The sequence below is a fragment of the Streptomyces herbicida genome (genome assembly GCF_032656585.1).
Taxonomy (GTDB): Bacteria; Actinomycetota; Actinomycetes; order Streptomycetales; family Streptomycetaceae; genus Streptomyces; species Streptomyces herbicida.
Genome location: NZ_JAUYWJ010000008.1, coordinates 169189 through 283377 on the forward strand (window position 1 = coordinate 169189; position 114189 = coordinate 283377).

Genomic DNA, 114189 nt, shown 5'->3' on the forward strand with positions numbered 1-114189 from the left:
GGTAGGCGGAGCGGGCGATGTAGTGCGGGACGTGCGCGGCGACGCCCAGGACGTCGTGTCCGGACTCCATGAGGCGGTACTCGACCAGAGCCTCCGCGCTGCCGGGCACCTGCGCCTCGTCGAAGGGGCTGCGGTGGCCCGGGACGAGGTCGACGCGGTTGCCGTGCGGGGTGAGGCCCACGGGGCGGGTGTGCGGGACGCCCATCGGGATGCCGTGGAAGTTCACGGAGAGCCGTACGCCGAGGCGCTCCACGATCTGCCGTACGGCAGCGGCGAAGCGCTCCCACTCCACGTCGGGCTCGGGGCCGGAGAGCACCAGGAAGGGCGCTCCCGTGGTGTCCTGGACGAGCCGTACCTCGATGCTCGGCTCCTCGTACTCGGTCCAGCTGTCTCGCTTGAAGGTGAGCAGCGGGCGGCGGGCCCGGTAGTCCACGAGCCGGTCGTGGTCGAAGCGGGCCACGACCTGGTGGGGCTGAGAGTCGAGGAGCCGCTCGACGATCTGGTCGCCGGTCTCACCCGCGTCGATGTATCCGTCGAAGTGGTAGAGCATGACAAGACCGGCCGACTCCTGGGCGAGCGCCATGTCGACGACGGCAAGCCCCTTCGGCTCCCATGCGTACAAACCCTGCGGATCAAGCACTGTGACCGCTCCTCCTCGTGTCAGTAGTCGACAACGCGGCCCGGAACGTGGGCATTCCCGCCCACGCCCCTGATCAGGCATCCCTCACCGCGATTTCATGCGCCGGTCCACCAAGGCACGAGGCGCCGTGCGGCCATCACGCGCGCGTGGCCGTAACACCTCGACGGGGACGCCGAGTTCTCCGCTCCCGGGCAACACTGAGGGGCCGTACCCCGAAAGGTACGGCCCCTGCAGTCAACGGCTAAGCCTCAGCGGCAGCGATCAGCTCTGGCCGCCGGCCAGCTTCTCGCGCAGCGCGGCAAGCGCCTCGTCCGAGGCCAGCGCACCGGAGGTGTCCGCGCCCTCGGAAGAGTACGAACCGCCGGTCGCGGCCGGAGCGGCGGCCTCGCCACCCTCGGCGGCAGCGGCAGCGTCGGCCTCGCGGGACTTGATGACCTGCTGCTGGTGCTGCTCGAAGCGCTGCTGCGCCTCGGCGTACTGGCGCTCCCACTCCTCGCGCTGCTTCTCGTAGCCCTCGAGCCAGTCGTTGGTCTCGGGGTCGAAGCCCTCGGGGTAGATGTAGTTGCCCTGGTCGTCGTAGGACGCGGCCATGCCGTACAGGGTCGGGTCGAACTCGACCGAGGCCGGGTCGGCACCGAAGGACTCGTTGGCCTGCTTCAGCGAGAGGCTGATGCGACGACGCTCGAGGTCGATGTCGATGACCTTGACGAAGATCTCGTCGTTGACCTGGACGACCTGCTCCGGGATCTCCACGTGGCGCTCGGCCAGCTCGGAGATGTGGACCAGACCCTCGATGCCCTCGTCGACGCGGACGAACGCACCGAACGGAACCAGCTTCGTGACCTTACCGGGCACGACCTGGCCGATCTGGTGGGTGCGGGCGAACTGCTGCCACGGGTCTTCCTGGGTCGCCTTCAGCGACAGGGAGACGCGCTCGCGGTCCATGTCGACGTCGAGAACCTCGACGGTGACCTCCTGGCCGACCTCGACGACCTCGGACGGGTGGTCGATGTGCTTCCAGGACAGCTCGGAGACGTGGACCAGACCGTCGACGCCACCCAGGTCCACGAAGGCACCGAAGTTGACGATCGAGGAGACCACACCGGAGCGGACCTGACCCTTCTGGAGGGTCGTGAGGAACGTCTGGCGGACCTCGGACTGGGTCTGCTCCAGCCAGGCGCGGCGGGACAGGACCACGTTGTTGCGGTTCTTGTCCAGCTCGATGATCTTGGCCTCGAGCTCCTTGCCGACGTACGGCTGGAGGTCGCGGACGCGGCGCATCTCGACCAGGGAGGCCGGGAGGAAGCCACGGAGGCCGATGTCGAGGATGAGACCACCCTTGACGACCTCGATGACGGTACCGGTGACGATGCCGTCCTCTTCCTTGATCTTCTCGATGGTGCCCCAGGCGCGCTCGTACTGGGCACGCTTCTTCGAGAGGATCAGGCGGCCTTCCTTGTCCTCCTTCTGGAGGACGAGGGCCTCGATCTCGTCGCCGACGGCAACGACCTCGTTCGGGTCGACGTCGTGCTTGATCGAGAGTTCGCGGCTCGGGATGACACCTTCGGTCTTGTAACCGATGTCGAGCAGGACCTCGTCCCGGTCGACCTTCACGATGACGCCGTCGACGATGTCGCCGTCGTTGAAGTACTTGATCGTCTCGTCGATCGCTGCGAGGAATGCTTCCTCGTTACCGATGTCGTTGACCGCTACCTGCGGGGTGGTGGCGGTGGTCTCGGTGCTGCTCGTCATGTGGGAAAGGGCTCCGGTACGGACATTGAGTCGTAGGTACTGCTACGCCGGGAGCCCGTATCGCTCTGAAGAAGCCGGACAGCCAAGGAAGCGCCCCACCAGAGAACTGGTGATGGCGCCTCGACAACCGAGGGGACATACAACAGATGCGAGCGCAGCCTGCTACGTCTGAGGTGCGCAGGCCCGCAGCGCAACTTGTAGCATACGGGGGCAGCCGGACAGGGTCAATGCGCGAAGGCGCACACCCGGGGCGGATCGCCGCATAACCGGCACAAGAAACGTCCCACCAGGCCACGCAGGCCTGAGGGAACCTCCTCCGTGACACGGCCCTGAGGGTTGCACGGAAGAGTACGACGAGGGAGCCGATCATCCAAGAGCCCGAAGCGTTCGAACCCGAAGCCACCCGGCGCCAGGCCGATGCCACGGAGAGCTCCAGGGCCAATCGGGGCTGGTGGGACCGGAACGCGGACGAGTACCAGGTCGAACACGGCACATTCCTCGGCGACGACCGTTTCATATGGGGCCCCGAGGGCCTCGACGAGCTGGAGGCCGAGCTGCTCGGCGCGCCCGAGGAGCTGAAGGGCAAGGACGTCCTGGAGATCGGCGCGGGCGCGGCGCAGTGCTCGCGCTGGCTGGCCGCCCAGGGGGCCCGGCCGGTGGCCCTGGACCTCTCCCACCGCCAGCTCCAGCACGCGCTGCGCATCGGCGGATCGTTTCCTCTGGTGTGCGCCGACGCCGGTGCGCTCCCCTTCGCCGACGCCTCCTTCGACCTGGCGTGTTCGGCCTACGGGGCCCTGCCGTTCGTGGCGGACCCGCGGCTGGTGCTGCGCGAGGTGCACCGGACACTCCGCCCGGGTGGCCGCTTCGTCTTCTCGGTGACGCATCCCGTCCGCTGGGCCTTCCCCGACGAGCCGGGGCCCGAGGGGCTGTCGGTGGCGGCCTCCTATTTCGACCGCACGCCGTACGTCGAACAGGACGAGGAGGGCCGGGCGGTCTACGTCGAGCACCACAGGACGATCGGCGACCGCGTCCGGGACATCGTGGCCTCGGGCTTCCGTCTGGTGGACCTGGTGGAGCCGGAGTGGCCGGCCTGGAACACCGCGGAGTGGGGCGGCTGGTCTCCGCTGCGGGGCGCTCTCATCCCCGGGACGGCGATCTTCGTGTGCGAGCGCGACTGACGTGTGCGAGCGGGACTGAGATTCCGCCGGGCACGCGCGCGTGAGGGCGGATGCGGGGGCCGTACGACACTAGGGGCGTGATCCGTTACGACGCCCTGGACGCTCTGCCCGTACGTGGTGCCCTGCCTGCCCTGGAAGACGCCCTGGAGGGACACGGCACCGCCGTCCTGGTCGCGCCGCCCGGCACCGGCAAGACGACGCTGGTGCCGCTGGCGCTGGCGGGGCTGCTGGGCGCGGGGCCGGCACGGCGGGTGGTCGTGGCCGAGCCGCGGCGGATCGCGGCGCGGGCGGCGGCGCGGCGGATGGCGTGGCTGCTGGGCGAGGAGGTCGGGGAGAGCGTCGGCTACACCGTGCGCGGGGAGCGGCTCGTGGGACGCCGCGCGCGCGTGGAAGTCGTCACGACCGGTGTGCTGCTCCAGCGCCTCCAGCGGGACCAGGAGCTGACCGGTGTCGACGTGGTCGTGCTCGACGAGTGCCACGAGCGGCATCTGGACGCGGACACGGTGGCGGCGTTCCTGTGGGACGTGCGGGAGGCTCTGCGGCCGGAGCTGCGGCTGGTGGCCGCGTCGGCGACCACCGACGCGGAGGGCTGGGCGCGGCTGCTGGGCGGGGCCCCGGTGGTCGAGGCCGAGGGCGTGTCGTACCCCGTGGACGTGGTGTGGGCGCCGCCGCTGCGCCCGGTGCGGCCGCCGCACGGGATGCGCGTCGACCCCGCGCTGCCGGCCCACGTGGCGTCGGTGGTGCGGCGGGCGCTGGCCGAGCGGCCGGGGGACGTGCTGTGTTTTCTGCCCGGCGTGGGCGAGATCGCACGGGTGGCCGGGCAGCTGGGGGACCTGGGCGACGTCGACGTGCTCCAGGTGCACGGGCGGGCACCGGCGGCGGTGCAGGACGCCGTGCTGGCGCCGGGTGACCGGCGCCGGGTGGTGCTGGCCACGTCGGTGGCGGAGTCCTCGTTGACGGTGCCCGGGGTGCGGGTGGTGGTGGACTCCGGGCTGGCGCGGGAACCGCGTGTCGATCACGCGCGCGGGCTGAGCGCGCTGACGACGGTACGGGCCTCGCAGGCGGCGGGGCGGCAGCGCGCGGGACGGGCCGGGCGTGAGGCGCCGGGCGCGGTGTACCGGTGCTGGGCGGAGGCCGAGGATGTCCGTCTGCCGCGTTATCCGTCGCCGGAGATCAAGGTGGCCGACCTGACGGCGTTCGCCCTTCAGGTGTCCTGCTGGGGAGATCCGGACGCCTCCGGGCTGGCGCTGCTGGACCCGCCGCCGGGCGGGGCGATGGCGGCGGCGCGGGATGTTCTGGCGGCCGTGGGAGCGGTGGACTCCGCCGGCCGGGCCACGGAGCGGGGTGTGCGGCTGGCACGGCTGGGCTTGCATCCCCGGCTGGGTCGGGCGCTGCTCGACGCGAGTGCCTCCGGCGGGACGGAACGGAGTGCGGAGGTTGTCGCGCTGCTCGGCGAGGAGGCGCCGCGGGAGTACGGGGACGACCTGGCCTCGGCCTTGCGGATGGTCCGGCGTGGCGGTGACGCCTATGCCGGACGGTGGCGTGCGGAGGTTCGGCGACTGCGGGCCGCCGCCTCGGAAGCCTCCCATCCGCCCACCCCTGACCGTCCGTTGCAAGTCGGGGTCGGACAAGGTGCCGGAGACGATCAGGTCGCCGGGCTCGTTGCCGCCCTGGCCTTTCCGGAGCGGGTCGCCAAGCTGGACGGAGGGGCGTACCTCATGGCCTCCGGCACCCGCGCCGAGCTCGGTGAAGGCACCGGGCTGGGCGGCGCCCCCTGGATCGCCGTCGCCGTCGCCGACCGGCCCGTCGGCAGGGGGCACGCGCGTGTGAAGCTCGGGGCTGTCGTCGACGAGGCCGTGGCCCGGATGGCCGCCGGTGCGCTGCTGGAGCAGCGGGACGAGGTCCACTGGGCCGACGGGGACGTCGTCGCGCGGCGGGTGGAACGTCTCGGGGCCATCGAGCTGGCGGTGCGGCCGCTGAAGGAGGCCGGCCCCGCCCTCGTACGCGACGCGCTTCTGGAAGGGCTGCGGCAGGAGGGGTTCGGGCTGCTGCGGTGGTCGGCGGAGGCGGAGGTGCTGCGGCAGCGACTGGCCTTTCTGCGACTGCATCTGGGTGAGCCCTGGCCGGACGTGTCGGACGGTGCCCTCCACGCGCGCGTGGACGAATGGCTGGAACCCGAGCTGGGACGGGCCCGGCGGCGGGCCGACCTCGCGCGGATCGATGCCGGGGAGGCACTCGGACGGCTGCTGCCGTGGGCCGGCGGGGACGCCGCCCGGCTCGACGAACTCGCCCCCGAGCGGATCGCCGTACCCAGTGGGTCCAGAATCCGGATCGACTACGCGAACCCCGAGCAGCCCGTCCTCGCCGTGAAGCTGCAGGAGATGTTCGGGCTGCACGAGTCGCCGCGAGTGGCAGGAGTGGCCCTGCTCGTGCATCTCCTCTCCCCCGCCGGGCGCCCCGCCGCCGTCACCGCCGACCTCGCCTCCTTCTGGAGGGACGGCTACAAGGGCGTACGGGCCGAGCTGCGCGGCCGGTACCCGAAGCATCCATGGCCCGAGGACCCGGCCACCGCCGAGCCCACCCGGCACACCAACGCCCGGCTCAGGCGCTGACCGGCTCCGGTTCCGTGGCCGGTGCCGGGTCCGGGTCCGCCGGCCGACGGGCGCGCGCCTCCAGGTACAGGGAGAGCGACAGCAGCACGAGGCCGAGGCCCAGGAAGCCCCAGGGCAGGTAGGACGTGAGCAGCAGGACGACGGTTCGGTTGTGCTTGACGAGGTCCACGGTGTGCTCGATGTAGTCCTCGCGCATCTTCACGTGACCCGCGAAGGCCGTCACCCGGTCGCGGCCGCCGAGCAGGGTCCCGCCGCGCAGTTCCTCCTTGTGGATCTCCTCGCCGTAGACGGGGGCGCCGGTCACGGGTTCGACCCAGAACTTGCGGACCGTGGTGTACCAGCGGGTCGTCCCCGTCCTGGCGACCGACTGGGGGGTGATGCCCTGCACGGGCATGGTCTTCGGGAAGGGCACTTTGGTCCAGGGAATGGTCTGCTCGAAGTAGTAGACCTGCACGCCGCGGAAGGTCTGGGTGCCCCTGTAGTGGATGGGGTTGGTGGTGCGGGTCTGCGCGTCGAAGTACTCGTAGTCCCGTTTCTCGGTGAGGAAGGGCCACTTGAACTCGATGCCCTCCCGTTTGACCGGGTCGCCGTCGACCGTCTCGCCGGTGGCGTGGACGGGTTCCTGGGAGTGGGCGTCGAAGATGTAGCGCTCGGGAATCGTGGAGACCATCTTGCCGTCGGGGCCCTGGACATAGGACAGGCCGTCCCAGACGACCACGTCCTTCCCCGCCGTCTTCTCGATCCGGTCGGAGGCCTCCACGTTGCCCTTGAGGGTCTGCACGATGGTGACCGAGGGGACCTTCTTCGCCCTCATCGTGCCGTAGTCGAGGAGCGTGGCGTCCTTCGCCTCCAGGACCATGTCCTGGTACTGGTTCGCGGGGATCTTGGCCAGGCGCGGGAAGGCGTACCAGCGCAGCAGCGGGGACAGCGCCGTGAAGAACACGGCGAGGGCGAGCAGGATCAGGCTGGTCGTGCGGCGCATCTCGGCCTCCCTCCCGGACGGGCGGTTACGGGTGTGCGGGCACCGTCGTGAGCAGCGGCTTCGGGGATGTCCTTCCCGTGGGCGCCCCCATGGCGGTGATCGCGAGAACCAGGGCGAGCGCGAGGGCGAGACCGGTCGCGGCGGCGATCAGGGCGCGCATGCGGGGCCTCCCGGCGGACGGTTCCTGATAGGTCGTCAGGTCCGGCACCGTAGCAACGGGCGAGCGAGATGAGAACACGTTGCACACACAGACGAGGGCGCCCCTCCGCCGAAGCGGAGGGGCGCCCTGTGGAGCCGGCCCGGTCTACGCGGAGGGGCCGGCCGAAGGACTGGCGGACGGGCTCGCGGAGGTGCTGGGCGACGGGCTGGGCGACGGGTCGGCCGCGGCGACGTTCAGTTCGACGGTCAGCGTGGCGCCACCGGTGGTGGTGATGCGGAGCAGGAAGGTCCCGGTGGTGTCGTCCGCGTACAGCTTCGGCAGCTTGATCAGGCCGCTCGCGTCCGTCTTGAGGTCCGTCAGGGTGCGTACGGCCTTGCCGTCGGCGTCCTTGAAGTACGGGCCCTTGTCGTTCTCGGTCGCGTCGTCGGCCGACTTGATGAGCGTCGCGGTGGCCGCGACCTTGTCCGCGACGGCACCGTTGTACGTGGCCTTCACCTCGACCTGGTCGGCGAACTCGCCGCCCGGGGTGCAGGTCAGCGCGGTGTCGCTGGTACGGGCAAGGGCGTCGGCGGCATGCGGGGTGACCGTCGCCTTGTAGTCGGGGGCGCTGACCGAGCGGCCGACGATGGTGGCCCGGACGGTGAAGTCACCGGTCTTCTCACCCGCCTGGAGCTGGGGCGCGACGGCCACGCCCTTGCTGTCGGTGGAGACCGCGGCGACGCTCTCGCCACCGGTGAAGGTGGTGTCCGTGTCCCCGACGATGGTGAACCGGATCCTGACCTTGCCGACGGCCTGGCCGGCCTTGGTCTCGGCACGCGTGCTGATCTTCTTGGTGAACGCGTGCCCGGCCATCGCGGTGAGCTTGGCGGTACCCGCGTCCTCCAGGTGGTCCACCGTGTCGGTGGCGGTCCGCGGCGGCTTGGACGGGGCCGGGCTCGGGGGCGTGTCGTCGCGCGGCTTGCCGGGGCTCGGCCTCGTCTCCTTGCCCGGCTTCGTGTTCTTCCGGCTGTGGTCGTCGCTGCGCCCCGAGGGCAGGGTGCCGGTGCCGTCGGGGACGGAGTGGGTGCCCTTGCGGTAGTACTCGAACCACGACAGGACCGTGTTGAGGTAGTCCTGCGAGTTGTTGTAGCTGAGGATCGCGCGGTTGATGTCCGCCTGGGCGGACAGGTCCCAGCCGTTGCGGCACAGGTAGTGGCCGGCCGCGAGCGCCGCGTCGTAGACGTTGTTGGGGTCCTTGACGCCGTCGCCGTTGCCGTCGCGCCCCGCCCAGGCCCAGGTCGACGGGATGAACTGCATGGGGCCGACGGCCTGGTCGTACTCGCCGTTGCCGTCGTACCGGCCGTGGTCGGTGTCCTTGATGAGCGCGAAGCCGTTGCCGTCGAGCTGCGGGCCGAGGATCGGGCTGAGGGTGGTGCCGTTCGCGTCGACACGGCCGCCGCGGGCCTGGCCCGACTCGACCTTGCCGATGGCGGCGAGGAGCTGCCAGGGCAGGTTGCACCCCGGCTTCGAGCTCCGCAGCTCCGCCGCGGCCTTCTTGTAGGCGTCGAGGACGGTCGCGGGGATGCCCGACTCGGCCTCGCCCTGGGCGACGGGGGTCCCTATGGTCGACGACGGGCTGAGGTTCGGGCTGTTGAGCGGCGGAAGGTCCGTGTAGTACGGCGAGTTGCCGGTGGCGTTGGCGTTGCCGTCGGCCTCCGCCTCGGGCGCCGGGGTGGAGGCGCCGGCGGCGGACTGTCTGCCGTGGTCGTCGGCCGTGACACCCGGAGCCTGGGAGCCGGAGAGAGCCGCGACCGCTGCCGCGGCCACGGCGGTCGTCGCCGCCCCCTTGTACAGCCGCCTGCCGAAATGCGCCGTCATGGAGTGAACCCCTCCCGTGGACGCCCGAGCGCCCGTCTCTGTCTGTCTGCTCGCCCTGTTGTGACGGTTGACCCGGTGCTGTGGTTGCCCCGTTGCGCCATTCGATGCGTGCGGTGGCGCTTTCGCGCCTGCTCCCCTGGTACCGCAACCCAGGTGACCCTACGACAACTTCCTTTGCGGAGGCACCCGGTGGCGTCCGGATTTCACCCACTGGCCATGTGCCGTTGTCGTGGGTTGCCATCACCCATACTTGACGGATGTGATCACCGGTCGGAGGCCGGCCGACAACCGCTCCAGGGGGACCAGTTGCCGTTCACTCTCAGCCATGCGGCCGCGGTCCTGCCCGCGGTGCGCGGGGATGGATCCGGCCGGGGGCGGCTCGTGCCCGCGGTGCTCGTCTCGGGCTCCTTCGCTCCCGACATGACCTATTACGCGGCGAGTGTCCTGTCGGGTGCGATGGAGTTCGGGGACGTCACGCACTCGTTCGCCGGTGTCTTCACCGTCGACGTGCTCATCGCCTGGGCGCTGGTGGGGCTGTGGCTGCTGGTGCGGGAGCCGCTGGTGGCGCTGGCGCCACGGGCCCGGCAGGGGCGGGTGGCGACGCTGCTGCGCTGCGGGGCGCCACGCGCGCGGGTGCGGCCCGCTTCGGTGGCGTGGTGGTACGTCTCCGCGGCGCTCGGTGCGCTGACGCACGTCGTGTGGGACGCGTTCACGCATCTCGACCGGTGGGGGATGCGGCTGTTCCCGGTCCTGGGCCGAGAGCTGGCGGGCGCACCGCTGTACTGGTACCTGCAGTACGGCGGTTCGGCGGTGGCCGCGGTCGTGATCGCGGTGTTCCTGACGTATGCGGTACGGCGGGCGCCCTCGGGTGAGCCGGTGGGGGTGCCGCTGTTGTCGGTACGGGACCGGTGCCGGGCCGGGGTCGTGATCGGCGGCTGCGCCGTGGCCGGGGCGGCGCAGCGGGTGGCGGGGTGGTGGGCGTACCGCGGCGGGGGCTCGGCCAGGCCCTGGGAGGTGGTGCCGACAGTGTGCTTCGGGGCGGGCGCCGGGCTGGTGCTGGGGCTGCTGGCGTACGCCGTCGGGGTCAGGGTGTGGCGCCCGGTCCCGGTTGCCGCCGTTCCCGGCGGGGAGCGTGCCGAGCCGAGCCGTCCGGTCGCTCGGTGAGGGGCGCGACGAAGACGGTCATCCTGCGGGGCCGGCGTGGCCTCGGGAGCAGAGTGAGAAGCAGCGCGAGGTAGCCGCGGGCGAGGTCGGCCCACTGGCGCCAGGCCAGTGCCCGGTCCGCCCTGGAGGCCCTGGTGGTGAGCCGGTGCCTGAAGGCTGCCGCGGCCTTGCGCACGGCTGTCCTCAGGTCGGTCTGGATGCGGGCGGTGCTTGCGTCGGCCGCGAAGGCCGGGATCCGCGAGGGCGGCATGGACGGGGGCGCGAAGGCGTCCGCCTGTGCCGTGGTCCGTGCCAGGGCCGTCCGGCGGTGGAGCATGCGTATACCCATGCCCGCATCCTCACCGCCGGGCAGGCCGGGGGCGCATTGACGGGGGCCACGTGAGTGACGGGCCCTGCGCGGCCCGGGCCGGGGTTGTGCGGGTGGACAGGGGGCGTCCACGAGGTGGGCGCCCCCTCCGCCGAGCCGGAGCCTGGGCCGAGGCTGCCGGAGGCTAGTGCGCGGCGGACTCCCAGTCCGGGCCCACACCCACCGACACGTCCAGGGGTGCCCTCAGGTGGACCGCGCCCGCCATTTCGCGGCGGACGATCTCCTCCGTGGCCGCGCGCTCGCCGGGGGCGATCTCCAGGACGATTTCGTCGTGGACCTGGAGGAGCATGCGGGACTTGAGGTCCGCCTCTCGCAGGGCCCGGTCGACATTGAGCATGGCGATCTTGACGATGTCCGCCGCCGTGCCCTGAATGGGCGCGTTGAGCGCCATCCGCTCGGCCGCCTCGCGACGCTGGCGGTTGTCGCTGTTGAGGTCGGGGAGGTAGCGCCGGCGCCCGAAGAGCGTCGCCGTGTAGCCGGTCGCCCGGGCCTCGTCGACCGCACGCCGCAGATAGTCCCGCACTCCGCCGAACCGCTCGAAGTACGTGTCCATCAGGGCGCGGGCCTCGGCCGCCTCGATGTTCAGCTGCTGGGAGAGGCCGAAGGCCGACAGACCGTACGCCAGGCCGTAGGACATGGCCTTGATCTTGCGGCGCATCTCCGCGTCGACGGCGGAGCGATCGACCGAGAAGACCTGGGAGGCGACCGTGTTGTGCAGGTCCTCCCCGGAGGTGAACGCCTCGATCAGGCCCTCGTCCTCGGAGAGATGGGCCATCACCCGCAGTTCGATCTGGCTGTAGTCCGCGGTCATGAGGGATTCGAAGCCTTCGCCGACCACGAAGCCGCGGCGGATCGCCCGGCCCTCGTCCGTGCGCACCGGGATGTTCTGCAGGTTCGGGTCGGTGGAGGACAGCCGGCCGGTCGCCGCCACCGTCTGGTTGAAGGTGGTGTGAATACGGCCGTCGGCGGCGACGGTCTTGATCAGGCCCTCGACCGTGACACGCAGCTTCGCCTGCTCACGGTGCCGGAGCATGATCACCGGCAGTTCGTTGTCGGTCTGGGTGGCGAGCCAGGCCAGGGCGTCGGCGTCGGTGGTGTAGCCGGTCTTGGTCTTCTTGGTCTTGGGCAGGGCGAGCTCGCCGAAGAGGACCTCCTGGAGCTGCTTGGGCGACCCCAGGTTGAACTCGTGCCCGGCCGCGGCGTGCGCCTCCTTCACGGCCTGCTGCACAGCGCCCGCGAACGTCTGTTCCATGGCCTCCAGGTGGGCCCGGTCGGCCGCGATGCCGTGCCGCTCCATGCGGGCGAGCAGGGCGGAGGTGGGCAGCTCCATGTCGCGCAGCAGGTCCGCGGCGCCGACCTCCTGGAGCTTGCCCTCGAAGGCCTCGCCCAGGTCGAGGATCGCGCGGGCCTGGATCATCAGGGCCTCGGCCTCGGCGCCGTCGTCCGCGCCGAACGCCAGCTGGCCGTCGGCCGCGGCGGCGGGGGCCAGCTCGCGGTGCAGGTACTCCAGGGAGAGCGCGTCCAGGTCGAAGGAGCGGCGGCCCGGCTTGACCAGGTAGGCGGCGAGCGCGGTGTCCATGGTGACGCCCGCGACGCTCCAGCCGTGCTCGGCGAGGACCCGCATGGCGCCCTTGGCGTTGTGGAAGACCTTGGGCTTCGCCGCGTCGGCCAGCCAGCTCGCGAACGCGTTCTCGTCGGCCTCGTCCAGCTCGGACGGGTCGAACCAGGCGGCCGGGCCGTCGGCCGCGGCGAGCGCGATCTCGGCGACCGAGCCGGTGCCCAGCGCCCACGCGTCGACCGTGGCGACTCCGAGGGGCTGCGTGCCGTGCCCGGCGAGCCACGGGGCCAGCTCGCCGGTGCCGAGCACGGCGCCGTCCAGTTCCACGCCGTCGGCCGCGACGGGGGTGGTCTCGGCCTCCTCGGCACCGGGGTCGACGGCGAAGAGACGCTCGCGCAGGGAGGGGTTCCTGATCTCCAGGGTGTCCAGGACCATCGCGACCGTCTTGCGGTCGTACGAGGCCCGGGCCAGGTCGGAGACCGCCTTGGGCAGATCCACCCCGCGCTCCAGCTCGGTGAGCCGGCGGTTGAGCTTCACCGCTTCCAGGTGGTCGCGGAGGTTCTGCCCGGCCTTGCCCTTGACCTCCTCGACGCGCTCCACCAGCTCGGCGAAGGATCCGAACTGGTTGATCCACTTCGCGGCCGTCTTCTCGCCGACGCCGGGGATGCCCGGGAGGTTGTCGGACGGGTCGCCACGCAGCGCCGCGAAGTCGGGGTACTGGGCGGGCGTCAAGCCGTACTTCTCGAAAACCTTCTCCGGGGTGAACCGGGTCAGCTCCGAGACGCCCTTCGTCGGGTACAGCACCGTCGTGTTCTCGGTGACCAGCTGGAAGGAGTCGCGGTCGCCGGTGACGATCAGCACCTCGAAGCCCTCGGCCTCGGCCTGGGTGGCGAGCGTGGCGATCACGTCGTCCGCCTCGTACCCCTCGACGGCGAAGCGCTCGGCGTGCATCGCGTCCAGGAGCTCGCCGATCAGCTCGACCTGACCCTTGAACTCGTCCGGGGTCTTGGAGCGGTTGGCCTTGTACTCGGTGAACTCCTCCGAGCGCCACGTCTTGCGGGATACGTCGAAGGCCACCGCGAAGTGCGTGGGCGCCTCGTCGCGGAGCGTGTTGGCCAGCATCGACGCGAAGCCGTAGATCGCGTTCGTCGGCTGGCCCGTCGCGGTCGTGAAGTTCTCCGCGGGCAGCGCGAAGAACGCGCGGTAGGCCAGGGAGTGCCCGTCCATGAGCATCAGCCGCGGGCGGGCGCCGCCGGGGGTGCTGTCGGTCTTCTTCGATGCTGTCTCTGCCACGCCCCCGATCCTGCCACGAGCCACTGACAGCCGGACCTCGCCCGTGCACGCCTCAGGCGGGCGGGCGGAGCCCACACCGCACATCGTTGCCCCTTCCGCAACCATTGCTTCATGCGCAACCATTGTCTCTGTCCTGCGCAAACCCCCGGCTGCCTTGCCTGTCGGAGGCGCATGCGAGGATCGGAGACCAGCTCACGGGTGCCGGTGAAGGAGAGCGCAGCCATGGCAACGAAGCCACCCAAGGGTGACCCGGTTCAGGACGCGCCGCAGGTCGCCGAGCCGAAGCGGGCCGCGGCCGGCCTCCCGGCGATCGGGCACACGCTGCGCATCGCCGTGCAGCAGATGGGCGTGAAGCGCACCATGCTGACGCTGCTGAGCGTCAACCAGAAGAACGGCTTCGACTGCCCGGGCTGCGCCTGGCCGGAGTCGGACCACCGGCACAAGGCGGAGTTCTGCGAGAACGGCGCGAAGGCGGTGGCCGAGGAGGCCACGCTGCGCCGGGTCACCCCCGAGTTCTTCGCCGCGCACTCCGTGGCGGCTCTGGCGACCCGCAGCGGCTACTGGCTGGGCCAGCAGGGCCGCCTCACTCACCCCATGTATCTCCCCGAAGGGGGCGAGCACTACGAGCCGGTCTCCTGGGAGCGCGCCTTCGACATCATCGCCGAGGAGATCGCCGGTCTCGCCTCCCCCGACGAGGCCGTCTTCTACACCTCGGGGCGTACGAGCAACGAGGCCGCGTTCCTCTATCAGCTGTTCGCGCGCGAGCTGGGCACGAACAACCTGCCGGACTGCTCGAACATGTGCCACGAGTCGTCCGGCTCGGCGCTGAACGAGACGATCGGCATCGGCAAGGGCAGCGTCCTGCTCGAGGACCTCCACGAGGCGGACCTGATCGTCGTCGCGGGGCAGAACCCCGGCACCAACCATCCGCGCATGCTCTCCGCCCTGGAGAAGGCCAAGGCCAACGGCGCGAAGATCATCAGTATCAACCCGCTGCCCGAGGCGGGCCTGGGGCGCTTCAAGAACCCGCAGACCCCGCACGGCATGCTCAAGGGCGCCGCGCTGACCGATCTCTTCCTGCAGATCCGCATCGGCGGCGACCAGGCCCTCTTCCGCCTCCTCAACAAGCTGGTCCTCGAGACGGACGGCGCGGTCGACGAGGACTTCGTCCGCGAACACACGCACGGATACGAGGAGTTCGCCGAGGCCGCCCGCGCCGCCGACTGGGACGAGACGCTCGCGGCGACCGGACTCACGCGCGCGGAGATCGACGAGGCACTGCAGATGGTGCTCGCCTCGCAGCGCACCATCGTCTGCTGGGCCATGGGCCTCACCCAGCACAAGCACTCGGTCCCGACCATCCGCGAGGTCGTCAACTTCCTTCTCCTGCGGGGCAACATCGGCCGCCCGGGTGCGGGTGTGTGCCCGGTGCGCGGTCACTCGAACGTGCAGGGTGACCGCACCATGGGCATCTTCGAGCGGCCCGCCCCGGCGTTCCTGGACGCCCTGGAGAAGGAGTTCGGCTTCGCGCCGCCGCGCGAGCACGGCTTCGACGTCGTACGGGCCATCCGTGCACTGCGCGACGGCGAGGCGAAGGTGTTCTTCGCGATGGGCGGCAACTTCGTCTCCGCGTCCCCCGACACGGAGGTCACCGAGGCGGCCATGCGGCGCGCGCGGCTGACCGTGCACGTGTCGACCAAGCTGAACCGCTCGCACGTGGTCACGGGCGCGCGTGCGCTGATCCTGCCCACCCTCGGCCGCACCGAGCGGGACCTGCAGGACTCCGGGGAGCAGTTCGTGACCGTCGAGGACTCCATGGGCATGGTGCATGCCTCGCACGGCCGCCTGGAGCCGGCCAGTCCCCGGCTGCTGTCCGAGCCGGCCATCGTCTGCCGCCTCGCGCGCCGGGTGCTCGGTGAGGACAGCGTGGTGCCATGGGAGGAGTTCGAGAAGGACTACGCGACGATCCGTGACCGCATCGCGCGGGTGATCCCCGGCTTCCAGGACTTCAACGCGCGCGTGAGCGGTTCCGCCGGGCGCCCTGGCGGCTTCGCGCTGCCGCACGCCCCGCGCGACGAGCGGCGTTTCCCGACAGCCACCGGCAAGGCGAACTTCACGGCGGCACCGGTCGAGTTCCCGAGGCTGCCCGAGGGCCGGCTGCTGCTCCAGACGCTGCGCTCGCACGACCAGTACAACACCACGATCTACGGTCTCGACGACCGTTACCGAGGCATCCGCAACGGCCGCCGGGTGGTACTGGTGAACCCCGAGGACGCGCGGGAGCTCAAGGTCGCGGACGGGTCGTACGTGGATCTGGTGAGCGAGTGGCGGGACGGCGTGGAGCGGCGGGCGCCCGGCTTCCGGGTCGTGCACTACCCGACGGCACGGGGATGCGCGGCGGCGTACTACCCCGAGACCAATGTGCTGGTGCCGCTGGACGCCACCGCGGACACCAGCAACACCCCGGCCAGCAAGTCCGTGGTGGTGCGTCTGGAACAATCGGCGACCGACTGAGCGTTTGCTCAGTCCAATGGAGCGACTGATCAGATCGGCTGATCACGACGAACGGAGCCGGGTCCCATGGGTGAGCAGCAGCAGGTGAAGTTCCCGCAGGAGGTCATCGACGAGTACGCCGCGCTCGGGGTCGACCTGCCGGCGCTGTTCTCCGCGGGGCACCTCGGCACGCGGATGGGCGTGCAGATCGTCGAGGCGTCGGCGGAGCGGGTCGTCGCCACCATGCCGGTGGAGGGGAACACCCAGCCGTACGGGCTGCTGCACGGCGGCGCCTCCGCCGTGCTGGCGGAGACCCTGGGCTCGGTGGGCGCGATGCTGCACGGCGGCAGCTCCAAGATCGCGGTCGGCGTGGACCTCAACTGCACCCATCACCGCGGGGCGCGCTCCGGGGTGGTCACCGGGGTTGCCACGCCCGTGCACCGGGGACGGTCGACGGCGACGTACGAGATCGTGATCAGCGACGAGCAGGAGCGCCGCGTGTGCACGGCCCGGCTGACCTGTCTGCTGCGGGACGTGAAGGCCGGCGACGAGGTCCACGCACAGACCCCTCAGGGCTGAGCCCGGCGCCGAAGCGGCCCGCCGCGCCGTTGCTCCCCGCCGTCCGCCCCTTTAGCGTCGGCACATGGAACGGCGAGGAGCCCCCCGGCCGGGGGCGACCACACTGGGGCTCGGGCTGGCGCTGCTGGCAGCCGTGTTGACGACCGGGTGCGCCGGGTCCGGGACCTCGGCCGACGCATCCGGTCGTCCCGGCGGCACTCCCCGCTCCGTCTCGGCGTCGGCGACCTCCGACGCCGAGCTGTGCGCCACGATCGTCGCGAACTGGTCGCGGAAGGTGCTCGACAGCGGCACCTACGGCGACTACCAGTCGATGGGCCTGTCCAACGGGCAGTACGAGATCCTGCGGAACGTCGTGGATGCCGCGCGGACCGCGAAACGGCGTCAAGGGGCCGAGGCCGCCGACGAATTGATCGGCCGTCAGGCGCGCGCGGCCTGCGCCGAGCGGTACCGCGGCGGAACCCCGAGCGGAGGTCCGTGGCGATGAGCGGCGTGGGCCCGGTCGAGCCGGGAGAGGGCACGCGCGCGTGGGACACCCACGAGGCGGAGGTCGTCCGGCCTCCCGGTCGCACGCGCGCGCGTCTGGCGCCGCTGTACGCCCGCCACCGCCGGGCCGCCCTGGCCCTCACCGCGGCGGCCGCCCTCCTCGCGGGCGGCGGCTACCTCTACGCGACCCGGCCGAAGCAACCACCTCCGCCCCAACCGCCGTACCCGGCACAGGTGGTGGAGATGGCCTTCCTCGACGGCCGGCCCACCCCGCCCGACGCCCCGCCCCGCAGTTTCAGCTTCGCGGTGTCCCTGACCGTCCTGTCCGGACCGCCGGTGACCGTGACCCGGGTCACCCAGCCGTACGCCGGGCTCTCGCTGACCGAGGCGCCGCGCGCCCCCTTCGGTACAAAGGCGGGCCACGCCCGCAAGATCACGATAACCATGCATGTGACCGAATGCGGAAAGGTTCCGAAGGACGCCGGACTGCCTTTCCTGGAAGTAACTCTACGTAATACGCGGGCAATACAGGTCCAGAGTTTCATCCTCGGGTCCCGGTACGCCCAGCACCTGTCAGAGGCACTTCAGGTCGCCTGCGGCAACAATTCCAGGTAATCACCAAAACCCCTGAGACACCTGAACAGATGGGGGTGAGTCCTGCGGGTTCTCACAATGCGGACGGGGCGAATCGGCCTGAATTCCGCTGTTCCCCCCACCGTGTACCGCTGTGCGTTACCTCGTGTCATAACAAGAGCGTCACAGCATTCGTCAGACCCTCCTCGACCTTCCCCACCCGCGCTTAGAGTCACCGCCAGTCACCACGCCGTCGGATTTCCAGGTTCGACTCTGCGGGCGACTCGACCGCCTCCACGGGGATGCGGTTGTGCCAGGGAAAGGACTGACCGTGCGTCAACGTTCGCTCATCGCCATCACCGCCGCGCTGGCAGCGGGAGCACTCACCCTCACCGCCTGCGGCTCGCGCGACAGCGGCGACAAGGGCTCGGACTCCGGCAACGGTGGCACCACCGTCGTCATCGGCGTCGACGCCCCGCTGACCGGCGACCTGTCCGCGCTCGGCCTGGGCATCAAGAACTCGGTGGACCTCGCGGCCAAACAGGCCAACAAGAAGAACTACGTCAAGGGCGTGACCTTCAAGGTCGAGGCCCTCGACGACCAGGCCCAGCCCTCCTCGGGTCAGACGAACGCCACCAAGTTCGTCGGCGAGAAGGACGTCCTCGGTGTGGTCGGTCCGCTGAACTCCTCCGTCGCCCAGTCGATGCAGAAGGTCTTCGACGACGCCAAGCTCGTCGAGGTATCGCCGGCCAACACCAACCCGGCCCTGACCCAGGGCGACAACTGGCAGAAGTCCAAGTCGCGGCCGTACAAGTCGTACTTCCGCACCGCGACCACGGACGCCATTCAGGGCCCGTTCGCCGCCCAGTACGTCTTCAACAAGGCCAAGAAGAAGAAGGTCTTCGTCATCGACGACAAGAAGACCTACGGCGCCGGCCTCGCCGCCACATTCACCGCAGAGTTCAAGAAGCTCGGCGGCAAGGTGGCCGGCACCGAGCACATCAACCCCGACACCAAGGACTTCTCCGCGGTCGCCACCAAGGTGAAGAACTCCGGGGCCGACGTGGTCTACTACGGCGGCGAGTACCCGCAGGCCGGTCCGCTCAGCAAGCAGATCAAGGCCGCCGGTGCCAAGATCCCGCTGGTCGGCGGTGACGGCATCTACGCCGACGACTTCATCAAGCTGGCGGGCGCCTCCGGCACCGGCGACCTCGCCACCTCGGTCGGCGCACCGGTCGAGACCCTGGCCTCGGCCAAGGAGTTCGTCGCCAACTACAAGGCCGGCGGCTACACCGAGGCGTACGGCGCCTACGGCGGTTACTCGTACGACTCCGCCTGGGCGATCATCGAGGCCGTGAAGAAGGCCGTCGACGACAACGGCGGCAAGCTGCCGTCCGACGCCCGCGCGAAGATCACCGCCGCGGTGCAGAACGTCTCCTTCGACGGTGTGACCGGCAAGGTCTCCTTCGACGAGTACGGTGACGCGACCAACAAGCAGCTCACCGTGTACTCCGTCGAGGGCGGGGCCTGGAAGGCCGTGGAGTCCGGCACCTACAACGGCAGCTGACCCACACCCGCACCATCGAGCCGCGCGGGGCGCTGTTCCACTGGCGCCCCGCGCGGACACGCATCCGGCACATCCGTCGAACATCCGAAGTCTCGGAGGACATGCGGTGAACGAACTGCCGCAGCAGCTGGTCAACGGCCTGCTACTTGGATCCATGTACGGGCTGGTCGCCATCGGCTACACGATGGTCTATGGCATTGTCCAGCTCATCAACTTCGCCCACGGCGAGATATTCATGACCGGCGCCTTCGGCGCGCTCACGGTCTACGTGTACATCCTTCCCGACGGCACCAACATGTGGGTGGCCCTGCCGCTGATGCTCGTCGGCGCCATCCTGGTCGCTGTCACGATCGCCGTCGGAGCGGAACGGTTCGCCTACCGCCCCCTGCGCAGCGCCCCCCGCCTCGCCCCCCTGATCACCGCGATCGGCCTCTCCCTGGCCCTGCAGCAGGCGGTGTGGGCGTGGTACCCCGAGGCGAAGTCCGCCCGCACCTTCCCCAGCCTGCCGGGCGGCCCCTTCGACATCGGCAGCGTCACCATCCAGAGCGGTGACATCTTCCTGCTCATCGCCGCCCCGATCAGCATGGCGTTCCTGGCCTACTTCGTGATGCGCACCCGCACCGGGCGCGGTATGCAGGCCACCGCGCAGGACCCGGACACCGCGAAGCTGATGGGCATCAACACCGACCGCATCATCGTGGTCGCGTTCGCCCTCGGTGCCACCTTCGCCGCCGTCGGATCCGTCGCCTACGGCTTCAAGTACGGCCAGATCGACTTCCGCATGGGCTTCATCCTCGGTCTGAAGGCCTTCACCGCGGCCGTCCTCGGCGGCATCGGCAACATCTACGGCGCCATGCTCGGCGGCATCGTCCTCGGCATCGCCGAGGCCCTGTCCACCGCCTACATCGGGGACATCCCCGGCATGGACAAGTTCGGCAGCCAGTCCTGGGCAGACGTCTGGGCGTTCGTACTCCTCATCCTCGTGCTGCTGTTCAGGCCCCAAGGTCTGCTCGGCGAGCGCGTCGCGGACAGGGCGTGACACCGATGACCACACAGACCGCAGCAGAAACCCCGAGCGCCCCCGCGGCCGCTCAGTCCGGACTCATCGGCCTCCCGGCCTCCCTCGGGCGGGCCCTCGCCACCGGTGGCGGCGCCCTGGCGATCGTCTCCACGTTCCTCGCCTGGACCTGGACCTCGGAGTTCCCCGGTGACCTCACCGTCTACGGCTACCCGGGCGGCCTTCAGGTCCTCGTCCTCATCGGCGGCATCCTCACCACCCTGTTCGGCCTCGCCTCGTACGGCGTCAAGGGCCTCGGCTGGCTGACACCCGGGAGCGCCGACGCCGCCCTGAAGGTGTCCGCTCTCGGCACCTTCGCCACCGCCTGGTACACCGTCATCGCCATCAGCGCCAAGCTGGGCGGCGTGGTGAACCTGGAGCCCGGCGGCTTCGTCGTCGCCATTGCCACGCTGGCCGCCCTGCTCGGCGCGCTGGCCCTGCCGTTCGAGCGTCCGGCCCCCGAGCCGTCCGACCCGGACGACACCGGCATGGAGGCGTTCCGCCACAAGTCCCGCGAGAACTGGAACGTCTTCAAGGCGGCCTTCGCCTCCGAGACCCCGGCCCCGGCCCGCAACCTGCCCGCCTACGCCGAGATCCTCGTCATCGTGGCGGCCATGGCCGTCGGTCTGACCGTCTTCACCTACGGCATCGGCACCGAGTACGACCAGCTGTTCATCGGCTTCCTCATCACCGCCGGTTTCAGCTTCTCCGCCCTCGCCAAGGCCGGGCTCGTGGCCCGGGTCTCGGCGATCACCGCACGGCACCGCACGGTGACCATGGCCGGCGCCTTCGCCGCCGCTGCCGCCTTCCCGTTCACCCAGTCCGACGACCAGTACGCGACGATCGGCGTCTACATCCTGATCTTCGCCACCGTCGCGCTCGGCCTGAACATCGTCGTCGGCCTCGCCGGCCTCCTCGACCTCGGTTACGTCGCCTTCCTCGGTGTCGGCGCCTACACCGCGGCCCTGGTCTCCGGATCGCCGTCCTCGCCGCTGCACGTGAACTGGCCGTTCTGGGCCTCGGCACTGTGCGGCGCGGCCGTCGCCATGGTCTTCGGTGTGCTGATCGGCGCCCCGACCCTGCGTCTGCGCGGCGACTACCTCGCCATCGTGACCCTCGGCTTCGGTGAGATCTTCCGCATCACCGTCCTCAACATGGACGGCACCTCGGGTCCGGACGTCACCAACGGCTCCAACGGCATCTCCTCGATCCCGAACCTGAACATCCTCGGCTTCGACTTCGGCCAGGAGCACACCGTCCTCGGGACCACCGTCGGCCGGTTCGCGAACTACTTCCTGCTGATGCTGCTCATCACGCTCATCGTGGTCGTGGTGTTCCGGCGCAGCAGCGACTCCCGCATCGGCCGCGCCTGGATCGCCATCCGCGAGGACGAGACCGCGGCGCTCGCCATGGGCATCAACGGCTTCCGGGTCAAGCTCATCGCCTTCGCCCTGGGTGCCTGCCTGGCGGGCCTCGCCGGCTCCGTCCAGGCCCACGTCACCTACACGGTGACCCCGGAGCAGTACCAGTTCGCCCACGTCGTCCCGCCGAACTCGGCCTTCCTGCTGGCCGCGGTCGTCCTCGGCGGCATGGGCACGATCGCCGGACCGCTGGTCGGCGCGGCTCTGCTGTACCTGATCCCCGCCAAGCTCCAGTTCCTGGGCGACTACCAGCTCTTCGCCTTCGGCGTCACGCTCATGGTGCTCATGCGCTTCCGTCCGGAAGGCCTCATCCCGAACCGGCGCCGCCAGCTCGAATTCCACGAAGAGGCCGAAGCGCCCGCCGTCCTCACCAAGGCAGGGGCCTGACCACGATGACTACCGACACCACCACCAAGGACGCCGCACCCGGCGCCCCCACCCCCGGCGAGGTCGTGCTCGACGCCCGTGGCGTCACGATGCGCTTCGGTGGCCTGACGGCCGTGCGCAATGTCGACTTCACCGTCAACAGCGGCGAGATCGTCGGCCTGATCGGCCCCAACGGCGCCGGCAAGACGACCTTCTTCAACTGCCTCACCGGCCTGTACATCCCCACCGAGGGCGAGGTCCGCTACAAGGGCAACGTCCTGCCGCCGAAGTCCTTCAAGGTCACCGCGGCCGGCATCGCCCGTACCTTCCAGAACATCCGTCTGTTCGCCAACATGACGGTCCTGGAGAACGTCCTCGTCGGCCGCCACACCCGCACCAAGGAGGGCCTCTGGTCCGCCCTGCTGCGCGGCCCCGGCTTCCACAAGGCCGAGGCGGCCTCCCGCGCACGCGCCATGGAGCTCCTGGAGTTCGTGGGCCTGGAGAAGAAGGCCGAGCACCTGGCCCGCAACCTGCCCTACGGCGAGCAGCGCAAACTGGAGATCGCCCGGGCGCTGGCGAGCGAGCCCGGTCTGCTGCTCCTCGACGAGCCGACCGCGGGCATGAACCCGCAGGAGACCCGGGCCACCGAGGAACTGGTCTTCGCGATCCGTGACAGGGGCATCGCCGTCCTCGTCATCGAGCACGACATGCGCTTCATCTTCAACCTCTGCGACCGCGTCGCCGTCCTGGTGCAGGGCGAGAAGCTCGTCGAGGGCGACAGCGCGACCGTGCAGGGCGACGAGCGGGTCGTCGCCGCGTACCTCGGCGAACCCTTCGAGAATGCTCCCGGCGACGAGGAGGTGGCCGAGGTCGAGGCCGCCGAGGCGCACGCCGAGACCACGACGGACGCCGCGCCCGGCAAGGAGAACGACCGATGACCGCACTGCTCGAAGTCGAGGACCTCCGGGTCGCCTACGGCAAGATCGAGGCCGTCAAAGGCATCTCGTTCAAGGTCGAGGCCGGCGAGGTCGTCACCCTGATCGGCACCAACGGCGCCGGCAAGACCACGACCCTGCGCACCCTCTCCGGCCTGCTCAAGCCGGTCGGCGGGCAGATCAGGTTCAACGGCAAGTCGCTGAAGAAGATCCCGGCCCATCAGGTGGTCTCGCTGGGGCTCGCCCACTCCCCCGAGGGGCGGCACATCTTCCCCCGTATGACCATCGAGGACAATCTGCGCCTCGGTGCGTTCCTGCGGAGCGACAAGCCGGGCATCGAGAAGGACATCCAGCGCGCCTACGACCTCTTCCCCATCCTCGGGGAGCGCAGGAAGCAGGCGGCCGGCACCCTCTCGGGCGGTGAGCAGCAGATGCTGGCGATGGGCCGGGCCCTGATGTCCCAGCCGAAGCTGCTGATGCTCGACGAGCCGTCCATGGGACTCTCCCCGATCATGATGCAGAAGATCATGGCGACCATCGCGGAGCTGAAGTCCCAGGGAACAACGATTCTGCTGGTCGAGCAGAACGCCCAGGCCGCCCTGTCGCTGGCCGACCACGGCCACGTCATGGAGGTCGGCAACATCGTCCTGTCGGGCTCCGGCCAGGACCTGCTGCACGACGAGTCCGTGCGCAAGGCCTACCTCGGCGAGGACTGATCGCGCATACGACGAGGCCCGCGCCCCCTCTCCGGGCGCGGGCCTCGTCGTGCGTTCCGGGCGGCTCAGCCCTTGGCGGACTTCTTCTCCTCGCTGTCCGCGATGACGGCCTCGGCGACCTGCTGCATGGACATCCGGCGGTCCATGGAGGTCTTCTGGATCCACCGGAAGGCGGCCGGCTCGGTCAGGCCGTACTCGGTCTGGAGGACGGACTTCGCCCGGTCGACGAGCTTGCGGGTCTCCAGCCGCTGGCTGAGGTCGGCGACCTCCTGCTCCAGCTGCTTCAGCTCGGTGAAGCGGGAGACCGCCATCTCGATGGCCGGCACGACATCGCTCTTGCTGAACGGCTTCACCAGGTAGGCCATGGCGCCGGCGTCACGGGCCCGCTCGACCAGGTCGCGCTGCGAGAAGGCGGTGAGCATGAGGACGGGCGCGATGGACTCCTCGGCGATCTTCTCCGCCGCCGAGATGCCGTCCAGCTTGGGCATCTTCACATCGAGGATGACCAGGTCCGGCCGGTGCTCGCGGGCGAGCTCCACGGCCTGCTCGCCGTCACCGGCCTCGCCGACGACGGTGTACCCCTCCTCCTCCAGCATCTCTTTGAGGTCGAGCCGGATCAGGGCCTCGTCCTCGGCGATGACGACTCGGGTCGTCAGCGGAGGCACGTGCGACTTGTCGTCGTCGGGCGCGTCTACGGGCTGGGGCGACTCGGCGGTCACGGGGGCTCCTCGTTCAGGGCAGGGGTACTGCTGACAAGAGCCTACCTAGCTACGGTATGGTGGACGCGCGGAGGGTCAGGGGAAACCTTGGAATCTGCGAGCCCCGGTAGCCCAATTGGCAGCAGGCAACGGATTCAAAACCCGTACAGTGTCGGTTCGAGTCCGACCCGGGGCACTTTTTCCTTGGATTCCAAGGTCACTGTTCCAGGTCATGACTTTGCGGGGCCCCTCCTCCGGGAGGGGCCCTTCGCCGTCATCCGGTCACCTGGGGCTGTCGTCCTCGCCGATGTGATGGACGCGGACCATGTTGGTCGAGCCGGAGACACCGGGCGGGGAGCCGGCCGTGATGACCACGATGTCTCCCTTCTGGCAACGGCCGTATTTCAGGAGCAGTTCGTCCACCTGGTCGACCATGGCGTCCGTCGAGCCGACGTGCGGGCCGAGGAAGGTCTCGACGCCCCAGGTGAGGCTGAGCTGCGAGCGGGTGGCCTGCTCCGGGGTGAAGGCCAGCAGCGGAATGGGCGAGCGGTAGCGGGAGAGGCGGCGGACCGTGTCGCCGGACTCGGTGAAGGCGACCAGGAACTTCGCACTGAGGAAGTCGCCCATCTCGGCCGCGGCCCGGGCGACCGCGCCGCCCTGGGTACGGGGCTTGTTCCGCTCGGTCAGCGGCGGGAGGCCCCTGGCCAGGATGTCCTCCTCGGCCGCCTCGACGATACGGGCCATGGTGCGCACCGTCCCGATGGCGTACTTGCCGACGCTGGTCTCGCCGGACAGCATCACCGCGTCCGTGCCGTCGATGACCGCGTTGGCGACATCGGAGGCCTCCGCGCGGGTCGGGCGCGCGTTGTCGATCATGGAGTCGAGCATCTGCGTCGCCACGATGACCGGCTTGGCGTTGCGCTTGGCCAGCTTGATGGCCCGCTTCTGGACGATCGGGACCTGCTCCAGAGGCATCTCCACGCCCAGATCGCCGCGGGCCACCATCAGGCCGTCGAAGGCGGCGACGATGTCGTCGATCGCCTCGACCGCCTGCGGCTTCTCCACCTTGGCGATCACCGGGAGGCGGCGGCCCTCCTCGTCCATGATGCGGTGGACGTCCTCGACGTCCTTGCCGCTGCGGACGAAGGACAGCGCGATGACGTCGAAGCCGGTGCGCAGCGCCCAGCGGAGGTCGGCCTCGTCCTTCTCGGAGAGTGCTGGGACGGAGACGGCGACGCCGGGCAGGTTCAGGCCCTTGTGGTCGGAGACCATGCCGCCCTCGACCACGACGGTGTGCACGCGCGGGCCGTCGACGGAGGTGACCTCGAGGCAGACCTTGCCGTCGTCGACGAGGACGCGCTCACCCGGAGTGACGTCGGCGGCGAGACCGGAGTAGGTGGTGCCGCACTGGTTGCGGTCACCCTCGGCACCCGGTTCCACCGTGATGGTGAAGGAGTCGCCGCGTTCAAGGAGTACGGGTCCTTCGGCGAATCGGCCGAGCCGGATCTTCGGACCCTGAAGGTCGGCGAGGACCCCGACACTGCGGCCGGACTCGTCGGCCGCCTTTCGCACGCGCTGGTAACGCTCCTCGTGCTCGGCGTAGCTGCCGTGGCTGAGATTGAATCGGGCGACGTCCATTCCGGCCTCGACCAGTGCCTTGATCTGGTCGTACGAGTCGGTGGCGGGCCCCAGAGTACAAACGATCTTTGCTCGGCGCATGAATCGAGCCTAGGCCTTACCCGTGGGTAGAGAATTCGTCGGGGGTGACTACTCAACAACCTTTACGTGAAGCCCTATTGACAAGTGTTGAATTGTGCGCACCGGCGCTCCGATGAGCATATGGAGCACCGACCGGAACCGGGGTTCCGTCACACACGGCCGTGGCGAATCAGCAGACGGTCACCGGGAGTGGCATTTCCGAGCAGAGGCGTTCCGCTCCCCCGAAAGGCCCGCATGATCGCAACGGCCCATTCCGAATCCGGAACGTGGCCTCGCAGTGCCCCTGGGCTCACAGTCGCGGCGGAGCCATCGTGAAGCGGGCGTTGACCTGGGCGTGGACGTGCTGGCGCTGGGGTTCGAGGTCCAGGGGGGCCGCCGCGTCCTCCGCCGCCGCGGCGAAGGCCATGGAGCGGGCTCGGCCGGGGGGCTGGGGGGCGTAGGGCTCCGCTTTCTCCGCGCCGATGTCGGCCAGTTCCACCAGCGCGGCCAGTGTGGTGCCGAGCGCCTCCGCGTACTCGCGGGCGCGCTGGACCGCCTCGCGCACCGCCTGCTGGCGGGCCTGACGGTGCACCGGTGAGTCGGGGCGCAGGGTCCACCAGGGGCCGTCGACCCGGGTCAGCTCCAAGTCGGCCAGGCGCGTGGTGAGTTCGCCGAGGGCGGTGAAGTCGGAGAGCTCCGCGGTGACGTGGACGCGGCCGTGGTAGGTGCGGACGCGCTCGCTCCGGCCGTGCGCGGACAGTTCCGGGGTGATGGAGAAGAAGCCGGTCTCCAGGCGTTCCACGGCCTCGCCGTAGGACTTCACGAGGTCGAGGACGGCGGCGTTGCGGCGGGTGAGGTCGTCCAGGGCCGAACGCCGGTCCCGCCCGCGCGCGTTGACGGTGACTCCGATGCGGGCGACCTCGGGGTCGACTTCGAGATGGGCCTCGCCGCGGACGGCGATGCGAGGGGCGTCGGCGGTGCCGTACGGAGCGGTCATACGCCCCACTCTGTCATGTCTTACCTGTTTGGTGGCAACGGAGTTCACCGATGAGGTCACCAGATCGCAACCTCCCGGACCTGTTGCCGTCAGTCATGCTCAGGTCAGAATCTACGCGCGTTGTTGACCGTTCCCCTAGGAGACCAAGACATGCCGTTGAACCGTCGGAAGTTCCTGAAGAAGTCCGCCGTGACCGGAGCGGGGGTCGCGATCGCCGGTGCCGCGGCGGCTCCGGCCGCGCAGGCTGCGGAGACCGGGGCGGCGGCGAGGCCGGCGAAGCGCTACTCCCTGACCGTCATGGGCACCACCGACCTGCACGGCCACGTCTTCAACTGGGACTACTTCAAGAACGCGGAGTACACCGACAAGGCGGGCAACGCGCAGGGCCTGGCCCGTATCTCCACCCTGGTGAACCAGATCCGCGCGGAGAAGGGCCACTGCAACACGCTGCTGCTGGACGCGGGCGACACGATCCAGGGCACCCCGCTGACGTACTACTACGCCAAGGTCGACCCGATCACCGCCAAGGGCGGCCCGGTGCACCCGATGGCGCAGGCGATGAACGCCATCGGCTACGACGCGGCGGCGCTCGGCAACCACGAGTTCAACTACGGCATCGAGACGCTGCGCAAGTTCGAGGACCAGTGCCACTTCCCGCTGCTCGGCGCCAACGCCGTGGACGCGAAGACGCTGAGGCCCGCCTTCCCTCCCTACTTCATCAAGAAGTTCCACGTGCCCGGCGCCCGGCCGGTGAAGGTCGCCGTCCTCGGTCTGACCAACCCGGGCATCGCGATCTGGGACAAGGCCTACGTCCAGGGCAAGCTGGCCTTCCCGGGCCTGGAGGAGCAGGCCGCGAAGTGGGTGCCGAAGCTGCGGGCGATGGGCGCGGACGTGGTCGTCGTGTCGGCGCACTCCGGCTCGTCGGGCACCTCGTCGTACGGTGACCAGCTGCCGTACATCGAGAACTCGGCCGCGCTGGTCGCCCAGCAGGTGCCCGGCATCGACGCGATCCTCGTCGGCCATGCGCACGTGGAGATCCCGGAGCTGAAGGTCACCAACGCCAAGACCGGCAGGACGGTCGTGCTGTCGGAGCCGCTGGCGTACGCGGAGCGCCTGTCCGTCTTCGACATCGAGCTGGTCTTCGGAAAGGGCAGGTGGACCGTCGAGTCCGTCTCCTCGAAGGTACTCAACTCCAACACGGTCGCCGACGACCCGAAGATCACCAAGCTGCTGACCGACGAGCACGCGAAGGTCGTCGAGTACGTCAACCAGGTCGTCGGGACCGCGACCGAGACCCTGACCACGGTCGACGCCCGCTACAAGGACGCCCCGATCATCGACCTGATCACCAAGGTCCAGGAGGACGTGGTGAAGGCGGCGTTGGCGGGCACCGAGTACGCCTCGCTGCCGGTGGTCTCGCAGGCCTCGCCGTTCTCCCGCACCTCGGAGATCCCGGCCGGCAAGGTGACGATCCGGGACCTGTCGAGCCTGTACGTGTACGACAACACGCTGGTCGCCAAGCTGCTGACGGGCGCGCAGATCAGGGCATACCTGGAGTACTCAGCCGAGTACTTCGTCCAGACGGCGACCGACGCCGCCGTCGACGTCGAGAAACTGACGAACGCCAACAACCGCCCGGACTACAACTACGACTACGTGTCGGGCTTCCAGTACGAGATCGACATCGCCCAGTCGGCCGGTTCGCGGATCAAGAACCTCACCTACAACGGTGCCGCCCTGGACGACGCCCAGCAGTTCGTGTTCGCGGTGAACAACTACCGCGCGAACGGCGGCGGCGCGTTCCCGCACGTCGCCTCGGCCAAGGAGCTGTGGTCGGAGTCGACCGAGATCCGGACCCGGATCTCGGAGTGGGTGACCGCGAAGGGTGTTCTGGACCCGAAGGACTTCGCGTCGGTGGACTGGAAGCTCACCCGCAACGGAACCCCGGTGTTCTAGAGGTCCGGCAGGGCCGGTTCGGCGGCGTCGGCGGTCATCTCCGGCCCCGACGCCGCTGACGCAGGGGCCGACTCTTCCGCGTCCGGGGTCTTCCTCACCGGCTCTCCGCCAGCGGGGTCAGCGTCGGCTGTCGCCGGGCCTCGGGGATCCGCTCCGGCTGCTCGAGTCCGAACGTGGTGAACGCCGTCCGCGCGGGCAGCGGATACGGCTCCTTCCCGGTCAGGGAGTTGAGGATGGTGGCGCTGCGCCAAGCGGCGAGGCCGAGGTCGGGGGCGCCGACGCCGTGGGTGTGGAGTTCGGCGTTCTGGACATAGGCCGTGCCGGTGACCGCTCGGTCGAGGACGAGCCGGAACCGCTCGTCGACATGGGGGCGTTCGCTGGTGTCACGCCGCAGATAGGGGTCGAGGCCCGCGAGGATGCGGTCCAGAGGGCGTTCCCGGTAGCCGGTGGCGAGGACGACGGCGTCCGTGGTGAGCCGGGAGCGGCAGTTCTGCTGGACGTGCTCCAGATGGAGCTCGACCTTGGTGGTGGCGACGCGCCCCGCCGTGCGGACCCGGACACCGGGGGTGAGGACGGCGTCGGGCCAGCCGCCGCGCAGGGTGCGGCGGTAGAGCTCGTCGTGGATCGCGGCGATGGTGTCGGCGTCGATGCCCTTGTGGAGCTGCCACTGGGAGGCGACGAGCCCGTCGCGGACGCTTTCCTCGAGGGCGTGGAAGTAGCGCGTGTAGTCGGGCGTGAAGTGCTCCAGGCCGAGCTTGGAGTACTCCATCGGCGCGAAGGCCTCCGTACGGCCGATCCAGTGCAGCCGCTCGCGTCCGGCGGGGCGGTGGCGCAGCAGGTCGAGGAAGACCTCGGCGCCGGACTGTCCCGAGCCGACGACGGTGACATGGCCGGCGGCGAGGAAGGCGTCGCGGTGGTCGAGGTAGTCGGAGGCGTGGATGACGGGCGCGCCGGGGGCCTCGACGAGGGGCTTGAGGGGGTCCGGGATGTACGGGGCGGTGCCGACGCCGAGGACGATGTTCTTCGTGTACGTACAGCCGGTGGCCTCGGCGTTCCCGTCGGCGTCGAGCCGGGTGAAGTCGACCTCGAAGGCGTCGCGTCCGGGGTGCCAGCGAACGGCGTCGACCTGGTGGGAGAAGCGCAGTCCGGGGAGGTTCTCGGAGACCCAGCGGCAGTAGGAGTCGTACTCGGTGCGCTGGATGTGGAAGCGCTCGGCGAAGTAGAACGGGAACAGCCGGTTGCGGGCCTTGAGGTAGTTGAGGAAGCTCCAGCGGCTGGCCGGGTCGGCGAGGGTCACCAGGTCGGCGAGGAACGGCACTTGGATGGTCGCGCCCTCGATGAGCAGGCCGGGGTGCCAGTCGAAGCCGGGGCGCTGCTCGTAGAAGACGGCGTCGAGTTCGGCGAGCGGGTGGGCGAGGGCGGCGAGGGAGAGGTTGAACGGTCCGATGCCGATGCCGACCAGGTCACAGGGTTCTTCTGGCTCGTGGTCCGGGGGGTGGGTCATCTGGTGGCGGTTCCTTCCACGAGTTTCAGGAGGTCGGCCAGGTCGTCCGGCCGGGTGTGGGGGTTGAGGAGGGTGGCCTTGAGCCAGAGGCGGCCGTCGAGGCGGGCCCGGCCGAGGACGGCGCGGCCCTCGTGCAGCAGGGTGCGCCGTACGCCGGCGACTGCGTCGTCGGTGGCCCCGGCGGGCCGGAACAGGACGGTGCTGATGACCGGCCGGTCGTACAGCTCGAAGGCGGGGTGCTCCTGGACGAGGGCCGCGAACTCTCGTGCCCGAGCGCACACCTGGTCGACGAGGGCGCCGAGGCCGGTGCGGCCGAGGGTCCTGAGGGTGACGGCGATCTTGAGGACGTCGGGGCGGCGGGTGGTGCGCAGGGACCGGCCGAGCAGGTCGGGCATGCCCGCCTCGGTGTCGTCGTCGGCGTTGAGGTAGTCGGCGTGCTGCTGCAGTACGCCCAGGTCGCGGGGGCGGGAGACGGCGAGGAGGCCCGCGGCGACCGGCTGCCAGCCGAGCTTGTGCAGGTCGAGGGTGACGGTGTGGGCGGCCTCGAGTCCGGCGAGCTTCTCGCGGTGCCGTTCGCTGAAGACGAGTCCGCCGCCGTACGCCGCGTCGATGTGCAGGCGGGCCCCGTGGGCGGCGCAGAGACCGGCGATCTCGGGCAGCGGGTCGATGAGACCGGCGTCGGTGGTGCCGGCGGTGGCGGCGACCAGCACGGGGCGGGGGAAGCGGGTGAGGACCTCGTCGAGGGCGGCGGGGTCGAGGGTGCCGTTGGGAGCGGGGACGACCACCGGGTCGGGCAGGCCCAGCAGCCAGGCCGCGCGGGGCAGGGAGTGATGGGCGTTGGCACCGCACACGAGCCGCACGCTTCCGCCGTGGGCCTCGCGGGCGAGCAGCAGGGCGAGCTGGTTGGACTCGGTGCCGCCGGTGGTGACCAGCGAGTCGGCCAGGCCGATCTCATGGGCGAGTTCGCGGGTGACGAGGGCCTCGAGGGCGGAGGCGGCCGGTGCCTGGTCCCAGGAGTCCAAGGACGGGTTGAGGGCGCTTGCGGCGAGGTCGGCGGCCGTGGCGAGGGCGAGTGGCGGGCAGTGCAGGTGCGCCGCGCAGAGCGGGTCGGCGGGGTCGGCGGCGCCTTGGGCGAAGGCGCGGACCAGGGTGCGCAGCGCGTCGGGGTCGCCCTCGTCCGGCAGCACGTCCCCCACGGCGTCCGCGACGGCCGCGGCCACCGCCTCCGGCCCGCCCGGGGGCAAGGGGCCGCCACGTGCCTGCCCGCCCTCCCGCAGCGCGTCGAGCACGGTGTCGATCAACGGCCGCAGAGCGTCGGGCCCTTCGGGTCCTGAGGCGAGGGGCTGCGGCGTGCTCATGGGCTCTCCTCCGGGGGCGCGGGGCAGGGGAACATCCATGTGGAGGCTTCCAGCTTGTACGCCATCGGGGCGACGCGCCCGGAAAGTCCAACGATCGAAACCCGAAAGTGGGTACTCCCGTGCGGGGAAAGCGTGTTGGGGCTGCGGCTGGTTGACGTGATCGCGATCGATGCACCCGGTGGGCAGGCGCCGGCACGGGAGCCGGGCCCGGGTGACGTACGGAGCCTCTTCTACGCGCTGCCACCGGCCGCGGCCCCCAAAGACAAGCTGCTCCTGCTGGTGGAGCGGTCCGGCACCGTGGCCGGATCAGGGGGCTCGGAAGTCGTCCGCGTGGTCCTCGGACCATTGGGTGAAGGTGCGGGCCGGGGTGCCGGTGACGTCCTGGACCGTGGTGGTGATCTCCGGGGGTACGCCAACCGTGGCGGCGAAGCTCTTCAGCAGGGCCCGTACGAAGTGCGGCGGCGCGCCCGGGAACAGCTCGGGCCCCGCCTCCTCCGGCGGCACTTCGACGAAGGTCAGATCCCGGCCGATGGCCCGGCCGATCGCGGCGATCTGGTCGGTGTTGGTGGTGGCGCCGGGGCCGGTGAGGCGGTGGGCCACGCCCTCGTGACCGCCGTCGACGAGGGCGCGTTCGGCGACGGCGGCGATGTCGTCCTCGTGGATCGGCGCCGTGAGCATGTCCGCGAAGACGCCGCGGACGGTGTTCCCGGCCCGGATCTGCGGCGCCCACTGGAACGCGTTGGTGGCGAACGCGTGGGGGCGCAGGAAGGTCCACTCCAGGCCGCTGTCGCGGACCTGCCGCTCGGCGGTGGCATGCATGATGTGGATGGGGTGCGTCTCGTCGGAACCCTCCTGGATGACCCCGGAGGAGAGCAGGACGACATGCCGCACACCCGCCTTGCGGGCGGCGTCGAGCAGAGCCGGGGTCTGCTCGCCGGCCGCCTGGACGTAGAGGAAGAGCCCTGTCGCTCCTTCGAAGAGCGCGTCCGGCTCGGCCAGGCGGAATTTCACCACCTCGGCCTTCCCGGGCAGCCGGGCTCGCCCCGGGTCGCGAGTGAGCGCCCGTACGGGGCGGTCCGCGGCGACGAGCCGGTCGACGAGAGCCCGGCCGACATTGCCGGTGGCGCCGGTCACTACGATCACTGGAATCCTCCTGGGGGCGGAGCCTTCCTGACCACTCAAACCTAGGCAGATGGCTCCCGCCCCCGCATCGTCATCAGGGACCAGCCGGACCGGCGACGTCCTACACCCCGGGGACTAGGCCTTCCGCACCCGCAGCGCCCGGGCCAGGTCGTCGAGTTCGTCGACGAGGCGGCGGCGCAGGGCCGCGACCGGGCCGGCGTCGCGCAGACAGGCCTCGCCCAGGGCGAGGTTCTCCGCGTCCACGGCGCAGGACGGGAAGGCGTAGCGGCCTGCGGCGGTGGCGATGGCGGGTCCGCGGCGGGCGGCCACCGGGAGCGCGTCCGTGTAGTACCGCGCCACGTACTCCCGGACCAGGTCGGCCTGCTCGGGCTGCCAGAACCCCTGGGCGGTGGCCGTGAAGAGGTAGTTGGACAGGTCGTCCGTCGCGAACATCGCGTCCCAGGCCGCGCGCTTGGCCTCGGGATCGGGCAGCGCGGCCCGGCAGCGGGCGGCGCCCTCCTGGCCGGTGGCGCTCGGGTCGCGCTCCAGCTCGGCGGCGATCGCGGCCTCGTCGGTGGCGCCGAGGACGGCGAGGCGGCCGAGGATGCGCCAGCGCAGCTCGGGGTCGAGCTCCGGCCCGCCGGGCACGGTGCCGTCGGCGAGCCAGGCGGCGATGGTGTCCGGGTGGGCGGCGACGTCGATGAAGTGGCGGACGGCGATCAACCGCAGGCCGGGGTTGTCACCGTCCTCGGTGCGCCGGATGAAATCGCGGCACAGCGAGGAGAGGGTGGCCAGGGCCGCCGGACGCTCCTCGGGCGCGAGGTAGCGGTCGGCGATGTGCGTGGAGGCGAAGGCCAGCACGCCCTGGACGAGGGCCAGGTCCGTCTCGCGGGGAAGGTGGGCGCGCGCGGTCTCCAGGAAGGCGGCGGGCGGCAGTTCGCCGTCGCGGACGGCGTCCCTGAGGGCGTTCCACACGACCGCGCGGGTGAGCGGCTCGGGCAGGCCGGACAGGCCCGTGCGGACCGCCTCGAAGGACCCGGCGTCGAACCGGACCTTGGCGTAGGTCAGGTCGCCGTCGTTGAGCAGGATCAGCGCGGGACGCTTGCCGACGGGCTGCGGGGCGCTCTGCGGGACGTCGAGGCCGATGCGCTCACGCAGGACGAGGCCGCCGTCGCCGGCGACGTCGTGGTCGTACACACCGACGCTGATGCGGTGCGGGCGGCTGCCGTCGCGGTGCACGCCGAGCGTGTACGTGCCGGTCGCGTCACCCGCGGTGACCACCGGGGTGAGTGTGTCGACGCCGGTGGTGCGCAGCCAGGCGTCCGCCCAGGCGTGGACGTCGCGGTCGGTGGCGGCGGACAGGGAGTCGATGAAGTCGGCGAGGGTGGCGTTGCCGAACTTGTGCCGGGCGAAGTGGATGTTGATGCCGGCGAGGAAGTCCTTCTCGCCGAGCCAGGCCACCAGCTGGCGCAGCGCGGAGGCGCCCTTGGCGTAGGAGATGCCGTCGAAGTTGAGCAGCGCGGCGGCCGTGTCGTCGACGGCCTCGGGCGCGACCGGATGGGTGGAGGGGCGCTGGTCGGCGTCGTAGCCCCAGGCCTTGCGGGCCACGCCGAAGTCGACCCAGGTGTCGGTGAAACGGGTTGCCTCGATGGTGGTCTGGTAGCCCATGTACTCGGCGAAGGACTCGTTCAGCCAGATGTCGTCCCACCACTTGAGGGTGACGAGGTCGCCGAACCACATGTGGGCCATCTCGTGGGCGATGACCATGGCGCGGGTCTGCCGCTCGGTGTCGGTGACCGCGGAGCGGTAGACGAACTCGTCGCGGAAGGTGACCAGGCCCGGGTTCTCCATGGCGCCCGCGTTGAACTCGGGGACGAAGGCCTGGTCGTAGGAGTCGAAGGGGTAGGGCTCCTCGAACTTCTCGTGGAACCGGTCGAAGCACGCGCGCGTGATGTCGAGGATCTCGTCGGCGTCCGCGTCGAGGTACGGCGCGAGGGAGCGCCGGCAGTGGATGCCGAAGGGCAGGCCGCGGTGCTCGGTGCGGACGGAGTGCCAGGGACCGGCGGCGACGGCGACGAGGTACGTGGAGACCAGCGGGGTGGGGGCGGCCTGCCAGCGGCCCTCGCCCAGGTGCTCGGTGATGCCGTTGGCCAGGACGGTCCAGCCCTCGGGGGCCCTGACGGACAGCTCGAAGACGGCCTTCAGGTCGGGCTGGTCGAAGGCGGCGAAGACACGCTGCACGTCGTCCATGAACAGCTGCGTGTAGGCGTACGTCTCGCCGTCGGTGGGGTCGGTGAAGCGGTGCATGCCCTCCCCGGTGCGGGAGTAACGCATGACGGCGTCGACGCGCAGCTCGTGCTCACCGGCGGTGAGGTCCTTCAGAGGCAGCCGGTCCTGGTCCAGGGTCTCCGGGTCCAGGGGCTGTCCGTCGAGGGTGACGGAGCGCAGTTCGGCGGGCTTGACCTCGACGAACGTGTCTCCGGCGGTCCGCGCGCTGAACCGGATTACGGTGCGCGAGTCGAAGGTCTCGTTCCCGGTGGTCAGGTCGAGTTCGATCGCGTAGCGGTGGACGTCGAGGAGCTGTGCTCGGATCTGCGCTTCGTCGCGCGTCAGTACGGACATGCACGACATGCTGCCTGATGGCACTGACGGCGCACAGGGGCGGATCGGTACACGGCTTATGTCCGGTCCTGCGCCGGAGCGGTCAACGGGGTGTCACGCTGGGGCGGAACCCGGGAGCCGGCGCGGGCCGGAGCGCATCGCGGAGCGCTCTTTCCGCCCTCGTTGCGGTCCTCGACGAGGGCACGCAGTTCACGGACCTCCCGCTCCAGGGCGAGGTTGCGCTGATGGGCGTCGTACAGGTAGCGCACCTTGGTGCGCAGGACCCAGGGGTCGATGGGCTTGAGGACGAGGTCGGCGACACCCAGCCCGAACGCGGTGGAGGTCAGCTCGTGGTCCGGGCCGAATCCGGTGAGCAGGACGACCGGTATGCGCTGGGTCTGCTCCAGTCGGCGCATGTAGCGCACCACCTCCAGGCCGCTGACACCGGGCATGCGCACGTCCAGCAGCAGAAGGCCGACCCGGCCTCGGAGCACCTGTTTGAGCGCCTCGTCGCCACTGGTGGCGCGGCCGAGTTGGTATCCCAGCGGGGCGAGGGCGCTCTCCAGCGCGTACAGCGTTTCCTTGTGATCGTCGACGATGAGGATCTTGGCATCCGGCGGCATGGCCCAGGTCCCTCCCGTGTGGACAACCAGCGTACGTCCCCGCACTGACACGGAGTGCTCGCCGGCTGACGAGGAGTGCACAGCGCAGCATGCCCCTCCCCGCCCCCGCTGTCACGACCCCCTCCACGTCGGCCGAGGTCAGTTCGCTCCGGGCGACTGGCCGTTGACGGTGTCCCCGGCGATGCGCTCGTGGTGTCTGATCACCTCGGCGATGATGAAATTGAGAAATTTCTCAGCGAACGCCGGGTCCAGCTTGGCGTTCTCGGCGAGGGTGCGCAGCCGGGCGATCTGCCGCGCCTCGCGGGCGGGATCGGCGGGCGGCAGCTGGTGGACGGCCTTGAGCCGGCCGACCTGCTGGGTGCACTTGAAGCGCTCGGCGAGCATGTGGACGACGGCCGCGTCGATGTTGTCGATGCTGTCGCGCAGGCGGTCGAGTTCCTCGCGCACGGCGGGGTCGACGTCACCGCTACCGGTGTGGCTGGTGGTCATGGACGTCAACCCTAAGGGGCGGACGGGCTCCCGATCACCGGTACATCGGTACTCGATCACCGGTGCACCGGGTGGGCTCTCGATCACCGGCGGAGCGCCGGGGTCGGGAACCCGGTCGCTCCGGCCGCCGGGTACGACGCGGCTCTGCTGGGCGCGGAAGCGGACCGGGGCCATGCCGACGCGGCGGGTGAACAGGCGGGAGAAGTAGGCGGGATCGTCGTGGCCGACCCGTCGGGCCACGGCCGCGACGGGCAGTTCGGTGGCCGCGAGGAGTTCCTTGGCCCGGCCCGGGCGGATGCCGAGCAGATAGTCCTTGGGGGTGCAGCCGGCTCCGCGGCGGACGGCGCTGCGCAGTTCGGCGGGGGTCATGCCGTGCCGGGCGGCGTGGTCGGCGACCGTCGGCGGTGCGCAGGCGTCCCGGGCGAGGGCCTGCGGGACCCGGTCGCCGTCGGGGGCGAGGTCGGCGCGGGCGCGGCGCAGGGCGACGAGGAGTTCATGGACGGCGGCACCGGTCTCACCTCCAGCAGGGGGTTGCCGCGGCGGGCGCGACGACGGCGTGGAGCGGGTGCCCTTCGCGGGCCTGCCCGCCGACGGCGCCCCGGGGCTGTAGGGGCACCGTCCCGCTCCGCGGAGCCGGGGACGCGCTGCTCGAACTGCCGGGCTGGACACGCGGGTTCGTCCGGATCAATGGCTTCGGCCTCGGCCGCTGCTGGTCCGTCGGCCCCCGGCGCTCGCTCTTCGTCCCGGCCCGGTGCCGCGGGACGGTGACAACGACGTGTGGGTGCTGGAGCTCCAGGACGCCGATCCGGCCCTGCCCGCACCGCGCCTGCGGACCGTCCGACCGCGCAGCGTCTCACTCGGCCGCCGGGCGACCGGCCCGGCGAAAATCGGCTCGCACCCGCCTACAGTGGAGAGGAGTTCTGGGCGTCTTTGGGGGTCAGGGCGTGGCGAACGACGGACCGGTCGAGCACGGCTACCCGCATCTGGAGACGGTGCGGGCGGCCATCACCGCGCTGTACAAGCGCCTCTCGTACGACACCATCCAGACCTTCTCGACCAGCGTGGCCCCCGCCGACGTGGCCTTCTGCGACACGGACGACCTGCATCTGGGGGCGCAGCGCGTGGCCCGCGAGATGGTGCGGCACTTCCGGCTGCCGGATGCCCGGCTGATCGTCTGCTTCCGCGAGATGACCCATGCGGCGAACGTGGAACTCGCGGCGGGCCCGGAGTACTTCGTCGAGCTGAACGACCGGTTCCGCACCCATCGCAGGGACATCGGCGCGGCGCTCGCCCACGAGGTGATGCACGTCTATCTGCACCGTCTGGACCTGTCGTTCCCCGGCACCGCGCAGAACGAGATCCTCACGGACACGGCGACGACGTACCTGGGGGCGGGCTGGCTGCTGCTGGACGCGTACCGGGAGGACACGGTGTCGTCGCAGAAGCTCGGGTATCTCACCCCTGAGGAGTTCGGCTACGTCCTGGCGAAACGTTCCCTGGTCTTCGACGAGGATCCCTCGGTGTGGTTCACCAGCCCGCAGGCCTACACGGCGTACACCAAAGGCATGGCCCAGGCCCGCCGCGACGAGGAACAGCCCCCGCTGACCGCCGCCGGCTGGGCGGGCCGCCGTCGCTACGCCCGCGACCGCCGTCACGCCCACGGGCCGCAGCCCGGGGTCCCGTACACCTTCACCCCCGACGGGGTCGGCCACCTCCATGTCTCGTTCCCCTGCCCCACCTGCCACCAGCGGATCAGGGTGCCGGTACGGGGGCGGGTCCGGGCGCGCTGCGGGTTGTGCCGGACGGTGCTGGAGTGCGACACGTAGGTTTTCGGCGCCGTCGGCTGCGGTGGGCGCTGCCGGGAAGCGGAAGGGACGGAGCCCCACCGGGCCCCGGCCCGAACCCTCGCTCGCCTCACCCCTGTGCCCCGCGACCGCCCGCCGCGGCAGCGCCACGCAAGGCGGAGACCAGCCACTGCACATCGCTCGCCGAGGCTGCAGGTCGCGCCCGAAAGACTTGCGGCCGCACGGGTGTCATCGCAATCCTTAGTTCGGCCGAACGAAATATTTAGCCTGGAACCATGAGCAGCGGCGGAGAGACGAGCGGCGACCGGCGGGCCGAGACCCTCCAGCGCCTCATGGAGGTGGGTCGCGTGCACAGCGGTGTCACCGTGATGTTCCATTCGGCGATCGCCGCCAAGCAGGGCCTGAACGCCACGGAGGAGAAGACCCTCGGCCTCCTGGAGCGCCACGGCCCGCTCACCGCGAAGGAGCTCGCGCAGCTGACCGGCCTGGCCCCCGCCTCGGTCACCGGTCTGGTCGACCGCCTGGAGGCCAAGGGCTTCGCCCGCCGGGTCAAGCACCCCACCGACAAACGCCGGGTGCTCGTCCAGCTGACCCGCGAGAAGATCGGCGAACTCGCCATGTTGTTCGAGGACTGGGCACGCGACGTCGTGGCGGCGTGCGAGGCGTTCAGTACGGATGAACTGGAGACCGTGGTCAGGTTTCTGACGGTCATGTCGCAGGCGCAGCGCAAGGCTGCCGCCCGGCTGTCGTCCTAGGAGCGCCTACGCCCCGTAGACCCGCCCCGGCACCTCCGCCTCCGCGAGCAGCTTCACTGCCGTCTCCCCCGCCTCGGCCGGTGTCCACAGCGCGCCCTTGTCGGCGGTGGGTCCGGGCCGCCAGCCCTCCATGACGGTGATCCGGCCGCCCTCCGCCTCGAAGACCCGGCCGGTGACCCCGGCGCTCGCGGCTGAGCCCAGCCAGACCACCAGCGGGGACACGTTCGCGGGCGCCATGGCGTCGAACCCGGAGTCGGGGGCCGCCATGGTCTCGGCGAAGGCGCCTTCGGTCATACGCGTGCGGGCCGCGGGGGCGATGGCGTTGACCTGGACGCCGTACCGGGCGAGCTCGGCGGCCGCGACCAGGGTCAGCCCGACGATCCCGGCCTTCGCGGCGCTGTAGTTCCCCTGCCCGACGGAGCCCAGCAGTCCGGCGCCGCTGCTGGTGTTGATGATCCGGGCCACCGGTGTCCGGCCGGCCTTGGCCTCGGCCCGCCAGTGCGCGGCGGCGTGCTTCAGGGGCAGGAAGTGCCCCTTGAGGTGGACGCGGAGCACGGCGTCCCAGTCGTCCTCGTCGAAGTTGACGAGCATGCGGTCGCGCAGGAAGCCGGCGTTGTTGACGAGCGTGTCGAGCCGCCCGTACGTCTCCAGGGCCGCCGCCACCAGGGATTCGGCCCCGGCACTCGTGGCGATGTCGCCGCCGTGGGCGACGGCCTCGCCGCCCGCCGCGCGGATCTCTTCGACGACCCGGTGGGCCGGGCTGCCGGGCCCGGGCGCCCCGTCCAGCCCGACGCCCAGGTCGTTGACGAGGACCCGGGCGCCCTCCGCGGCGAACGCGAGCGCGTGGGCCCGTCCGAGCCCCCGCCCGGCGCCGGTGACGACGACGACCCGTCCCGCGCAGATTCCGCTCATCTCACTCCTCCTTGTCGGCGGGCTTGTTGGCAGTCGCGGCATCCAGGAAGGCCGGCCGCTCCCCTCCTCCGTGCACGAGCAGGCTCGCCCCGCTGATGTACGCGGCCGCGTCGGAGGCGAGGAAGACGGCGGCCGCGCCGATGTCGGACGGAGCGGCCAGCCGGCCGAGCGGAACGGTGCCGGAGACCGCGTCGATGCCGTCCTCACCGCCGTAGTGGAGGTGGGACAGCTCGGTGCGGACCATGCCGACGACGAGGGTGTTGACGCGGACCTCCGGCGCCCACTCCACCGCCATGGAACGGGCCAGGTTCTCCAGCCCCGCCTTGGCCGCGCCGTAGGCCGCCGAGCCGGGCGAAGGGCGGCTTCCGCTGACGCTGCCGACCATCACGACCGAGCCCCGGGCCCGTCTGAGGTGCTCGTACGCCGCGAGAGAGGCCGTCAGCGGGGTGATGAGGTTCAGCTCGACCACCCGGGCGTGCCGCTCGGCGTCCGCGTCGGCCAGCCGCCGGTACGGGGTGCCGCCCGCGTTGTTGACCAGGACGTCGAGCCGGGGCAGCGCGTCGAAGAAGGCGCGTACGGCGGGCGGGTCGAGCAGGTCGAGGGGGGCGAACTCGACGCCCTCGACGGTCACTTCGGGTGGTCTGCGGGCACAGACCACGACCCGGGCGCCGGTCTCGGCGAAGGCCCTCGCGATCCCTGCGCCGACGCCCCGGGTGCCGCCCGTGACGACGACGGTGGTGCCGCGCGGCGAGTTATCCACAGGGCCTCCCGCTCATCTTCGCCGACTGCTAGCTTCGAAGCCTCACACCTAACAAATGTTTGGTGGAAAGGCAGCTGAGTGCGAAGGTAGCTGATGCGTCCATGGGTGTCTCCACCTCGTCCCCGGAAAAGGGGATTTCGCTCGTCACGGTCGACTTCCCACCGGTGAACGCGCTGCCGGTGGCCGGATGGTTCGCCCTGGCCGAGGCCGTGCGCACCGCGGGCCGCGACCCGGAGATCCGGTGCGTCGTGCTGGCCGCCGAGGGGCGGGGCTTCAACGCGGGCGTGGACATCAAGGAGATACAGGCGGACGGGCAGGCGGCGCTGATCGGTGCCAACCAGGGTTGCGCGGAAGCCTTCGCCGCGGTCTACGAGTGCGAGACGCCCGTGGTCGCGGCGGTGCAGGGGTTCTGTCTGGGCGGCGGGATAGGCCTGGCGGGGAACGCGGACGCGATCGTGGCGAGCGACGACGCCACGTTCGGGCTGCCCGAGCTGGACCGGGGCGCGCTCGGAGCCGCCACGCATCTGGCCCGGCTGGTTCCGCAGCACCTGATGCGAGCGCTGTACTACACCTCGCGCACGGCGAGCGCGGCCGACCTGCATGCGCACGGCTCGGTATGGCGGGTGGTGCCGCGCGAGGGCCTGCGGGCGGCCGCGCTGGAGCTGGCGCGGGAGATCGCCGCCAAGGACGGTCAGCTGCTGCGCATGGCCAAGGCGGCCATCAACGGGATCGACCCCGTCGACGTGCGCCGCAGCTACCGCTTCGAACAGGGCTTCACCTTCGAGGCCAACCTCAGCGGGCTGGCCGACCGGGTCCGGGACACGTTCGGGAAGGAGGGCGCGTAGGTGGGCGACAAGACGATGACCGCCGAGGAGGTGGTCTCCCGCCTGGAGAGCGGCATGACCCTCGGCATCGGCGGCTGGGGGTCACGGCGCAAGCCGATGGCCCTGGTCAGAGCACTGCTCCGAGCCGGGATCGGCGACCTCACCGTCGTGTCGTACGGCGGCCCGGACGTCGGCATGCTGGTGGCGGCCGGGCGGGTGCGCAAGCTGGTGACGGCCTTCGTCACCCTCGACTCGATCCCGCTCGAACCGCACTACCGCGCGGCGCGCGAGCGCGGGGCCTTCGAGCTGATGGAGGTCGACGAGGGGATGTTCATGTGGGGGCTGCACGCGGCGGCGAACCGGCTGCCGTTCCTTCCGGTGCGGGCGGGGATCGGCTCCGACGTGATGCGGGTCAACCCCGGCCTGCGGACCGTCACTTCGCCGTACGAGGACGGGGAGGTGTTCGTGGCGATGCCCGCCCTGCGGCTGGACGCGGCCCTGGTGCACGTCAACCGCGCCGACCGGCTGGGCAACGGGCAGTACCTGGGCCCGGATCCGTACTTCGACGACCTGTTCTGCGAGGCGGCGACGGCGGCCTATGTCTCGTGCGAACGGATCGTGGACACGGCCGAGTTGACGAAGGAAACGGCCCCGCAGTCCTTGCTGCTCAAGAGGCATTCGGTGACGGGCGTGGTGGAGGCTCCGAACGGTGCGCACTTCACCTCGTGCGCGCCCGACTACGGCAGGGACGAGGGCTTCCAGAAGGAGTACGCGTCCACACCGTGGCAAGAGTTCGCCGAGCGGTTCCTCGACGGGGACGAGCAGGCCTACGAGTCCGCGGTGCGGAACTGGCGGAGGGAGCAGGAGCGATGAGTGCCACCCGCGCCGAGTACTGTGTGATCGCCTGCGCCGAGGCCTGGCGCGGCTCCGGTGAGATCCTGGCGAGCCCGATGGGCGTGATCCCGTCGCTGGGGGCGCGGCTGGCCCGGCTGACCTTCGCGCCGGACCTGCTGCTGACCGACGGCGAGGCGACGCTCGTCCGCCCGGACGGCACACCCGAGGGCTGGCTGCCGTACCGGCAGCATCTGGCCCTGGTGGCCGGCGGCCGGCGGCACGTGATGATGGGCGCGAGCCAGATCGACCGCTTCGGCAACCAGAACATCTCGTGCATCGGCGACTGGGCGCGGCCCGTGCGGCAGCTGCTCGGCGTGCGCGGCGCTCCGCTCAACACGCTGAACAACCCGACGAGTTACTGGATCCCGAGACACTCCCGGCGGGTCTTCGTCGAGAAGGTCGACATGGTGTGCGGGGTGGGGTACGACCGTGCCGCCGGGCACCCCGGCACGGCCCGCCATCACCGCATCGCGCGCGTCGTCTCCGACCTCGGCGTCTTCGACTTCGCCACGCCCGACCGCGGCATGCGGCTGGCCTCCCTGCATCCTGGGGTGGACGTCGAACAGGTGCGGGAGGCGACTGACTTCGCGCTCACCGTCCCGGACGAGGTGCCGTACACCCGCGAGCCCACCGAGCAGGAGCTGCGGCTGATCCGGGACGTGCTCGACCCCGGTGGCGCCCGCGCGCGCGAGGTGCCGGAGAGGGCGAGGAACTGATGGAGACCGCGCTCACCCGGCTGGTCGGGGTCCGGCACCCGATCGTGCAGACGGGGATGGGCTGGGTGGCGGGCCCACGGCTGGTCTCGGCGGCGGCGAACGCGGGCGCGCTGGGCATCCTGGCCTCCGCGACGATGACGCTGGACCAGCTGCGCGGCGCGATACGCGAGGTCGGGTCGCGCACGGCCGCGCCATTCGGGGTGAACCTCCGGGCGGACGCGGGCGACGCCGGCGACCGGGCGCGCCTGATCATCGACGAAGGGGTGCGGGTGGCGTCCTTCGCGCTCGCGCCCTCCCGTGAGCTGATCGCCGAGCTCAAGGAGGCGGGGGTGGTCGTGATCCCGTCCGTCGGGGCGCGGCGGCACGCGGAGAAGGTCGCGGCGTGGGGCGCGGACGCGGTGATCGTGCAGGGCGGGGAGGGGGGCGGGCACACCGGCGAGGTGGCGACGACCGTGCTGCTGCCGCAGGTGGTGGACGCGGTGCGGATACCCGTGGTGGCGGCCGGCGGCTTCTTCGACGGCCGGGGCCTGGTCGCGGCGCTCGCGTACGGGGCGGCGGGGGTCGCCATGGGGACGCGGTTCCTGCTCACCTCGGACTCGACGGTGCCGGACGCGGTGAAGGCCAGGTATCTGGCGGCGACGGTCCGGGACGTCACCGTCACCACGGCGGTCGACGGCCTGCCGCACCGCATGCTGCGCACGGACCTGGTGGACTCCCTGGAGCGCTCCGGTCGGGCCCGCGCGCTGGTGCACGCCGTGCGCCGGGCGGCCGGGTTCCGGAAGCTGTCGGGCCTCACCTGGCGGCGGATGGTCCGCGACGGGCTCGCCCTGAAGCACGGCAAGGAGCTGTCCTGGAGTCAGGTGCTGCTCGCCGCGAACACGCCGATGCTGCTGAAGGCCGCGATGGTGGACGGCCGTGCGGACCTCGGGGTGATGGCGTCCGGGCAGGTCGCCGGGGTGATCGACGACCTGCCGTCATGCTCGGAGCTGGTGGAGCGGATCATGAAGGAGGCGGAGAAGGTGCGGGAGAGGCTCACAGCCGTTCGATGATCGTGACGTTGGCCTGGCCGCCGCCCTCGCACATGGTCTGCAGCCCCAGCCGGACGCCGGTGCGCTCCAGTTCGTGCAGCAGGGTGGTCATGAGCCGGACGCCGGTGGCGCCCAGGGGATGGCCGAGGGCGATCGCGCCGCCGTTGACGTTGACCTTCTCCGGGTCGGCGCCGGTCTCCTTCAGCCAGGCCAGCACGACAGGCGCGAAGGCCTCGTTGATCTCGACGAGGTCGATGTCGTCGATGGTGAGCCCGGTCTTCTTCAGGGCGTGCGCGGTGGCCGGGATGGGGGCGGAGAGCATGCGGATGGGGTCCTCGCCGCGGACGGAGAGGTGGTGCACACGGGCCCGCGGGCGCAGCCCGTGCTCGCGTACCGCCCGCTCCGAGGCCAGCAGCATGGCCGCCGCGCCGTCGGAGACCTGCGAGGAGCAGGCGGCGGTGATGGTGCCACCGTCGATCACGGGCTTCAGGGCGGCCATCTTCTCCAGTGAGGTGTCCCGGCGCGGGCCCTCGTCGGCCGTGACGTCCCCGTGGGGGACGAGTTCGCGGTCGAAGCGGCCCTCGTCGATCGCCCGCACCGCCCGCCGGTGCGAGCGCAGGGCGAACTCCTCCTGGTCCTGCCTGCTGATCCCCCACTTGGCGGCGATCATCTCGGCGCCGGTGAACTGGTTGACGGGCTGCCTGCCGTAGCGGGCCCGCCAGCCCCCGCTGCCCAGGAAGGGGCCCTCGGTCAGGCCGAGCGGCTCGGCGGCCTGCCGGGAGGCGAAGGCGATGGGGATCTGCGACATGTTCTGGACACCGCCGGCGACCACCAGGTCCTGGGTGCCGGACAGCACGGCCTGCGCGGCGAAGTGCACGGCCTGCTGCGAGGAGCCGCACTGCCGGTCCACGGTCACACCGGGCACCTCCTCGGGCAGCCCGGCCGCCAGCCAGCAGGTCCGGGCGATGTCCCCGGCCTGCGGTCCGACGGTGTCCAGACAGCCGAAGACGACGTCCTCCACGGCGCCCGGGTCCACACCCGCACGCGCGACGAGTTCCTTGAGCACATGGGCGCCCAGGTCGGCCGGGTGGACCGGGCTCAATCCGCCGCCGCGCCGCCCGACGGGCGTCCGGACCGCTTCGACTATGTAGGCCTCGGGCATGACAACTCCCCATGGTTTACGTGCGGACGGCGATCCCGTCCAGCACCATCGACAGGTACTGCCGGGCGATCTCCTCCGGGCTGTGCTGTCCGCCGGGCCGGTACCAGGACGCGGCGACCCAGACCGTGTCGCGCACGAAGCGATAGGTCAGCCGGACGTCGAGGTCGGCGCGGAAGACCCGCTCGGCGACCCCGAGCTCCAGCGTGGACAGCCAGGCCTTCTCGAACTTGCGCTGGGACTCGGCGAGGAAGGTGAACCGGTCCTGCGCGACCAGCTGCTTGCTCTCCTTCTGGTAGATCGCGACGGCGGCGCGGTGCCGGTCGATCTCCCGGAACGACTCGGTGACCAGGGCCTCCAGCGTCTCGCGGGGCCCGAGTCCGGCGGCGAGGACGGTGTCGTAGCCGTCCCAGAGCTCGTCGAGGAAGGTGCGCAGGATCTCTTCGAGCATCGACTCCTTGGAGTCGAAGTGGTAGTAGAGGCTGCCCGCGAGCATGCCCGCGTGGTCCGCGATCTTGCGCACGGTGGTGGCGTTGTAGCCCTGCTCGGCGAAGACCTCGGCGGCGGTCTCGAGGAGTTCGCTGCGGCGCGCTTGAGCCGCGGCGGCCGCGGGCTTCTTCGTGGCGGTCACCTGGGGCTTCTTCTTGGTCGGCACGGGTCCATTGTGGTCCTAGGCGTGCTGGCTGCTGACGCTGACGACTTCGCCGGTCAGGTAAGAGGAATAGCCGGAGGCCAGGAAGACGATCGCATTGGCCACCTCCCACGGTTCCGCGTACCGTCCGAAGGCCTCGCGGGCGGTCAGCTCCTCCAGCAGTTCGGGGGTGGTCACCTTCACCAGGTGCGGGTGCATGGCGAGGCTCGGCGCCACCGCGTTGACCCGCACGCCGTACTCGGCCGCCTCGACGGCGGCACACCGGGTCAGCGCCATCACGCCCGCCTTCGCGGCCGCGTAGTGCGCCTGCCCGGCCTGGGCGCGCCAGCCGACGACGGAGGCGTTGTTGACGATCACGCCGCCGCCGGTCTCCTTCATCGAGCGCAGGGCCGCCCGGGTGCAGCGGAAGGTGCCGTTCAGTGTCACGTCCAGGACGCGGGACCACTGCTCGTCGGTCATGTCGACCAGGGCCGAAGTGCCGCCCAGTCCGGCGTTGTTGACGACGATGTCCAGCCGCCCGTGGTCCCGCACGGCGGTGTCGAACAGGGCCCGCACCTGGGACTCGTCGGTGACGTCACAGGGGACGGCGGTCACGGCTCCCGGGTGCTCGCGGCCCAGTTCGGCCTCGTACTCCTTCAGCCGTCGCGCGTGCGCGTCGCTGATCAGCACGCGCGCACCCTCCTCCAGGAAGCGGCGGGCGGTCGCCCCGCCGATCCCCGCTCCGGCCGCCGCGGTGATGACGGCGGCGCGCCCCTTCAGCAGTCCGTGCCCGGGCACGTACGCCGGGCTCTCGACGCCTGTCATGGACCCACGCTAACCTACCAAACACTTGTTAGGGAAGGTTCAGGGAAGGAGGACCACCGTGGACCTCACCCACGCTCCGGCCGACGAGGAGTTCCGCGCCGAGGCCCGCGCCTGGCTCGACGAGCATGTGCCCGGCAGGCCTCTGCCCTCCCTGGAGACCGAGGAGGGCTTCGCGGCGCACCGCGCCTGGGAGGCCGAACTGGCCGCGGACCGCTGGTCAGTGGTGGCCTGGCCCGAGGAGTACGGCGGCCGGGGCGCGGGGCTGATGCGGTGGCTGGTCTTCGAGGAGGAGTACTGGGCGGCGGGCGCGCCGGGCCGGGTGAGCCAGAACGGCATCAGCCTGCTCGCCCCGACCCTCTTCGACCACGGCACGGCGGAGCAACGCGCGCGCGTGCTGCCCCGGATGGCATCCGGTGAGGTGGTCTGGGCGCAGGCCTGGTCCGAGCCGGAGGCGGGCTCCGACCTGGCCTCCCTCACCTCCCGGGCCGTGCGCACGGACGGCGGCTGGCTGCTGAGCGGGCAGAAGACCTGGTCGTCGCGGGCCGCCTTCGCCGACCGCGCCTTCGGCCTGTTCCGCAGCGATCCGGACGCCCCGAAGCCGCACCAGGGCCTCACCTACCTCATGTTCGACCTGCGGGCCCCTGGCGTCACGGTCCGCCCGATCGGCCGCCTCGACGGGAAGCCCGCGTTCGCCGAGCTGTTCCTGGACGAAGTGTTCGTGCCGGACGAGGACGTGATCGGCGAGCCCGGCCGGGGCTGGCGGATCGCGATGTCGACGGCCGGCAACGAACGCGGCCTGACCCTGCGCTCCCCCGGTCGTTTCCTCGCCTCCGCGGACCGGCTCTTCGACCTGTGGCAGGCGCAGGGCAGTCCGGAGCGGGCGCGCACCCGGGTGGCCGATGCCGTGATCGGCGCCCGCGCCTACCAGCTGTTCACCTACGAGGCCGCCTCCCGCTTCCTGGACGGCGAGCCGCTCGGCCCGGAGTCCAGCCTGAACAAGGTGTTCTGGTCCGAGTACGACCTCGCGCTGCACGAGACGGCACTCGATCTCCTGGGCGAGGAGGGCGAGCTGGCGGACACCGCCTGGGCGGAGGGGTATGTCTTCTCCCTCGCCGGACCCATCTACGCGGGCACGAACGAGATCCAGCGCGACATCATCGCCGAGCGTCTGCTCGGTCTGCCGAAGGGACGTCGCTGATGCGTTTCCTGCCCGACGCCGAGCAGCGCGCCTTCGCCGGCTCCCTGCACGCGATGCTGGCCGCCGCGGACACCCCGTCGGTCGTACGGGACTGGAGCCGCGGCGACCATGCGAGCGGCCGTGCGCTGTGGTCCCGTATCGCGCAGGCGGGGGTGTTCGGGCTCGTGGTTCCGGAGGCGTACGAAGGAGTGGGGCCCCGGCCGGTGGAGCTCGCGGTCGCCTTCGTGGAGCTGGGGCGGCACGTCGTGCCCGGCCCGCTGGTCGAGACCGTCGCCGCGGCCGCGCTGCTCGCCGAGCCCGGCCCGGCCAAGCGGTTCCTGCCGCCGCTCGCGGCGGGTGAGACCATGGCGACGGTCGCGGCCGGCGGGTACGCGCTGGACGGGGACGCGGCGACCACCCGTCTCGCCCTCGCCCCCGACGGTCTGCGTCTGTCCCCGGGCGCCGGCCCGGTACGCCCGGGCCTGGACCCGGCGCGCCGCCTCACCCCGCTCTCCCCCGGCGGCGAACTCCTCACCCCAGACCCGCCCGTGGACCACGCCCTCACCTGGGCCCGCCTCGCCACCGCCGCCCAGGCCCTCGGCGTCGGTCTCGCGCTTCTCGACCGGACCGTCGGGTACGTCCGGCAGCGCACCCAGTTCGGTGTCCCCATCGGCTCGTTCCAGGCCGTGAAGCACCGGCTGGCCGACGCGAAGACCGCCCTCGAGTTCGCGCGCCCCCTGCTCTTCGGGGCCGCGCTGACGATGCACCCGGCGGACGTGGCCGCCGCCAAGCTGAAGGCGTGCGAGGCCGCCCACGCCACCGCCCGCACCGCGTTGCAGCTGCACGGCGCGATCGGGTACACGGCCGAGTACGACCTGTCCCTGTGGCTGACCAGGGCCCGTGCGCTGCGCACGGCCTGGGGCGGCCCGGACGAGTGCCGCGAGCGGGTCCTCAGTGGTGTTGGTCGCCGCTGGTGAGCTCCCGGTACTCCTCGCGGGTCGGCTTCGGGATGTGGGTCTCGGGCCCGAACAGCGCCCGGGCGAGCCGTGCGCGCACGCGCTGGGACACGGTGACCCGCCGCCGTACGCCGTTGGCGTCCTCACGGGTCCCGATCTCGTACGGCGGGTTCTGCTCGTGCTGGGTCAGGACGAACAGCCGGTCCTGCGAGAGGGGTTCATGGACCTCGACGTACTCGCCGTGCGGCAGCAGTTTGATGAGGCCCGTCTCCCTGCCGTGCAGCACCTTGTCCCGGTCCCCGCGCTGCAGCCCGAGACAGATCCGCTTGGCCACCGTGAAGGCGACGACCGGCACGACGAAGACGGAGATCCGCACGAACCAGGTGATCGAGTTGATCGACAGATGCAGATGCGTGGCGACGATGTCGTTGCCGCCACCGATCAGCAGCACCACATACAGGCTCAGCCAGGCCACGCCCAGCCCGGTGCGCACGGGCACGTTGCGCGGCCGGTCCAGGATGTGGTGCTCGCGCCGGTCGCCGGTGACCCACGCCTCGACGAAGGGATAGAGCCCCAGCGCGAGCAGGATCAGCGGGAACAGCGAGAACGGGATGAAGACGCCCAGCTCCAGCGTGTGGCCCCAGGCGTCGATCTCCCATCCCGGCATCACCCGGATCAGGCCCTCGGAGAAGCCGAGGTACCAGTCGGGCTGTGCGCCCGTGGTCACGAGGTCCGGCCGGTACGGCCCGAAGGCCCACACCGGGTTGATGCTGGCGATCCCGCCCATCAGCGCGAGCACGCCGAAGGTGAGGAAGAAGAAGCCGCCCGCCTTGGCCATGTAGACCGGCAGGAAGGGCATGCCGACCACGCTCTTCTGGTCCCGTCCGGGCCCGGGGTACTGGGTGTGCTTGTGGAAGAAGACCAGGATCAGATGGGCCACGACCAGGCCCAGCATGATCCCGGGCAGCAGCAGGACGTGGATCGGGAACAGCCGCGAGATGATGTCGTGGCCAGGGAACTCCCCTCCGAACAGGAACATGGAGAGGTACGTCCCCACGACCGGGACGGACAGGATCGCGCCGTCGGCGAAGCGGATGCCGGTCCCGGAGAGCAGGTCGTCGGGGAGCGAGTAGCCGGTCAGGCCGGTGATGATGCCGAGCATCAGCAGGGTCCAGCCGAACACCCAGTTGAGCTCGCGCGGCTTGCGGAAGGCGCCGGTGAAGAACACCCGCATCATGTGCACGAGCATCCCCGTGACGAAGACCAGCGCCGCCCAGTGGTGGATCTGCCGGATCAGCAGACCGCCGCGCACATCGAAGCTGATGTGCAGCGTCGACTCGTACGCCTTGGTCATGACGATGCCGTTGAGCGGGCCGTAGGAGCCGTGGTAGACGACCTCGGCGCCGCTCGGCTCGAAGAAGAGCGTGAGGTAGATGCCGGTGAGGATCAGGACGAGGAAGCTGTAGAGGCAGACCTCGCCGAGCATGAAGGACCAGTGGTCCGGGAACACCTTGCGCATATTGGCCTTGGCCAGGGCGTAGAGCCCGAGCCGTCCGTCGGCCCAGTCGGCGAGCCGCTCGCCCTTGGCGGGCTCGCCCCTACGGGCAAAAGCCCCTTCGCCGTTCCCCGATCGTGCGCCGTCCATACGTCGCCTCCCCGCCGGATCTCCCTCAGGGTGGCACGACGGTGCGGCTGAGCCAACGGGGCCGACACGATCTATGGTCGGCACGATCTACGCCCGCACGATCCCCCGCGCCCGCGCGGCCACCAGCCACTTGGGGAACTCGCCCACGAGACGGTCGTACAGCTCGGCGTCGGACACCTGCCGCGGATCGGAACCGGCGTGGAAGAAGCCCGCGTTGTCCACCACCCGCTTCTCCGGCACTGCCAGCTCGTCCAGCTTCCGCAGGAAGTCGAACTGCTTGCTGCCCGGGTCGCCGAAACCGACGAACTGCCAGAACAGCGGCAGGGGCGCCGCCTTGCACAGGAACCGTTCGGCGGCGAGCTTGTTGATCGGGCCGCCGTCGGTCTGGAAGATCACCAGGGCGGGGGCGGTGGACCCGCTGTCGAGGTAGTGGTCGATGACGGCGTCCATCGCCAGGTGGTAGCTGGTCTTGCCCATGTGCCCGAGCCCGGCCGCGATCCGGGCGATGCGGCCCTGGTGGTCGGCGAGGGCGATGTCGGTGACCGCGTCGATGTCCGTGGAGAAGAACACCACCGGCACCCGGCCGTCGTCGTCGAAGTGCGCGGACAGCCCGAGGACCCGGTCGGCGAGCGCCTGGACGCTGCCGTCCCGGTAGTACGGCTTCATCGAGCCCGAGTAGTCGACCACCAGGTACACGGCGGCCCGCTGTCCGTCCAGCCCGTGCCTGGTGAGGGACACCCCGGCCGTCTTGTACAGGCTGACCAGCGCGGGCGCGGTCTCCTGAACCTTGCTGAGACTGATCGCAACCATGGCCCCCACCCTCCCACACGCACCGGGGTTCGCTATTTTGTTCGCCGCCGTCCCCACCGGCTCACCCTGTCCCCAGACCCTCCCGAGGAGCCGGCCGTGGATGCCGAGTCCCCCGAGTCCACCGTCACCACGTGCTACCGCCATCCCAAGGTGGAGTCGTACGTCCGCTGCACCCGCTGCGACCGCTACATCTGCCCCGACTGCATGCGCGAGGCCGCCGTCGGCCACCAGTGCGTGGAGTGCGTGAAGGAGGGCGCGCGGTCGGTGCGGCAGGCGCGTACCGCGTTCGGCGGCCGGATCGCGGCGGTGCCGCTCGTGACCTACGTGCTCATCGGGCTCAATGTCCTCGCCTACCTTGCCGAGCTGGTGCGCCCGTCGGTCGTGAACCGGTTCGACATGCTGGGGACGGTGCCCGCCGGCTACCTTCCCGAGGGCGTCGCCCACGGGGAGTGGTACCGGCTGCTGACCGGGGCGTTTCTCCATCTGCCGCCCACCGAGGGCACGTTCGGCATCCTGCACATCGTGATGAACATGGTGTCGCTGTGGAACCTGGGCCGGGTGGTGGAGACTCTGCTGGGCCGCGTGCGGTTCACGGCGCTGTATCTGCTGTCGGCGCTCGGTGGTTCGGTCCTCGTGCTGCTGATCGCGCCCGAGACGCCCACGCTCGGCGCGTCAGGCGCGATCTTCGGGCTGGGTGCCGCCTACTACGTCATGGCCCGCCGCCTGGGCGCCGACATGAACGCGGTCAACCGCTTCATGACGGGTCTGCTGCTGTGGCTGGTGATCTCCGCGTGGGTCACCTCCTGGCAGGGGCACCTCGGCGGTCTGCTGGCGGGCGGTGTGGTGACGCTGGGGTACGCCTACGCGCCGCGGGACCGCCGGCGGGTCCTCGTCCAGGCGGGGGTGTGCGTGGCGCTGCTGGTCCTGCTGGTGGTACTGACGATCGGAAAGGTCACGGAGCTGACCGGCGGTGCCGTCTAGGGGTTTGTCGGCCGTACGCCGTGCGCCAGGGCCGCACGGCGGGCGCCATCGATTTCCGCACCGGCCCCCATGACCTGCTCGCCCTGGTCGAGCCCGGCCGTGCGCCTCGCCGAGCTCGGCGGTCTCGGCACGCTGGGCCAGTTCGTCCACTACGACGCGATGGTCTTCCACGGCCCCTGCACCGGTCCGGACGGCTTCTACGGCCTGCGCGAGCGTGCCCTGAAGGAGGCCGACACCCCGGCCGAGGGCGGCTGCGAGAAGGCGTACCTGGGCATCTTCCTGGATGTGCGCCGCAAGGCCATGAAGACTACGCCCGGAGGCCGGAGGTCAGCCGGCCCACTTCCGGCGCAGTACCTCCTCCGCGGGTTTGCCGTGGGGGGTGTACGCCAGGCGTACCGGCGTCTCTCCGCTGTTCGGCCAGTCGTCCCACATCCACCAGCAGACGCCGGCCCACCATGTGCGGCCCTCGAAGGAGTCGAGGAGCGCCCGGTAGGCGGCTGCCTGTTCGGCGTCCGCCGGGTGTGTGCTCACGGTCCAGGAGTACGGTGCGGTGGTGGAGCCCCGCTGGCTGACGTAGCCGGCCTCGGTGAACAGGATCCGGCGGTGCTGCCGTGCGGAGTACGCGGCGAGCTTCTCCCGGATCGGCGCCCAGGCGCGGCCCAGCAGGGCGGGATCGGTGGTGGGTTTCTCGACGAGGGGCCAGTAGGCGTCGATACCGATGAGGTCGAGGGCCTTCCAGAAGCGGATGTGCTGGTACTCGTCGTAGTTGGCGGCGTAGGTCAGCGGGCCGTCGTAGTGGTCGCGGACCGACTTGATCACCCGCGTCCAGGCGGCGGTGTCGCCGGACACCCCGGCGAGTTCGGTGCCGACCGCGAGCTGTTCGGCTCCGGTGTCGGCGGCGATGTCCGCGTAGTGGGTGATGAAGCGGCGGTAGGCGGCGAACCAGGCGGCCCGGTCGCGGGGGCGGATCCCGGCACGGTCCGCGTCGCCGGGCAGGTCCACGTGCGGCTTGATCATCACCTTGAGGCCGGCCGCGTGGGCGCGCTCGACGATCCTGCGCAGGCTCGCGTCGCTCGCCGTCTCCTCGGTGGTGTGCAGGGCGGAGTCGGTGACGCGCTTCTGGTACCAGGTCGGGGTGAAGGTGACCCAGCGTGCCCCGGTGGCCCTGATGCCGCGCAGATAGCGGGGCGCGGCCGGGCTGTCGTAGTCGGTGCGGTACCACGAGGGCAGCGTGATGCCGCGCATGGCCGAGGTCCCCGGTTCGGGACGGGGGGCGTGCGTGCTGCCGTGGGCGGGCCCCTTGCCGCCGCCGGTGGACACGCATCCGCCGACGGCGAGGAGGACCGCCGCCATGACGGCGACGGTCCTCCTCCTGGGGGCGGGCGCCGTCACAGCGCCGCCGGGCTGACGAAGGTGTAGCCGAGTGCCTTCATGCCGTCGATCGTGTCCTTCAACGGCTGCACCGGGTAGTACGGGTGGTAGAAGAAGCTCGCCACTCCGTCCCGTACGGCCAGGTTGGCCTTCGCCGACGCGATGAGGTCGGCGGGCAGCCGGGCCGGGTGGTTGTTGTACGCCTCCGGTTCGTAGTTGCCGATGTTCTCCGGCAGCACCTTGGTGCCGTACACGTCCTTCACCACGTAGGGGAAGAACTGGCCGATGAACCGGTTCGGATCGGACGAGGCCCCGCTCAGCGTCCCGGCGAAGTAGAGCGAACGCTCGAGCCGCGCCGAGAAGTTGGAGCTGAAGACCTTGTAGTCGGCCGCCGAGCCCGCGTAGTGCGGGGTGGTCCACAGCGCGGGCTTGGGCAGGCCCGCGAGGGTGAACTGGAGGAGCGCGCTGGTGACCCGGGCCTGCGCCCACAGGGCGGAGTCCTCGGCGACCGGGCCGTCGTAGACGACGTTGTCGGCGGCGTCGACGTGCGCCCGGTAGAACTCGAAGTCGTCACCGGTCACACCGTCGTAGGGGTTGGCGATGTTGCTGTACTGGTGCGTGTAGCCGTGGTCCATCAGGACCGCGCCCCGGGCCAGCATGTACTTCAGCGCGCTGACCACCTGCGGCCGCTGGGCGAGCGTGATGGTCTGCGGGGCCCCGTTGTTGTAGGTGCCCTTGGGGTCGGTGTAGACGGGGATCACGTTGATGCCGTACGGGATGTTCTGCGAGTACAGGTAGTCGGCCATCGCCCGCAGTTCGGCGGGGTCCGAGTCGGGACTGATGTCCTCCAGACGCACCATGGCCCGGTGCCGCTCGGCGGTGGCCGGGGCGAGGGCGTCGAAGAGCAGATCCTCGAAGGCGATGACGCGGTCGCTCTCGGAGACGTAGGCGAACGGGATCTCACCGATGTAGGTGAGGTTGGACGAGCGGACCGCCCAGCCGAAGGTGTGCCCGTTCGAGCTGTCCAGGCCCTCCGCGAGCCGGGTGACGGCCGGATACCCGGTGCCCGTCAGGACGTTGGGGCGCAGCACCCCGCCGTCCTGCCCGGCCGGAACGGTGCGGGTCAGCGTCTGGCCGCGGTACGTCACCTGTGTGACGTTGCCGATCGAACCACCGTCCTCGTAGTACGACGTCGTCGGGTCCCAGCCGTACTTCTGCGTGAACTGGGCTACGCCCACCGCGCCCGCCATGTTCCAGACGTTGGCGCCCATCCAGATCACCGGCTTCGTGCTCGACGCCGCGTCGGCGTAGAACGCGGCCGGGACGGCGTCCGGGACGCTGCCGCCGTAGTACGTCGAGCCGATGTAGATCACGGTCGAGTACGAGTCGATCATCCCGGCGGTGTACTGCTGGACCGGCTTGGGCGTCACCGTGCCGAAGTGGCCGGCGAGGTTGGCCGTGGCCATCGCGTACAGCTCGCCCAGCTGCCCGTAGGGGCCCGCCGTGTCGTAGAGGACGAGAGTGGTCGGGCCGGCGTCGGCGGCCGCGTCCGCCGGGGCGGCGGCCGGGGCGAGCAGGGCCGCCTGCCGGGTGACGGCGGTCGCGGTGCGGACCGGGAGGCCGGCCGTGGACGCGAGTGTGGTCGGGGTGGTCTTCGGGTGCGGCCGGGCGCGGCGGGCCCGGTCCGCGGTGAGCTGGGTTTTCGCCCAGCCCTTGAGATCGACCCGGCTCAGTCCGGACCTTGTGCCGACGGCCTCGCCCCTGTGGTGGTGCCCCCCGGCTGCCTGTGCGTTCGTGGCCATGAATGTGCCGCTCAGCAGAGCGGCGACGAGTAGTAGAACGACGGAAATTCGGCTGCGTGCCCGCTTCCAGGGCGGGATCACTGGTCTCACGATCTTCCCCCCACTTTGCCAAATGATTGACAAAGCATTTGGCGACAGGAAGGCACCGATTCTTATGGCGATTGCGGGGCCTGTCAAACGGACTCGGCGGCCCTCGAAACGTCTGCTAAGTTCACCTCCGCGCGTTGGGGACGCGCACCGAATATGGGGGGAAAATGTACGGACGACCCGCCTTGGGGGCACTATTGCCCCTGGCAGGAGCGATGGCCGCACCGGAAGCGATACCCGGCCTTCCTTTGGCCAAAGCACTACAGGCGATAGCGGGAGCCGGATTCCTGTTCTATTGCCTGGCGGCGTGCCTGATACTGCTGGCCCGGCTACGTCTGCGACGCCGGGGACTCAGGATGCGGGCCCATGCCGGGGGCAGCGGTGATCATTGAGTTGCTCCTGTGGTCAAGCATCACTCTGATCGTGATGGCCGGCTGTTACAACACTGGTCTTTTTCTTCTCTCGCGACGCAGAATTCGCCGTTCCCGAGCAGACCGGAGAGAGCGGTTCTACGTATTTCTGCTGGCATGTTTGAACGAGGAGAAAGTTCTTTCGGAAAGCCTGGCGCGCATCACTTCGCTGCCCGCCGGGAATTTCATGGCCCTGGTCATAGACGACGGCTCCGACGACCGCACCAGTGAAATCGCACTGGCCGCGGACCCGTGCCTGGTACGGCTGCACCGGCGCACTCCGCCGAACGCACGCCGGGGCAAAGGCGCCGCACTCAACGACGGGGTGCGGCACCTCAGGGAGTCCGGCCTGCTCGCCGGTCGCGACCCGGCGGACGTCGTGCTGTGCGTGGTCGACGCGGACGGGCGGCTCGACCCGCACGTCGTGCAGTCCGTCGACCCGTACTTCGACGATCCCGGTACGGGCGCGGTTCAGGTCTGCGTCCGTATGTACAACCGGCACCTGGGGCTGCTCGCCCGCATGCAGGACATGGAGTTCGTCGTCTACGGCGACGTGTTCCAGAGCGCACGGCGCTTCATAGGCAGCGTGGGCATGGGCGGCAACGGGCAGTTCATGCGGCTGTCGGCGCTCAACACGCTGAACGCCATGGAGGGTACCGGCCCGTGGAGCGACAGCCTCACCGAGGACCTCGACCTCGGGGTGCGGCTGATCGCCAAGGGCTGGACCAATATGCACTGCACCACCGCCGCGGTCTCCCAGCAGGCCGTACTCAGTCTGCGGCGCCTGGTCCGGCAGCGATCCCGCTGGTTCCAGGGCCATCTGCAGTCCGCCGGTCTCGTCCCGCTCATCCTCAGGGACGTGCCGACCCGGCCGGCCCTGGACATGCTCTACCACCTGTCGAGCCCGGTCCTGATCCTGCTGACCTCGCTGCTGCCCATCTCCTTCCTGGTCGCCCTGGGTGCCACCGTGATGGCCTCCGTCCAGGTGGGCCACGCGCTCGTGTCGCCCATGTGGCTGCTCGGGCCGTACGTCCTCTCGTTCACCGCCGCCTACACCTACGGCTACGTGTACTTCAAGCGTGAGCGGGAGCTGGGACTGGTGCGCTGTGTGGTCCTCGCCCATGTCTTCGTCTTCTACGGCTACATCTGGTTCTTCGCCGGCTGGTGGGGGTTCTGGCGGATGCTCACCGGCAAGCAGACCTGGCTGAAGACCGCGCGCACCTGAGAATCCCGCGCATCCGGCGGGTCCGGCCATGACCGGACTCCGCCCGTCTCCTCACTCCTTCTCTCATCTTCCGTGCCTTCGCACGTTCTTCTCGCATGCCCTAGGGGGGCCTTCCATGTCCACACCTCCGTCAAGCCTGCCCGTACGCGCCATGCTCGTACTGGGCACCCGGCCGGAAGCGATCAAACTGGCGCCGGTGGCGCGGGCCATGGCCGACAGTGAGCTGTTCGAGCCGATCGTCGTCACCACCGGCCAGCACCGCGAGATGCTCCAGCAGATGCTCGGCCTGCTCTGCGTGGACGTCCGGATCGAGCTCGACGTGATGCGCAGCCGTCAGCAGCTGTCCGAGCTCACCGCCCGCCTGGTCGGCGAACTCGGCGAGGTCATGCGGGAGCAGCGGCCGGACCTGGTCGTGGTGCAGGGGGACACCACGACCGCGCTGGTCGGCGCCCTGGCCGCGTTCTACGAGAAGATCCCGGTCGCCCATGTCGAGGCGGGACTGCGCACCGGGGTCATCGACAACCCCTTCCCTGAGGAGCTCAACCGCAGCCTCATCGGACGCATCGCCCGCTGGCACTTCGCCCCGACACCGCGCGCGGCACGGCAGCTGACCGAGGAGGGCGTCCCCGCGGAGCAGGTGTTCACCACCGGCAACACGGTGATCGACAACCTGCTGTGGGTACTGGCCGAGGGCACCGGCACCTCCGCGTTCCGCACGGACGCGCGAAAGGTCCTGGTGACCCTGCACCGCCGGGAGAACCAGGGCGAGCGGATGCGCGGGATGGGCCGTGCGCTCACCCGGCTCGCCAAACGCGGGGACGTGGAGATCGTGCTGCCGCTGCACAAGAGCCCCGCCGTACGGGACGCGCTGCTGCCCGAACTCGACGGCCACACCGGCATCTCGCTCGTCGAACCGCTCGACTACCTGGACTTCGCGGCCACGCTCGCCGAGTGCGACCTGGTGCTCACCGACTCCGGCGGCATCCAGGAGGAGGCCCCGAGCCTGAGCAAACCCGCGCTGGTGCTGCGTACGACCACGGAACGCCCGGAGGCGGTCGAGGCCGGTGCGGCGAAGCTGATCGGCACGGACCCGGACGCCATCGTGGCCTGGGCCGAGAAGCTGCTGGACGATCGGGTGGAGTACCGGCGGATGGCGAGCGCCGGCAACCCGTTCGGCGACGGACTGGCCGCCTCCCGCGTCCTGGCCCAACTGGCGGAGGACTTCGCCGCCGATGTGCCCGTCGGCCTCACCGCGTCCGGGCCATACTCGACGGCATGACCCAGTCGCCCCTGCGCACCGTCCGCCGGATCCCGCCGATCCCGCCGGGGCGCAGGGGCCGGCTCCTCACCACCCTGGCACTGACGCTCGCGCTGGCCGCGCTGCTGTCGGTCACCGTGAGCCGGTGCCGGGGGGAGGACACGCCGCCGCCCAAGCCCTGGATCGACGGCACCGTCCACGGCCGCTGGCTCTCGGTGTTCAACGGCCATGGCACCAACGTGGGCGACGACGACTCGCTGTCGCTCTCCCCCGAGGTCGCGGAGGACCCGGGTACGACGCACGCGGGCCTGGTGGTGAGCACCGCCTCGTACACGAATGTGCGGTACGAGGCGCGGATGCGGACGGTGAAGCAGCTGCGCGATCCCGACCCGAACCCATGGGAAGTGCCGTGGCTGGTCTGGGCGTACGCCGATCCGGAGCACTTCTACTACATCACCCTCAAGCCCAACGGCTGGGAGCTGGGCAAGCGGGATCCCGCCTATCCGGGGGGCCAGCGCTTCCTGGCGACGGGGCGTACGAAGTACCCCGTGGGCGACTGGTACACGGTGCGGGTGGAGCAGAACGGCGCGGATCTCACCGTCGAGGCGGGCGGGAAGCACCTGGTGACCTTCATCGACCACGAACGCCCGTACAACGAGGGGAGGGTGGGGGCCTACACCGAGGACGCGACGGTGAAGTTCGAGGGGCTGACGGCGGGTTCGCGCTGAAAAGGCGGCGGCGCCTGCCCAGTCCGGTCGGGGACTGCGGGCAGGCGCCGTCAGTGTTCCGTACGCCTTTGTACGGGACGTTTGTGAGGTGCCGTCAGACCATCAGCGAGCGGTCCGTCGGGCGGATCGGCGCCGGCAGGTCGCTGGCACCGGCCAGGAAGCGGTCGACGCCGCGGGCGGCCGAACGCCCCTCCGCGATCGCCCAGACGATGAGGGACTGGCCGCGGCCGGCGTCACCGGCGACGAACACACCCGGCACATTGGTGTGGAAGTCGGCGTCACGGGCGATGTTGCCGCGCTCGTCCAGGTTCAGGCCGAACTGCTCGACCAGGCCGTTCTCCCGGTCGGTGCCGGTGAAGCCCATGGCGAGGGTGACCAGCTGGGCCGGGATCTTGCGCTCCGTGCCCGGCTTCTGGGTCAGCCTGCCCTCGACGAACTCGACCTCGGTCAGGTGCAGCCACTGGACGTTGCCGTCCTCGTCGCCCTCGAAGTGGGTGGTCGAGACGGAGTAGACCCGCTCGCCGCCCTCCTCGTGGGCGCTGGTCACCTTGTAGAGCATCGGGAAGGTCGGCCAGGGCTGGGCGACCGGGTTCCGCTCGTCGCCCGGGCGGGGCATGATCTCCAGCTGTGTGACGGAGGCCGCGCCCTGGCGGTGGGCGGTGCCCACGCAGTCGGCGCCGGTGTCACCGCCGCCGATGACCACCACGTGCTTGCCCTCTGCCGAGACCGGAGTGGTGACGTAGTCGCCCTCCTGGACCTTGTTGGCCAGCGGCAGGTACTCCATGGCCTGGTAGACGCCCTTGAGCTCGCGGCCGGGGACCGGAAGGTCACGGGCGGTCGTGGCGCCGGCGGCGATGACGACCGCGTCGTACCGCTTCTTCAGGTCGGTCGCCTTGAGGTCGCGGCCGATCTCGATACCGGTGCGGAAGCGGGTGCCCTCCGCGCGCATCTGCTCGATACGGCGGTTGATGTGGCGCTTCTCCATCTTGAACTCGGGGATGCCGTAGCGGAGGAGGCCTCCGATGCGGTCCGCGCGCTCGTAGACGGCGACGGTGTGGCCCGCCCGGGTGAGCTGCTGGGCGGCGGCCAGGCCCGCCGGGCCCGAGCCGATGACCGCGACGGTCTTGCCGGACAGGCGCTCGGGGGCCTGCGGGGCGACGTCACCGGTCTCCCACGCCTTGTCGATGATCGAGACCTCGACGTTCTTGATGGTGACCGGCAGCTGGTTGATGCCCAGCACGCACGCCGACTCGCAGGGAGCGGGGCACAGCCGGCCCGTGAACTCCGGGAAGTTGTTCGTCGCGTGCAGCCGCTCGGAGGCGGCGGCCCAGTCCTCGCGGAAGGCGTAGTCGTTCCACTCGGGGATCAGGTTCCCCAGCGGACAGCCGTTGTGGCAGAACGGGATGCCGCAGTCCATGCACCGGCTGGCCTGCTTGCTGATGATCGGCAGCAGGGAGCCCGGAACGTAGACCTCGTTCCAGTCCCTGACGCGCTCGCTGACGGGACGGGTCTTGGCGACCTCACGGCCGTGGTTCAGGAAGCCCTTCGGGTCAGCCATTGATCGCCGCCTCCATCATCTTCTCGTGGGTCTCGGTCTCGGAGAGACCGGCTCGCTCGGCGGCGTCCTTGGCGGCGAGCACTGCCTTGTAGGTGCTGGGGATGATCTTGCTGAAGCGCTCCACGGCGGAGTCCCACTCGGCGAGCAGCTTCTCGGCGACCGTGGAACCGGTCTCCTCGTGGTGGCGGCGCACCACGTCGTGCAGCCACTGCTTGTCCGCGTCGTCCAGTGCCTCGACCGCGCCGAGGTTGCCGACGTTGACGTTGTCGCGGTTGAGGTCGATCACGTACGCGACGCCACCGGACATGCCGGCCGCGAAGTTGCGGCCCGTCTCGCCGAGGACCACCGCGTGACCGCCGGTCATGTACTCGCAGCCGTGGTCGCCCACGCCCTCGGAGACCACCAGGGCACCGGAGTTGCGGACGCAGAACCGCTCGCCCGTACGACCGCGCAGGAACAGCTCACCGCCGGTCGCGCCGTACGCGATGGTGTTGCCCGCGATCGTCGAGTACTCGGCGAGGTGGTCGGCCGCCCGGTCCGGGCGGACGATCACACGGCCGCCGGAGAGGCCCTTGCCGACGTAGTCGTTGGCGTCACCCTCCAGGCGCAGCGTGATGCCGCGCGGCAGGAAGGCGCCGAAGGACTGGCCCGCCGAACCCGTGAAGGTGATGTCGACGGTGTCCTCGGGCAGACCCGCGCCACCGAACTTCTTCGTCACCTCGTGGCCGAGCATGGTGCCGACCGTGCGGTTGATGTTGCGGATCTGGACCTGGGCGCGCACCGGCTGGGCGTCGGTGGCGCTGGACGCGGCCAGGGCGTCGGCGGCGAGCTTGATCAGCTCGTTGTCCAGGGCCTTCTCCAGGCCGTGGTCCTGCTCGACGATCTGGTGACGCACCGCGCCCTCGGGCAGCTCGGGCACGTGGAACAGCGGCTCCAGGTCCAGGCCCTGTGCCTTCCAGTGGTCGACGGCACGGGTGACGTCGAGCGCCTCGGCGTGGCCGACGGCCTCCTCGATGGAGCGGAAGCCCAGCTCGGCGAGGATCTCGCGGACCTCCTCGGCGATGAACTGGAAGAAGTTCACCACGTACTCGGCCTTGCCGGTGAAGCGCTCGCGCAGCACCGGGTTCTGGGTGGCGACGCCGACCGGGCAGGTGTCCAGGTGGCAGACGCGCATCATGATGCAGCCGGAGACGACGAGCGGAGCGGTCGCGAAACCGAACTCCTCGGCGCCGAGCAGCGCGGCGATGACGACGTCACGGCCGGTCTTCAGCTGGCCGTCGGTCTGCACGACGATGCGGTCGCGCAGGCCGTTGAGCAGCAGGGTCTGCTGGGTCTCGGCGAGGCCGAGCTCCCAGGGACCGCCGGCGTGCTTGAGCGACGTCAGCGGGGACGCGCCGGTGCCGCCGTCGTGGCCGGAGATCAGGACCACGTCCGCGTGCGCCTTGGACACACCCGCGGCGACCGTGCCGACGCCGACCTCGGAGACCAGCTTCACGTGAATCCGCGCCTGCGGGTTCGCGTTCTTCAGGTCGTGGATCAGCTGGGCCAGGTCCTCGATCGAGTAGATGTCGTGGTGCGGCGGCGGGGAGATCAGACCGACACCCGGGGTCGAGTGACGGGTCTTGGCCACCCACGGGTAGACCTTGTGGCCGGGCAGCTGGCCGCCCTCGCCGGGCTTGGCGCCCTGGGCCATCTTGATCTGGATGTCGTCCGCGTTGACCAGGTACTCGGAGGTGACACCGAAGCGGCCGGAGGCGACCTGCTTGATGCTGGACCGGCGCGCCGGGTCGTACAGACGGTCCGGGTCCTCGCCGCCCTCACCGGTGTTGGACTTGCCGCCCAGCTGGTTCATGGCGATGGCGAGGGTCTCGTGCGCCTCCTTGGAGATGGAGCCGTACGACATGGCGCCCGTGGAGAAGCGCTTGACGATCTCGCCGGCCGGCTCCACCTCGTCGATGGAGATCGGCTGCCGGTCCGACTTGAAGCCGAACAGGCCGCGCAGCGTCATCAGACGCTCGGACTGCTCGTTCACCCGGTCCGTGTACTTCTTGAAGATGTCGTAGCGGGCGGTGCGCGTCGAGTGCTGGAGGCGGAAGACCGTCTCCGGGTCGAACAGGTGCGGCTCGCCCTCGCGGCGCCACTGGTACTCGCCGCCGATCTCCAGCGCGCGGTGGGCCGGGGCGATGCCCGAGGCCGGGTACGCCTTGGCGTGGCGGGCGGCGACCTCCTTGGCGATGACGTCGATGCCGACGCCGCCGATCTTGGTGGCCGTGCCGTTGAAGTACTTCTCGACGAAGGTCTCGTCGAGGCCGACGGCCTCGAAGACCTGGGCGCCGCGGTAGGAGGCGACGGTCGAGATGCCCATCTTGGACATGACCTTCAGGACGCCCTTGCCGAGGGCGTAGATCAGGTTGCGGATCGCCGCCTCGGCCTCGATGCCCGACAGGAAGGTGCCCGCGCGGACCAGGTCCTCGACGGACTCCATGGCCAGGTACGGGTTGACGGCCGCGGCACCGTAGCCGATGAGCAGGGCGACGTGGTGGACCTCGCGGACGTCACCGGCCTCGACCAGCAGGCCCACGTGGGTGCGCTGCTTGGTGCGGATGAGGTGGTGGTGGACGGCCGCGGTGAGCAGCAGCGAGGGGATCGGCGCGTGCTCGGCGTCCGAGTGACGGTCCGACAGGACGATCAGACGGGCGCCGTTCTCGATGGCGGCGTCGGCCTCGGCGCAGATCTCCTCGATGCGCGCGGCGAGGGCCTCACCGCCGCCGCCGACCCGGTACAGACCGGAGAGGGTCGCGGCCTTGAAGCCGGGCATGTCGCCGTCGGCGTTGATGTGGATGAGCTTGGCCAGCTCGTCGTTGTCGATGACCGGGAAGGGCAGCGTGACGCTGCGACAGGAAGCCGCCGTCGGCTCCAGGATGTTGCCCTCCGGGCCCAGCGACGAGCGCAGCGAGGTGACCAGCTCCTCGCGGATGGCGTCCAGCGGCGGGTTGGTGACCTGGGCGAACAGCTGGGTGAAGTAGTCGAAGAGCAGCCGCGGGCGCTCGGAGAGGGCCGCGATCGGGGAGTCCGTGCCCATCGAACCGATCGGCTCGGCACCGGCCTTGGCCATCGGGGCCAGGATGACGCGCAGTTCCTCCTCGGTGTAACCGAAGGTCTGCTGGCGGCGGGTGACCGAGGCGTGGGTGTGGACGATGTGCTCGCGCTCGGGCAGGTCGCCGAGCTCGATCTCACCGGCCTCCAGCCACTCGGCGTAGGGCTGCTCGGCGGCGAGGGTCGCCTTGATCTCGTCGTCCTCGATGATGCGGTGCTCGGCGGTGTCGACGAGGAACATCTTGCCGGGCTGCAGACGGCCCTTGCGGACGACCCTGGCGGGGTCGATGTCGAGGACGCCGACCTCGGAGCCGAGGACGACGAGGCCCTCGTCGGTGACCCAGTAGCGGCCGGGGCGCAGGCCGTTGCGGTCGAGCACGGCGCCGACCTGGGTGCCGTCGGTGAAGGTGACACAGGCCGGGCCGTCCCAGGGCTCCATCATCGTGGAGTGGTACTGGTAGAAGGCGCGCCGGGCCGGGTCCATGGAGTCGTGGTTCTCCCACGCCTCCGGGATCATCATCAGCACGGAGTGGGGCAGCGAACGGCCGCCCAGGTGCAGGAGTTCGAGGACCTCGTCGAAGGACGCCGAGTCGGAGGCGTCCGGCGTGCACACCGGGAAGATCCGCTCCAGGCCCTTGCTGTCGGACCCGAACAGGTCCGAGACCAGCTGGGACTCGCGGGCGCGCATCCAGTTGCGGTTGCCCTTGACGGTGTTGATCTCGCCGTTGTGCGCGACGAAGCGGTACGGGTGCGCCAGCGGCCACGACGGGAAGGTGTTCGTGGAGAAGCGCGAGTGGACGAGCGCGACGGCCGACGTGAAGCGGCGGTCGGACAGGTCCGGGAAGAAGGGCTCCAGCTGACCGGTGGTCAGCATGCCCTTGTAGACGATCGTCCGCGCGGACAGCGACGGGAAGTAGACACCGACCTCGCGCTCGGCGCGCTTGCGCAGCACGAAGGCCTTGCGGTCCAGCGCGATGCCCTCGCTGGCGCCGTCGGTGACGAAGATCTGCCGGAAGGCCGGCATGGTCGAGCGGGCGGTGGCGCCCAGCAGCTCGGGGGCGACCGGGACCTCACGCCAGCCGAGGACCGTCAGGCCCTCCTCATCGGCGATCGTCTCAATGCGTGAGACGGCGTCCTGGGTTCCCTCCTCCGGCAGGAAGGCGACACCGACGGCGTAGGAGCCCGCCGCGGGGAGTTCGAATCCGGCCACCTCGCGGAAGAAGGCGTCCGGCACCTGCGAGAGGATGCCCGCGCCGTCGCCGGAGTCGGGCTCGGAGCCGGTGGCGCCGCGGTGCTCCAGGTTGCGCAGAACCGTGAGTGCCTGCTCGACCAGCGCGTGGCTCGCCTCGCCCGTGAGGGTGGCCACGAAGCCGACGCCACAGGCGTCGCGCTCGTTGCGGGGGTCGTACATACCCTGCGCAGCAGGGCGAGCATCCATGAACGACCAGTTCTGGCCATTCGCGGAATGCTGGGACGGCTGGCGCGGCGTACGCATCGGCTCTCCCGTCGTCGTCATGTGGCATGTGCTGGTGCCGAGGGACGACGTTGGCCCTCTGCGAAGTGCGAAATTTCGTGCAGGTTACATGATGGAGTGGTGCTCGGGAACCGGATACTCCGTTCCACCATGCGGACGCCGGGGGTTACGGCGGAGGTGCCGCGCACGGGCGGCAAAAGTGTGTGGGGACCGAACGGACAAGATCGATCAGATCGGCGTCGGACGGCCCGAGGGGGGCGGGGGGAGCGTCGTCGCCCCACCCGCGGGTGCACGGCAGGCGTCATTGCCCGCAGCGCTTACGGCTCATGCCCAGTGGTTAAGCATTCGAAACCAGCGAGTAACGGCTACTTATACGGCCCAACGCATAGGTAGCGGTCCGTCTATCCTACGGCCGTTCCGAACAGGCTGCCCAGGGCGTACGTCACACCGGCCGCGGCACCGCCGAGCGCGAGCTGCCGGAACCCGCTGAACCACCAGCTGCGCGCCGTCACCTTGGCCACCACGGCACCGCAGCCGAACAGCCCGGCGAGCGCCAGCAGCACGGCGGGCCACAGGGCCGTCGCGCCCAGCAGGAACGGCAGCACGGGCAGCAGGGCGCCCAGCGCGAAGGAGCCGAACGACGACACGGCCGCGACCAGCGGCGACGGCAGATCACCGGGGTCGATGCCCAGTTCCTCGCGGGCGTGTATCTCCAGGGCCTGCTCGGGGTCCCTGGACAGCTGCCGGGCCACCTCACGGGCCAGCCCCGGCTCGACACCACGGGCCTCGTAGAGGGCGGCCAGCTCCTCCTGCTCGTCCTCCGGGTGCTTGCGGAGCTCCCGCCGCTCGACGTCGAGCTCCGCCTCGACGAGCTCGCGCTGGGAGGCGACGGAGGTGTACTCGCCGGCCGCCATGGAGAAGGCGCCGGCGGCAAGACCGGCGAGGCCGGTGATGACGATGGTCTGATGACCCGCGGAGCCGCCCGCGACACCGGTCAGCAGGGCGAGGTTGGAGACCAGGCCGTCCATCGCGCCGAACACGGCGGGGCGCAGCCAGCCGCCGTTCACATCCCGGTGCGTGTGGTTGTCGCGGTGCGCCTCGTGCAGCGACGCCTCGGTGTCGATGATGGCCATGCGGGTCCCCCAATGAGCTTAGGCAAAGCTAACTTTTAGACTGGTTCTACTTCTCGACAACAATTGAACCTACGCCTCGAATTTCCGTTCCGCCAGCAAGGAAAGGCTGGGCTAACCTGCGGCTTTACCCTCAAACGCTCATCCGAGTTGACGTATGCACATATGTCGACCGGGTGATGCTGGGGCTCAAGAGGCTCAGGTGGGCCGCTCAGGTGGCAGGCATCCCCGCATGGCATCCATCGCCTGCATTCCCCCGGTCCCGGCGCCGGGGGGCGCCGCCGGACTCCGTGAACGGGCGCGCGGCGCGCTGCTCGGCCTGGCGGTCGGGGACGCGCTCGGCGCCCCGGCGGAGAACATGAAGCCCTCCGAGATCCGCGCCCGCTGGGGCCGTATCACCGGATACGTCGCCGAGAAGCCGTCCGGCACGGACGACACCGAGTACGCGATCTTCTCGGGGCTGCTGCTCGCCCGGCACGGCTCCGCCCTCACTCCGGCCCATGTCGAGGCGGCCTGGCACCAGTGGATCGCCGACCGCGACGAGGGCCCCTTCCGCGGCGCGGGTTTCAGCGAGCGCGGCACCCTGGAGAACCTCCGGCGGGGCCTGGCCGCGCCCATCTCGGCCCAGCACCGCCACGCCTGGAGCGACGGCCTCGCGATGCGGGCGGCGCCCTTCGGGGTGTTCGCGGCGGGCCGCCCCGCCGAGGCCGCCCGCCTGGTGGCGATCGACGGCTCGGTCAGCCACGACGGCGAGGGCATCTACGGCGGTCAGGCGGTGGCGGCCGGGGTCGCCGCGGCGATGGCGGGAGCCCCGCCGAGCGCGGTCGTCGCCTCCGCCCTCGCGGTCGTCCCCGACGACTCGTGGACGGCCCGTTCGCTGCGCCGTGCGGTGGCGGTGGCCCACCGCGGCGAACGGGCGGTCCGCTCCGCAGTGGTCGTCGGCGGCTACCCCTGGACCGATCTGGCCCCCGAGGCGGTGGCCCTGGCCTTCGGGGCGTACGCGGCGGCCGACGGCGACTTCCGGGAGGCCGTCCTCACCGCCGTGAACATGGGCCGCGACGCCGACACCACGGCCGCCGTGGCGGGCGCCCTGGCCGGCGCGACCCAGGGCGTGACCGCGATCCCGGCGGACTGGGCCGCGGCGATCGGCCCGGCCCGCGGCAGCTGCCTGCCCTCCATGGCGGGCCACCACGTGCTGGACGTGGCGGAGCTGCTGGTGCCGGGCGAGGGCGGGAAGTGGGGCGCGGACGTGGTCGTACCGGACTATCTGCCGGGGGTGGTGCGGGATTGCCTGCCGGGAGTGGTGCGGGCCGGCATCAACGAGGTCCTGCCATGACCCGCCGCGTCGAAGGCCTCCTGCTGGGCCTGGCCGCGGGGGACGCGGCAGGCTGGCCCGCCGCCCGGCACCGGGCCGCGCGGATGCCCGAGTGGACCCGGCGCCTCACCCGCGAGCTGGACACCTTCGCCGAGCAGAACGCGACGACGACCCTGCCCGTCCCCATCGCGCTCAACCAGCCCCCCGAGCCGCTCCGCCTCGGCCCCTCCGACGACGCCGAGTGGGCGGTGTTCGCGGCGGAGGCGGTCCTGCGGGCCGGGGACGACACCGTGCTCGGGGACCTCAGCCGGGAGCGCCGGACCCGGGCCGCCATCGACCTCACCTGGAGCGCCGTCGCCTCCGAGGTGGCGGCGGCCGCCGACCGCGCCCCCGAGGTCGAGTCGGCGGTACTGCCCCTGCGCGCCCGTATCTCGGTGCGCGCCGGGCTGGGCAACCTCGCCACCGGCCTGCGCCCGCCCGCCACCGGCCACGACAACCCCCACTACTTCGACGACGCGGCCTGTGTACGCGCCTGTGTCCTGGCCGTGGCCCACCCCGGCGACCCCCGCCGCGCCGCCGACCTCGCCGAGTTCGACGCCCGCTACACCCAGGACGGCGACGGTGTGCACGGCGCCCGGGCCATGGCGGCGGCACTCGCGCTGGCACTCGTCGGGGCGGACGCCGAGGCGTGCGTGACGGCCGCGCTCGCCGAACTGCCCGAGGAGACGGAGATCGGCCGTAACGCCCGGCAGGCACTGGCCCTCGCCCGGGAGACGGACACCGCCTTCGCCCTCATCCCACTCCTCGAACACCAAATCGTCGACCATGTGTACAGCTATGGCATCGCCGCCGCCGAGACGGTCCCGGTCGCCCTCGCCCTGGCCACGGCGGCGCAGGGCCGGATCGCCGAGGCCGTCCCCGCCGCGGCCTGTCTCTCCCGGGTCGCCGACTCGGCGCCCGCTCTCGCGGGTGCGCTGACCGGCGCCCTGGGCGGCGGCGAGTCGATCCCGCCCGCCTGGCGGGAGGCCTGCCGCACTCTCCCCGGCTGCACGCTCCCCCGTCTCACCGGCACCGACCTCGTGGAACTCGCCGAACTCCTGGAAGCCGCACAACCGGCCCGACCAGGAGGATGATTCGGGGCATGACGGCCAAAGGAGAAGAAAACAGCGGGCCGGGTCTGGACGAACGGATCACCTGGGCACTCGTCGGAGCCGCCGTCGGCGACGCACTCGGCGGACCTGTCGAGGGCTACTCCCCCGACCAGATCCTCGAACGCCACGGCGGCCGCGTCACCGGTGTCGTCGGCCCCTGGAACGGCGACGCCTGGCGCACCGCCCGCCCCATCGCCCCGTACCACAAGGGCGACGGCCATGTCACCGACGACACCTTGATGACGCATGCGCTGGTACGGGTGTACGCGACGGTACGTGACCATCTCGACGCGTACGCGATCGCCGGCCATCTGGTCCCGGACCTCATGACGAACCCGCGCTGGATCCCCGAGCTGGAGGCCGAGGCGCTTTTGCTCCAGCGCATCTTCCTCGCGGAGAAATGGCTGGTGGCGAGGCTGGCGTACGGTCATGTGGACCCCCGCGAGGCCGGCACGGGCAACATCGTCAACTGCGGCGCGGCGATGTACATGGCTCCCGTCGGGCTGGTCAACGCCGCCAATCCCGGCGCCGCGTACGCCGAGGCCCTGGACGTCGCGGGTGCGCACCAGTCGTCGTACGGCCGTGAGGCGGCGGGCGTTTTCGCGGCGGCGGTGGCGGCGGCGTGTGCGCCGGGGGCGACACCGGAGTCGGTGGTGGCGGCCTGTCTGTCCCTGGCGAAGGACGGCACGCGGGAGGCGATCGGGCGGGTCTGCGAAGTGGCGGCCGCACACCGGGACTTCGAGTCGGCGCTGGTCCCCCTCCGGGAGGCGGTGGCGCCCTACGACACGGTCGGCCCGGACTACCGCGCCCCCTCTCTCGCGGCCCGCCGCCCCTCCCGCCTCCACTGCGTCGAGGAACTCCCCATCGCCCTGGGCATGCTGGTCGTCTCCGGCGGCGACTACCGCCGGGCGGTCCTGGGAGCGGTCAACTACGGCCGCGACTGCGACTCGATCGCGACGATGGCGGGGGCCCTGGCCGGGGCTCTCGGCTCACCGGTCCCGGACGACTGGTCGAAGACGGTCGCCGAGGCCAGCCGCCTCGACCTGTGGGAACCCGCACGGACGCTCACCGAGGTGACCCGCGAGGTCTTCGAGCGGGACGTACGGCGCCGGCGAGCGCACGAGCGGGCGATCGCCGAGCTCGGGGGCCCGCGATGCTCCGGCTGACCTGGGTCCAGCCGGAGGACCTGATCGGCCACGAACTCCGCCAGGCCGGCCAGGACGGCCGCGAGCCCTGGGCGATCGCGGCGCGGTGGAGAGCGGCGGGGGGTCCGGAGGCGCCGACCCGGGCCGGCGCTTCGGCGGGGCGGGCGTCGCGCTATCTCCGGCAGCTGGCGGAGGACCTGCTCGACGAACTGGCCGACCTGCCGAGCAGGTTGGCGGACGAGGAACCGACGGACCTCGCGAAGATCAAGGCACGCTGCCCGGATTGGCCCGGTGGACCGCAGGCGCGGGCGAGCGTTACCGCCCTGCCCGGCCTGGAAGCCGCCTGGCTCGGCCGAGCCGCAGGGTGCCTCCTCGGCAAACCCGTCGAGAAGCTCCCGCTGCACGCCATCCGCGAACTCGCCCGCGCCTCCGGCAACTGGCCCCTGAACACCTGGTTCACCGCAAAGGGCGTCCCCGGAGAACTCCTCGCGGCGCACCCCTGGAACCGCCGCTCGGCCGCCACCTCCCTCGCCGAGAACATCGACGGAATGCCCGAGGACGACGACCTCAACTACCCCCTGCTCAACCTCCTCCTGCTCCGCCGCCACGGCAAGGCCTTCACCACCACGGACGTGGCCCGGCTCTGGCTCGACGAACTCCCCGCCGGACGCACCTTCACCGCCGAGCGCATCGCCTACCGCAACCTCCTCACCGGCGTCGAACCCCCGCACACCGCCCGCCACCGCAACCCCTTCCGCGAGTGGATCGGCGCCCTGATCCGCGCGGACGTGCACGGCTGGACCAACCCGGGAGACCCGGCGGCCGCCGCCGCACAGGCCCACCGCGACGCCACCCTCACCCACACCGCCAACGGCGTGTACGCGGCGATGTTCATCGCGGCCGTCATCGCCGCCGCGGCCACCGGCACCCACGACATCCACGCCTGCCTGCGCACCGGCCGCACGGTGATCCCGCCCCGCTCCCGGCTGGCCGCGGCCGTGGACCACGCCATCGGACTGGCCGAGTCCCACGAGGACTTCGACGCCGTCGTGGACGGACTGCACGCCGTTCACTCCCCCACCCACCACTGGGTCCACGCCGTCCCCAACACCGCTCTGATCGCCGCCGCCCTCACCCACGCGGACGGCGACTTCACCAGCTCCATCTGCCGGGCGGTGTCGGGCGGCTGGGACACCGACTCCAACGGCGCCACGGCGGGGAGCGTCGCCGGTCTCCTCGCCGGCCGCCCCACCGCTCTCCCCGACCGCTGGACGACGCCCCTGAAGAACCGGCTCGCCACGTCCGTCGCCGACTTCGACGGCACCGGCTTCGACACCCTCGCCCACCTCACCCACCTGGAGGCGACCCGCCCATGACCCACATCGCCGTACTCGGCAGCTTGAACATGGACCTCGTCGCGTACGTCGAGAAGGCCCCGCAGCTCGGAGAGACCGTCACGGGACGGGAGTTCCGCACGATCCCCGGTGGCAAGGGCGCCAACCAGGCGATCGCCGCGGCCCGCGCGGGCGCCACCGTCTCGATGATCGGCGCGGTCGGCAACGACGTCTTCGGCAGCCGGCTGCGCGACACCCTGGAGCACTCCGGCGTGGACACCGACGACCTGCGCACCATGGAGGGCTCGTCCGGCACCGCGCACATCGTGGTGGACGACGAGGGCGGCAACTCGATCGTGGTCGTCCCGGGCGCGAACGCCACCGTGGACCATCTCTCCCCCGGCGACGAGGGCGTGATCGCCTCCGCCGACGCGCTGCTCCTGCAACTCGAGATCCCCACCGCGGCGGTGCTCGCGGGCGCGGAGGCGGCCCGTAGACACGGAGTCCGTACGATCCTCACCCCGGCCCCCGCCCAGCCGCTGCCGCCCGGGCTCCTCGCCGCCACCGACCTGCTGGTCCCCAACGAGCACGAGGCGACCGCCCTCACCGGGCGGCCCGACCCGCGCGAGGCGGCCGACGTCCTGCTCGAGCAGGTACCGGAGGTGGTCGTCACCCTGGGCGCGGCCGGCTGCCTGTACCTGACCCGCGGGGCCGGACCGCTCGTGGTTCCCGCACCCGGCGTGACCGCCGTGGACTCGACCGGCGCGGGCGACACCTTCGTCGGCGCCCTCGCGGTCGCGCTCAGCGAGGAGCGGCCGATCCGGGAGGCGCTGACGTGGGCCGCCGCGGCGGCCGCCGTCTCCGTCCAGCGGGAGGGGGCGTCGGCGTCGATGCCGTACCGCCCGGAGATCGAGGCGCAGTACACCGCATGAACACCTCCACCCAACCCCTCACCGGCCTGCGCGTCCTCGATCTCGCCACCCTCTTCGCCGGCCCTCTCTCCGCCACCCTGCTCGGTGACTTCGGCGCCGAGGTGATCAAGGTCGAGCATCCCGCCAAGCCCGACCCCTGCCGGGGCCACGGTCCCTCGAAGCACGGCGTCGGCCTGTGGTGGAAGCTGCTCGGCCGCAACAAGCGCACCATCACCCTCGACCTGTCCAAGCCCGGCGGCCGCGCCGTCCTGCTGCGACTGGCGGCCACCGCCGACGTGATCGTCGAGAACTTCCGCCCCGGCACCCTGGAGAAGTGGGACCTGGGCTGGGAGGAACTGTCGGCCGCCAACTCGCGGCTGATCCTCGCCCGGGTCACCGCCTTCGGCCAGTTCGGCCCGTACGCGCACCGCCCCGGCTTCGGGACCCTGGCCGAGGCGATGAGCGGCTTCGCCGCGATCACCGGCGAGCCGGACGCACCTCCGACGCTCCCGCCCTTCGGGCTCGCCGACTCCATCGCGGGCCTGGCCACGGCGTACGCGGTGATGACGGCGCTCGCGGCCCGGGACCGCACCGGCGAGGGCCAGGTCGTCGACATGGCGATCATCGAACCGATCCTGACCGTGCTCGGCCCGCAGCCCGTCTGGTACGACCAGCTGGGCCACGTCCAGCCGCGCACCGGCAACCGCTCCCAGAACAACGCCCCGCGCAACACCTACCGCACGGCGGACGGCACCTGGGTCGCGGTCTCCACCTCCGCCCAGTCGATCGCCGAGCGCGTGATGCACCTGGTCGGCCGTCCGGATCTGATCGACGAGCCGTGGTTCGCGACGGGCGCCGAACGGGCCGCGCACGCCGACGTCCTCGACAAGGCGGTCGGTGCCTGGATCGCCGGCCGCACCCGGGACGAGGTCCTGGCGGCCTTCGAGAAGGCGGAGGCCGCCGCGGCGCCGATCCAGGACGTACGGGACGTGATGGCGGACCCGCAGTACCAGGCCCTGGACACCATCACCGCCGTCGACGACCCGGAACTGGGCCTGCTGCGCATGCAGAACGTCCTCTTCCGGCTCTCCGCCACACCCGGCGCGATCCGCTGGGCGGGCCGTCCGCACGGCGCGGACACGGAGGCGGTCCTGACCGAGCTGGGCCTCACCCCGGCGGAGCTCGGCTCGTTGCGCACGGAGGGCGCCTTGTGACCCCCTTCCCGCTCACCTGGCTGTACGTCCCCGGCGACCGTCCGCACGTCGTGGCCAAGGCGCTGGCCTGCGGCGCGGACGTGGTGGTGATCGACCTGGAGGACGCGGTCGCCCCGGACCGCAAGGCGTACGCCCGCGAGGCGACCGCCGACCTGCTGTCCGAACCCCGGCCGGTCCGGGTCCACGTCCGGGTCAACGCCCTGGAGGCGCCGTGGGCGGCCGCCGACCTGCGTGCGGTGACCGCGCTTCCGGGCCTGTCCGGGCTCCGGCTCCCGAAGGTGACGTACGCCGAGGAGGTGGTGCGCGTCGCGGAGGGAACCGGGCTCCCCCTCTACGCCCTCCTGGAGTCGGCCCTGGGCATCGAGCACGCCTACGCGATCGCCTCGGCCCACCCGTCCCTGCGGGGCGTCTCCCTCGGCGAGTCGGATCTGCGGGCCGACCTGGGCGTACGCGAGGACGCGGGGCTGGACTGGTGCCGTTCCCGGGTCGTGGTCGCGGCGCGGGCGGCGGGGCTGGCCCCGCCGCCCCAGTCGGTGCACCCCGACATCCGCGACCTGGAGGGGCTGGCGGCTTCCTGCGCCCACGGCCGCTCCCTGGGCTTCCTCGGCCGCGCCGCCATTCACCCCCGCCAGCTCCCGATCATCGAGCGGGCCTATCTGCCCACGGAGGAGGAGATCGAACAGGCCGAGACGATCGTCAAGGCCGCGACGGAGGAGCAGGGCGCCCTGGCGCTGCCGGACGGCAGATTCGTCGACGCGGCGGTGGTGGCGGCGGCCCAGCGCACGCTGTCACTGGCCCGCAGACCCTGAGACCCGTTCTGAGACGCGACCTGAGACGCGACGAGGGCGCCCGGATCGATCCGGGCGCCCTCGTCGTCGTGCGTCTCGTCGTGCGTCGTCGTACGGCCGAAGGTGTCAGCTCTTCTTCGACGCCGACTCGGCCTCGTCCTTCGTCTCCTCGGCTCCCGAAGCCTCGGCGGACCCGGTGGAGTCCGTCTCGGCCCCCGCGTCCGCGTCTGCCTCCACGTCTGCCTTCGCCTCGGCACCCGGCTTGTCCGCGGACTCGTCCTCGGGCTCCGCCGTACCGTCTTCCGCGGCCTCGTCCTCGGCGGCGCCGGGCTCGACCACGGCCTCGCGTCCCGGCCGCTTCCTCGACGACAGCACGATGTAGACCACCGCGAGCAGGAACACGATCATCGCGGTCCAGTCGTTGAGGCGGAGGCCCAGGATGTGGTGGGCGTCGTCGACGCGCATGTACTCGATCCAGCCGCGGCCCACGCAGTACGCGGCGACGTACAGGGCGAACGCCCGACCGTGGCCCAGCTGGAAGCGGCCGTCGGCCCAGATGACCAGAAGGGCGACGCCGATGCACCACAGGGACTCGTACAGGAATGTCGGGTGGTAGTAGCCCGGCACCCGGCCGCCCTCGGAGGAGGTGATGTGCAGCGCCCACGGAACGTGCGTCTCGCGGCCGTACAGCTCTTGGTTGAACCAGTTGCCCCAGCGGCCGATGGCCTGGGCCAGGGCGATGCCGGGGGCGATGGCGTCGGCGTAGGCGGGCAGCGGGATGCCCCGGCGCCGGCAGCCGATCCACGCGCCGACCGCGCCGAGGGCGATCGCGCCCCAGATGCCGAGGCCGCCCTCCCACACCTTGAAGGCGTCCACCCAGTCACGGCCCTCGCTGAAGTACAGCTCGTAGTCCGTGATCACGTGGTAGAGCCGGCCGCCGACGAGGCCGAAGGGCACGGCCCAGACCGCGATGTCGGCCACCGTGCCGGACCGGCCGCCGCGGGCGATCCAGCGCTTGTTGCCGAGCCAGACGGCTACGAAGACGCCGATGATGATGCAGAACGCGTAGCCGCGCAACGGAATCGGCCCGAGGTACAGGACCCCGCGCGACGGGCTGGGAATGTAGGCAAGTTCCATGGCAGGGTCGACGCTACCGTGCCGGGCCCGGCACACGGCAGGCAGCCCGGCTACGGGTCCATAACGGGGGTGTGAGAAACACTTACCCCTGGTTGGCCGCCTCCACCATCTGCTTCAGCTTCTGCGGGGTCATCGTCTGGTCCTGGTAGATGTTCTTGCCGTCGAGCAGGACGGTCGGCGTGCCGCTGAAGTTGCCGGCCTTGAAGGCCGCGTGCGACTTGTCGACCCAGCTGTCGTGCTTCCCGTCGTTGACACAGGCCCGGAAGGCCGGGGTGTCGAGCCCCTGGACCTTGCCCGCCAGCTCGATCAGCTTGGCGTTGTCCGCGAAGGTGTCGTCCGTCTCCTTGGGCTGGTTCGAGTAGAGGACGTCGTGGTAGTCGCGGAACTTGCCGGCATCCTGGGCGCAGGCCGCCGCGTTGGCCGCGCGCAGCGAGCCGGTGCCGCCGAGGTTGCCGTCGATCAGTCTGACCAGGTGGTACTCGACTCTGAGCTTGCCGGCGTCCGCCAGCTCGTGGAGCGTCGGGCGGTAGGCCGCCTCGAAGGCCTGGCAGGCCGGGCAGCGGAAGTCCTCCCACACCGTGAGCGTCGACTTGGCTCCGTCCTTGCCGACCGGGATCGCTAGGCCGTCCTTGCCCTGCGCGCCCGAGGGCGCCACCGCTGGGCCCGAACTCTTGCCGCCCTTGTTCTTGCCGGCGTTCGCGGCGATCACGCCGATCACCGCCGCGAGGCCGAGGACGCAGACGACGCTCGCGCCCACGATCAGCGCGCGGCGTCGCTTCTCCGCGGCCTTCTGCTTCTCGCGCTCGACCGCAATCCGCTCCCGGGCGGTGCGCTTTCCGTCACGGTTCTTCTCGCTCACACCCCCAGAACGAACAGGGGAGGCGCAGCGCGCCTCCCCTGTCCCAGGTCCACCCGTTCGAGTGACCGAATATTCCGTTATGCCTGACGGCTGGTTCGTCCTGCCGGACGGTCAGGCCTGTCCGCGCACGCCCTTCGCCAGCTCACCGGCCAGTTCGCGGACCGCGTCGACACCGGCCGCGTCGTCCGGCGCGTCCAGCATCCGCTTCACGAAGGCCGAGCCGACGATGACCCCGTCGGCGAATCCGGCGACCTCGGCGGCCTGGGCGCGGCTGGAGACGCCGAGCCCGACGCAGACCGCCAGGCCGGTGCCGGTGGCGCGGGTGCGCCGCACCAGGTCCTGCGCCTGCGCGCCGACCGACTCACGGGTGCCGGTGACACCCATCAGGGACGCGGCGTAGACGAAGCCGCTGCCCGCCGCGGTGATCTCGGCGAGCCGCTCGTCCTTGCTGCTGGGAGCGACCACGAAGACCGTCGCGAGCCCGTGCTTCTCGGCGTGCTCCCGCCACAGCGCCGACTCCTGGACCGGCAGGTCGGGCAGGATGCAGCCCGCCCCGCCCGCCTCCGCCAGCTCGGCGGTGAAGCGCTCGACGCCGTAGCGGTCGATGGGGTTCCAGTACGTCATCACGAGCACCGGCTTCCCGGTGGCCGCGTGGGCCTCGCTGACCGTGCGCATGACGTCGGCGATCTTCACACCGCCCCGCAGGGCGATGTCGTCGGCGGTCTGGATGACCGGACCGTCGAGAACGGGGTCGCTGTGCGGCAGGCCGACCTCGACGACGTCGGCGCCGCCGTCCAGGACGGCCTTGATCGCCTCGATGCCGCCGTCCACGGACGGGAACCCGGCCGGGAGGTAGGCGATGAGCGCGGACCGGCCCTCGGCCTTCGCGGCCGCGAGGGTGTCGGTCAACAGGTCGATGTTCCCGCTCACTTGGCGTCCCCCTCGATCTCGGCGGTGTCACTGTCGGCGTCGGCGGCGACCTCCGCGTCCGCACCGCTGTCGTACAGACCGAAGTAGCGGGCGGCCGTGTCCATGTCCTTGTCGCCGCGGCCGGACAGGTTGACCACGATCAGCCCGTCCTTGCCCAGCTCCTTGCCGACCTCCAGGGCACCGGCGAGGGCGTGGGCGCTCTCGATGGCCGGGATGATGCCCTCCGTCCGCGACAGCAGGCGCAGGGCCTGCATGGCCGCGTCGTCGGTGACCGCGCGGTACTCGCCGCGGCCGGTGTCCTTGAGGTAGGAGTGCTCGGGCCCGATGCCCGGGTAGTCCAGACCGGCCGAGATCGAGTACGGCTCGGTGATCTGGCCCTCCTCGTCCTGCAGGACGTAGGACCGGGAGCCGTGCAGGATGCCGGGCTCGCCCGCGGTGAGGGTCGCCGCGTGCTCGCCGGTCTCGACGCCGTGCCCGGCGGGCTCGCAGCCGATGAGACGGACGGAGGCGTCCGGGATGAAGGCGTGGAAGAGACCGATGGCGTTGGAGCCGCCGCCGACACAGGCGATGGCGGCGTCGGGCAGCCGCCCGGCGCGCTCCAGGAGCTGACGGCGGGCCTCCACACCGATCACCCGGTGGAAGTCGCGGACCATGGCCGGGAAGGGGTGCGGACCGGCGACGGTGCCGAAGAGGTAGTGGGTGTGGTCGACGTTGGCGACCCAGTCCCGGAAGGCCTCGTTGATGGCGTCCTTCAGCGTGCGGCTGCCGGACTTCACGGCGACGACCTCGGCACCGAGCATGCGCATGCGGGCCACGTTGAGGGCCTGCCGCCTGGTGTCGATCTCGCCCATGTAGACGGTGCATTCGAGGCCGAACAGCGCGCAGGCGGTGGCGGTGGCGACGCCGTGCTGGCCGGCGCCCGTCTCCGCGATGACGCGCGTCTTGCCCATGCGCTTGGTGAGCAGGGCCTGGCCGAGCACGTTGTTGATCTTGTGGGACCCGGTGTGGTTGAGGTCCTCGCGCTTGAGGAACACCCGGGCGCCACCGGCGTGTTCGGCGAACCGCGGCACCTCGGTGAGGGCGCTGGGCCGGCCGGTGTAGTTGACGAGCAGATCGTCGAGCTCGCGGGCGAACTCGGGGTCGGCCTTCGCCTTGTCGTACTCGACGGCGACCTCGTCGACGGCGGCGACGAGCGCCTCCGGGATGAACTTGCCGCCGTACGCGCCGAAGTAGCCTTCGGCGCTGGGGACCTGACCCTCGGGGTCGGGGATGAAGAACTCGCTGGGCATGCGGAAACCTCACGGTGAGTGGTGGAACGTCACTAATCGCCGTGGGGGCGGGGAGGTCAGTTGGCTGCGGACCCGTTGTGGCTGCGCGCGCAGTTCCCCGCGCCCCTGTAGGTCGGCCGCTGCCATCGCATGCCGTTCACCTGGCCCGGTTCGTCACCGATGACGTATCGCACCCGACGGCCGTGCACCCGGCGGGCGGGCGCGCGGCAACCGCGGGGCCGGCAGCCGCGCGCGAGGCGGGCGTACGGGTCCCGGGTCGTCAGGGTGATCGAAAGCGTCATCGGGGCCAGCCTACCGGGAGTTCAGCCCCGGCCGTGCCGCAGTGCGGGATGCTCGCCCGCGGCGACCAGGTCGGCCACCGCCGCCTTCGGGTCACGCCCGGTGACGAGGGACTCGCCGACCAGGACCGCGTCGGCGCCCGCGTTGGCGTAGGCGATCAGGTCGTGCGGGCCGCGGACGCCGGACTCGGCGACCTTGACGATGCTGTCCGGGATCTCCGGCGCGACCCGCTCGAAGGTGCCGCGGTCGACCTCCAGTGTCTTCAGGTTGCGGGCGTTGACGCCGATCACCTTGGCGCCCGCGTCCACCGCGCGTTCGACCTCCTCCTCGTCGTGCACCTCGACGAGGGGGGTGAGGCCGATGGAGACGGCACGCTCGATCAGCGACTCGAGGGCCGGCTGGTCGAGGGCCGCGACGATCAGCAGCGCGAGGTCGGCACCGTACGCGCGGGCCTCCCACAGCTGGTACGACGTGACGATGAAGTCCTTGCGCAGGACCGGGATGTCCACGCGTGCGCGGACCGCCTCCAGGTCTGCCAGCGAGCCGCCGAAGCGGCGCTGCTCCGTCAGGACCGAGATGACGGCCGCGCCGCCTGCCTCGTAGTCCGCGGCGAGCCCGGCCGGATCGGCGATCGCGGCCAGCGCGCCCTTGGACGGGCTGGAGCGCTTCACCTCGCAGATCACCTTGACGCCGTCGCCGCGCAGCGCGGCAACGCCGTCCTTGGCCGCGGGCGCCTTCGCCGCGCGCTCCTTGAGCTCGTCGAGGCTGACGCGCGCCTTCCGCTCCGCGAGGTCGGCACGGACTCCGTCGATGATCTCGTCGAGCACACTCACGCGAGCGGCCCCCTTCCGAACGATCGAAAACCCATGGTCACTGCGATGGTATCCGGAGGACGGCGCCGGCCTCGCATCCGGTGGACGGCGGTCCCACTACCTGGACATTCGCCGGTCGATCAAGGATGGAGCCAGCCACCGAAGGGAAGGTTCCGGACAACGGTGAACACCAGGATCAGCGCCCCCAGGCTCCACAGGTGCACCGGCCCGAGATCGATCCGCAGCGGTCGTCCGCGCACCGCACGGACGACCCAGACGGTCCACAGCACCGCGAAGCCCGCGTAGGCGGCCACGGCCATCGCGTTGTCCTGGAGCGCGGTGAGGAAGTCCCCGTGCACGAAGGCGTGGGCGCTGCGCAGACCGCCGCAGCCGGGGCAGTAGACGCCCGCGTAGCGGAGCAGCGGGCACACCGGGTAGTGGCCCGGCTCGTTGGGGTCGACGGTGCCTACGTAGGCGAAGGCCCCGACGACGGCCGCGAGGATCCCGGCGGGCACGGCCAGCCGCCCCGGCAGGGCGGTGGGCGGCCCGGTCCGCCGGTCGATCCCCCGGGCGCTGTGGCTGTCGGCGTTCACGCCTTGCATTGTGCCGCGCACGGGCCGCACGCGCGCGAGGGGCGGCCCGCACCTCTTCGGTGCGAGCCGCCCCTCGGCACAGGAACTGCTGGTCAGCCCTCGACGCCGGCCGGCTCGGGCGTCACCGCGGCCCGGGGCTGCGGCTGGGGCACCGAGTGGGCGCTCTTCGGCTGACCGAGGCCCATGGAGCGCATGACGGCGCCGACGACACCGCCGAGCGCCACGATCACCATGCCGGCCCAGAAGCCCAGCGGCTGGGCCATCACCATGAACGCGCCCGCGACGCAGAAACCGATGAAGGCGATGGTGACACCGGTCCAGGCGGCCGGGGTGTGTCCGTGGCTGCTGCCCGCCATTGCTTGCTCCTCGTTGCAGATTGCGTGCTCGTTGCTTGATGCGTGTGAGCCGGACGCTCACGGTCCATTGTTCCGTACGGGGGTGGATGCCGTGAGCTCGGGTGGCGTCTGTTTCGCCACATCGGGGCCGGGGTCCCGCAACCGGTGGCCGGCGCCGGACCCTCAAGCCCCCGTCGGGTCCTCACCGCGGTCCAGGGCCTTCCAGAGGTCCTCGGGGCGGTCGGGATCCGCGGCCGGGGCCGTGCGGCGGGGGCGGGCGGTGCCGCGCTCGTAGCGGTCGGACATGGCGGGCCACAGGCGTCCGTAGCGCAGGGCGAGGAGCCCGGCGAGCAGCAGCAGGAGGCCGCCGGCGGCCGCGACATAGGGCCAGCCGGTGTGGGTCAGCGCGGCCACGCTCGCTGAGGTGTCTCCGGTGGCCTCGGCGGCCTTCTCGTCGAGCGCCGAGCTGTCCGAGGCGCCGAGCAGGGCGGCGGCGATCGTGCCGGCGCCGGAGAGCGCGAGGAGCCCGGCGACCAGCAGGCGGCCGGACCGGCGGACGGCGAAGACGGCGACGAGCGCGGCGAGGCCCACTATCGCGAGGGCCGCGGGGACGCCCGTGACGTCGCTGCCCTTGGCGGTCAGCGGGAAGGCACCGCCGGCCACCGTCGCGGTGCCTTCGGCCCAGCGCTGCCGGGTGGCCAGCAGCGCCACGGCAGCGCCGAGCGCACCGCACAGCAGGGCGACGGCGAGGCTGCGGCGGCCGGACCGTGCGGGTCCGGCGGCTTCGGGGCGGGGGTGAGGTACGGCAGTCACGTACCCCACTATCGCCTGAACCCCGGGCGAACCGTCACCCGGGGTTCACGTGATACGCGCCCCACTGTCCGGTAAGCGCCCTACTTGCCCAGCCGGTTGGCCGTGTGCACGGCGCGCAGGACCGCCGCTGCCTTGTTGCGGCACTCCTGGTCCTCGGCGACCGGGTCGGAGTCGGCGACGATGCCCGCGCCCGCCTGGACGTACGCGGTGCCGTCGCGCAGCAGGGCCGTACGGATGGCGATGGCCGTGTCGGAGTCGCCCGCGAAGTCGAGGTAGCCGACACAGCCGCCGTACAGCCCGCGCCGGGACGGCTCCAGCTCGTCGATGATCTGCATCGCGCGCGGCTTGGGCGCGCCGGACAGGGTGCCCGCCGGGAAGCAGGCCGTCAGGACGTCGAAGGCCGTACGGCCCTCGGCCACCCGTCCGGTCACCGTCGAGACGATGTGCATGACGTGCGAGTACCGCTCGATGGACATGAAGTCGACCACCTCGACCGAGCCGGGTGCGCAGACCCGCCCCAGGTCGTTGCGGCCGAGGTCGACGAGCATCAGGTGCTCGGCGCGCTCCTTGGGGTCGGCGAGCAGTTCGTCGGCGAGGGCCTGGTCCTCCTGCGGGGTGGCGCCGCGGTGCCGGGTGCCGGCGATGGGGTGGACCATGGCCTGCCCGTCCTCGACCTTCACCAGGGCCTCCGGGCTGGAGCCCACGACGTCGAAGGCGCCGCCGTCCCCGTGGGGGAAGCGGAACAGGTACATGTACGGCGAGGGGTTGGTCGCCCTGAGGACCCGGTACACGTCCAACGCGCTCGCCGTGCACGGCGTTTCGAAGCGCTGCGAGGGTACGACCTGGAAGGCCTCGCCCGCTCGGATGCGCTCCTTGATGTCCTCGACGGCCTCCTGGAAGTCCGGGCCGCCCCACAGTGCGGTGTACTCGGGCAGCTCGGAGGGCGGCAGGACGGCCGGGGGCTGGGCGACCGGGCGCGAGAGGTCGGCCTCCATGGCGTCGAGCCGGGCCACGGCGTCCGCGTGGGCCTCGTCGACGCCGGTGTCGAGATCGTTGTGGTTGATCGCGTTGGCGATCAGCAGGACGGAGCCCTCCCAGTGGTCCATGACCGCGAGGTCGCTGGTGAGGAGCATGGTGAGCTCGGGGAGCCGCAGGTCGTCCCGCTCGCCGGGGCCGATCTTCTCCAGGCGGCGGACGATGTCGTAGCCGAGGTAGCCGACCAGGCCGCCGGTGAAGGGCGGCATCCCCTCCTGGTGGGGGGTGTGGAGGGCCTCGATGGTGGCGCGCAGGGCGGCCAGCGGGTCGCCGTCGACGGGGACGCCGACGGGCGGGACGCCCAGCCAGTCGACCTGGCCGTCACGCTCGGTCAGGGTCGCGGCGGACCGCACGCCCACGAAGGAGTAGCGGGACCAGGAGCGGCCGTTCTCCGCGGACTCCAGCAGGAACGTGCCGGGGCGCTCGGCGGCGAGCTTGCGGTAGAGCCCGACCGGGGTGTCGCCGTCGGCGAGGAGCTTGCGGGTGACCGGAATGACGCGGCGGTCGGTGGCCAGCTTGCGGAACGTCTCTAGGTCCATGGCGGCTGACCTTACTGATCGGAGACGGGTACGCGGGAATCGGCGTCCTTGAGCAGTACGTCGGCGTCGAAGCAGGTGCGGGCGCCGGTGTGGCAGGCGGCGCCGACCTGGTCCACCTGGACCAGCACGGTGTCGGCGTCGCAGTCGAGGGCGACGGACTTGACCCACTGGAAGTGGCCGGAGGTGTCGCCCTTGACCCAGTACTCCCGGCGGCTGCGCGACCAGTACGTGCAGCGGCCGGTGGTCAGCGTGCGGTGCAGCGCCTCGTCGTCCATCCAGCCGAGCATCAGCACCTCTCCGGTGTCGTACTGCTGGGCGATGGCGGGGACGAGACCGTCGGCGCTGCGCTTGAGGCGCGCGGCGATCTCGGGGTCGAGGCTGCTGGGCCCGGGCGTGCCGGTCGTACTGGTCATGCGGCCATTGTGCCGCGCCGCACTGACGGTGACGGTCCGTGTCCACTGGGCGGACCCGCAGCGCGCGTGCGGTGGATGTCCACTGGGCCGACCCTGTGGCTGGTCGTAGGCTGACTGTATGTCGACCTTCGCCAAGCGTGAACGGCTCCTGTTCGCCGACCTCTTGGAAACCGCCGGTCCGGAGGCACCGACCCTCTGCGAGGGCTGGCAGACCCGCGACCTGGCCGCGCACGTGGTGGTGCGCGAGCGCCGGCCGGACGCCGCCGGGGGCACGCTGATCAAGCCGCTCGCACCGCGTCTCGAGAAGGTGATGGAGGAGTACGCGGCGAAGCCGTACGAGGAGCTCATCCAGCTGATCCGCACCGGCCCGCCGCGGTTCTCGCCGTTCCAGCTCAAGCAGATCGACGAGGCGGCGAACATCATCGAGTTCTACGTCCACACGGAGGACGTCCGCCGCGCCCATCCCGACTGGACGCCGCGCGAGCTCGACCCGGTGTTCCAGGACGCCCTGTGGTCCCGGCTGGAGCGCACGGCCCGGCTGCTGGGCCGGGGTGTGCCGACCGGCCTGGTGCTGCGGCGCCCGGACGGCCAGACGGCCGTCGCGCACCGGGGCTCGCCCGTGGTGACGGTGACGGGCGAGCCGTCGGAGCTGCTGCTGTTCACGTTCGGCCGGCAGAACGCCGCCAAGGTCGAACTGGACGGCGACGAGAACGCGATCGCCAAGCTGCACGAGTCGAAGCAGCTCGGCATCTGAGCAGCTCGGCTCCGAGAGGACTCCTCATGATCAAGGTCGCGATGACCAACGTGTTCGTCGACGACGTGGCCAAGGCCCACGCCTTCTACACGGATGTCCTCGGCTTCGAGACCCGCATCAGCCTGGACCTGGGCGGCGGCACGCTGTTCATCACGGTCGGCGCGCCGGACGGGGGCCAGCCGGATCTCCAGCTGCTGCTGGAGCCCGGCGACAGCCCCATCGCGGAGCCGTACCGCCGGGCCCTGTACGAGGCCGGGATCCCCGCCATCGTCTTCTCCGTGGACGACATCCGGGCGCAGTACGAGCGGCTGCGCGGCCTCGGTGTGCGGTTCACGCATGAGCCGCAGCAGCAGGGGCCGGTGCTCGCGGCCGTGCTCGACGACACGGTCGGCAACTATGTGCAGCTGACGGAGCCCTTGGGGCAGCCGGGCGGCTGAGCCTCAGCGGGGCAGTTCGGCGCGGCGCAGGCCCGGTACGCACAGGGCGACGACTCCGCCGAGCCCGCACACGGCGGCGCTGACGACGTAGACCGGGCCCAGGCCCCAGGCGCCGATCGCGGCGGCGGCGAGGGGCATGCTCAGCGGGGCGAGGCCGAGACTGACCAGGCCGGAGACGGCGGTGACGCGGCCCAGGTAGGCGGGGTCGGCGACGGTCTGCAGCAGGGCGCCGCACAGCGCCCCGCTGAGCCCCGCCAGGAGCCCCACGAGCAGGGCCACCCCGACGGCCCCGGCGAGGCTCGGGACGAAGGCCAGGGCGCCGATCGCGACGGACCCGGCGAGGATCGCGCACCCGGTGACCAGCCCGGCGCGCGGCAGCCGCCCCCGGACGGTCAGCAGCACGGAGGCCGCACCGGCGCCCACACCGAACCCCGCGAGCACCGCGCCCATCCCGGAGGCGCCCCAGCCGCGCTCGTCGGCCAGCAGGGTCAGACCGACGTTGAACGGGCCGACGAAGCCGAAGTCGCCGAGGGCGATGGCCAGCATCAGGGGAGCCAGGACGCGATGGCGGCGGATGTGGGCCAGCCCGGCCCGGAGGTCCCGCCAGGCGGTGTCCTGCCGCGCCCCTGCCCTGTCGTCCGCCGGCAGCTCCCGGACCCGTACGGACACCAGCAGGGGCACCGACACCGCGATGAGCAGCCCGGCCAGCCCGAACGCGGCCGCCGCGCCGCCGACCGCCACGCCGAGTCCGCCGAGCGGGGCGCCGACGACGCTCGCGAAGCGGATCGCGAGGCCGCGCATGCCCTGCACCCGGGCCAGCTGGTCCCTGGTGGTGATCCGCGCGGGGAGCGCGCCCACGGCGGGCATGAACACGGCGTCGACGGTGCCGAAGACCAGGGCGAGCAGGGCCAGCGGCCACAGTCCGGGGCCGGCGAGGTACAGCAGCGCGGCCACCGCGAGGACGGCAGCGCAGCGGACCGCGTCGCTGGCGATGACGACCCGTCGCGGCCCCAGCCGGTCGGCCAGCACTCCGCCGCCCAGCATCAGCAGGGCCCGCGGCAGCGCGCTGACCGCCATCACGATGCCGGCCTGCGAGGGGGTTCCGGCCTGTACGGCGGCCCAGGACAGGGCGATGTAGTACACGCTGTCGCCGAGCATCGAGAAGGTGTAGGCGCTCAGCCAGCGCAGGACGTCGGGGTCGCGGTGGGCGGGGCGGCCGGGAACGTGCTGCTCGACGGGTGTCGCGGACACGGTGGTCACGGCGGTGGCCTCTCTCAGACGCGGAAGGGGAATCCGTACATGTACAGCGCGACGTGTTCGCGCCCCTCGGTCCCGCCCGCGGCTTCGGCGGCCCGGCCCTGCTCGTCGTACCTGCGCAGGAGCGCCTCCAACTCCTGCTTCAGCGCGGTGAGTTCCGCCGGGGTGAGGCGCATCCAGGACTCGTTGTCCACGGACGCGGTGTTCCATTCGGCGCTCCAGGCGGGGCGTTCGTCGAGGTAGCGGTGGTAGCGGTCGGTGCGCTGGTCGTGGAAGAGGCGGGTGGCCGCCAGATGGGCGGCGGCCTTTCCCGGCTCGCCCCGGAAGTCCTCGTCCCGGATGCTCACCCCGTCCGAGGCGGGCTGCCACCATCGCTCCCGCCCGTCGGCGGTCTGCGGCTCCGCCTCCTCGATCAGCCCGTGCTCGGCGAGCTTGCGCAGGTGGTAGCTGACTAGGGACACGGCCTCGTCCACGTGCTCGGCCAGCTGCGACGCGGTGGCGATCCGCTCGACGCACAACAGCCGGTACAGATTCGCCCGCAACGGATGCGCCAGCGCCTTCAGCGTCCCCACGTCCGTGATCCGACGGTTCTCCTTGCCTGCCATGCCCTCACCGTAGGTACGAAAGAAAAATTGCACAACAGATTTTGCGCAACTTTCCTTTCGCATCGACCTGGGAAGGGCCCCCGGCCGCAGACCCGCGCCCGCCGCGATCGCCGCAGGAAGCCGGCGAGACGTCAGCGGGAAGCCTGCGAGACGTCAGCGGGCACAACTGCCCTTTCGCCCCCACCCACGCCGAAGCCCCGGCTGCCGCCAAGCAACCGGGGCCAAAGCTCAGCGCAGCGTCACCGAACCGGGTGGCCCGCCTCCCTCAGGGCCTGCTTCACCTCGGCGATGCGCAGGTCGCCGAAGTGGAAGACCGAAGCGGCCAGGACCGCGTCCGCGCCCGCCGCGACGGCCGGTGGGAAGTGAGCGAGCCGGCCGGCGCCGCCGGAGGCGATGACCGGGACCGTGACGTGCTTGCGCACGGTCGCGATCATTTCCAGGTCGTAGCCGTCCTTCGTGCCGTCCGCGTCCATCGAGTTGAGCAGGATCTCCCCCGCGCCGAGCTCGGCGGCCCGGTGCGCCCACTCGACGGCGTCGATGCCGGTGCCCTTGCGGCCGCCGTGCGTCGTCACCTCGAAGGAGCCCGACTCGGTCCGGCGCGCGTCCACCGACAGCACCAGGACCTGCCGGCCGAACCGCTCGGCGATCTCGCGGATCAGGTCGGGCCGGGCGATCGCGGCCGTGTTCACGCCGACCTTGTCCGCGCCCGCGCGGAGCAGCTTGTCGACGTCCTCCGCCGTGCGCACACCGCCGCCGACCGTGAGCGGGATGAACACCTGCTCGGCGGTGCGGCGCACCACGTCGTACGTCGTCTCACGGTTGCCCGAGGACGCGGTGATGTCCAGGAACGTCAGCTCGTCGGCGCCCTCGGCGTCGTACACCTTCGCCATCTCGACGGGGTCGCCCGCGTCGCGCAGGTTCTGGAAGTTGACGCCCTTGACGACCCGGCCGTTGTCCACGTCCAGGCAGGGGATGACTCGGACCGCCAGGGTCATGAATCCAGGCTCCCTTACTGCTTCTTGCCTCTGAAGGCTGCTTCAGCCTCTGAAGGCTTCCAGTTCCACTTCGACCAGGATGCGCGGATCGACGAAGCCCTCCACGACCAGCAGGGTCGAGACAGGGCGCACGGAGTCGAACAGCTCCTTGTGGGCCCGGCCCACCTCGTCGACGTCCCGCAGATGGGTCAGATACATGCGGGTCCTGAGCACCGACTCGGGACCGAGCCCGAACTCGGCGATCGATTCGAGCGCACTGGTGAAGGCCACCTTGGCCTGTTCGTACGGGTCGCCCTCCCCGTACAGCACCCGGCCCCGGAAGGCCGACGTACCGGCCACCAGCACACGGTCACCCGCCGCGACGGCACGTGCGAAGCCGAAACTCTCTTCCCAGGGACTTCCGCTCTGCACGCGCCGTACGGCATCGCTCATGACACTGAGTCCGTTTTCAAGACGTAGCCTCCAAGGCCTCTTCCAGTGTGAACGCCTTCGCGTACAGGGCCTTCCCGACGATGGCGCCCTCGACACCGAGGGGTACCAGCTCGGCGATGGCCCGCAGGTCGTCCAGGGACGACACGCCGCCCGAAGCCACGACCGGCCTGTCGGTCGCCGCGCAGACGTTCTTCAGCAGCTCCAGGTTCGGGCCCTGCAGGGTGCCGTCCTTGGCGATGTCCGTGACGACGTAGCGGGCGCAGCCCTCCTTGTTGAGGCGCTCCAGCGTCTCGTAGAGGTCGCCGCCGTCGCGGGTCCAGCCGCGGCCGCGCAGGGTCGTGCCGCGGACGTCGAGACCGACCGCGATCTTGTCGCCGTGCTCGGCGATGACCTTGGCGACCCACTCCGGGGTCTCCAGCGCGGCGGTGCCGAGGTTCACCCGGGTGCAGCCGGTGGCCAGCGCGGCCGCGAGGGTGTCGTCGTCACGGATGCCGCCGGACAGCTCCACCTTGATGTGCATCTCCTGCATGCGCTCGGCGACCTCGGCGATCAGCGCACGGTTGTCGCCGGTGCCGAACGCGGCGTCCAGGTCGACGAGGTGCAGCCACTCGGCGCCCGAGCGCTGCCAGGCGAGGGCGGCCTCGAGAGGGGAGCCGTAGGAGGTCTCGGTCCCGGACTCGCCGTGCACAAGACGGACGGCCTGTCCGTCCCGGACGTCGACGGCGGGGAGGAGTTCGAGCTTGCTCACAGTGTTCCGATCCAGTTGGTGAGGAGCTGGGCTCCGGCGTCGCCGGACTTCTCGGGGTGGAACTGCGTGGCCCACAGGGCGCCGTTCTCCACGGCGGCCACGAAGGGTTTGCCATGGGTCGACCAGGTCACCCTGGGCGCGTGCATGGTGGAGTTGTGCGTCTCCAGGGACCAGTCGTGGACCGCGTAGGAGTGCACGAAGTAGAAGCGCGCGTCCGCGTCCAGGCCGGCGAACAGCTCGGAGTCGGCGGGCGCCTCGACGGTGTTCCAGCCCATGTGGGGCACGATCTCGGCCTGGAGCGGCTCGACCGAGCCGGGCCACTCGTCGAGGCCCTCGGTCTCCACGCCGTGCTCGATGCCCCGCGCGAACAGGATCTGCATGCCGACGCAGATGCCCATCACCGGGCGCCCGCCCGACAACCGGCGGTCGATGATCCAGTCACCGCGGGCCTCACGCAGGCCCTGCATACAGGCGGCGTAGGCGCCGACGCCCGGCACCAGCAGGCCGTCGGCGTTCATGGCCGCGTCGAAGTCGCGCGTTATCTCGACGTCGGCTCCCGCGCGGGCGAGGGCGCGTTCGGCGGAGCGGACGTTGCCGAATCCGTAGTCGAAGACCACGACCTTCTTCGGCGCGCTCATCAGTTCCACACCTCCAGCCGCAGCACGCCCGCGACCAGACACATCGCCGCGCCGATCGAGAGCAGCACGATCAGGCTCGTGGGCATCTTCTGCTTGACGAAGGAGATGATGCCGCCGACCAGGAAGAGGCCGACGACGATCAGGACCGTGGACAGACCGTTCATGGTTTACAGCGCACCCTTCGTGGACGGCAGAATGCCCGCCGCGCGCGGGTCACGCTCGCTGGCGTAGCGCAGTGCCCGCGCCAGCGCCTTGAACTGGCACTCCACGATGTGGTGTGCGTTGCGCCCGTAGGGCACGTGCACATGCAGTGCGATCTGTGCCTGGGCGACGAAGGACTCCAGGATGTGCCGGGTCATCGTGGTGTCGTACTCGCCGATCATCGGCGCCATGTTCTCGGGCTCGGTGTGCACGAGGTACGGGCGGCCGGACAGGTCGACGGTGACCTGGGCGAGGGACTCGTCCAGTGGCACCGTGCAGTTGCCGAAGCGGTAGATCCCCACCTTGTCGCCGAGGGCCTGCTTGAAGGCCGCGCCCAGCGCGAGGGCGGTGTCCTCGATGGTGTGGTGCGAGTCGATGTGCAGATCGCCGTCGGTCTTCACGGTCAGGTCGAACAGACCGTGCCGGCCGAGCTGGTCGAGCATGTGGTCGTAGAAGCCGACGCCCGTCGCGATGTCGGTCCTCCCGGTGCCGTCGAGGTCTATCTCGACCAGGACCGAGGTCTCCTTGGTGGTCCGCTCCACGCGTCCAACGCGGCTCATGCGTCCAGCTCCTTCGGGGGAGTGGGGGTGTCCCCCACAAAACACTGCAAGTCACGTACCGCGTCGAGGAACGCGTCGTTCTCCTCCGGGGTTCCGGCGGACACCCGCAGCCACCCGGGTACACCGTTGTCCCGGACCAGGACACCCCGGTCGAGGATCTTCTGCCAGGCGGTGTGGGAGTCCTCGAACCGGCCGAACTGCACGAAGTTCGCGTCGGACTCCGTGACGGCGTAGCCGATCGCCCGCAGCTCGCTCACCAGCCGGTCCCGCTCCGACTTGAGCTGCTCGACGTACTTGAGCAGCGTGTCGGTGTGCTCCAGGGCGGCCAGCGCGGTCGCCTGGGTCACCGCCGAGAGGTGGTACGGCAGTCGTACGAGCTGTACGGCGTCCACCACCGCCGGGTGCGCGGCGAGGTAGCCGAGGCGCAGACCCGCCGCCCCGAAGGCCTTCGACATGGTCCGCGAGACGACGAGCTGCGGCCGGCCCTCGAGCAGCGGCAGCAGCGAGTCGCCGTGGCTGAACTCGATGTAGGCCTCGTCGACGACGACCATCGACGGCTTGGCCGCCTGCGCCGCGTCGTAGAGCGCGAGCACCGTCTCGGGCGGGACCGTGTTGCCCGTGGGGTTGTTGGGGGTGGTGATGAAGACGACGTCGGGCCGGTGCTCGGCGATGGCCCGCCGGGCCGCCGCGAGGTCGATGGTGAAGTCCTCGTTGCGGGGGCCGGAGATCCAGCCGGTGCCCGTGCCGCGCGCGATGAGCGGGTGCATCGAGTACGACGGCTCGAAGCCGATCGCCGTACGGCCCGGTCCGCCGAAGGTCTGCAGCAGCTGCTGGATGACCTCGTTGGAGCCGTTGGCCGCCCAGACGTTCTCCATGCCGAGCGGGTACTTGCCCGTCTTCGTCAGGTAGGCCGCCAGCTCGGTGCGCAGCTGGACCGCGTCCCGGTCGGGGTAGCGGTTCAGATTGCGGGCGGCCTCGCGCACCCGCTCCGTGATCCGCTCGACCAGCGGCTCGGGCAGCGGGTACGGGTTCTCGTTCGTGTTCAGCCGTACGGGGACGTCCAGCTGGGGCGCGCCGTAGGGGGACTTGCCGCGCAGCTCGTCCCGTACGGGGAGATCGTCGATTCCGAAGCTCACTTGCTCGTCGGTACCTTCCACCCGAACCTTGCCTTGATCGCCGCGCCGTGCGCGGGCAGGTCCTCCGCCTCCGCCAGCGTCACCACGTGGTGCGCGACCTCGGCCAGCGCGTCCTTCGTGTAGTCGACGATGTGGATGCCGCGCAGGAAGGACTGGACGGACAGGCCCGAGGAGTGGCAGGCGCAGCCGCCGGTCGGCAGGACGTGGTTGGAGCCCGCCGCGTAGTCGCCCAGCGAGACGGGCGCCCAGGGGCCGATGAAGATCGCACCGGCGTTCTTGACCCGGTCGGCAACGGCGGCCGCGTCCGCCGTCTGGATCTCCAGGTGCTCCGCGCCGTACGCGTCGACCACTCTGAGTCCCTCTTCGACGCCGTCGACCAGCACGATCGCGGACTGCCTGCCGCGCAGCGCGGGGACGATCCGGTCGTCGATGTGCCGGGTGGCCGCGATCTGCGGCTCCAGCTCCTTCTCCACCGCGTCGGCCAGCTCGACCGAGTCGGTGACCAGCACGGCCGCCGCGAGCGGGTCGTGCTCGGCCTGGCTGATCAGGTCGGCGGCCAAGTGCACCGGGTCGGCGGTGTCGTCCGCGAGGACGGCGATCTCGGTCGGACCGGCCTCCGCGTCGATGCCGATCCTGCCCGTGAAGAAGCGCTTGGCGGCGGCGACCCAGATGTTGCCGGGGCCGGTGACCATGTTGGCGGGCGGGCAGGACTCGGTGCCGTACGCGAACATCGCGACGGCGGTGGCGCCGCCCGCGGCGTAGACCTCGTCGACGCCGAGCAGCGCGCACGCCGCGAGGATCGTCGGGTGCGGCAGGCCGCCGAAGTCCGCCTGGGCCGGTGAGGCCAGCGCGACCGATCCGACGCCCGCCTCCTGCGCGGGCACCACGTTCATGATCACGGAGGAGGGGTAGACGGAGCGGCCACCGGGTGCATACAGCCCGACGCGCTCGACCGGCACCCACTTTTCGGTCACCGAGCCGCCGGGCACGACCTGGGTCGTGTGCGCCGTACGACGCTGGGCGCGGTGGACGAGACGGGCGCGCCGGATGGACTCCTCGAGGGCCGCGCGCACGGCCGGGTCGAGGGACTCCAGGGCGTCGGCGAGCGCCTGCGCCGGGACCCGCACGGATTCGAGCCGGACGCCGTCGAACCTCTCCGCGAAGTCGATCAGCGCCGCGTCGCCCCGATGATGCACGGCTTCGCAGATCGGACGCACCTTCTCGAGGGCGGCCTGAACGTCGAAGTCGGCTCGGGGCAGCAGGTCGCGCAGGGCGGGGCCCTCGGGAAGGGCGTCGCCGCGCAGATCGATTCGGGAGATCACAGCCCCAATTCTCTCAGACCGGCGTCGGCCGCCGTCCGCGCGTATCAATGGCTGATACAGAACCTGGCCGGAACCCGGAAGATCCCCTTCACGTCTAGCGTTCGGGACGTCACTCAGCGGGCATGAACGGTTGTACAAAGTTGCGACTCGCGAGTAGTTGAGGAAGAAGGAAGAGCAGTGACCGAGGGGGCCGGCCTGCGCGCCGGGGACCTGCCGGACGATCTGACCGCCGCCGAGGCCGGCATGTGGCAGGCCTTCCGCAACGGCAGTGTGTACGACCTGAGCAGCGGGGACGCCGTCGTGGACGACCCGCACGGCGGTCATCCCTGGGGACCGGAGCGGACCGTGCGGGCCCGGATGTTGTGCTGGCTGCTGCTCGACGGTCCGCCCGCGCTGGCCGGCCGCGTGTCCTCGCTCAAGCTCGCCGGCGTGCGCATCACCGGCGCCCTGGACCTGGCGGGCGGCACGGTCATGCCGTACCTGGAGCTGCGGGACTGCCGTTTCGACCAGGAGGTCCTGCTGCCGGAGGCCCGCTTCACGACCGCGCGGTTCGTGAACTGCTCGATGCCCCGCCTGGAGGCGGCCCGGGTGCACACCGAGGGAGATCTGCATCTGCCGCGCTGCCGCTTCCACAACGGCGTCCGGCTGACCGACGCGCACATCGGCACGGATCTGCTGCTCAACCAGGCGGTCGTCTACCGGGACCGCAGCGGCCGCTCGATCGCCGGGGACGGGATGACCGTCGGCCAGGACTTACAGGCGGAGCTCCTGGAGTCGCACGGCGAGCTGAGCCTGCGCGGGGCCAAGGTCGGGGTCTCGCTGAGCCTGCGCGGCGCCCGGCTGCTCAATCCGTACTCACGGCTCGCCCTGAACGCGCCGCAGCTCACGGTCGAGCGCACGCTGTATCTGACGCCGGCCGGCGTGGGCAGCCCGCTGCTGAGCGGCACGACCCCCGCGCGCGGGACGCGGATCCAGCGGTTCGAGTGCCAGGGCGGGGTGCGGCTGGACGACGGGCGGTTCGGCGACGCGGTCGACCTGGAGCGGGCGCGGTTCACCTTCACCGACGACCAGGAGCTGTCGCTGCGCCGGGTGCAGACGCCCGAGCTGCGCTTCCTCGGGGACACACCGCAGCGGGGCAAGGTGGTGCTGTCGGGCGCGCGGACGGTCAACCTCGTGGACCGCGCGGCCAGCTGGCCGGGGCCGGGCAATCTGCACATGGGCGGCTTCGCGTACGAGAACCTGGTGCCGCAGGGCCCGTTCCCGCTGAACCGGCGGCTGGACTGGGTGGCGGCGGCGACCGCCGAGTACAACCCGGAGCCGTACGAGCGGCTCGCCACCGTGCTGCGGGGGGCCGGCGAGGACGAGGACGCCCGCGAGGTGCTGCTCGCCAAGCAGCGCCGGCGCCGGGAGACGCTGCCGCTGGCCGCCAAGTTCTGGGGATACGTCCAGGACTGGACGGTGGCCTATGGCTACCGGCCGGGCCGGGCGGCCGTGTGGATGGCGGTGCTGTGGGCGGCGGGCACGCTCGCCTTCGCGCACGCCAGCCATCCGCCGATGAACTCCGGCGGTGGGCACCCGGCCTGGAACCCGGCGCTGTTCACCCTCGACCTGCTGCTGCCGGTGATAGACCTCGGCCAGGTGGGCCAGTGGCAGCTGCGCGGCGGCTGGCAGTGGCTGGCCGCGGCGATGATCCTGCTGGGCTGGATCCTGGCGACGACGGTGGCGGCGGGGGCGACACGGCTGCTCAGGCGCGGTTAGGGCCCCGGTGGCGCCAGGCCCTGTGGCAGGGACCCGACAGGGACGGAACAGTCACCTTTTACCCGGCCTTGACCGGTGCGCGTACAACTTTCCTCAGGTTGGGCATACCCCCTGGCGCGTCCCGGACCTGCGGACTTTCAATGGTCGACACCATGGCTCTGCTGCCCGCTTTCATCCGCCCCACCCGGATGAAGAGGATCGCCTCGTTCCCGGCCGAACCGCCGGCCGATGACGAGGTGCTGCTCGACGCGCCCGACGACCGCCTCGGCCCCGCCCTCGTCGCGGCCGGGAGGGGCGAGTTCCGTACCGCTGCCGAGTTGCTCGCCGCCACCCGCGCGGCCGCCGAGTGGGAGAACCGCGACCGGTACACACGACGCCTGGCCGCCTTCGCCCGTTCGCGTGCCGAGTGGTTCGAGGAGTGGCACAGGGCCGCCCCGGACGACCCCGGCGGGCTGCTGGTCAGGGCCCAGCTGGCGGTGGACCGCGCCTGGCCGTCACCGGCCCGCGCCGAGCTGCTGCGCACCGTAAGCCCCCTGATCACGGCCGCCGCGCGCGCCGACGACCGCGACCCGGTGCCGTGGCGCATCGCGCTGGACCACGCACGCGGCTCGAACGCCGGGCCCAAGTACTTCGAGGAGCTGTGGGGGGCGGCGGTCCGGCGGGCCCCGCACCACTACGGCTGTCATGTGGCGGCCCTGCGCTATCTGGCCGCCTCCTGGCACGGTTCCCACCGCGAGTGCTTCGACTTCGCCGATCTGGCCGCGCAGGACGCCCCGCCGGACTCGCTGGTCCAGGCTCTGCCCGCGCGGGCGGCCCTCGGCTATCTGAGCGACGACTGCGGAGCCCAGGTGCCGCGGGAGCGGCTGGACGCGGCGGCCGACCGGGCGATCGCGCTCTCCGCCCGGTTCCCGGCGGCGGACCCCTGGCCGGCCGAGATCCGCAACAAACTGACGTACGTCCTCGTCACGCTGGGCCGCCGTCAGGACGCCCTGGCCCAACTGCGGCTGATCGGCCCGTACGCCACGTCCTTCCCCTGGGACCGGCTGTCGGACGACCCGCTGGGCCACTTCCTGCGGCTGCGCGCCGAACTCCTGACGACGGTCCGCCCGGCGCCGCAGAAGCGGCTGATCCCGGGCCCCCGGCGCCCACGGACCGGGCACGGCGGACATGCCCACGCCGGTGACCATTAGGGTGGCGCAGTGACCACCGTCCGTCTCCCCCTCTTCCCGCTGAACTCGGTGCTGTTCCCGGGGCTCGTGCTCCCTTTGAACGTCTTCGAGGAGCGCTATCGCGCCATGATGCGCGAACTGCTGAAGACCCCCGAGGACGAGCCGCGCCGGTTCGCCGTCGTGGCGATCCGCGACGGCTACGAGGTGGCGCCGAGCGCACCGGGCATGCCGGACCCGACGGCCGTGCCCGAGCGCGGCCCGGCGGCGGGCTTCGGCACCGAACCGGCCAAGGCCTTCAACGCGGTGGGCTGTGTGGCCGACGCGGCGACCATCCGGGAGCGGCCGGGCGGCACCTTCGAGGTGCTGGCGACCGGCACGACCCGGGTGCGGCTGCTGTCGGTGGACTCCTCGGGCGCGTTCCTGACGGCCGAGCTGGAGGAGCTGCCGGAGGAGCCGGGCGACGGGGCGGGCACGCTGGCGGAGGGGGTGCTGCGCGCGTTCCGGCAGTACCAGAAGCGCCTGGCGGGCGCGCGGGAACGCTCGCTGTCCACGAACGGGGAACTCCCGGACGAACCGGCGGTGGTCTCCTACCTCGTGGCGGCGGCGATGATGCTGGACACCCCGACGAAGCAGCGCCTGCTCCAGGCTCCGGACACGGCCGCCCGCCTGCGGGACGAGCTGAAACTCCTTCGCTCGGAGACGGCCATCATCCGTAACCTGCCGTCGTTGCCGGCGTCGGACCTGACGCGCGGCCCGACGAGTCTGAACTGAGGCCGGAACCTCGATGGCGAAGAAGTCGAAGAAGCAGCAGTCCGCAGGCACCCCCGCCACGGTGGCGCTGACGGCCGCGGGCGTGGACTACACGGTCCACGCCTACGACCACGACCCCGGCCACCCCTCCTACGGCGAGGAGGCGGCCGAGGCGATGGGCGTCTCCCCCGACCGGGTCTTCAAGACACTGGTGGCGGACGTGGACGGCACACTGACGGTGGCCGTCGTCCCCGTGGCGGGCTCCCTGGACCTCAAGGCCCTGGCCACGGCCGTCGGGGGCAAGCGGGCGGCGATGGCGGACCCGGTCCTCGCCGAGCGCACGACGGGCTATGTCCGCGGCGGCATCTCCCCGCTGGGCCAGCGCAAGAAGCTCCCCACGGTCCTGGACGAGTCGGCCTCGGCGCACACCACGATCTGCGTCTCGGCGGGCCGCCGCGGCCTGGAGGTCGAGCTGTCCCCGGCGGACCTCGCCGGCCTCACCGGGGCGACGCTGGCTCCCATCGGGCGCGTTTGACCTCTCGACGGACGTCCCTTCCTCGGTTAAGTACGAGGGACATGTCGAAGAAAACCCGGAAACGCAAGTGGCGCATCAAGAAGGGCCGCTCGAACCACGGGAGGCGACCGGCGTAGCGGCCACCCCTCGGCGCCGGCCGGCCCGACCAGCCCGACCAGCCCGTCCGGCGCCGAACGACGAGACCGTTCGGGCCGAAACGGGGTCCTCCGGAACCAAGCGCCCGAGCACCCTACGCCGACGGCACCGCATACGGCCCCCGCTGGCACAGGACCCCTCCCCACACGGGGACCTCCGCCCCCACCCACATCAACGCCAACCCGCACGCCCAGCCCGTCCAGCACACGAGGACGAGACCGCCGGCACCGAAACGCCCGAGCGCCCTACGCGGGCGGCGCCGCGTACGGTCCCTGCTGGTACGGACCCTCCTCGTACGGGTCCGGGTCCCGGGGACCGAACAGTGCCGTCAGTCCGAGGTGCACGACCAGCGCGGCCAGCGGCCATGCCAGCAGCGCCCCCTTCGCCCCCAGCTTCAGCGGCGCCGAGAAGGTGACACCCTTGCCGACCTGCCTGGCGTGGGCGAGGACGTCCTGGGCGGGCCCCAGCCACACGCCGAGCCGCCACGCGAGCAGCGCTCCGAGCAGCCCCCCGAGGGTCAGCGCCACCACCAGCGGCACACCCCCGCGCCGGCGCAGGAGGAAGACGACGACCGCGCTGACCGCTCCGAAGGCCAGGGCGAGCAGCGTGAACGTTCCGTCCACCCCGATCGCCTGCTCCCCCTCGGTGTCCTTGATGTAGACCACCCAGCCCCGGCCCACCTGGTCCCCGACCAGCGGCACATGCGGAGCCAGCCACAGCCACAGCAGCCCGAGCAGCACCCCGCCGAGCGCCACCGACAGCGTGATCACGGCCGCCTCGCGCACTTCGGTCTTCATTCCGGGACCGTCCTGTTCGTACACGCCTCCGACCGCCCCGGCGGGCGGCGGCGCCTGCCAGGCCTGGTGCGAGGACTGGTCGTGCGGCGGCGGAGGCGGAGTCAGCGGTGCGGTCACCCTGACATCGTGCCAGGTCGGCCCGGGCGGCGCGTCACCGGACGGCAGCCCGCCGGTACGCCCAGGTGGCCACGGCCAGCGAGACGACGCCGACAGCGGCGCACACGCCCAGGTCAGCGACGACGAGCGCCCAGTCGGGATGCGCCCCGAAGGTCCGCGCATAGGCCTCCACCCCGTACGTCGAGGGCAGCAGGTCCCGGGCCAGCCGCACGATCTCCGGCATCCGGTCGGGCGGCAGCACACCGAGCAGCAGCGCCGCCGACATGCCCAACTGACCCAGCAGCGTGGCCAGTTCGAGCCGTGACGCGAGCAGTCCGAAGGCCGCCCCGAGCCCGGCGAGCGCGGCGCCCGCGAGCGGGATCACGGCCATCAGAATCCAGAGGTTGGTCAGCGGCAGTCCGAAGAGCACACAGCCGAACACGGCCGTCACAAGTGTTCCCGGCACGGTGAAGGACGCATACGCCCCCGCCGCTCCGAGCACCACCGCCGCGGGCGGCACCGGCAGGGTCGCGTAGTGGTCGAGCCCGCCGCCGGCCCGCAGCTGCCCGAAGTACTGGGCGAGCAGGTTCAGCGCGACATACGCCACGACCACGACCGACGAGCCCGCCACCACGGACTGGGCCTCGACGCGGGTGTCCACCACCCCGCGCATCATGATCATGATGCCGACCGACTGGAAGGTCGCCACGAACAGCAGCGGGATCCGCGCCACCCGCGCGCGGGAGAGCTGCGCCCGGTACACGGCCGCCAGCGACGGCCACAGCCGGGCGGCCGGCGCGAGCTCGGCCGCACCCCTCGCCGTGTCCTCCACGGCCACGGCACTGCCCGGCAGAACCTCGGCGGGTACGACACTCACCTGGAACCGCTCCTCTTCGTCACGGATCTCACGCCGCTCCATACGCACACGGCTCCCCGCCCGCTCACCCCTTCACCAGCCCCTGCCGTGCGGCACCGCCGAGCGCCAGGTAGACGTCCTCCAGGCTGGGCGTGGCGAGCGTGAAGTCGTCCAGAGCGGCGAACGCGGCCCCGCCGGTCACCGTGGCGACGGCGGCGCGGGCCTCCTCGGGAGCCAGCCGCAGCGTCCAGCGGCGCCCGGCCTCCACGGCCCGCTCCCGCAGCACGGCGACCTCGGGCACCTCCAGCGGCGCCCGCTCCCGCCACACCAGCTCGACGCGCACCTCGCCGTCGACCCGCTCCTTGAGCCCGGCCGGGGTGTCGCAGGCGATGACCCGGCCCTCGTCGAGGACGGCGACCCGGTCGAGCACGGTCTCGGCTTCGATGACGTTGTGGGTGACCAGCAGCACGGTCGTGCCGCGCTCGGCGCGCCGCCGGTCGACAGCCGTCCACACGGAGCGCCGGGCCACCGGGTCCATACCGGTGGTCGGCTCGTCGAGCACGAGCAGCGGCCGCTCCCCGACCAGCGCGGTGGCGAAGCAGGCGAGCCGCCGCTGCCCGCCGGACAGCTTCTTCAGCGCCCGCCCGGCGATCGGGGTGAGCCCCAGCTCGTCGAGGACGGCGTCTCGCTCGGTCCGCGCCCGCCCGAGGTCCAGTCCGCGCAGCCGTGCGGTGGTCTCCACGGCGAGGGAGACCGTCAGCTCGTCGAGTGCGGTGGATTCCTGGCCGAGGTAGGCGAGGATGCGGGAGGCCCGCTCCGGATGACGCACGATGTCGTGGCCGAGGATCTCGACACTGCCGGCGTCGGGCCGCAGCAGCCCGGTCAGCTGGCGTACGAGGGTGGACTTGCCGGCCCCGTTCGGCCCGAGCAGTCCGAAGATCTCTCCGCGCCGGACGTCCAGCTCCACCCGGTCGGTGGCCCGCACCTCGGGCGCGTCCGGTGTTCCGCGCCGTCCGCGTACGGCCGGGTAGGTCTTGGTCAGCCCGCGCACCGCGCACACGACGTCACCGGAATGCCGTAGAGCCTGTGCCGAGCGCGTGTTCACAAAGGACGAGAGTACGGGGTCCGGGACCTTTACTCGCCTTTGGGGCCTCCTACCTCGGTTCATTCTCCAGCGGGCGCATGTTCCGCCGCCGTGGGGACGTCGATCTCCCGCCAGAAGCCTGCCCGGATGGCGTAACGGTCGTGCTCGTCGATCTGGTCGTCCTTGTGAGCCAGCAGTCCGAAGCGGGCCGCGTAGCGCAGCAGCTCGCCGTCGATGCGGTGCGGGATGCGCGGATACATGCCGGACAGCTTCTGCAGATGACTCTGGTCGCTGAGCCGGGAGATCCATCGCCGGGCGAAGACCTGTCCCACCTCGTACGGGTCGCCGCCGACCGTGGTGATGTCCTCCTCCCGGTCGGCCCACCGCTGCTCGGCGGTGGTCAGCTGGGCCAGCATCGGCATGGAGGCGGCCTCCGCCGACTCCGCGGTCACGCCCGGGCGGTCCACCCAGCCCTTGTCGGAGGACCAGCGCAGGGTCGCGGTCGCCGGGTGCTGGACGGGCTGGGCGCCGGGGGCCCTCAGCGCGGCGAGGTCCTTGGGGGTGGGCACGCCCTTGGACGGCACCCGCTCCTGGGTGCCGTTCTCCGAGACCGCGGCGGCCGGCGCGTGTTCGCCCTCCTCCGGCGGCCGCTCGGCCGCGGCGGCGAGCGAGGACTCGGGCAGCGGCGCGGAGAGGATCGCGGCGATCTCGGGGCGGGGCGCGGGCGGCGGCGCGCAGATGCCGGTGAGCTCCTTGGCGCGTACGGCCTTGGTGATCCAAGTACGGTCCAGGACGCGCCGTTCGTCGGCCTCGGCGACCAGGTCCTCGGACTGGTTGTAGTCGCCGTCGGCGGCCTGTACGGCCCACAGGTGGACGGCGACGCCGTGCTCCTTGGCGGCCATCATGCCCGGCAGCAGATCGCCGTCGCCGGTGACGAGGACGACGTCGGAGCAGGCGCGGTTGCGGGCCAGCTCGGTCAGCTCGGCATGCATGGCGGCGTCCACGCCCTTCTGGGCCCAGCGTCCGTCGCTGCGGGTCAGGGCGCCGAGCCGGACGGTGACCCGGGGCATCACGCGCAGCCTGCGATGCTCCGGTTGGGGGACGCGGTCGGGGGCGCCGTCGAACCAGTAGATGCGCAGCAGCGGGCGCTCGGTGTCGGCCTCGGCGCGCTCGCGCAGTGCCTGGATGAGCGCGGTGTGGTCGACGGTGATGCGGGAGCGGGAGGGTTCGCCGGCGAGGAGGCTGGCTGCGGCCCCCAGCAGGTACCCGGCGTCCACCAGGACGATGCATCGGTCCACACGACTCACCCTCTTCCCCGGAGGTTTGCTTCGGGCCTGATTCGAGTCTGCCCGACTGCGCGGGGGTTAACGGCCCGAACTCGATCTTCGGCGTGGCGTTTCGGGGCCTCGCTCGCCGACCAACCCTGTCACAGACGGTAATTATCCGACATGCGCCTCTTGTCAGGCTATGTGAATCTGATTCCGGCCCTGGCCCCTAGATCCCCCACAGGAGGCAGATCACCATGGCCAAGAACAAGAACCGCAAGCAGGGCGGCCAGCAGACCCGCGCGTCGCAGGCAGAGCAGGCCCGTGAGCAGGCGCAGCGGACGTCGACGGAGGCGCACGAGTCTCCGGCGGCGAACATCCAGGGCAGCCCCGCCGATGTTGCCCGTAAGCAGAAGAAGAGCTTCGGCCACAACTGAAGCCGGGGCTGTTGAGCCCAGGTACTGACGAGGGGCGTACCCGCTGCCGGGTACGCCCCTCGGTCATGTCTTTGCCGGGCCGGTCGCTCAGCCCGCCAGGCAGGACGGGCCGAGCAGCACCTTCAGGTCTCCGAACAGGGCCGGATCGGGCTTCACACGGTGCCGGTCGAGGCGCAGGACCGTGGTCTTGCGCGGGCCCTGGAGCCTGATGCGGACCTCGCTGTCGCCCTTGTGGTGGCTGAGGATCTCACCGAGGCGGCTGACCATGGGCGGGGTGACCCTGGTGGCCGGGATGGTCAGGATCACGGGGGCGTTGGTGCCCGCGTTGGAGAGGTCGGGAACCATCAGCTCCATCGCCACGAGCCGCGGCACGTCCTCCCGCTTGTCGAGCCGGCCCTTGACGAACACGACCGCGTCCTCGACGAGTTGGGTCGAGATGAGCTGGTACGTCGCCGGGAAGAACATGCACTCGATGGAACCGGCGAGGTCCTCCACCGTGGCGATCGCCCAGGCGTTGCCCTGCTTGGTCATCTTGCGCTGGAGGCCCGAGATGATGCCGCCGATGGTGACGACCGCGCCGTCCGCGTGCTCGCCTCCGGTGAGCTGGGCGATGCCCGCGTCGGCCTTGTCGGAGAGCACGTGTTCCAGGCCGAAGAGCGGGTGGTCGGAGACGTACAGACCGAGCATCTCCCGCTCCTGGGCGAGCAGGTAGGTCTTGTCCCACTCGTCGTCGGTGAAGACGACGTCGAGTCCGAAGCCCGGCTCGCTGCTGGTCTCCTCGCCCATCCCGCCGAACAGGTCGAACTGCCCCTCGGCCTCCTTGCGCTTGACCGCGACCACGTTGTCGATCATCGGCTCGTACTGCGCGGTGAGGCCCTTGCGGGTGTGCCCCATGGTGTCGAAGGCGCCGGCCTTGATCAGGGATTCCGTGGTGCGCTTGTTGCACGCGACAGCCTCGACCTTGTCGAGGTAGTCGGGGAAGGAGGCGTACTTGCCCTTCGCCTTGCGGCTCTTGATGATCGACTCGACCACGTTGGTACCGACGTTGCGCACCGCTTCGAGGCCGAAGAGGATCACGTCGTCGCCCTGGGCGGCGAAGTTGTGCACCGACTCGTTGACGTTCGGCGGGAGCACCTTGATGCCCATGCGGCGGCACTCGTTGAGGTAGATCGCCGACTTGTCCTTGTCGTCCTTGACGGAGGTGAGGAGCGCGGCCATGTACTCGGCGGGGTAGTTCGCCTTGAGGTACGCGGTCCAGTACGACACCAGGCCGTACGCCGCCGAGTGGGCCTTGTTGAAGGCGTAGCCGGCGAAGGGGACCAGCACGTCCCACAGGGCCTGGATGGCCTCGTCGCTGTAACCGTTCTTGCGGGCGCCGGCCTGGAAGATGGTGAAGTTCTTCGCCAGCTCGTCGGGCTTCTTCTTGCCCATCACGCGGCGGAGGATGTCGGCCTCGCCGAGCGAGTACCCGGCGATGATCTGGGCGGCCTTCTGCACCTGCTCCTGGTAGACGATCAGGCCGTAGGTGACGGCCAGGACCTCTTCGAGGGGCTCCTCCAGCTCCTTGTGGATCGGCGTGATCTCCTGCTGCTTGTTCTTGCGCAGCGCGTAGTTCGTGTGGGAGTTCATGCCCATCGGGCCCGGGCGGTACAGGGCCGACACGGCGGAGATGTCTTCGAAGTTGTCGGGCTTCATCAGGCGCAGCAGCGAGCGCATGGGGCCGCCGTCGAACTGGAAGACGCCGAGGGTGTCGCCGCGCTGGAGCAGTTCGAAGGTCGTCGGGTCGTCCAGCGGGAGGCCCAGGAGGTCGATGTCGACCCCCTTGTTGGCCTTCACCATCTTGACGGCGTCGTCCATGATCGTGAGGTTGCGCAGGCCCAGGAAGTCCATCTTCAGCAGGCCGAGCGACTCACAGCTCGGGTAGTCCCACTGCGTGATGGTCACGCCGTCGGTATGGCGCACCCAGACCGGGACGTGCTCGGTGATGGTCTCGCTGGACATGATCACGCCGGCGGCGTGCACGCCCATCTGCCGGACCAGGCCCTCCACACCGCGCGCGGTGTCGATGACCTTCTTCACGTCAGGCTCGTTCTCGTACATCCCGCGGACCTCGCCGGCCTCGCTGTAGCGCGGGTGGCTGGGGTCGGTGATGCCGGACAGCGGGATGCCCTTGCCGAGGACGTCGGCGGGCATGGCCTTGGTGATGCGGTCGCCCATCGCGTACGGGTAGCCCAGCACGCGCGCGGAGTCCTTGATCGCGTTCTTGGCCTTGATGGTGCCGTAGGTGCCGATCATGGCGACCTTGTCGGCGCCGTACTTCTCGGTCACGTACCTGATCACCTCGACGCGCCGACGCTCGTCGAAGTCGATGTCGACATCGGGCATCGAGATGCGCTCGGGGTTGAGGAACCGCTCGAAGATCAGACCGTGCGGGATCGGGTCGAGGTCGGTGATGCCCATGGCGTAGGCGACGATCGAACCGGCCGCGGAGCCTCGGCCGGGGCCGACCGCGATGCCGTTGTTCTTGGCCCACATGATGAAGTCGGCGACCACGAGGAAGTAGCCGGGGAAGCCCATCGAGATGATGACGTCCATCTCGTAGTCGGCCTGCTTCTGGCGGTCCTCGGGGATGCCGCCGGGGAAGCGGCGCTCCATGCCGCGGCGGACCTCCTCCTGGAACCAGGTGACCTCGGTGTAGCCCTCCGGAATGTCGAACTTGGGCATGAGGTCGCGCTTCTCGAACATGCCCGTGGTGTCGATCTGCTCGGCCACCAGGAGCGTGTTGCGGCAGCCCTCCTGCCAGGCGTCCGAGGAGTCGATGGCGTACATCTCGTCCGTGGACTTCAGGTAGTAGCCGGTGCCGTCGAACTTGAAGCGGTCGGGGTCGGAGAGGTTCTTGCCGGTCTGGATGCACAGCAGGGCGTCGTGGGCGCCCGCCTCGTGCGCGTACGTGTAGTGCGAGTCGTTGGTGACCAGCGGGGGGATGCCGAGCTTCTTGCCGATCTCGAGCAGGCCGTCGCGGACCCGGCGCTCGATCTCGATGCCGTGGTCCATCAACTCCAGGAAGTAGCGGTCCTTGCCGAAGATGTCCTGGTAGTCGGCGGCGGCCTTCAGGGCCTCGTCGTACTGGCCGAGGCGCAGCCGGGTCTGGAGCTCGCCCGAGGGGCAGCCGGTGGAGGCGATGAGCCCCTCCGACCACTGGGCGATGGTCTCCTTGTCCATCCGGGGCCACTTCTGCAGCCAGCCCTCGGCATACGCGTCCGAGGAGAGGCGGAAGAGGTTGTGCAGGCCCGTCGCGTTCGCCGCCCAGATCGTCTTGTGGGTGTAACCGCCCGAACCGGAGACGTCGTCCCTCTTCTGGTGCGGCTGGCCCCACTGGATCTTGCGCTTGTTGCGCCGGGACTCGGGGGCGACATAGGCCTCGATCCCGATGATCGGGGTGACTCCGGCCTTCTTCGCGGTGTGGAAGAAGTCGTACGCCCCATGGAGGTTGCCGTGGTCGGACATGGCGATGTGCGTCATGCCCATTTCGTTGCACGCGTTGAACATGTCCTTGAGCCGCGCGGCACCGTCCAGCAGCGAGTACTGGGTGTGGACGTGCAGGTGCGTGAAGGGCGGCTTTGACACGGTTTCGGCCTCCGAGGAAAACAGGCGTCGACGATCTTCCGACCGGCTGCGGACAGTCTGGGGGACAGCGTCGAAGTCTATGCCCCGGCACTGACACAGGACGGGCACTCCCGCGTACCTTCGTCCGTTGGGACAGTTCGGAAGGCCCGCCCGGACGGATGTCCCATCCGTCCCATACGTCACGCATCACCTGCACCAGGAGGCACCCAGCGATGTCGGTACCCCAGCTCAACGACGAGCAGCGCGGCGAGGAGATCCTCGCCGTCTTCGACACCGCCTTCGGCCAGCTCCTGGCCGCCGACCCGGCCGCGTTCCGCGTGAAGTTCCGGAAGATGGCGGCCTCGGCCTTCGCGTTCTACCGGGGCACGGCGGCCCTCTTCTACCACGACCTCGACGCAGAGAAGCGCGGCGGCCCGTACCTGGACGAGCGCACCTCGCGCGTGTGGATCCACGGCGACCTGCACGCCGAGAACTTCGGCACGTACATGGACTCGAACGGCCGCCTGGTCTTCAACGTCAACGACTTCGACGAGGCGTACGTCGGCCCCTTCACCTGGGACCTGAAGCGCTTCTCCGCCTCCATCGCGCTGATCGGCTACGCGAAGGCGCTCAGCGACGAGCAGATCACCGAGCTGGTGCAGGTGTACGCGGGCGCGTACCGCGAGCGCATCCACGCGCTGGCGACCGGCGCCAAGAGCGACGAGGTGCCGCCGTTCACGCTGGACACCGCGCAGGGTCCCCTCCTCGACGCGCTGCGTGACGCCCGTTCGCTGACCCGCTTCGGGCTGCTGGACTCGATGACCGAGATCCGCGACTTCGAGCGCCGCTTCGCGTCGGGCGGCGGTTCCATCGAGCTGGACGCGGCCACCCGCTACAAGGTGCTCGCCGCCTTCGACGGCTATCTGGAGACGCTGCCGGAGACCTCCCTGGCCCGCCCGGACTCGTACCGGGTGAAGGACGTCGTGGGCCGCCGCGGCATCGGCATCGGCTCGGCCGGCCTGCCGTCGTACAACATCCTCCTGGAGGGTCACAGCGACGCCCTGGAGAACGACGTCGTGATCTACATCAAGCAGGCTCAGACCCCGGCCGTCTCCCGGCACATCACGGACCCGGCGATCGCGGAGTACTTCCAGCACGAGGGCCACCGCACGGTGATCTCGCAGCGCGCCCTGCAGGCACACGCGGACCCGTGGCTGGGCTGGACCGAGCTGGACGGCGCGGGCCAGCTGGTCGCCGAGGTCTCCCCGTACGCCGTGGACCTGGACTGGGGCGACATCGACGACCCGGAGGAGATCGCGGCCGTGGTCGCCGACCTCGGCCGGTCCACCGCCACCATGCACGCGGCGGCGGACGACACCTCCGGCGAGTCCCTGGTGCCGTTCTCCACGGAGCGGGCCATCGACGCGGCGATCGCGGCCGACGAGGAGGGCTTCGCGGGCCTGCTGTCGGACTTCGCGCACAGCTACGGCGCACGCGCGCGTGCCGACCACCAGATCTTCGTGGACCTGTTCCGCAACGGCCGGATTCCGGGGCTGTAACCTTCCCGGATTCACAGGCCCTCTTTAGGGGTCTCTTACCTGAGTACGTGACAGACTCTCCAGCGCTATGGACATATCCGGGACTCAGCTCAGAGCCGTGCGCGCGGCGCTGTTCACGGCGTTCGTCGTGACACTCAGCACCGCGGCGCACGTCCTGCTGTCCCGGGCCCCGCTGCCGCTGACGACAGTGGCGGCGGTCGCCGCCGGAGTGTTCCTCACCGCGTACGCGCTGGCGGGCCGCGAGCGCGGCTTCGGCCGCATCGCGGCGCTGCTGGTCCCGCTGGAACTGGCCGCCGACACGGTGTTCACCACCGGTCAGCACGAGTGCTACGGCAGGGCGGGCGGCCCGGTCGCCGGCCCGCTGCGCGCGGTCGGCCTGGACGTGCTGTGCGGCGGCGGTGCCGTGGGCACACCGCTGGCCCAGGTGACCGGCGGCCCCGGCCAGGCCTCCGCGCTGTTCGCGCACGCCGACCCGGCCGCCGCGTGGCTGCTGCTCGCCGCGCACGTCGGCGTCGGCCTCCTCGCGGCCGCCTGGCTGCGCCGGGGCGAGCGGGCGCTGACCCAGCTTCTGCGGGCGGTCGCCGCGACCGCCTTCCGGCCGCTGCTCGCGGTGGGCGCGGTCACGGTGCGGCGGGCTCCGGTACGCCGGCCGCCGCGTCCCGCGCCGCGCAAGGCCCCCGCCCGCGATCTGCTCCTCGTGCACTCCCTGGGACGGCGTGGACCGCCGTGCTCCTGCTCTCGCTCACTGGCCCTCGCCTGAGCGACGGCATCTGAGCACAAGCAGTCCCCCACACGTATCCCGCGCACGACACGTGCGCGTCCCACATGGAGATCACCAAGATGAGCAAGCGGAACAGCCAGGCGGCGAAGAACGCGGCCCGGGAGCGGCTGCGCCTGGAGCGCGAGAAGCAGGCCAAGCGCGCCAAGGTCAAGCGGCAGGTCATCGTGGCCTGCTCGGTGGTGGCGGTACTGGCCGCGGCGGGCGGCATAGGCTACGCCGTCGTCCAGGCCAACAAGCCCAGCTACTGGGAGGGCCTGAAGGACGCCAACGTCGCCGCCCCGGCCAACACCACGGGCACGAAGGGCACTACGGTCGTCATCGGCAAGGACACGGCCAAGAAGACCCTCAAGGTCTACGAGGACCCGCGCTGCCCGGTGTGTGCCTCGTTCGAGCAGGCCGTCGGTTCGACCGTGAAGAAGGACATCGACGACGGCAAGTACAAGATCGAGTTCATCAGCGGCACGTTCATCGACAACCACGACAACGGCGTGGGCTCCAAGAACGCGCTGAGCGCACTGGGCGCCGCGCTCAATGTCAGCCCCGAGGCGTTCCTCGAGTACAAGACCGCCGTGTACTCCGCGAAGTGGCACCCGGACGAGACGACCGACAAGTTCAAGGACGACGGCTACCTCATCAAGGTCGCCGACACCGTGCCCGCGCTGAAGGGCAACGCGAAGTTCCAGGACGCGGTCAAGAAGGGCACCTACGACGCCTGGGCGATGGCCATGTCGAAGACCTTCGACGACAACAAGGACGGCGTGACGGGCACCCCGAGCTTCGTCCTGGACGGCAAGAAGCTCATCGCCGACAACCAGGGCAACCCGCCCATGTCGGTGGCCGATTTCAACAGGGTGGTCGACGCGGCCCTGAAGGGCTGATGCCCTTCCTGACGACCCGTCAGAATCTGATCACCGCATGAAGGGCGGGCGAACATTCAGAGTTCGCCCGCTCTCGCGCGTACCGATCAGTAACCTGATCGGTCGTGACTAGTCCATACAAGCCATCCGAGGCAGCCAAGCGCCTCAACTCGCTCTCGCCCCGCCGCCGTACGGTCGTCAAGGCCGCGGCGGCGACTGCTGTCCTGGCCGGACCGCTCGCCGCCGCCCTTCCGGCGCGCGCCGCCGACCAGGCTCCCGCCTTCCTGCACGGCGTCGCCTCCGGTGACCCGCTGCCCGACGGCATCCTGCTGTGGACCCGTGTGACCCCCACCGCCGACGCGGTTCCCGGATCCGGGCTCGGCCCGGACACCGAAGTGAGCTGGGTCGTCGCCACGGACAAGTCGCTGACGAACATCGTCGCCAAGGGATCCACCACCGCGACCGCCGCCTCCGACCACACCGTCAAGGCGGACATACGCGGCCTGGCCCCGGCCACCGACTACTGGTTCCGCTTCTCGGCGGGCGGCACCAACTCTTCGGTGGCGCGCACCCGCACCGCGCCGGCGGCGGACGCGGCCGTGCCGGGCCTGCGCTTCGGCGTGGTCTCCTGCGCCAACTGGGAGGCGGGCTACTTCTCCGCGTACCGTCACCTCGCCGCCCGCAACGACCTCGACGCCTGGATGCACCTCGGCGACTACATCTACGAGTACAAGTCCGGCGAGTACGCGGCCCGCGGCACCGTCGTCCGCCCGCACGCGCCGGCGAACGAGATCCTCACGCTCGCCGACTACCGCACCCGGCACGGCAAGTACAAGACCGACCCGGACCTGCAGGCCCTGCACCTCAAGGCGCCGGTCGTCGCGATCTGGGACGACCACGAGTTCGCCGACAACGCCTGGTCGGGCGGCGCGGTCAACCACACCGAAGGCGCCGAGGGCACCTGGACCGCCCGTCAGGCGGCCGCCAAGCAGGCCTACTTCGAGTGGATGCCGGTCCGCCCCGCCGTCGCGGGCACCACCTACCGCCGGCTGCGCTTCGGCAAGCTCGCCGACCTGTCCCTGCTCGACCTGCGCTCCTTCCGCTCGCAGCAGGCGTCCACGGGCAGCGGCTCGGTCGACGACCCCAACCGCACCATCACGGGTCGTGCGCAACTCGACTGGCTGAAGGCCGGCCTGAAGGCCTCCGACACCACCTGGCGGCTGGTCGGCAACTCGGTGATGATCTCGCCGTTCTCCTTCGGCTCCCTCTCCGCCGACCTGCTCAAGCCGCTCGCCAAGCTGCTCGGGCTGCCGCAGGAGGGCATCGCCGCCAACACCGACCAGTGGGACGGCTACACCGACGACCGCCGCGAGCTGCTGGCCCACCTGCGCTCCAACGCCATCGGCAACACCGTCTTCCTGACCGGTGACATCCACATGGCGTGGGCCAACGACGTGCCGGTGGACGCGGGCACCTACCCGCTGTCGGCCTCGGCCGCCACGGAGTTCGTGGTCACGTCGGTGACCTCCGACAACCTCGACGACATCGTCAAGGTCCCCGAGGGCACCGTCTCCGCGATCGCCTCGCCGATCATCCGCGCCGCCAACCGGCACGTCCACTGGGTCGACACCGACCGCCACGGCTACGGCGTCCTGGACATCACCGCCGACCACGCGCAGATGGACTACTACGTCCTGTCCGACCGCACCAGCGCCAACGCCACCTCGTCCTGGGTGCGTTCGTACCGGACGCGCACCGGCACGCAGAAGGTCGAGCGCACCTACGACCCCGTGTAACGGCCCGCTAGAGCGATTCGAGGAAGCCGAGCGCCACCCGCCAGGTGGCCTCGGCGGCCTCCTCGTCGTAGTCCGGGAGGTCGGGGTCGGTGTAGAGGTGGCCCGCCCCGGCGTAGCGGTAGACCTCCACATCGGCGCCCGCCCGGCCCATCTGCAGATACCAGGCGCTCAGCCAGTCGTCCGTCTCGAACGGGTCCGGCTCGGCCACGTGCAGCTGGACCGGCAGATCGTCCACCGAGGCGCTCGGCGCGATGTCCGACGTGCCGTGCAGGAGCAGCAGTCCGCGCGCCTTGCCGTCGCCGAGGGCCAGGGTCTGCGCGACGGAGGCGCCCAGCGAGAACCCGGCGTACACGAGCCCCCGCTCCGAGTAGGGCGCCGCCGCCAGGACCGCCCGCTTCAGCAGCTCGTCCTTGCCGATCTCCTCCTTGAAGGCCATGCCCTCCTCGACCGTCTCGAACGTGCGCCCGTCGAAGAGGTCCGGCGTCCACACCTCGTGCCCCGCGGCCCGCAGACGGTCCGCGGCCGCGCGCACCGCGGGCCCGAGGCCATAGGTCGAGTGAAAGAGCATGATGTTCATGAGGCCATCGTGCCAGCCGGGTACGACAGCGCCCGACCACGGCCCTACCCGTCCAGCTCCCGAACACACATGTTCGTGACCGCCCGGTGCCGGTTACGTTCGGAGGCATGGAGAACGTACTGCGCCCTCTGATCGTGGTCGGCGGCGCCGTGGTCCTCACCGTGCTGATCGGGTGGGCCACGGATCTGCTGCTGCGCAAGGCCGACGAACGGCACAGCGAGACGCCTCTGTGGGGCCTGCTGCGCCGCGCCCGCGTCCCCTACCAGCTGGTGCTGTGCGCGGCCCTGCTCAGAGGATCCTACGACCAGGCGGAACTGCTGCAGGAGCACCGCGTCGGCATCGGCCGGGCGCTGACCCTGGTGCTGATCGGGTCGGCGGCCTGGCTGGTGGTGCGCATCGCGGCGGCGATCGTAGAAACCTCCTACAGCCGCTACGCCCGCGCGCACCGCGACCCGGCCCGGCTCCGCCGGGTCCGCACCCAGGTGTCGCTGATCATGCGGGTGGTCTCGGCGGTCGTCGGGGTGGTCGCCGTCGCCTCGATGCTGCTGACGTTCCCCGCGATGCGCGCGGCCGGTGCCTCGCTGCTGGCCTCCGCCGGCATCCTGGGCATCGTCGCCGGTGTCGCCGCACAGTCCACGCTGGCCAATATGTTCGCGGGGCTGCAGATCGCCTTCGGCGACATGGTGCGGCTCGGCGACACCGTCGTGGTGGACGGCGAGTGGGGCACGGTCGAGGAGATCACGCTGACCTTCCTGACCGTACGCACCTGGGACGAGCGCCGGATCACCATGCCCGTGTCGTACTTCACCTCCAAACCCTTCGAGAACTGGTCCCGCGGCACCCCGCAGATGACCGGGATCGTCTTCTGGCACCTCGACCACTCGGCGCCCGTCGAGGCGATGCGCGAGAAGCTCCGGGACCTTCTGCGTGAGTGCCCGGCCTGGGACGGCCGTGACTACGGGCTCGCGGTCACCGACTCCACGCCGAACACCCTGCAGGTACGCGCGCTGGTGACCGCCAAGGACGCGGACGACGTGTGGACCGTGCGGGTCGCGGTCCGCGAGCAGATGATCCGCTGGCTGTGCGCGGAGCATCCGTACGCGCTGCCCCGGGTCAACACGGCGGACGCGGTCCTGCCGCCGGGCGGCGTCCCCTCCCCCGACGGCGCGGTGCGCCGGGCGCACGAGCCGCCGCGGACCGGCCGGGGGTGAACCCCGGTGACCCCCTCCTTCATCGGACCCGCTGCTGTCAGTGACCTCGCTCGGCACCCCCGTTGACCTGGATGATCTGCGAGGTGATGTGCCCGGCCAACGGGGAGGCCAGCCAGTGCAGGGTGGCAGCGACGTCCCCGGGGGTGCCGGCCCGGCCGGTGGACGTCTCGGCGACGAGCCGTTCCCGGCGCGCATCGTCGATCGGTCCGCCGAAGAAGTCGGTGTCCTCGACATAGCCCGGCGCCACCACGTTCACGGTGACTCCGCGCGGTCCCAGTTCCCGGGCCAGGTCATGGGCGTACGGATGGAGGGCGGCCTTGGAGGCGGCGTAGGCCCCGCTGCCCGAGCCGCGGAAGGCGGCTATGGAGCTCAGGAAAAGCACCCGGCCTCCCGGGTCGGCGAGCCGGTCCTTGAGCGCTTCCGTGAGCAGCACGGCGGTGAGGGTGTTGAGCCGGAAGTTGATGCCCCAGGCGTGTGCGAGGGCATCGAGCGGATCGTCGGTCCCGGGCCCGGGCTCCAGTCCCCCGTTGCCCCCGGCGCTGTGCACGAGCACGTCGACGGTGCCCAGTTCCTCGGCGACGAACCGGGCCACGCCCCGCACGTCCGCCGGGTCGCCGAGGTCGGCCGCATGGGTGAGTGCCCCGGGCACCCCGGCCTTCTCGAGCACCTCCGCGCGCCGCCCGAGCAGCAGCACCCGGTCCCCGTCCGCCGCGAAGACCCGGGCCGTCGCGAGCCCGATCCCCGTACCGCCACCACTGATCACAATGTTGCGAGCCATGATCCGAGAGTACGAGCGGCGCGACGACCCGGCCTCCGGATATCCACAGCCGCCGTGTGTTCGTATGACCGCCATCGCGTCGTGTGTGCAGCGTCGCGTCTGCGGCGTCGCGTCGTGTGCCCTCAGCGCAGGCTTCGCACGTCCAGATGCCGAAGCACCCGGTCCACGACCTCCGGATCCGCCCCCGGCTCGCTCCGCGCCGCCAGCACCTCGTGCCGCGCCGCGCTCAGCATCTCCCCCTGGATCCGCCGCACCCGCTTCAGCCGCCGGACCCGCTGCTGGTGGGCCTCCCGCCGCTCCTCCTCGCCCATGTCCGGGCTGATCCGCACGCCGATGTCGAAGGCGCTCCGCAGCATCTGCTCGGACAGCTCCTCCGACAGGTCCTCGACCTGCTCGATCTCCCGCAGCCTGCGTTTGGCCGCCTTCGCCGCCCGCACGGCCAGCTGCTTCTCGAACTCCTTCTCCCGCTCGTTGTCGGCCTGCACCCCCAGCCGCTTCACCAGCCACGGCAGGGTCAGCCCCTGCAGCACGAGCGTCGCCATGATCACCCCGAACGCGATGAACACGATCTCGTCCCGGTCCGGGAAGGCGGATCCGTCGTCGGTCTTCAGCGGGATGGCCAGCGCCAGCGCCACCGAGGCCACCCCGCGCATCCCCGACCACCACATGACGACCGTCTCCCGCCAGCTCATCGGGATGTCCTCGTCGTAGTCCCGCTTGGCGTGCAGCCGCTTGGTCAGCCAGGTGGCGGGGAGCAGCCACACCAGCCGTACGAACACCACCACGGCCACGACGGTGCCCGCCCAGCCCAGCATCTCGCCCCACCGCCCGGACGCCGTCCGGATCGCGTTGTGCAGCTCCAGGCCGATCAGCCCGAACGCGACCCCGGTGACGAGCGTGTCCACGATGTCCCAGAACGTGTGTCCGGCGAGCCGTGTCATCACGTCGTCGGCACCCAGGGCGTACTCGGCGAGGAACAGGGCGGCGGTGAGCACGGCGAGCACCCCGGACCCGTGCAGCTCCTCCGCGAGCACGTACGACGCGTACGGCACCAGCAGGGTCAGGCCGATCTGCAGGGTGGGGTCGCCCAGCAGGTCGAGCAGCTTGTTCGCGCCCCAGCCCAGCGCGAGCCCCACCGCAACGGCGACCACCGCGGACAGCACGAGGTCGAGACCGGCCCGCCACGGCGAGAAGGTGCCGCTGACGACGGCGGCGATCGCCACGTGGTAGAGCACGATCGCCGTGACGTCGTTGAACAGCCCCTCGCCCTCCAGGATCGACACCAGTCGGCGCGGCAGCCCGAGCTGCCCGGCGACGGCGGTGGCGGCGACCGGGTCGGGCGGGGCCAC

At 71.1% G+C, this 114189-nt stretch carries 101 protein-coding genes, 1 tRNA gene and 2 pseudogenes (2 of these 104 cut by a window edge); 46 read left to right on the plus strand and 58 right to left on the minus strand.

Features of this window, described 5'->3' with window-relative positions; genetic code table 11:
• Positions 1–640, minus strand: partial view of a PAC2 family protein gene (locus tag Q8A52_RS18615; RefSeq protein WP_316753563.1) — the 5' portion only. 299 nt of this gene lie to the left of the window's left edge; 640 of the gene's 939 nt are visible here — the first part of the coding sequence; the start codon lies at positions 638–640; the stop codon falls past the left edge of the window.
• Positions 641–901: 261 nt separating this feature from the next.
• Complete coding sequence (rpsA, locus tag Q8A52_RS18620; protein ID WP_067042841.1) at positions 902–2392, minus strand: 30S ribosomal protein S1; 1491 nt, start codon at positions 2390–2392, stop codon at positions 902–904.
• A gap of 368 nt (positions 2393–2760) precedes the next feature.
• Here rpsA and Q8A52_RS18625 point away from each other — a divergent pair, with 368 nt between their 5' ends.
• Positions 2761–3570, plus strand: a complete 810-nt coding sequence (locus Q8A52_RS18625; RefSeq protein ID WP_408649216.1) for a class I SAM-dependent methyltransferase — start codon at positions 2761–2763, stop codon at positions 3568–3570.
• A 77-nt stretch (positions 3571–3647) separates the two neighbouring features.
• The gene (gene hrpB / locus Q8A52_RS18630) at positions 3648–6182 is read left to right on the plus strand and encodes an ATP-dependent helicase HrpB (RefSeq protein WP_316753567.1); all 2535 of its coding nucleotides are present in this window, start codon (positions 3648–3650) and stop codon (positions 6180–6182) included.
• Here the strand turns inward: hrpB and Q8A52_RS18635 are convergent.
• From Q8A52_RS18635 to Q8A52_RS18645, 3 genes are all read right to left on the minus strand, one after another.
• Positions 6172–7164, minus strand: coding sequence for a DUF3068 domain-containing protein (locus tag Q8A52_RS18635; protein WP_316753569.1), 993 nt, complete (start codon positions 7162–7164; stop codon positions 6172–6174). The genes hrpB and Q8A52_RS18635 overlap by 11 nt on opposite strands.
• A gap of 25 nt (positions 7165–7189) precedes the next feature.
• On the minus strand, positions 7190–7324 hold the full coding sequence (locus tag Q8A52_RS18640) for an SPW_0924 family protein (protein ID WP_316753571.1): 135 nt from the start codon (positions 7322–7324) through the stop codon (positions 7190–7192).
• A 144-nt stretch (positions 7325–7468) separates the two neighbouring features.
• Complete coding sequence (locus Q8A52_RS18645; RefSeq protein WP_316753573.1) at positions 7469–9181, minus strand: lytic transglycosylase domain-containing protein; 1713 nt, start codon at positions 9179–9181, stop codon at positions 7469–7471.
• Between the two features lie 306 nt (positions 9182–9487).
• On the opposite strand from Q8A52_RS18645, the gene Q8A52_RS18650 reads away from it, so the two are divergent.
• Entirely contained in the window at positions 9488–10345 is an 858-nt protein-coding gene (locus Q8A52_RS18650) for a DUF4184 family protein (protein ID WP_316753575.1), read from the plus strand.
• Here Q8A52_RS18650 and Q8A52_RS18655 read toward each other — a convergent pair.
• On the minus strand, positions 10266–10673 hold the full coding sequence (locus Q8A52_RS18655; RefSeq protein ID WP_316753577.1) for a hypothetical protein: 408 nt from the start codon (positions 10671–10673) through the stop codon (positions 10266–10268). The genes Q8A52_RS18650 and Q8A52_RS18655 overlap by 80 nt on opposite strands.
• A gap of 163 nt (positions 10674–10836) precedes the next feature.
• Complete coding sequence (gene polA / locus Q8A52_RS18660) at positions 10837–13563, minus strand: DNA polymerase I (RefSeq protein ID WP_316753578.1); 2727 nt, start codon at positions 13561–13563, stop codon at positions 10837–10839.
• Between the two features lie 222 nt (positions 13564–13785).
• On the opposite strand from polA, the gene Q8A52_RS18665 reads away from it, so the two are divergent.
• From Q8A52_RS18665 to Q8A52_RS18705, 9 genes are all read left to right on the plus strand, one after another.
• Positions 13786–16077: an FdhF/YdeP family oxidoreductase gene (locus Q8A52_RS18665; protein WP_316753580.1), complete on the plus strand. Its 2292-nt coding sequence runs from the start codon at positions 13786–13788 to the stop codon at positions 16075–16077.
• A 66-nt stretch (positions 16078–16143) separates the two neighbouring features.
• Positions 16144–16635 carry a PaaI family thioesterase gene (locus Q8A52_RS18670; protein WP_316753582.1) on the plus strand — a complete coding sequence of 164 codons (492 nt, stop codon included), beginning with the start codon at positions 16144–16146 and terminating at the stop codon, positions 16633–16635.
• Between the two features lie 64 nt (positions 16636–16699).
• Positions 16700–17119, plus strand: coding sequence for a hypothetical protein (locus tag Q8A52_RS18675; RefSeq protein WP_316753584.1), 420 nt, complete (start codon positions 16700–16702; stop codon positions 17117–17119).
• Positions 17116–17733 (plus strand): Tat pathway signal sequence domain protein, encoded by a 618-nt coding sequence (locus Q8A52_RS18680; RefSeq protein ID WP_316753586.1) that lies wholly within the window; start codon positions 17116–17118, stop codon positions 17731–17733. The genes Q8A52_RS18675 and Q8A52_RS18680 overlap by 4 nt, the downstream gene beginning before the upstream one ends.
• A gap of 289 nt (positions 17734–18022) precedes the next feature.
• Entirely contained in the window at positions 18023–19258 is a 1236-nt protein-coding gene (locus tag Q8A52_RS18685; RefSeq protein ID WP_316753588.1) for a branched-chain amino acid ABC transporter substrate-binding protein, read from the plus strand.
• Positions 19259–19364: 106 nt separating this feature from the next.
• Positions 19365–20297, plus strand: coding sequence for a branched-chain amino acid ABC transporter permease (locus Q8A52_RS18690; protein WP_316753590.1), 933 nt, complete (start codon positions 19365–19367; stop codon positions 20295–20297).
• A 5-nt stretch (positions 20298–20302) separates the two neighbouring features.
• Positions 20303–22123, plus strand: coding sequence for a branched-chain amino acid ABC transporter permease (locus Q8A52_RS18695; protein WP_316753592.1), 1821 nt, complete (start codon positions 20303–20305; stop codon positions 22121–22123).
• Positions 22124–22128: 5 nt separating this feature from the next.
• Positions 22129–23040 carry an ABC transporter ATP-binding protein gene (locus tag Q8A52_RS18700; RefSeq protein ID WP_316753594.1) on the plus strand — a complete coding sequence of 304 codons (912 nt, stop codon included), beginning with the start codon at positions 22129–22131 and terminating at the stop codon, positions 23038–23040.
• The gene (locus Q8A52_RS18705; RefSeq protein WP_316753596.1) at positions 23037–23753 is read left to right on the plus strand and encodes an ABC transporter ATP-binding protein; all 717 of its coding nucleotides are present in this window, start codon (positions 23037–23039) and stop codon (positions 23751–23753) included. Before Q8A52_RS18700 ends, Q8A52_RS18705 begins: the two co-directional genes overlap by 4 nt.
• Before the next feature lie 65 nt (positions 23754–23818).
• Here the strand turns inward: Q8A52_RS18705 and Q8A52_RS18710 are convergent, their stop codons facing one another.
• On the minus strand, positions 23819–24472 hold the full coding sequence (locus Q8A52_RS18710; protein WP_316753598.1) for an ANTAR domain-containing response regulator: 654 nt from the start codon (positions 24470–24472) through the stop codon (positions 23819–23821).
• Positions 24473–24572: 100 nt separating this feature from the next.
• On the opposite strand from Q8A52_RS18710, the gene Q8A52_RS18715 reads away from it, so the two are divergent.
• Positions 24573–24647 (plus strand) — tRNA-Leu (locus Q8A52_RS18715).
• An 86-nt stretch (positions 24648–24733) separates the two neighbouring features.
• Here Q8A52_RS18715 and pyk read toward each other — a convergent pair.
• Both pyk and Q8A52_RS18725 read right to left on the minus strand, forming a co-directional pair.
• Entirely contained in the window at positions 24734–26170 is a 1437-nt protein-coding gene (gene pyk, locus Q8A52_RS18720) for a pyruvate kinase (protein ID WP_316753600.1), read from the minus strand.
• 289 nt (positions 26171–26459) lie between these two features.
• Complete coding sequence (locus Q8A52_RS18725; protein WP_316753602.1) at positions 26460–27146, minus strand: SIMPL domain-containing protein; 687 nt, start codon at positions 27144–27146, stop codon at positions 26460–26462.
• A 150-nt stretch (positions 27147–27296) separates the two neighbouring features.
• Here Q8A52_RS18725 and Q8A52_RS18730 point away from each other — a divergent pair, with 150 nt between their 5' ends.
• Entirely contained in the window at positions 27297–29102 is a 1806-nt protein-coding gene (locus Q8A52_RS18730) for a bifunctional metallophosphatase/5'-nucleotidase (RefSeq protein ID WP_316753604.1), read from the plus strand.
• 94 nt (positions 29103–29196) lie between these two features.
• On the opposite strand, the gene Q8A52_RS18735 is transcribed toward Q8A52_RS18730, so the two are convergent.
• The 7 genes and pseudogenes from Q8A52_RS18735 to Q8A52_RS18765 all read right to left on the minus strand — a co-directional run.
• Positions 29197–30606 carry a lysine N(6)-hydroxylase/L-ornithine N(5)-oxygenase family protein gene (locus Q8A52_RS18735; RefSeq protein ID WP_316753606.1) on the minus strand — a complete coding sequence of 470 codons (1410 nt, stop codon included), beginning with the start codon at positions 30604–30606 and terminating at the stop codon, positions 29197–29199.
• Positions 30603–31964, minus strand: a complete 1362-nt coding sequence (locus Q8A52_RS18740; protein ID WP_316753608.1) for a pyridoxal phosphate-dependent decarboxylase family protein — start codon at positions 31962–31964, stop codon at positions 30603–30605. The genes Q8A52_RS18735 and Q8A52_RS18740 overlap by 4 nt, the downstream gene beginning before the upstream one ends.
• A gap of 306 nt (positions 31965–32270) precedes the next feature.
• Positions 32271–33107 (minus strand): NAD(P)H-binding protein, encoded by an 837-nt coding sequence (locus Q8A52_RS18745; protein ID WP_316753610.1) that lies wholly within the window; start codon positions 33105–33107, stop codon positions 32271–32273.
• Positions 33108–33221: 114 nt separating this feature from the next.
• The gene (pepN, locus tag Q8A52_RS18750; protein WP_316753612.1) at positions 33222–35708 is read right to left on the minus strand and encodes an aminopeptidase N; all 2487 of its coding nucleotides are present in this window, start codon (positions 35706–35708) and stop codon (positions 33222–33224) included.
• 56 nt (positions 35709–35764) lie between these two features.
• The gene (locus Q8A52_RS18755) at positions 35765–36310 is read right to left on the minus strand and encodes a response regulator (protein WP_316753614.1); all 546 of its coding nucleotides are present in this window, start codon (positions 36308–36310) and stop codon (positions 35765–35767) included.
• Between the two features lie 138 nt (positions 36311–36448).
• Positions 36449–36799, minus strand: coding sequence for a chorismate mutase (locus tag Q8A52_RS18760; RefSeq protein ID WP_316753925.1), 351 nt, complete (start codon positions 36797–36799; stop codon positions 36449–36451).
• A gap of 72 nt (positions 36800–36871) precedes the next feature.
• A pseudogene (locus Q8A52_RS18765) lies at positions 36872–37380 on the minus strand (helix-turn-helix transcriptional regulator); the annotation flags it as partial.
• Between the two features lie 363 nt (positions 37381–37743).
• Here Q8A52_RS18765 and Q8A52_RS18770 point away from each other — a divergent pair.
• Together Q8A52_RS18770 and Q8A52_RS18775 are read left to right on the plus strand one after the other, a co-directional pair.
• On the plus strand, positions 37744–38625 hold the full coding sequence (locus Q8A52_RS18770) for a hypothetical protein (protein WP_316753615.1): 882 nt from the start codon (positions 37744–37746) through the stop codon (positions 38623–38625).
• Positions 38626–38879: 254 nt separating this feature from the next.
• Positions 38880–39359 (plus strand): MarR family winged helix-turn-helix transcriptional regulator, encoded by a 480-nt coding sequence (locus tag Q8A52_RS18775; protein ID WP_316753617.1) that lies wholly within the window; start codon positions 38880–38882, stop codon positions 39357–39359.
• A 6-nt stretch (positions 39360–39365) separates the two neighbouring features.
• On the opposite strand, the gene Q8A52_RS18780 is transcribed toward Q8A52_RS18775, so the two are convergent.
• Both Q8A52_RS18780 and Q8A52_RS18785 read right to left on the minus strand, forming a co-directional pair.
• Complete coding sequence (locus Q8A52_RS18780; RefSeq protein ID WP_316753619.1) at positions 39366–40271, minus strand: SDR family oxidoreductase; 906 nt, start codon at positions 40269–40271, stop codon at positions 39366–39368.
• A 1-nt stretch (position 40272) separates the two neighbouring features.
• Positions 40273–41031 (minus strand): SDR family oxidoreductase, encoded by a 759-nt coding sequence (locus Q8A52_RS18785; protein ID WP_316753621.1) that lies wholly within the window; start codon positions 41029–41031, stop codon positions 40273–40275.
• Between the two features lie 101 nt (positions 41032–41132).
• Between Q8A52_RS18785 and Q8A52_RS18790 the strand changes: the two genes are divergently transcribed.
• Genes Q8A52_RS18790 through Q8A52_RS18805 form a run of 4 tightly spaced genes read left to right on the plus strand, consistent with a single transcriptional unit; the run spans position 41133 to position 44514 of the window.
• On the plus strand, positions 41133–41876 hold the full coding sequence (locus tag Q8A52_RS18790; RefSeq protein ID WP_316753623.1) for an enoyl-CoA hydratase family protein: 744 nt from the start codon (positions 41133–41135) through the stop codon (positions 41874–41876).
• The gene (locus Q8A52_RS18795) at positions 41877–42728 is read left to right on the plus strand and encodes a CoA transferase subunit A (protein WP_316753625.1); all 852 of its coding nucleotides are present in this window, start codon (positions 41877–41879) and stop codon (positions 42726–42728) included.
• Positions 42725–43465, plus strand: a complete 741-nt coding sequence (locus Q8A52_RS18800) for a CoA-transferase subunit beta (RefSeq protein ID WP_316753627.1) — start codon at positions 42725–42727, stop codon at positions 43463–43465. Before Q8A52_RS18795 ends, Q8A52_RS18800 begins: the two co-directional genes overlap by 4 nt.
• Complete coding sequence (locus tag Q8A52_RS18805) at positions 43465–44514, plus strand: NAD(P)H-dependent flavin oxidoreductase (RefSeq protein ID WP_316753629.1); 1050 nt, start codon at positions 43465–43467, stop codon at positions 44512–44514. The genes Q8A52_RS18800 and Q8A52_RS18805 overlap by 1 nt, the downstream gene beginning before the upstream one ends.
• Here the strand turns inward: Q8A52_RS18805 and Q8A52_RS18810 are convergent.
• The 3 genes from Q8A52_RS18810 to Q8A52_RS18820 are packed head-to-tail and all read right to left on the minus strand — an operon-like array spanning position 44498 to position 47108.
• A complete protein-coding gene (locus tag Q8A52_RS18810; RefSeq protein WP_316753631.1) occupies positions 44498–45655 on the minus strand; it encodes an acetyl-CoA C-acetyltransferase in 1158 nt (385 codons plus the stop codon). The two genes, Q8A52_RS18805 and Q8A52_RS18810, sit on opposite strands and share 17 nt — an antisense overlap.
• A 16-nt stretch (positions 45656–45671) precedes the next feature.
• A complete protein-coding gene (locus tag Q8A52_RS18815; protein WP_316753633.1) occupies positions 45672–46307 on the minus strand; it encodes a TetR/AcrR family transcriptional regulator in 636 nt (211 codons plus the stop codon).
• 15 nt (positions 46308–46322) lie between these two features.
• Entirely contained in the window at positions 46323–47108 is a 786-nt protein-coding gene (locus tag Q8A52_RS18820; RefSeq protein WP_316753635.1) for an SDR family oxidoreductase, read from the minus strand.
• A 58-nt stretch (positions 47109–47166) separates the two neighbouring features.
• Here Q8A52_RS18820 and Q8A52_RS18825 point away from each other — a divergent pair, with 58 nt between their 5' ends.
• Positions 47167–48306, plus strand: coding sequence for an acyl-CoA dehydrogenase family protein (locus Q8A52_RS18825; RefSeq protein ID WP_316753637.1), 1140 nt, complete (start codon positions 47167–47169; stop codon positions 48304–48306).
• Positions 48306–49262: an acyl-CoA dehydrogenase family protein gene (locus tag Q8A52_RS18830; protein WP_316753638.1), complete on the plus strand. Its 957-nt coding sequence runs from the start codon at positions 48306–48308 to the stop codon at positions 49260–49262. Before Q8A52_RS18825 ends, Q8A52_RS18830 begins: the two co-directional genes overlap by 1 nt.
• Here Q8A52_RS18830 and qcrB read toward each other — a convergent pair.
• Positions 49237–50886, minus strand: a complete 1650-nt coding sequence (gene qcrB / locus Q8A52_RS18835) for a cytochrome bc1 complex cytochrome b subunit (RefSeq protein WP_316753640.1) — start codon at positions 50884–50886, stop codon at positions 49237–49239. The two genes, Q8A52_RS18830 and qcrB, sit on opposite strands and share 26 nt — an antisense overlap.
• A gap of 87 nt (positions 50887–50973) precedes the next feature.
• Positions 50974–51696: a vWA domain-containing protein gene (locus Q8A52_RS18840; protein WP_316753641.1), complete on the minus strand. Its 723-nt coding sequence runs from the start codon at positions 51694–51696 to the stop codon at positions 50974–50976.
• 96 nt (positions 51697–51792) lie between these two features.
• Here Q8A52_RS18840 and Q8A52_RS18845 point away from each other — a divergent pair, with 96 nt between their 5' ends.
• A complete protein-coding gene (locus Q8A52_RS18845; RefSeq protein WP_316753644.1) occupies positions 51793–52677 on the plus strand; it encodes a rhomboid family intramembrane serine protease in 885 nt (294 codons plus the stop codon).
• 93 nt (positions 52678–52770) lie between these two features.
• Positions 52771–52998 (plus strand): annotated as a pseudogene (locus Q8A52_RS18850) (chitosanase); the annotation flags it as partial.
• A gap of 6 nt (positions 52999–53004) precedes the next feature.
• On the opposite strand, the gene Q8A52_RS18855 reads toward Q8A52_RS18850, so the two are convergent.
• The gene (locus tag Q8A52_RS18855) at positions 53005–54030 is read right to left on the minus strand and encodes a glycoside hydrolase family 113 (RefSeq protein WP_316753646.1); all 1026 of its coding nucleotides are present in this window, start codon (positions 54028–54030) and stop codon (positions 53005–53007) included.
• 35 nt (positions 54031–54065) lie between these two features.
• On the minus strand, positions 54066–55850 hold the full coding sequence (locus Q8A52_RS18860; RefSeq protein ID WP_316753648.1) for a polysaccharide deacetylase family protein: 1785 nt from the start codon (positions 55848–55850) through the stop codon (positions 54066–54068).
• Positions 55851–56363: 513 nt separating this feature from the next.
• On the opposite strand from Q8A52_RS18860, the gene Q8A52_RS18865 reads away from it, so the two are divergent.
• The 3 genes from Q8A52_RS18865 (at position 56364) to Q8A52_RS18875 (ending at position 59558) form a co-directional block, all read left to right on the plus strand.
• Positions 56364–57572 carry a glycosyltransferase gene (locus tag Q8A52_RS18865; RefSeq protein ID WP_316753649.1) on the plus strand — a complete coding sequence of 403 codons (1209 nt, stop codon included), beginning with the start codon at positions 56364–56366 and terminating at the stop codon, positions 57570–57572.
• Positions 57573–57687: 115 nt separating this feature from the next.
• Positions 57688–58851, plus strand: coding sequence for a non-hydrolyzing UDP-N-acetylglucosamine 2-epimerase (gene wecB, locus Q8A52_RS18870; protein WP_316753651.1), 1164 nt, complete (start codon positions 57688–57690; stop codon positions 58849–58851).
• Positions 58848–59558 carry a LamG domain-containing protein gene (locus Q8A52_RS18875; RefSeq protein WP_316753652.1) on the plus strand — a complete coding sequence of 237 codons (711 nt, stop codon included), beginning with the start codon at positions 58848–58850 and terminating at the stop codon, positions 59556–59558. The genes wecB and Q8A52_RS18875 overlap by 4 nt, the downstream gene beginning before the upstream one ends.
• Positions 59559–59652: 94 nt before the next feature.
• Here Q8A52_RS18875 and Q8A52_RS18880 read toward each other — a convergent pair whose 3' ends face one another.
• The 3 genes from Q8A52_RS18880 to Q8A52_RS18890 all read right to left on the minus strand — a co-directional run bounded on the left by Q8A52_RS18880 (position 59653) and on the right by Q8A52_RS18890 (position 66819).
• Positions 59653–61116 (minus strand): glutamate synthase subunit beta, encoded by a 1464-nt coding sequence (locus tag Q8A52_RS18880; RefSeq protein ID WP_316753654.1) that lies wholly within the window; start codon positions 61114–61116, stop codon positions 59653–59655.
• On the minus strand, positions 61109–65650 hold the full coding sequence (gene gltB, locus Q8A52_RS18885) for a glutamate synthase large subunit (protein WP_456300742.1): 4542 nt from the start codon (positions 65648–65650) through the stop codon (positions 61109–61111). Before gltB ends, Q8A52_RS18880 begins: the two co-directional genes overlap by 8 nt.
• 437 nt (positions 65651–66087) lie before the next feature.
• Complete coding sequence (locus tag Q8A52_RS18890) at positions 66088–66819, minus strand: VIT1/CCC1 transporter family protein (RefSeq protein ID WP_316753655.1); 732 nt, start codon at positions 66817–66819, stop codon at positions 66088–66090.
• A gap of 229 nt (positions 66820–67048) precedes the next feature.
• On the opposite strand from Q8A52_RS18890, the gene Q8A52_RS18895 reads away from it, so the two are divergent.
• The 7 genes from Q8A52_RS18895 to Q8A52_RS18925 are packed head-to-tail and all read left to right on the plus strand — an operon-like array spanning position 67049 to position 74695.
• Positions 67049–68152: an ADP-ribosylglycohydrolase family protein gene (locus Q8A52_RS18895; protein ID WP_316753657.1), complete on the plus strand. Its 1104-nt coding sequence runs from the start codon at positions 67049–67051 to the stop codon at positions 68150–68152.
• Positions 68149–69264 carry an ADP-ribosylglycohydrolase family protein gene (locus tag Q8A52_RS18900; RefSeq protein ID WP_316753659.1) on the plus strand — a complete coding sequence of 372 codons (1116 nt, stop codon included), beginning with the start codon at positions 68149–68151 and terminating at the stop codon, positions 69262–69264. Before Q8A52_RS18895 ends, Q8A52_RS18900 begins: the two co-directional genes overlap by 4 nt.
• Positions 69265–69272: 8 nt before the next feature.
• Positions 69273–70448 (plus strand): ADP-ribosylglycohydrolase family protein, encoded by a 1176-nt coding sequence (locus Q8A52_RS18905; protein ID WP_316753661.1) that lies wholly within the window; start codon positions 69273–69275, stop codon positions 70446–70448.
• A complete protein-coding gene (locus Q8A52_RS18910) occupies positions 70436–71803 on the plus strand; it encodes an ADP-ribosylglycohydrolase family protein (RefSeq protein ID WP_316753663.1) in 1368 nt (455 codons plus the stop codon). Before Q8A52_RS18905 ends, Q8A52_RS18910 begins: the two co-directional genes overlap by 13 nt.
• Positions 71800–72693 (plus strand): ribokinase, encoded by an 894-nt coding sequence (gene rbsK / locus Q8A52_RS18915; protein ID WP_316753665.1) that lies wholly within the window; start codon positions 71800–71802, stop codon positions 72691–72693. The genes Q8A52_RS18910 and rbsK overlap by 4 nt, the downstream gene beginning before the upstream one ends.
• Positions 72690–73886, plus strand: a complete 1197-nt coding sequence (locus Q8A52_RS18920; protein WP_316753667.1) for a CaiB/BaiF CoA transferase family protein — start codon at positions 72690–72692, stop codon at positions 73884–73886. The genes rbsK and Q8A52_RS18920 overlap by 4 nt, the downstream gene beginning before the upstream one ends.
• Positions 73883–74695, plus strand: coding sequence for an HpcH/HpaI aldolase/citrate lyase family protein (locus tag Q8A52_RS18925; RefSeq protein WP_316753669.1), 813 nt, complete (start codon positions 73883–73885; stop codon positions 74693–74695). The genes Q8A52_RS18920 and Q8A52_RS18925 overlap by 4 nt, the downstream gene beginning before the upstream one ends.
• Positions 74696–74800: 105 nt before the next feature.
• On the opposite strand, the gene lgt is transcribed toward Q8A52_RS18925, so the two are convergent.
• From lgt to hisI, 11 genes are all read right to left on the minus strand, one after another.
• Positions 74801–75811 carry a prolipoprotein diacylglyceryl transferase gene (gene lgt, locus Q8A52_RS18930; RefSeq protein WP_316753671.1) on the minus strand — a complete coding sequence of 337 codons (1011 nt, stop codon included), beginning with the start codon at positions 75809–75811 and terminating at the stop codon, positions 74801–74803.
• An 82-nt stretch (positions 75812–75893) separates the two neighbouring features.
• Positions 75894–76670 carry a DsbA family protein gene (locus Q8A52_RS18935; RefSeq protein ID WP_316753673.1) on the minus strand — a complete coding sequence of 259 codons (777 nt, stop codon included), beginning with the start codon at positions 76668–76670 and terminating at the stop codon, positions 75894–75896.
• Between the two features lie 111 nt (positions 76671–76781).
• Positions 76782–77600 (minus strand): tryptophan synthase subunit alpha, encoded by an 819-nt coding sequence (gene trpA / locus Q8A52_RS18940; RefSeq protein WP_316753675.1) that lies wholly within the window; start codon positions 77598–77600, stop codon positions 76782–76784.
• The gene (gene trpB, locus Q8A52_RS18945; RefSeq protein WP_316753677.1) at positions 77597–78889 is read right to left on the minus strand and encodes a tryptophan synthase subunit beta; all 1293 of its coding nucleotides are present in this window, start codon (positions 78887–78889) and stop codon (positions 77597–77599) included. Before trpB ends, trpA begins: the two co-directional genes overlap by 4 nt.
• A 56-nt stretch (positions 78890–78945) precedes the next feature.
• Positions 78946–79170: a tryptophan biosynthesis modulator TrpM gene (trpM, locus tag Q8A52_RS18950; RefSeq protein ID WP_316753679.1), complete on the minus strand. Its 225-nt coding sequence runs from the start codon at positions 79168–79170 to the stop codon at positions 78946–78948.
• Positions 79171–79191: 21 nt separating this feature from the next.
• Positions 79192–80001, minus strand: a complete 810-nt coding sequence (trpC, locus tag Q8A52_RS18955; protein WP_316753681.1) for an indole-3-glycerol phosphate synthase TrpC — start codon at positions 79999–80001, stop codon at positions 79192–79194.
• Positions 80002–80120: 119 nt separating this feature from the next.
• The gene (locus Q8A52_RS18960; RefSeq protein WP_316753929.1) at positions 80121–80582 is read right to left on the minus strand and encodes a DUF2752 domain-containing protein; all 462 of its coding nucleotides are present in this window, start codon (positions 80580–80582) and stop codon (positions 80121–80123) included.
• An 83-nt stretch (positions 80583–80665) separates the two neighbouring features.
• Positions 80666–80929 (minus strand): HGxxPAAW family protein, encoded by a 264-nt coding sequence (locus Q8A52_RS18965; RefSeq protein ID WP_316753682.1) that lies wholly within the window; start codon positions 80927–80929, stop codon positions 80666–80668.
• Positions 80930–81091: 162 nt separating this feature from the next.
• Complete coding sequence (locus tag Q8A52_RS18970; RefSeq protein WP_316753684.1) at positions 81092–81730, minus strand: TIGR02234 family membrane protein; 639 nt, start codon at positions 81728–81730, stop codon at positions 81092–81094.
• Positions 81731–81801: 71 nt separating this feature from the next.
• Entirely contained in the window at positions 81802–83295 is a 1494-nt protein-coding gene (locus Q8A52_RS18975) for an anthranilate synthase component I (protein WP_316753685.1), read from the minus strand.
• 11 nt (positions 83296–83306) lie between these two features.
• Positions 83307–83708: a phosphoribosyl-AMP cyclohydrolase gene (gene hisI / locus Q8A52_RS18980; protein ID WP_316753687.1), complete on the minus strand. Its 402-nt coding sequence runs from the start codon at positions 83706–83708 to the stop codon at positions 83307–83309.
• 118 nt (positions 83709–83826) lie between these two features.
• Between hisI and Q8A52_RS18985 the strand changes: the two genes are divergently transcribed.
• Entirely contained in the window at positions 83827–84462 is a 636-nt protein-coding gene (locus Q8A52_RS18985) for a TIGR03085 family metal-binding protein (protein ID WP_316753688.1), read from the plus strand.
• Positions 84463–84488: 26 nt separating this feature from the next.
• The gene (locus Q8A52_RS18990) at positions 84489–84899 is read left to right on the plus strand and encodes a VOC family protein (protein ID WP_316753690.1); all 411 of its coding nucleotides are present in this window, start codon (positions 84489–84491) and stop codon (positions 84897–84899) included.
• A 3-nt stretch (positions 84900–84902) separates the two neighbouring features.
• Here Q8A52_RS18990 and Q8A52_RS18995 read toward each other — a convergent pair whose 3' ends face one another.
• The 10 genes from Q8A52_RS18995 to hisD all read right to left on the minus strand — a co-directional run bounded on the left by Q8A52_RS18995 (position 84903) and on the right by hisD (position 92793).
• The gene (locus Q8A52_RS18995) at positions 84903–86159 is read right to left on the minus strand and encodes an MFS transporter (RefSeq protein WP_316753692.1); all 1257 of its coding nucleotides are present in this window, start codon (positions 86157–86159) and stop codon (positions 84903–84905) included.
• A 14-nt stretch (positions 86160–86173) separates the two neighbouring features.
• Positions 86174–86761: an ArsR/SmtB family transcription factor gene (locus tag Q8A52_RS19000; protein WP_316753694.1), complete on the minus strand. Its 588-nt coding sequence runs from the start codon at positions 86759–86761 to the stop codon at positions 86174–86176.
• Positions 86762–87000: 239 nt separating this feature from the next.
• Positions 87001–87756: an imidazole glycerol phosphate synthase subunit HisF gene (gene hisF, locus Q8A52_RS19005; protein ID WP_316753696.1), complete on the minus strand. Its 756-nt coding sequence runs from the start codon at positions 87754–87756 to the stop codon at positions 87001–87003.
• Between the two features lie 42 nt (positions 87757–87798).
• On the minus strand, positions 87799–88188 hold the full coding sequence (locus Q8A52_RS19010; protein ID WP_316753698.1) for a RidA family protein: 390 nt from the start codon (positions 88186–88188) through the stop codon (positions 87799–87801).
• A 16-nt stretch (positions 88189–88204) separates the two neighbouring features.
• Positions 88205–88936, minus strand: coding sequence for a bifunctional 1-(5-phosphoribosyl)-5-((5-phosphoribosylamino)methylideneamino)imidazole-4-carboxamide isomerase/phosphoribosylanthranilate isomerase PriA (priA, locus tag Q8A52_RS19015; protein WP_316753700.1), 732 nt, complete (start codon positions 88934–88936; stop codon positions 88205–88207).
• Entirely contained in the window at positions 88933–89574 is a 642-nt protein-coding gene (hisH, locus tag Q8A52_RS19020) for an imidazole glycerol phosphate synthase subunit HisH (protein WP_316753702.1), read from the minus strand. The genes priA and hisH overlap by 4 nt, the downstream gene beginning before the upstream one ends.
• Entirely contained in the window at positions 89574–89738 is a 165-nt protein-coding gene (locus Q8A52_RS19025; RefSeq protein ID WP_316753704.1) for a hypothetical protein, read from the minus strand. Before Q8A52_RS19025 ends, hisH begins: the two co-directional genes overlap by 1 nt.
• Positions 89739–89741: 3 nt before the next feature.
• On the minus strand, positions 89742–90335 hold the full coding sequence (gene hisB, locus Q8A52_RS19030; RefSeq protein WP_030783530.1) for an imidazoleglycerol-phosphate dehydratase HisB: 594 nt from the start codon (positions 90333–90335) through the stop codon (positions 89742–89744).
• A complete protein-coding gene (locus tag Q8A52_RS19035) occupies positions 90332–91471 on the minus strand; it encodes a histidinol-phosphate transaminase (protein WP_316753712.1) in 1140 nt (379 codons plus the stop codon). The genes hisB and Q8A52_RS19035 overlap by 4 nt, the downstream gene beginning before the upstream one ends.
• Positions 91468–92793 (minus strand): histidinol dehydrogenase, encoded by a 1326-nt coding sequence (gene hisD / locus Q8A52_RS19040; RefSeq protein ID WP_316753714.1) that lies wholly within the window; start codon positions 92791–92793, stop codon positions 91468–91470. The genes Q8A52_RS19035 and hisD overlap by 4 nt, the downstream gene beginning before the upstream one ends.
• A gap of 177 nt (positions 92794–92970) precedes the next feature.
• Between hisD and Q8A52_RS19045 the strand changes: the two genes are divergently transcribed.
• The 4 genes from Q8A52_RS19045 (at position 92971) to ybaK (ending at position 97005) form a co-directional block, all read left to right on the plus strand.
• Positions 92971–94551, plus strand: coding sequence for an oxidoreductase (locus tag Q8A52_RS19045; protein ID WP_316753716.1), 1581 nt, complete (start codon positions 92971–92973; stop codon positions 94549–94551).
• A gap of 140 nt (positions 94552–94691) precedes the next feature.
• Positions 94692–95741: a hypothetical protein gene (locus tag Q8A52_RS19050; protein WP_316753718.1), complete on the plus strand. Its 1050-nt coding sequence runs from the start codon at positions 94692–94694 to the stop codon at positions 95739–95741.
• 9 nt (positions 95742–95750) lie between these two features.
• Positions 95751–96491, plus strand: a complete 741-nt coding sequence (locus Q8A52_RS19055) for an LON peptidase substrate-binding domain-containing protein (RefSeq protein ID WP_316753719.1) — start codon at positions 95751–95753, stop codon at positions 96489–96491.
• 13 nt (positions 96492–96504) lie between these two features.
• Positions 96505–97005, plus strand: coding sequence for a Cys-tRNA(Pro) deacylase (gene ybaK, locus Q8A52_RS19060; RefSeq protein WP_316753722.1), 501 nt, complete (start codon positions 96505–96507; stop codon positions 97003–97005).
• Positions 97006–97385: 380 nt separating this feature from the next.
• Here ybaK and Q8A52_RS19065 read toward each other — a convergent pair whose 3' ends face one another.
• From Q8A52_RS19065 to Q8A52_RS19080, 4 genes are all read right to left on the minus strand, one after another.
• Positions 97386–98054 (minus strand): AAA family ATPase, encoded by a 669-nt coding sequence (locus Q8A52_RS19065; protein ID WP_316753723.1) that lies wholly within the window; start codon positions 98052–98054, stop codon positions 97386–97388.
• A 34-nt stretch (positions 98055–98088) separates the two neighbouring features.
• Positions 98089–98910, minus strand: coding sequence for an ABC transporter permease (locus Q8A52_RS19070; RefSeq protein ID WP_316753930.1), 822 nt, complete (start codon positions 98908–98910; stop codon positions 98089–98091).
• A gap of 64 nt (positions 98911–98974) precedes the next feature.
• The gene (locus tag Q8A52_RS19075) at positions 98975–99994 is read right to left on the minus strand and encodes an ABC transporter ATP-binding protein (protein WP_316753726.1); all 1020 of its coding nucleotides are present in this window, start codon (positions 99992–99994) and stop codon (positions 98975–98977) included.
• A gap of 59 nt (positions 99995–100053) precedes the next feature.
• The gene (locus tag Q8A52_RS19080; protein ID WP_316753728.1) at positions 100054–101271 is read right to left on the minus strand and encodes an NYN domain-containing protein; all 1218 of its coding nucleotides are present in this window, start codon (positions 101269–101271) and stop codon (positions 100054–100056) included.
• A gap of 224 nt (positions 101272–101495) precedes the next feature.
• Between Q8A52_RS19080 and Q8A52_RS19085 the strand changes: the two genes are divergently transcribed.
• Positions 101496–101675, plus strand: coding sequence for a hypothetical protein (locus Q8A52_RS19085; protein ID WP_316753730.1), 180 nt, complete (start codon positions 101496–101498; stop codon positions 101673–101675).
• Positions 101676–101762: 87 nt separating this feature from the next.
• On the opposite strand, the gene dnaE is transcribed toward Q8A52_RS19085, so the two are convergent.
• Positions 101763–105302 carry a DNA polymerase III subunit alpha gene (gene dnaE / locus Q8A52_RS19090; protein ID WP_316753732.1) on the minus strand — a complete coding sequence of 1180 codons (3540 nt, stop codon included), beginning with the start codon at positions 105300–105302 and terminating at the stop codon, positions 101763–101765.
• Positions 105303–105514: 212 nt separating this feature from the next.
• Here dnaE and Q8A52_RS19095 point away from each other — a divergent pair, with 212 nt between their 5' ends.
• From Q8A52_RS19095 to Q8A52_RS19110, 4 genes are all read left to right on the plus strand, one after another.
• On the plus strand, positions 105515–106840 hold the full coding sequence (locus Q8A52_RS19095) for a DUF2252 domain-containing protein (RefSeq protein ID WP_316753734.1): 1326 nt from the start codon (positions 105515–105517) through the stop codon (positions 106838–106840).
• Positions 106841–106907: 67 nt separating this feature from the next.
• A complete protein-coding gene (locus tag Q8A52_RS19100) occupies positions 106908–107600 on the plus strand; it encodes a hypothetical protein (protein WP_316753736.1) in 693 nt (230 codons plus the stop codon).
• A gap of 80 nt (positions 107601–107680) precedes the next feature.
• The gene (locus Q8A52_RS19105) at positions 107681–108499 is read left to right on the plus strand and encodes a thioredoxin domain-containing protein (protein WP_316753738.1); all 819 of its coding nucleotides are present in this window, start codon (positions 107681–107683) and stop codon (positions 108497–108499) included.
• 104 nt (positions 108500–108603) lie between these two features.
• Positions 108604–110274, plus strand: a complete 1671-nt coding sequence (locus tag Q8A52_RS19110) for an alkaline phosphatase D family protein (protein ID WP_316753740.1) — start codon at positions 108604–108606, stop codon at positions 110272–110274.
• 7 nt (positions 110275–110281) lie between these two features.
• Here the strand turns inward: Q8A52_RS19110 and Q8A52_RS19115 are convergent, their stop codons facing one another.
• Positions 110282–110851 (minus strand): dienelactone hydrolase family protein, encoded by a 570-nt coding sequence (locus tag Q8A52_RS19115; RefSeq protein ID WP_316753743.1) that lies wholly within the window; start codon positions 110849–110851, stop codon positions 110282–110284.
• Positions 110852–110958: 107 nt separating this feature from the next.
• Here Q8A52_RS19115 and Q8A52_RS19120 point away from each other — a divergent pair, with 107 nt between their 5' ends.
• Positions 110959–112062: a mechanosensitive ion channel family protein gene (locus Q8A52_RS19120; RefSeq protein WP_316753745.1), complete on the plus strand. Its 1104-nt coding sequence runs from the start codon at positions 110959–110961 to the stop codon at positions 112060–112062.
• Between the two features lie 37 nt (positions 112063–112099).
• Here Q8A52_RS19120 and Q8A52_RS19125 read toward each other — a convergent pair whose 3' ends face one another.
• A complete protein-coding gene (locus Q8A52_RS19125; RefSeq protein ID WP_316753746.1) occupies positions 112100–112840 on the minus strand; it encodes an SDR family NAD(P)-dependent oxidoreductase in 741 nt (246 codons plus the stop codon).
• A 122-nt stretch (positions 112841–112962) separates the two neighbouring features.
• On the minus strand, positions 112963–114189 hold the 3' portion of the coding sequence (locus tag Q8A52_RS19130; protein WP_316753748.1) for a Na+/H+ antiporter. It continues 360 nt past the right edge of the window; the window shows 1227 of its 1587 coding nt (coding positions 361–1587); its start codon lies off the right edge, out of view; the stop codon is at positions 112963–112965.

Bases quoted from the DNA above. Each gene is read 5' to 3' on its own strand.
- Q8A52_RS19010 (WP_316753698.1), bottom strand. From the start codon at position 88,188: ATGAGCGATGCCGTACGGCGCGTGCAGAGCGGAAGTCCCTGGGAAGAG.
- Q8A52_RS18985 (WP_316753688.1), top strand. From the start codon at position 83,827: ATGTCGACCTTCGCCAAGCGTGAACGGCTCCTGTTCGCCGACCTCTTG.
- gltB (WP_456300742.1), bottom strand. From the start codon at position 65,650: ATGGATGCTCGCCCTGCTGCGCAGGGTATGTACGACCCCCGCAACGAG.
- Q8A52_RS18670 (WP_316753582.1), top strand. From the start codon at position 16,144: ATGGGTGAGCAGCAGCAGGTGAAGTTCCCGCAGGAGGTCATCGACGAG.
- Q8A52_RS19100 (WP_316753736.1), top strand. From the start codon at position 106,908: ATGGACATATCCGGGACTCAGCTCAGAGCCGTGCGCGCGGCGCTGTTC.
- Q8A52_RS19085 (WP_316753730.1), top strand. From the start codon at position 101,496: ATGGCCAAGAACAAGAACCGCAAGCAGGGCGGCCAGCAGACCCGCGCG.
- Q8A52_RS18680 (WP_316753586.1), top strand. From the start codon at position 17,116: ATGAGCGGCGTGGGCCCGGTCGAGCCGGGAGAGGGCACGCGCGCGTGG.
- Q8A52_RS18865 (WP_316753649.1), top strand. From the start codon at position 56,364: ATGGCCGGCTGTTACAACACTGGTCTTTTTCTTCTCTCGCGACGCAGA.
- Q8A52_RS18975 (WP_316753685.1), bottom strand. From the start codon at position 83,295: ATGGACCTAGAGACGTTCCGCAAGCTGGCCACCGACCGCCGCGTCATT.
- Q8A52_RS18840 (WP_316753641.1), bottom strand. From the start codon at position 51,696: ATGGTTGCGATCAGTCTCAGCAAGGTTCAGGAGACCGCGCCCGCGCTG.
- Q8A52_RS18640 (WP_316753571.1), bottom strand. From the start codon at position 7,324: ATGCGCGCCCTGATCGCCGCCGCGACCGGTCTCGCCCTCGCGCTCGCC.
- Q8A52_RS18895 (WP_316753657.1), top strand. From the start codon at position 67,049: ATGGCATCCATCGCCTGCATTCCCCCGGTCCCGGCGCCGGGGGGCGCC.
- lgt (WP_316753671.1), bottom strand. From the start codon at position 75,811: ATGGAACTTGCCTACATTCCCAGCCCGTCGCGCGGGGTCCTGTACCTC.
- Q8A52_RS18880 (WP_316753654.1), bottom strand. From the start codon at position 61,116: ATGGCTGACCCGAAGGGCTTCCTGAACCACGGCCGTGAGGTCGCCAAG.
- Q8A52_RS19120 (WP_316753745.1), top strand. From the start codon at position 110,959: ATGGAGAACGTACTGCGCCCTCTGATCGTGGTCGGCGGCGCCGTGGTC.
- Q8A52_RS18890 (WP_316753655.1), bottom strand. From the start codon at position 66,819: ATGGCCATCATCGACACCGAGGCGTCGCTGCACGAGGCGCACCGCGAC.
- wecB (WP_316753651.1), top strand. From the start codon at position 57,688: ATGTCCACACCTCCGTCAAGCCTGCCCGTACGCGCCATGCTCGTACTG.
- Q8A52_RS19125 (WP_316753746.1), bottom strand. From the start codon at position 112,840: ATGGCTCGCAACATTGTGATCAGTGGTGGCGGTACGGGGATCGGGCTC.
- Q8A52_RS18875 (WP_316753652.1), top strand. From the start codon at position 58,848: ATGACCCAGTCGCCCCTGCGCACCGTCCGCCGGATCCCGCCGATCCCG.
- Q8A52_RS18645 (WP_316753573.1), bottom strand. From the start codon at position 9,181: ATGACGGCGCATTTCGGCAGGCGGCTGTACAAGGGGGCGGCGACGACC.
- Q8A52_RS18635 (WP_316753569.1), bottom strand. From the start codon at position 7,164: ATGCGCCGCACGACCAGCCTGATCCTGCTCGCCCTCGCCGTGTTCTTC.
- Q8A52_RS18830 (WP_316753638.1), top strand. From the start codon at position 48,306: ATGCGTTTCCTGCCCGACGCCGAGCAGCGCGCCTTCGCCGGCTCCCTG.
- Q8A52_RS18665 (WP_316753580.1), top strand. From the start codon at position 13,786: ATGGCAACGAAGCCACCCAAGGGTGACCCGGTTCAGGACGCGCCGCAG.
- Q8A52_RS18655 (WP_316753577.1), bottom strand. From the start codon at position 10,673: ATGGGTATACGCATGCTCCACCGCCGGACGGCCCTGGCACGGACCACG.
- Q8A52_RS18805 (WP_316753629.1), top strand. From the start codon at position 43,465: ATGGAGACCGCGCTCACCCGGCTGGTCGGGGTCCGGCACCCGATCGTG.
- ybaK (WP_316753722.1), top strand. From the start codon at position 96,505: ATGGCGAAGAAGTCGAAGAAGCAGCAGTCCGCAGGCACCCCCGCCACG.
- Q8A52_RS18775 (WP_316753617.1), top strand. From the start codon at position 38,880: ATGAGCAGCGGCGGAGAGACGAGCGGCGACCGGCGGGCCGAGACCCTC.
- Q8A52_RS18965 (WP_316753682.1), bottom strand. From the start codon at position 80,929: ATGGCGGGCAGCAGCCACGGACACACCCCGGCCGCCTGGACCGGTGTC.
- Q8A52_RS18800 (WP_316753627.1), top strand. From the start codon at position 42,725: ATGAGTGCCACCCGCGCCGAGTACTGTGTGATCGCCTGCGCCGAGGCC.
- Q8A52_RS18725 (WP_316753602.1), bottom strand. From the start codon at position 27,146: ATGACCGCTCCGTACGGCACCGCCGACGCCCCTCGCATCGCCGTCCGC.
- Q8A52_RS18695 (WP_316753592.1), top strand. From the start codon at position 20,303: ATGACCACACAGACCGCAGCAGAAACCCCGAGCGCCCCCGCGGCCGCT.
- Q8A52_RS18790 (WP_316753623.1), top strand. From the start codon at position 41,133: ATGGGTGTCTCCACCTCGTCCCCGGAAAAGGGGATTTCGCTCGTCACG.
- rbsK (WP_316753665.1), top strand. From the start codon at position 71,800: ATGACCCACATCGCCGTACTCGGCAGCTTGAACATGGACCTCGTCGCG.
- rpsA (WP_067042841.1), bottom strand. From the start codon at position 2,392: ATGACGAGCAGCACCGAGACCACCGCCACCACCCCGCAGGTAGCGGTC.
- Q8A52_RS18740 (WP_316753608.1), bottom strand. From the start codon at position 31,964: ATGAGCACGCCGCAGCCCCTCGCCTCAGGACCCGAAGGGCCCGACGCT.
- Q8A52_RS18960 (WP_316753929.1), bottom strand. From the start codon at position 80,582: ATGCAAGGCGTGAACGCCGACAGCCACAGCGCCCGGGGGATCGACCGG.
- trpM (WP_316753679.1), bottom strand. From the start codon at position 79,170: ATGACGCTTTCGATCACCCTGACGACCCGGGACCCGTACGCCCGCCTC.
- Q8A52_RS18700 (WP_316753594.1), top strand. From the start codon at position 22,129: ATGACTACCGACACCACCACCAAGGACGCCGCACCCGGCGCCCCCACC.
- Q8A52_RS18810 (WP_316753631.1), bottom strand. From the start codon at position 45,655: ATGCCCGAGGCCTACATAGTCGAAGCGGTCCGGACGCCCGTCGGGCGG.
- Q8A52_RS18760 (WP_316753925.1), bottom strand. From the start codon at position 36,799: ATGACCACCAGCCACACCGGTAGCGGTGACGTCGACCCCGCCGTGCGC.
- Q8A52_RS18780 (WP_316753619.1), bottom strand. From the start codon at position 40,271: ATGAGCGGAATCTGCGCGGGACGGGTCGTCGTCGTCACCGGCGCCGGG.
- Q8A52_RS19105 (WP_316753738.1), top strand. From the start codon at position 107,681: ATGAGCAAGCGGAACAGCCAGGCGGCGAAGAACGCGGCCCGGGAGCGG.
- hisF (WP_316753696.1), bottom strand. From the start codon at position 87,756: ATGACCCTGGCGGTCCGAGTCATCCCCTGCCTGGACGTGGACAACGGC.
- Q8A52_RS18990 (WP_316753690.1), top strand. From the start codon at position 84,489: ATGATCAAGGTCGCGATGACCAACGTGTTCGTCGACGACGTGGCCAAG.
- Q8A52_RS18860 (WP_316753648.1), bottom strand. From the start codon at position 55,850: ATGGCCACGAACGCACAGGCAGCCGGGGGGCACCACCACAGGGGCGAG.
- pepN (WP_316753612.1), bottom strand. From the start codon at position 35,708: ATGTCCGTACTGACGCGCGACGAAGCGCAGATCCGAGCACAGCTCCTC.
- Q8A52_RS18905 (WP_316753661.1), top strand. From the start codon at position 69,273: ATGACGGCCAAAGGAGAAGAAAACAGCGGGCCGGGTCTGGACGAACGG.
- Q8A52_RS19095 (WP_316753734.1), top strand. From the start codon at position 105,515: ATGTCGGTACCCCAGCTCAACGACGAGCAGCGCGGCGAGGAGATCCTC.
- Q8A52_RS18855 (WP_316753646.1), bottom strand. From the start codon at position 54,030: ATGGCGGCGGTCCTCCTCGCCGTCGGCGGATGCGTGTCCACCGGCGGC.
- Q8A52_RS18730 (WP_316753604.1), top strand. From the start codon at position 27,297: ATGCCGTTGAACCGTCGGAAGTTCCTGAAGAAGTCCGCCGTGACCGGA.
- Q8A52_RS18705 (WP_316753596.1), top strand. From the start codon at position 23,037: ATGACCGCACTGCTCGAAGTCGAGGACCTCCGGGTCGCCTACGGCAAG.
- hisH (WP_316753702.1), bottom strand. From the start codon at position 89,574: ATGAGCGCGCCGAAGAAGGTCGTGGTCTTCGACTACGGATTCGGCAAC.
- Q8A52_RS18900 (WP_316753659.1), top strand. From the start codon at position 68,149: ATGACCCGCCGCGTCGAAGGCCTCCTGCTGGGCCTGGCCGCGGGGGAC.
- Q8A52_RS18735 (WP_316753606.1), bottom strand. From the start codon at position 30,606: ATGACCCACCCCCCGGACCACGAGCCAGAAGAACCCTGTGACCTGGTC.
- hisI (WP_316753687.1), bottom strand. From the start codon at position 83,708: ATGACCAGTACGACCGGCACGCCCGGGCCCAGCAGCCTCGACCCCGAG.
- Q8A52_RS19050 (WP_316753718.1), top strand. From the start codon at position 94,692: ATGGTCGACACCATGGCTCTGCTGCCCGCTTTCATCCGCCCCACCCGG.
- Q8A52_RS19115 (WP_316753743.1), bottom strand. From the start codon at position 110,851: ATGAACATCATGCTCTTTCACTCGACCTATGGCCTCGGGCCCGCGGTG.
- Q8A52_RS18755 (WP_316753614.1), bottom strand. From the start codon at position 36,310: ATGCCGCCGGATGCCAAGATCCTCATCGTCGACGATCACAAGGAAACG.
- Q8A52_RS18910 (WP_316753663.1), top strand. From the start codon at position 70,436: ATGCTCCGGCTGACCTGGGTCCAGCCGGAGGACCTGATCGGCCACGAA.
- Q8A52_RS18675 (WP_316753584.1), top strand. From the start codon at position 16,700: ATGGAACGGCGAGGAGCCCCCCGGCCGGGGGCGACCACACTGGGGCTC.
- hisB (WP_030783530.1), bottom strand. From the start codon at position 90,335: ATGAGCCGCGTTGGACGCGTGGAGCGGACCACCAAGGAGACCTCGGTC.
- pyk (WP_316753600.1), bottom strand. From the start codon at position 26,170: ATGCGCCGAGCAAAGATCGTTTGTACTCTGGGGCCCGCCACCGACTCG.
- trpB (WP_316753677.1), bottom strand. From the start codon at position 78,889: ATGCCCAGCGAGTTCTTCATCCCCGACCCCGAGGGTCAGGTCCCCAGC.
- Q8A52_RS18920 (WP_316753667.1), top strand. From the start codon at position 72,690: ATGAACACCTCCACCCAACCCCTCACCGGCCTGCGCGTCCTCGATCTC.
- qcrB (WP_316753640.1), bottom strand. From the start codon at position 50,886: ATGGACGGCGCACGATCGGGGAACGGCGAAGGGGCTTTTGCCCGTAGG.
- Q8A52_RS19000 (WP_316753694.1), bottom strand. From the start codon at position 86,761: ATGGCAGGCAAGGAGAACCGTCGGATCACGGACGTGGGGACGCTGAAG.
- Q8A52_RS18820 (WP_316753635.1), bottom strand. From the start codon at position 47,108: ATGACAGGCGTCGAGAGCCCGGCGTACGTGCCCGGGCACGGACTGCTG.
- Q8A52_RS19025 (WP_316753704.1), bottom strand. From the start codon at position 89,738: ATGAACGGTCTGTCCACGGTCCTGATCGTCGTCGGCCTCTTCCTGGTC.